General features: G+C 61.1%; 100 protein-coding genes, 1 tRNA gene and 1 pseudogene (2 of these 102 only partly in view). 49 read left to right on the forward strand and 53 right to left on the reverse strand.

Annotated features, from left to right (window positions below; translation table 11 throughout):
- The 5 genes from BLW69_RS02400 to BLW69_RS02420 form a co-directional block, all read left to right on the forward strand.
- Positions 1 to 313, forward strand: partial view of a GH1 family beta-glucosidase gene (locus tag BLW69_RS02400; RefSeq protein ID WP_062583082.1) — the 3' end only. Its footprint begins 1,064 nt before the window's first position; only the last 313 of its 1,377 coding nucleotides appear in the window; its start codon lies off the left edge, out of view; it ends in the stop codon at positions 311 to 313.
- A gap of 295 nt (positions 314 to 608) precedes the next feature.
- Positions 609 to 1,643, forward strand: coding sequence for a methionine ABC transporter ATP-binding protein (locus BLW69_RS02405; protein WP_092660984.1), 1,035 nt, complete (start codon positions 609 to 611; stop codon positions 1,641 to 1,643).
- On the forward strand, positions 1,633 to 2,301 hold the full coding sequence (locus tag BLW69_RS02410) for a methionine ABC transporter permease (protein ID WP_062461169.1): 669 nt from the start codon (positions 1,633 to 1,635) through the stop codon (positions 2,299 to 2,301). The genes BLW69_RS02405 and BLW69_RS02410 overlap by 11 nt, the downstream gene beginning before the upstream one ends.
- Positions 2,302 to 2,344: 43 nt before the next feature.
- Positions 2,345 to 3,121, forward strand: a complete 777-nt coding sequence (locus BLW69_RS02415) for a MetQ/NlpA family ABC transporter substrate-binding protein (RefSeq protein ID WP_092659711.1) — start codon at positions 2,345 to 2,347, stop codon at positions 3,119 to 3,121.
- A gap of 150 nt (positions 3,122 to 3,271) precedes the next feature.
- Complete coding sequence (locus BLW69_RS02420; RefSeq protein WP_244508729.1) at positions 3,272 to 5,461, forward strand: bifunctional diguanylate cyclase/phosphodiesterase; 2,190 nt, start codon at positions 3,272 to 3,274, stop codon at positions 5,459 to 5,461.
- 12 nt (positions 5,462 to 5,473) lie between these two features.
- Here BLW69_RS02420 and BLW69_RS02425 read toward each other — a convergent pair whose 3' ends face one another.
- Genes BLW69_RS02425 through BLW69_RS02440 form a run of 4 tightly spaced genes read right to left on the reverse strand, consistent with a single transcriptional unit; the run spans position 5,474 to position 8,201 of the window.
- Positions 5,474 to 5,794, reverse strand: coding sequence for a low molecular weight protein tyrosine phosphatase family protein (locus BLW69_RS02425; protein ID WP_092660986.1), 321 nt, complete (start codon positions 5,792 to 5,794; stop codon positions 5,474 to 5,476).
- A gap of 26 nt (positions 5,795 to 5,820) precedes the next feature.
- The gene (locus BLW69_RS02430; RefSeq protein WP_092659715.1) at positions 5,821 to 6,765 is read right to left on the reverse strand and encodes an oxygen-dependent tRNA uridine(34) hydroxylase TrhO; all 945 of its coding nucleotides are present in this window, start codon (positions 6,763 to 6,765) and stop codon (positions 5,821 to 5,823) included.
- A gap of 55 nt (positions 6,766 to 6,820) precedes the next feature.
- Positions 6,821 to 7,729, reverse strand: coding sequence for a CHAD domain-containing protein (locus BLW69_RS02435; protein WP_092659716.1), 909 nt, complete (start codon positions 7,727 to 7,729; stop codon positions 6,821 to 6,823).
- Entirely contained in the window at positions 7,704 to 8,201 is a 498-nt protein-coding gene (locus tag BLW69_RS02440; protein WP_092659718.1) for a CYTH domain-containing protein, read from the reverse strand. The genes BLW69_RS02435 and BLW69_RS02440 overlap by 26 nt, the downstream gene beginning before the upstream one ends.
- 217 nt (positions 8,202 to 8,418) lie before the next feature.
- On the opposite strand from BLW69_RS02440, the gene BLW69_RS02445 reads away from it, so the two are divergent.
- The 6 genes from BLW69_RS02445 to BLW69_RS02470 all read left to right on the forward strand — a co-directional run bounded on the left by BLW69_RS02445 (position 8,419) and on the right by BLW69_RS02470 (position 11,763).
- On the forward strand, positions 8,419 to 9,081 hold the full coding sequence (locus BLW69_RS02445) for a 2-dehydro-3-deoxy-phosphogluconate aldolase (protein ID WP_092659720.1): 663 nt from the start codon (positions 8,419 to 8,421) through the stop codon (positions 9,079 to 9,081).
- A gap of 43 nt (positions 9,082 to 9,124) precedes the next feature.
- Entirely contained in the window at positions 9,125 to 9,535 is a 411-nt protein-coding gene (locus tag BLW69_RS02450; RefSeq protein ID WP_092659722.1) for a GFA family protein, read from the forward strand.
- Between the two features lie 113 nt (positions 9,536 to 9,648).
- Entirely contained in the window at positions 9,649 to 10,362 is a 714-nt protein-coding gene (locus BLW69_RS02455) for a tellurite resistance TerB family protein (RefSeq protein ID WP_062461148.1), read from the forward strand.
- An 11-nt stretch (positions 10,363 to 10,373) separates the two neighbouring features.
- Positions 10,374 to 10,757 carry an ester cyclase gene (locus BLW69_RS02460; protein WP_092659724.1) on the forward strand — a complete coding sequence of 128 codons (384 nt, stop codon included), beginning with the start codon at positions 10,374 to 10,376 and terminating at the stop codon, positions 10,755 to 10,757.
- Between the two features lie 113 nt (positions 10,758 to 10,870).
- Positions 10,871 to 11,566, forward strand: a complete 696-nt coding sequence (locus tag BLW69_RS02465) for a GNAT family N-acetyltransferase (protein WP_092659726.1) — start codon at positions 10,871 to 10,873, stop codon at positions 11,564 to 11,566.
- The gene (locus tag BLW69_RS02470; RefSeq protein ID WP_062582124.1) at positions 11,563 to 11,763 is read left to right on the forward strand and encodes a hypothetical protein; all 201 of its coding nucleotides are present in this window, start codon (positions 11,563 to 11,565) and stop codon (positions 11,761 to 11,763) included. The genes BLW69_RS02465 and BLW69_RS02470 overlap by 4 nt, the downstream gene beginning before the upstream one ends.
- Positions 11,764 to 11,859: 96 nt before the next feature.
- Here the strand turns inward: BLW69_RS02470 and BLW69_RS02475 are convergent, their stop codons facing one another.
- Positions 11,860 to 12,735: an aldo/keto reductase family oxidoreductase gene (locus BLW69_RS02475; protein WP_092659727.1), complete on the reverse strand. Its 876-nt coding sequence runs from the start codon at positions 12,733 to 12,735 to the stop codon at positions 11,860 to 11,862.
- 94 nt (positions 12,736 to 12,829) lie between these two features.
- Here BLW69_RS02475 and BLW69_RS02480 point away from each other — a divergent pair, with 94 nt between their 5' ends.
- Complete coding sequence (locus BLW69_RS02480; RefSeq protein ID WP_092659729.1) at positions 12,830 to 13,738, forward strand: LysR family transcriptional regulator; 909 nt, start codon at positions 12,830 to 12,832, stop codon at positions 13,736 to 13,738.
- A gap of 4 nt (positions 13,739 to 13,742) precedes the next feature.
- Here the strand turns inward: BLW69_RS02480 and BLW69_RS02485 are convergent, their stop codons facing one another.
- From BLW69_RS02485 to BLW69_RS02505, 5 genes and pseudogenes are all read right to left on the reverse strand, one after another.
- On the reverse strand, positions 13,743 to 14,828 hold the full coding sequence (locus BLW69_RS02485) for a nickel/cobalt transporter (protein WP_092659731.1): 1,086 nt from the start codon (positions 14,826 to 14,828) through the stop codon (positions 13,743 to 13,745).
- The gene (locus tag BLW69_RS02490) at positions 14,822 to 15,478 is read right to left on the reverse strand and encodes a DUF1007 family protein (protein WP_092659733.1); all 657 of its coding nucleotides are present in this window, start codon (positions 15,476 to 15,478) and stop codon (positions 14,822 to 14,824) included. Before BLW69_RS02490 ends, BLW69_RS02485 begins: the two co-directional genes overlap by 7 nt.
- Before the next feature lie 140 nt (positions 15,479 to 15,618).
- A complete protein-coding gene (locus BLW69_RS02495) occupies positions 15,619 to 16,512 on the reverse strand; it encodes a LysR family transcriptional regulator (protein WP_062461123.1) in 894 nt (297 codons plus the stop codon).
- Between the two features lie 191 nt (positions 16,513 to 16,703).
- Positions 16,704 to 16,871 (reverse strand): annotated as a pseudogene (locus tag BLW69_RS22945) (type II toxin-antitoxin system PemK/MazF family toxin); the annotation flags it as partial.
- The gene (locus BLW69_RS02505; protein WP_092659737.1) at positions 16,868 to 17,092 is read right to left on the reverse strand and encodes a hypothetical protein; all 225 of its coding nucleotides are present in this window, start codon (positions 17,090 to 17,092) and stop codon (positions 16,868 to 16,870) included. The pseudogene BLW69_RS22945 and the gene BLW69_RS02505, both read right to left, overlap by 4 nt.
- A gap of 553 nt (positions 17,093 to 17,645) precedes the next feature.
- Between BLW69_RS02505 and odc2 the strand changes: the two genes are divergently transcribed.
- The 3 genes from odc2 (at position 17,646) to BLW69_RS02520 (ending at position 20,662) form a co-directional block, all read left to right on the forward strand.
- Positions 17,646 to 18,779 carry an ornithine/lysine decarboxylase gene (odc2, locus tag BLW69_RS02510; protein ID WP_062461910.1) on the forward strand — a complete coding sequence of 378 codons (1,134 nt, stop codon included), beginning with the start codon at positions 17,646 to 17,648 and terminating at the stop codon, positions 18,777 to 18,779.
- Positions 18,780 to 18,889: 110 nt separating this feature from the next.
- Positions 18,890 to 19,459, forward strand: coding sequence for a GNAT family N-acetyltransferase (locus BLW69_RS02515; RefSeq protein ID WP_092659739.1), 570 nt, complete (start codon positions 18,890 to 18,892; stop codon positions 19,457 to 19,459).
- 171 nt (positions 19,460 to 19,630) lie between these two features.
- Positions 19,631 to 20,662, forward strand: coding sequence for a serine hydrolase domain-containing protein (locus BLW69_RS02520; RefSeq protein WP_092659741.1), 1,032 nt, complete (start codon positions 19,631 to 19,633; stop codon positions 20,660 to 20,662).
- 70 nt (positions 20,663 to 20,732) lie between these two features.
- Here the strand turns inward: BLW69_RS02520 and BLW69_RS02525 are convergent, their stop codons facing one another.
- The 5 genes from BLW69_RS02525 to BLW69_RS02545 form a co-directional block, all read right to left on the reverse strand.
- Positions 20,733 to 21,719 carry a WD40 repeat domain-containing protein gene (locus tag BLW69_RS02525; protein ID WP_092659743.1) on the reverse strand — a complete coding sequence of 329 codons (987 nt, stop codon included), beginning with the start codon at positions 21,717 to 21,719 and terminating at the stop codon, positions 20,733 to 20,735.
- Entirely contained in the window at positions 21,719 to 22,870 is a 1,152-nt protein-coding gene (locus tag BLW69_RS02530) for a CobW family GTP-binding protein (protein ID WP_092659745.1), read from the reverse strand. The genes BLW69_RS02525 and BLW69_RS02530 overlap by 1 nt, the downstream gene beginning before the upstream one ends.
- Before the next feature lie 111 nt (positions 22,871 to 22,981).
- The gene (locus BLW69_RS02535) at positions 22,982 to 23,386 is read right to left on the reverse strand and encodes a type II toxin-antitoxin system VapC family toxin (RefSeq protein WP_092659747.1); all 405 of its coding nucleotides are present in this window, start codon (positions 23,384 to 23,386) and stop codon (positions 22,982 to 22,984) included.
- A 6-nt stretch (positions 23,387 to 23,392) separates the two neighbouring features.
- Entirely contained in the window at positions 23,393 to 23,638 is a 246-nt protein-coding gene (locus BLW69_RS02540; protein ID WP_062461108.1) for a type II toxin-antitoxin system VapB family antitoxin, read from the reverse strand.
- Between the two features lie 49 nt (positions 23,639 to 23,687).
- On the reverse strand, positions 23,688 to 24,488 hold the full coding sequence (locus BLW69_RS02545; protein WP_092659749.1) for a creatininase family protein: 801 nt from the start codon (positions 24,486 to 24,488) through the stop codon (positions 23,688 to 23,690).
- A gap of 83 nt (positions 24,489 to 24,571) precedes the next feature.
- On the opposite strand from BLW69_RS02545, the gene BLW69_RS02550 reads away from it, so the two are divergent.
- The 3 genes from BLW69_RS02550 to BLW69_RS02560 all read left to right on the forward strand — a co-directional run bounded on the left by BLW69_RS02550 (position 24,572) and on the right by BLW69_RS02560 (position 27,209).
- On the forward strand, positions 24,572 to 25,069 hold the full coding sequence (locus BLW69_RS02550; protein ID WP_062461102.1) for a MarR family winged helix-turn-helix transcriptional regulator: 498 nt from the start codon (positions 24,572 to 24,574) through the stop codon (positions 25,067 to 25,069).
- Between the two features lie 132 nt (positions 25,070 to 25,201).
- Positions 25,202 to 26,221 carry a LacI family DNA-binding transcriptional regulator gene (locus tag BLW69_RS02555; protein WP_062582147.1) on the forward strand — a complete coding sequence of 340 codons (1,020 nt, stop codon included), beginning with the start codon at positions 25,202 to 25,204 and terminating at the stop codon, positions 26,219 to 26,221.
- A 25-nt stretch (positions 26,222 to 26,246) separates the two neighbouring features.
- Positions 26,247 to 27,209, forward strand: coding sequence for a 2-hydroxyacid dehydrogenase (locus tag BLW69_RS02560; protein ID WP_092659751.1), 963 nt, complete (start codon positions 26,247 to 26,249; stop codon positions 27,207 to 27,209).
- A 27-nt stretch (positions 27,210 to 27,236) separates the two neighbouring features.
- On the opposite strand, the gene BLW69_RS02565 is transcribed toward BLW69_RS02560, so the two are convergent.
- Positions 27,237 to 28,037, reverse strand: a complete 801-nt coding sequence (locus BLW69_RS02565) for a gamma-glutamyl-gamma-aminobutyrate hydrolase family protein (protein WP_092659753.1) — start codon at positions 28,035 to 28,037, stop codon at positions 27,237 to 27,239.
- A gap of 258 nt (positions 28,038 to 28,295) precedes the next feature.
- Here BLW69_RS02565 and BLW69_RS02570 point away from each other — a divergent pair, with 258 nt between their 5' ends.
- Positions 28,296 to 29,414 (forward strand): TRAP transporter substrate-binding protein, encoded by a 1,119-nt coding sequence (locus BLW69_RS02570; protein ID WP_062461086.1) that lies wholly within the window; start codon positions 28,296 to 28,298, stop codon positions 29,412 to 29,414.
- A gap of 434 nt (positions 29,415 to 29,848) precedes the next feature.
- On the opposite strand, the gene BLW69_RS02575 is transcribed toward BLW69_RS02570, so the two are convergent.
- Positions 29,849 to 31,366 (reverse strand): TRAP transporter large permease, encoded by a 1,518-nt coding sequence (locus BLW69_RS02575; protein WP_062461083.1) that lies wholly within the window; start codon positions 31,364 to 31,366, stop codon positions 29,849 to 29,851.
- 31 nt (positions 31,367 to 31,397) lie between these two features.
- Positions 31,398 to 31,937, reverse strand: coding sequence for a TRAP transporter small permease subunit (locus BLW69_RS02580; protein ID WP_062461080.1), 540 nt, complete (start codon positions 31,935 to 31,937; stop codon positions 31,398 to 31,400).
- A 302-nt stretch (positions 31,938 to 32,239) separates the two neighbouring features.
- Between BLW69_RS02580 and BLW69_RS02585 the strand changes: the two genes are divergently transcribed.
- The 4 genes from BLW69_RS02585 to BLW69_RS02600 all read left to right on the forward strand — a co-directional run bounded on the left by BLW69_RS02585 (position 32,240) and on the right by BLW69_RS02600 (position 37,129).
- Entirely contained in the window at positions 32,240 to 34,564 is a 2,325-nt protein-coding gene (locus BLW69_RS02585; protein WP_062461077.1) for a putative bifunctional diguanylate cyclase/phosphodiesterase, read from the forward strand.
- A 171-nt stretch (positions 34,565 to 34,735) separates the two neighbouring features.
- Positions 34,736 to 35,488 carry an N-acyl amino acid synthase FeeM domain-containing protein gene (locus BLW69_RS02590; protein ID WP_062461904.1) on the forward strand — a complete coding sequence of 251 codons (753 nt, stop codon included), beginning with the start codon at positions 34,736 to 34,738 and terminating at the stop codon, positions 35,486 to 35,488.
- 171 nt (positions 35,489 to 35,659) lie between these two features.
- On the forward strand, positions 35,660 to 35,884 hold the full coding sequence (locus BLW69_RS02595) for an aa3-type cytochrome c oxidase subunit IV (protein WP_062582159.1): 225 nt from the start codon (positions 35,660 to 35,662) through the stop codon (positions 35,882 to 35,884).
- Positions 35,885 to 36,106: 222 nt separating this feature from the next.
- Positions 36,107 to 37,129, forward strand: a complete 1,023-nt coding sequence (locus tag BLW69_RS02600; RefSeq protein WP_092659757.1) for an LLM class flavin-dependent oxidoreductase — start codon at positions 36,107 to 36,109, stop codon at positions 37,127 to 37,129.
- A gap of 6 nt (positions 37,130 to 37,135) precedes the next feature.
- Here BLW69_RS02600 and BLW69_RS02605 read toward each other — a convergent pair whose 3' ends face one another.
- The 3 genes from BLW69_RS02605 to rpsU all read right to left on the reverse strand — a co-directional run bounded on the left by BLW69_RS02605 (position 37,136) and on the right by rpsU (position 39,516).
- Positions 37,136 to 38,230, reverse strand: coding sequence for an NAD(P)/FAD-dependent oxidoreductase (locus BLW69_RS02605; protein ID WP_092659759.1), 1,095 nt, complete (start codon positions 38,228 to 38,230; stop codon positions 37,136 to 37,138).
- Positions 38,231 to 38,244: 14 nt separating this feature from the next.
- The gene (locus BLW69_RS02610; protein WP_082476443.1) at positions 38,245 to 39,132 is read right to left on the reverse strand and encodes a tetratricopeptide repeat protein; all 888 of its coding nucleotides are present in this window, start codon (positions 39,130 to 39,132) and stop codon (positions 38,245 to 38,247) included.
- A 135-nt stretch (positions 39,133 to 39,267) separates the two neighbouring features.
- Positions 39,268 to 39,516 (reverse strand): 30S ribosomal protein S21, encoded by a 249-nt coding sequence (gene rpsU / locus BLW69_RS02615; protein ID WP_062461068.1) that lies wholly within the window; start codon positions 39,514 to 39,516, stop codon positions 39,268 to 39,270.
- A 310-nt stretch (positions 39,517 to 39,826) separates the two neighbouring features.
- On the opposite strand from rpsU, the gene BLW69_RS02620 reads away from it, so the two are divergent.
- The 6 genes from BLW69_RS02620 to BLW69_RS02645 all read left to right on the forward strand — a co-directional run bounded on the left by BLW69_RS02620 (position 39,827) and on the right by BLW69_RS02645 (position 46,646).
- Entirely contained in the window at positions 39,827 to 40,801 is a 975-nt protein-coding gene (locus BLW69_RS02620; protein WP_092659762.1) for a zinc-binding dehydrogenase, read from the forward strand.
- 300 nt (positions 40,802 to 41,101) lie between these two features.
- Positions 41,102 to 42,355 (forward strand): sarcosine oxidase subunit beta family protein, encoded by a 1,254-nt coding sequence (locus BLW69_RS02625; protein ID WP_092659764.1) that lies wholly within the window; start codon positions 41,102 to 41,104, stop codon positions 42,353 to 42,355.
- 19 nt (positions 42,356 to 42,374) lie between these two features.
- A complete protein-coding gene (locus BLW69_RS02630) occupies positions 42,375 to 42,731 on the forward strand; it encodes a sarcosine oxidase subunit delta (RefSeq protein WP_062461058.1) in 357 nt (118 codons plus the stop codon).
- Entirely contained in the window at positions 42,728 to 45,703 is a 2,976-nt protein-coding gene (locus BLW69_RS02635) for a sarcosine oxidase subunit alpha (protein ID WP_092659766.1), read from the forward strand. The genes BLW69_RS02630 and BLW69_RS02635 overlap by 4 nt, the downstream gene beginning before the upstream one ends.
- Positions 45,696 to 46,250 (forward strand): sarcosine oxidase subunit gamma, encoded by a 555-nt coding sequence (locus BLW69_RS02640; RefSeq protein WP_092659768.1) that lies wholly within the window; start codon positions 45,696 to 45,698, stop codon positions 46,248 to 46,250. Before BLW69_RS02635 ends, BLW69_RS02640 begins: the two co-directional genes overlap by 8 nt.
- Before the next feature lie 75 nt (positions 46,251 to 46,325).
- Positions 46,326 to 46,646, forward strand: coding sequence for a hypothetical protein (locus BLW69_RS02645; protein WP_062461049.1), 321 nt, complete (start codon positions 46,326 to 46,328; stop codon positions 46,644 to 46,646).
- Positions 46,647 to 46,673: 27 nt separating this feature from the next.
- Here BLW69_RS02645 and BLW69_RS02650 read toward each other — a convergent pair whose 3' ends face one another.
- The 14 genes from BLW69_RS02650 to BLW69_RS02715 all read right to left on the reverse strand — a co-directional run bounded on the left by BLW69_RS02650 (position 46,674) and on the right by BLW69_RS02715 (position 70,129).
- Entirely contained in the window at positions 46,674 to 47,159 is a 486-nt protein-coding gene (locus BLW69_RS02650) for a MaoC family dehydratase (protein ID WP_092659770.1), read from the reverse strand.
- A gap of 76 nt (positions 47,160 to 47,235) precedes the next feature.
- Entirely contained in the window at positions 47,236 to 49,179 is a 1,944-nt protein-coding gene (gene glgX / locus BLW69_RS02655; protein ID WP_092660988.1) for a glycogen debranching protein GlgX, read from the reverse strand.
- Positions 49,180 to 49,383: 204 nt separating this feature from the next.
- Positions 49,384 to 51,012, reverse strand: coding sequence for an alpha-D-glucose phosphate-specific phosphoglucomutase (locus tag BLW69_RS02660; RefSeq protein ID WP_092659772.1), 1,629 nt, complete (start codon positions 51,010 to 51,012; stop codon positions 49,384 to 49,386).
- A gap of 1 nt (position 51,013) precedes the next feature.
- A complete protein-coding gene (gene glgA, locus BLW69_RS02665; RefSeq protein WP_092659774.1) occupies positions 51,014 to 52,459 on the reverse strand; it encodes a glycogen synthase GlgA in 1,446 nt (481 codons plus the stop codon).
- A 13-nt stretch (positions 52,460 to 52,472) separates the two neighbouring features.
- Positions 52,473 to 53,735 (reverse strand): glucose-1-phosphate adenylyltransferase, encoded by a 1,263-nt coding sequence (gene glgC / locus BLW69_RS02670; protein ID WP_062461037.1) that lies wholly within the window; start codon positions 53,733 to 53,735, stop codon positions 52,473 to 52,475.
- An 18-nt stretch (positions 53,736 to 53,753) separates the two neighbouring features.
- Positions 53,754 to 55,961 carry a 1,4-alpha-glucan branching protein GlgB gene (glgB, locus tag BLW69_RS02675; protein ID WP_092659776.1) on the reverse strand — a complete coding sequence of 736 codons (2,208 nt, stop codon included), beginning with the start codon at positions 55,959 to 55,961 and terminating at the stop codon, positions 53,754 to 53,756.
- Entirely contained in the window at positions 55,961 to 58,423 is a 2,463-nt protein-coding gene (locus tag BLW69_RS02680) for a glycogen/starch/alpha-glucan phosphorylase (protein WP_062461031.1), read from the reverse strand. The genes glgB and BLW69_RS02680 overlap by 1 nt, the downstream gene beginning before the upstream one ends.
- 221 nt (positions 58,424 to 58,644) lie before the next feature.
- A complete protein-coding gene (locus BLW69_RS02685) occupies positions 58,645 to 59,865 on the reverse strand; it encodes a vWA domain-containing protein (RefSeq protein ID WP_062461028.1) in 1,221 nt (406 codons plus the stop codon).
- Between the two features lie 136 nt (positions 59,866 to 60,001).
- Complete coding sequence (locus BLW69_RS02690) at positions 60,002 to 60,880, reverse strand: transglutaminase family protein (protein ID WP_092659778.1); 879 nt, start codon at positions 60,878 to 60,880, stop codon at positions 60,002 to 60,004.
- A gap of 19 nt (positions 60,881 to 60,899) precedes the next feature.
- Positions 60,900 to 63,287 (reverse strand): circularly permuted type 2 ATP-grasp protein, encoded by a 2,388-nt coding sequence (locus BLW69_RS02695; RefSeq protein WP_348271839.1) that lies wholly within the window; start codon positions 63,285 to 63,287, stop codon positions 60,900 to 60,902.
- 93 nt (positions 63,288 to 63,380) lie between these two features.
- Positions 63,381 to 66,740, reverse strand: a complete 3,360-nt coding sequence (locus BLW69_RS02700; protein WP_092659782.1) for a transglutaminase family protein — start codon at positions 66,738 to 66,740, stop codon at positions 63,381 to 63,383.
- Between the two features lie 302 nt (positions 66,741 to 67,042).
- Positions 67,043 to 67,834 carry an ATP-binding cassette domain-containing protein gene (locus BLW69_RS02705; protein ID WP_062461891.1) on the reverse strand — a complete coding sequence of 264 codons (792 nt, stop codon included), beginning with the start codon at positions 67,832 to 67,834 and terminating at the stop codon, positions 67,043 to 67,045.
- On the reverse strand, positions 67,834 to 68,913 hold the full coding sequence (locus tag BLW69_RS02710) for an ABC transporter permease (protein ID WP_092659784.1): 1,080 nt from the start codon (positions 68,911 to 68,913) through the stop codon (positions 67,834 to 67,836). The genes BLW69_RS02705 and BLW69_RS02710 overlap by 1 nt, the downstream gene beginning before the upstream one ends.
- 190 nt (positions 68,914 to 69,103) lie before the next feature.
- The gene (locus BLW69_RS02715) at positions 69,104 to 70,129 is read right to left on the reverse strand and encodes a sugar ABC transporter substrate-binding protein (RefSeq protein ID WP_062461015.1); all 1,026 of its coding nucleotides are present in this window, start codon (positions 70,127 to 70,129) and stop codon (positions 69,104 to 69,106) included.
- Positions 70,130 to 70,372: 243 nt separating this feature from the next.
- Between BLW69_RS02715 and BLW69_RS02720 the strand changes: the two genes are divergently transcribed.
- The 4 genes from BLW69_RS02720 (at position 70,373) to BLW69_RS02735 (ending at position 74,577) form a co-directional block, all read left to right on the forward strand.
- A complete protein-coding gene (locus BLW69_RS02720; RefSeq protein WP_062461012.1) occupies positions 70,373 to 71,596 on the forward strand; it encodes an ROK family transcriptional regulator in 1,224 nt (407 codons plus the stop codon).
- Between the two features lie 137 nt (positions 71,597 to 71,733).
- Complete coding sequence (locus BLW69_RS02725) at positions 71,734 to 73,539, forward strand: ABC transporter ATP-binding protein/permease (protein ID WP_092659786.1); 1,806 nt, start codon at positions 71,734 to 71,736, stop codon at positions 73,537 to 73,539.
- The gene (locus BLW69_RS02730) at positions 73,532 to 74,239 is read left to right on the forward strand and encodes a DUF1003 domain-containing protein (protein ID WP_092659788.1); all 708 of its coding nucleotides are present in this window, start codon (positions 73,532 to 73,534) and stop codon (positions 74,237 to 74,239) included. The genes BLW69_RS02725 and BLW69_RS02730 overlap by 8 nt, the downstream gene beginning before the upstream one ends.
- An 83-nt stretch (positions 74,240 to 74,322) precedes the next feature.
- Complete coding sequence (locus BLW69_RS02735) at positions 74,323 to 74,577, forward strand: type II toxin-antitoxin system ParD family antitoxin (protein ID WP_092659790.1); 255 nt, start codon at positions 74,323 to 74,325, stop codon at positions 74,575 to 74,577.
- Between the two features lie 140 nt (positions 74,578 to 74,717).
- On the opposite strand, the gene BLW69_RS02740 is transcribed toward BLW69_RS02735, so the two are convergent.
- The 3 genes from BLW69_RS02740 to BLW69_RS02750 form a co-directional block, all read right to left on the reverse strand.
- Positions 74,718 to 75,560 (reverse strand): DMT family transporter, encoded by an 843-nt coding sequence (locus BLW69_RS02740; RefSeq protein ID WP_062461885.1) that lies wholly within the window; start codon positions 75,558 to 75,560, stop codon positions 74,718 to 74,720.
- A gap of 171 nt (positions 75,561 to 75,731) precedes the next feature.
- On the reverse strand, positions 75,732 to 76,472 hold the full coding sequence (locus BLW69_RS02745; RefSeq protein WP_139283772.1) for a pentapeptide repeat-containing protein: 741 nt from the start codon (positions 76,470 to 76,472) through the stop codon (positions 75,732 to 75,734).
- A 51-nt stretch (positions 76,473 to 76,523) separates the two neighbouring features.
- Positions 76,524 to 78,593, reverse strand: a complete 2,070-nt coding sequence (locus BLW69_RS02750; protein ID WP_092659794.1) for an ATP-dependent helicase — start codon at positions 78,591 to 78,593, stop codon at positions 76,524 to 76,526.
- Between the two features lie 156 nt (positions 78,594 to 78,749).
- Between BLW69_RS02750 and BLW69_RS02755 the strand changes: the two genes are divergently transcribed.
- From BLW69_RS02755 to BLW69_RS02770, 4 genes are all read left to right on the forward strand, one after another.
- Positions 78,750 to 79,763 carry an iron ABC transporter substrate-binding protein gene (locus BLW69_RS02755; RefSeq protein ID WP_092659796.1) on the forward strand — a complete coding sequence of 338 codons (1,014 nt, stop codon included), beginning with the start codon at positions 78,750 to 78,752 and terminating at the stop codon, positions 79,761 to 79,763.
- A gap of 72 nt (positions 79,764 to 79,835) precedes the next feature.
- Complete coding sequence (locus BLW69_RS02760; protein ID WP_092659798.1) at positions 79,836 to 81,416, forward strand: ABC transporter permease; 1,581 nt, start codon at positions 79,836 to 79,838, stop codon at positions 81,414 to 81,416.
- On the forward strand, positions 81,413 to 82,474 hold the full coding sequence (locus BLW69_RS02765) for an ABC transporter ATP-binding protein (protein WP_092659800.1): 1,062 nt from the start codon (positions 81,413 to 81,415) through the stop codon (positions 82,472 to 82,474). Before BLW69_RS02760 ends, BLW69_RS02765 begins: the two co-directional genes overlap by 4 nt.
- A gap of 100 nt (positions 82,475 to 82,574) precedes the next feature.
- Complete coding sequence (locus tag BLW69_RS02770; protein WP_082471987.1) at positions 82,575 to 82,748, forward strand: DUF1328 domain-containing protein; 174 nt, start codon at positions 82,575 to 82,577, stop codon at positions 82,746 to 82,748.
- A 314-nt stretch (positions 82,749 to 83,062) separates the two neighbouring features.
- Here BLW69_RS02770 and BLW69_RS02775 read toward each other — a convergent pair.
- Together BLW69_RS02775 and cpdR1 are read right to left on the reverse strand one after the other, a co-directional pair.
- Positions 83,063 to 83,137 (reverse strand) — tRNA-Val (locus BLW69_RS02775).
- Between the two features lie 97 nt (positions 83,138 to 83,234).
- On the reverse strand, positions 83,235 to 83,597 hold the full coding sequence (gene cpdR1, locus BLW69_RS02780; protein ID WP_062460988.1) for a response regulator CpdR1: 363 nt from the start codon (positions 83,595 to 83,597) through the stop codon (positions 83,235 to 83,237).
- 180 nt (positions 83,598 to 83,777) lie between these two features.
- Between cpdR1 and BLW69_RS02785 the strand changes: the two genes are divergently transcribed.
- Together BLW69_RS02785 and hisN are read left to right on the forward strand one after the other, a co-directional pair.
- On the forward strand, positions 83,778 to 84,665 hold the full coding sequence (locus tag BLW69_RS02785) for an N-formylglutamate amidohydrolase (RefSeq protein WP_092659802.1): 888 nt from the start codon (positions 83,778 to 83,780) through the stop codon (positions 84,663 to 84,665).
- 377 nt (positions 84,666 to 85,042) lie between these two features.
- Entirely contained in the window at positions 85,043 to 85,819 is a 777-nt protein-coding gene (gene hisN / locus BLW69_RS02790) for a histidinol-phosphatase (protein ID WP_092659804.1), read from the forward strand.
- Between the two features lie 6 nt (positions 85,820 to 85,825).
- On the opposite strand, the gene BLW69_RS02795 is transcribed toward hisN, so the two are convergent.
- On the reverse strand, positions 85,826 to 86,815 hold the full coding sequence (locus BLW69_RS02795) for an alpha/beta fold hydrolase (protein WP_062582322.1): 990 nt from the start codon (positions 86,813 to 86,815) through the stop codon (positions 85,826 to 85,828).
- A 291-nt stretch (positions 86,816 to 87,106) separates the two neighbouring features.
- Between BLW69_RS02795 and BLW69_RS02800 the strand changes: the two genes are divergently transcribed.
- The 3 genes from BLW69_RS02800 to mazF all read left to right on the forward strand — a co-directional run bounded on the left by BLW69_RS02800 (position 87,107) and on the right by mazF (position 88,333).
- A complete protein-coding gene (locus BLW69_RS02800; RefSeq protein WP_062460976.1) occupies positions 87,107 to 87,589 on the forward strand; it encodes an Hsp20 family protein in 483 nt (160 codons plus the stop codon).
- Positions 87,590 to 87,758: 169 nt separating this feature from the next.
- Positions 87,759 to 88,001 (forward strand): AbrB/MazE/SpoVT family DNA-binding domain-containing protein, encoded by a 243-nt coding sequence (locus BLW69_RS02805; RefSeq protein WP_092659806.1) that lies wholly within the window; start codon positions 87,759 to 87,761, stop codon positions 87,999 to 88,001.
- Positions 87,998 to 88,333, forward strand: coding sequence for an endoribonuclease MazF (gene mazF / locus BLW69_RS02810; protein WP_092659808.1), 336 nt, complete (start codon positions 87,998 to 88,000; stop codon positions 88,331 to 88,333). Before BLW69_RS02805 ends, mazF begins: the two co-directional genes overlap by 4 nt.
- A 16-nt stretch (positions 88,334 to 88,349) precedes the next feature.
- Here the strand turns inward: mazF and BLW69_RS02815 are convergent, their stop codons facing one another.
- Complete coding sequence (locus BLW69_RS02815) at positions 88,350 to 89,351, reverse strand: bile acid:sodium symporter family protein (protein ID WP_062582327.1); 1,002 nt, start codon at positions 89,349 to 89,351, stop codon at positions 88,350 to 88,352.
- A 97-nt stretch (positions 89,352 to 89,448) separates the two neighbouring features.
- Between BLW69_RS02815 and BLW69_RS02820 the strand changes: the two genes are divergently transcribed.
- Entirely contained in the window at positions 89,449 to 90,306 is an 858-nt protein-coding gene (locus BLW69_RS02820; RefSeq protein ID WP_062460971.1) for a LysR family transcriptional regulator, read from the forward strand.
- 3 nt (positions 90,307 to 90,309) lie between these two features.
- Here BLW69_RS02820 and BLW69_RS02825 read toward each other — a convergent pair whose 3' ends face one another.
- The gene (locus BLW69_RS02825) at positions 90,310 to 91,362 is read right to left on the reverse strand and encodes a threonine aldolase family protein (RefSeq protein WP_092659810.1); all 1,053 of its coding nucleotides are present in this window, start codon (positions 91,360 to 91,362) and stop codon (positions 90,310 to 90,312) included.
- A gap of 477 nt (positions 91,363 to 91,839) precedes the next feature.
- Here BLW69_RS02825 and gltB point away from each other — a divergent pair, with 477 nt between their 5' ends.
- Positions 91,840 to 96,576 (forward strand): glutamate synthase large subunit, encoded by a 4,737-nt coding sequence (gltB, locus tag BLW69_RS02830; protein WP_092659811.1) that lies wholly within the window; start codon positions 91,840 to 91,842, stop codon positions 96,574 to 96,576.
- Positions 96,577 to 96,756: 180 nt separating this feature from the next.
- Complete coding sequence (locus BLW69_RS02835; protein ID WP_092659813.1) at positions 96,757 to 98,211, forward strand: glutamate synthase subunit beta; 1,455 nt, start codon at positions 96,757 to 96,759, stop codon at positions 98,209 to 98,211.
- Between the two features lie 251 nt (positions 98,212 to 98,462).
- Here the strand turns inward: BLW69_RS02835 and BLW69_RS02840 are convergent, their stop codons facing one another.
- The 3 genes from BLW69_RS02840 to BLW69_RS02850 form a co-directional block, all read right to left on the reverse strand.
- Entirely contained in the window at positions 98,463 to 99,383 is a 921-nt protein-coding gene (locus BLW69_RS02840) for an alpha/beta fold hydrolase (RefSeq protein WP_092659815.1), read from the reverse strand.
- 118 nt (positions 99,384 to 99,501) lie between these two features.
- Positions 99,502 to 100,668: an SGNH/GDSL hydrolase family protein gene (locus BLW69_RS02845; protein ID WP_092659817.1), complete on the reverse strand. Its 1,167-nt coding sequence runs from the start codon at positions 100,666 to 100,668 to the stop codon at positions 99,502 to 99,504.
- 109 nt (positions 100,669 to 100,777) lie between these two features.
- Entirely contained in the window at positions 100,778 to 101,998 is a 1,221-nt protein-coding gene (locus BLW69_RS02850; protein WP_092660990.1) for a lytic murein transglycosylase, read from the reverse strand.
- Positions 101,999 to 102,196: 198 nt separating this feature from the next.
- On the opposite strand from BLW69_RS02850, the gene galU reads away from it, so the two are divergent.
- Entirely contained in the window at positions 102,197 to 103,084 is an 888-nt protein-coding gene (gene galU, locus BLW69_RS02855) for a UTP--glucose-1-phosphate uridylyltransferase GalU (protein WP_062460958.1), read from the forward strand.
- Between the two features lie 81 nt (positions 103,085 to 103,165).
- Here galU and fucP read toward each other — a convergent pair whose 3' ends face one another.
- Both fucP and BLW69_RS02865 read right to left on the reverse strand, forming a co-directional pair.
- Positions 103,166 to 104,443: an L-fucose:H+ symporter permease gene (fucP, locus tag BLW69_RS02860; RefSeq protein WP_244476245.1), complete on the reverse strand. Its 1,278-nt coding sequence runs from the start codon at positions 104,441 to 104,443 to the stop codon at positions 103,166 to 103,168.
- Positions 104,444 to 104,836: 393 nt separating this feature from the next.
- Entirely contained in the window at positions 104,837 to 106,360 is a 1,524-nt protein-coding gene (locus BLW69_RS02865; protein WP_139283774.1) for an outer membrane beta-barrel protein, read from the reverse strand.
- 459 nt (positions 106,361 to 106,819) lie between these two features.
- Between BLW69_RS02865 and BLW69_RS02870 the strand changes: the two genes are divergently transcribed.
- Both BLW69_RS02870 and BLW69_RS02875 read left to right on the forward strand, forming a co-directional pair.
- Positions 106,820 to 107,005 (forward strand): Flp family type IVb pilin, encoded by a 186-nt coding sequence (locus BLW69_RS02870; protein ID WP_062460949.1) that lies wholly within the window; start codon positions 106,820 to 106,822, stop codon positions 107,003 to 107,005.
- A 307-nt stretch (positions 107,006 to 107,312) separates the two neighbouring features.
- Entirely contained in the window at positions 107,313 to 108,308 is a 996-nt protein-coding gene (locus BLW69_RS02875; protein WP_062582344.1) for a KpsF/GutQ family sugar-phosphate isomerase, read from the forward strand.
- A gap of 14 nt (positions 108,309 to 108,322) precedes the next feature.
- On the opposite strand, the gene BLW69_RS02880 is transcribed toward BLW69_RS02875, so the two are convergent.
- A complete protein-coding gene (locus BLW69_RS02880; protein ID WP_092659821.1) occupies positions 108,323 to 108,802 on the reverse strand; it encodes an NfeD family protein in 480 nt (159 codons plus the stop codon).
- A gap of 7 nt (positions 108,803 to 108,809) precedes the next feature.
- Positions 108,810 to 109,847 carry an SPFH domain-containing protein gene (locus BLW69_RS02885; RefSeq protein ID WP_092659823.1) on the reverse strand — a complete coding sequence of 346 codons (1,038 nt, stop codon included), beginning with the start codon at positions 109,845 to 109,847 and terminating at the stop codon, positions 108,810 to 108,812.
- Between the two features lie 148 nt (positions 109,848 to 109,995).
- On the opposite strand from BLW69_RS02885, the gene queC reads away from it, so the two are divergent.
- Positions 109,996 to 110,706, forward strand: coding sequence for a 7-cyano-7-deazaguanine synthase QueC (queC, locus tag BLW69_RS02890; protein ID WP_092659825.1), 711 nt, complete (start codon positions 109,996 to 109,998; stop codon positions 110,704 to 110,706).
- A gap of 3 nt (positions 110,707 to 110,709) precedes the next feature.
- On the opposite strand, the gene BLW69_RS02895 is transcribed toward queC, so the two are convergent.
- From BLW69_RS02895 to BLW69_RS02905, 3 genes are all read right to left on the reverse strand, one after another.
- Positions 110,710 to 111,396 carry an SDR family oxidoreductase gene (locus BLW69_RS02895; RefSeq protein ID WP_092659827.1) on the reverse strand — a complete coding sequence of 229 codons (687 nt, stop codon included), beginning with the start codon at positions 111,394 to 111,396 and terminating at the stop codon, positions 110,710 to 110,712.
- A 17-nt stretch (positions 111,397 to 111,413) separates the two neighbouring features.
- Positions 111,414 to 112,448 (reverse strand): ferrochelatase, encoded by a 1,035-nt coding sequence (hemH, locus tag BLW69_RS02900; RefSeq protein ID WP_092659829.1) that lies wholly within the window; start codon positions 112,446 to 112,448, stop codon positions 111,414 to 111,416.
- 132 nt (positions 112,449 to 112,580) lie between these two features.
- On the reverse strand, positions 112,581 to 113,935 hold the 3' portion of the coding sequence (locus tag BLW69_RS02905; RefSeq protein WP_092659831.1) for a 5'-nucleotidase C-terminal domain-containing protein. The gene runs 826 nt beyond the window's last position; 1,355 of the gene's 2,181 nt are visible here — the last part of the coding sequence; its start codon lies beyond the right edge, outside the window; its stop codon occupies positions 112,581 to 112,583.

Below are 113,935 nucleotides of genomic sequence, written 5' to 3' on the forward strand. Positions count from 1 at the left end.
CTACGTCACGGAAAACGGTGCCTGCGACAATACCGATCTTGGCGCCGACGGCACAATCGATGACACGATGCGGCTTGACTACTATGTCGAACATCTCGGCGTCGTCGCGGATCTCGCCCGCGACGGTTATCCGATGAAGGGCTATTTCGCGTGGAGCCTGATGGACAATTTCGAGTGGGCCAAGGGCTATCAGATGCGGTTCGGCCTCGTCCATGTCGACTATCAGACGCAGGTTCGCACGATCAAGCAGAGCGGCAAATGGTATCGGGATCTGGCTGCAGAGTTCCCCAAGGGTAACCACGCACCGGCTTAATTTTGCGCTGCGTAGAAGATTTTTTCTCGTGTTCGCCGAATTTGAAATCTCATCCCTGTAAAATGTGGCGCAGGCGGGGCATTGATGCGCCATCAATAACGAGGCCTCCCGGCTTCATTGAAAGCCGATCGAATGCTCCGCAAAGTCACCTGTCATCGAATGTGCCGCTTGGCTGCATGAATTGAGACGGCGACCCTTGTCGCCGGGATGACCTGACTGAACGTGTGAGCTTATCATGACACTTGTTACTGCCGTGGCCGATGCCGCTTCGCCTGACGTGGCGAATGCTGCGCCCATGGTGTCGTTCGAAAAGGTGGTGAAGCGGTTCGGCGGTGCGTCCGGGCAGCCCGAATTCACCGCGCTCGACGGTATCGATTTTTCGGTCGCCCGCGGCTCCATCGCCGGTATCATCGGCCGATCCGGGGCCGGAAAGTCGACTCTGATCCGGCTGGTCAACGGGCTTGAAAAGGCGACGTCCGGCACGGTCGTGGTCGATGGCGTCGAAGTGGGCGGGCTCAGCGAAGACGGTTTGCGTTCGCTGCGCCGCCAGGTCGGCATGATCTTCCAGCATTTCAATCTGCTGTCCTCGCGAACGGCCTTCGACAACGTGGCGCTGCCGCTCGAGATTGCCGGTGTGGACAAGGCGGCGATCAAGGCCAAGGTTGGCCCGCTGCTCGATCTCGTCGGTCTCGGCGACAAGGCCGGGCGCTACCCGTCCGAACTCTCCGGTGGGCAAAAGCAGCGCGTCGGCATTGCCCGCGCGCTGGCAACCGATCCGAAACTGCTGCTGTCCGACGAAGCCACCTCGGCGCTCGATCCGGAGACCACGCATTCGATCCTTGATCTTCTGAAGCGCATCAATGCCGAACTCGGGCTGACCGTGCTCTTGATCACCCACGAAATGGAAGTGGTCAAGACGGTTGCCAGCCATGTAGCGGTGATCGATGCCGGGCGCATCGTGGAGGCCGGGCGGACGTTCGAAGTCTATGCCGATCCCAGGCACGAGACGACGCGCACGTTGCTCGCCTCTTCGCTCAACCTGCCGGAATGGCTTCGCAACGGCATCAAACGGCAACCATCGGCGGGAGACAGGGCGCTGGTGCGGCTGGTGTTTTTCGGCGACACGGCCTTCAAGCCGCTGACGGGGCGTCTGGTTGTCGAACTCGGCGCCGACGTCAACATTCTGGCGGGCGCGATCGAGGAGATCGCGGGCGAGCCGTTCGGATCGCTGGTCGTCTCCTATTCCGCGGACCCGGCCGTGATGGCGCGGGCGCAACAATTCTATGCCGAGACCGGCCTGAAGACGGAGGTGCTCGGCTATGTCGCTTGAGATGCTCATCAACCTTCTCACCAAGGCGCTGACCCAGACGCTGCAGATGGTGGCGATCGCCGGCTTGATCGGCTCGGCCATCGGGCTGCCGATCGGCATTTTTCTTGCCACCAGCGGCCGTGGCGAGCTGTTTCCGGCACCGGCGGCCAACCGCGTCATCGGCCTCATCGTCAATGCCGCGCGCTCGACGCCGTTCATTATTCTGGTCGTTGCGATCATACCGTTTACCCGGTTGATCACGGGAACCTCGATCGGCACCAATGCGGCGATCGTGCCTTTGACGATCGCCACCATTCCGTTCTTTGCGCGGCTCGTGGAGGCGGCGATCCGCGAGATCGACAGCGGTCTCATCGAGGCGGCCCGCGCCATGGGGGCTTCGCCGATGCAGATCGTCTTCAAGGTGCTGCTCGCGGAAGCCCGGCCCGGCCTGATCCTCGCGCTCACCATGACCATGGTCAGCCTGATCGGCTATTCGGCGATGGTCGGTGCGGTCGGCGGCGGTGGTCTCGGCGATCTCGGGATCCGCTACGGTTACCAGCGCTTCATGCCGGAAGTCATGCTTGCCGTCGTCGTGGTGCTGATCGTTCTGGTTCAGCTGGTCCAGAGCGCCGGCGACAGTCTGGCCCGACGGTTCGACAGGCGCAACCGCAAGACCTGATCAACAACAAGCCATTCATTCTTTCAAATCCAAGGAGACAGACATGAAGAACATCATTCTCGCGGCCGCCTTCAGTGCGCTCACTGCCGCATCGGCCTTTGCCGAAGACATCAAGATCGGCGTGACGCCCGGTCCGCACGCGCAGATCATGGAAAAGGTCAAGGAAATCGCAGCCCCCAAGGGCCTCAACATCGATATCCTCGAATTCTCCGACTATGTCGTCCCGAACCAGGCGCTGGCTGATGGCGAGCTTCAGGCCAATTCCTTCCAGCACAAGCCGTATCTCGACAATCAGGTAACCGACCGCAAGTTCGACCTGATCGCCGTCGGCACAACCGTCAACTTCCCGATGGGTGTCTATTCCAAGAAGGTGAAGAGCCTCGACGAACTGAAGGAAGGTGCTACGGTTTCGATCCCCAACGACCCGACCAATGGCGGCCGCGCGCTGCTGATCCTGGCCGACAAGGGTCTCATCAAGCTCAATGCCGAAAAGGGCCTCAAGGTAACGCCGGCCGACGTCACCGAAAACCCGAAGAAGATCGAATTTGCCGAGCTCGACGCAGCTCAGCTTCCGCGTTCGCTCGATGACGTCGATGCGGCAGTGATCAACACCAACTTCGCGGTCGAGGGTGGTCTCAACCCGGCCAAGGACACGATCGCCAAGGAAGGCGAAAAGGCACCTTACATCAACATCATCGCGATCAACGCGAAGGACAAGGATGCAGCCTGGGTCAAGACGCTGGTCGACAGCTATCACAGCCCTGAGGTGAAGCAGTTCGTGCTCGACACGTTCAAGGGCGTCGTCATTCCGTCCTGGTAACACGTCGAAAGACGGTAGGATCTCAGAGTGAAGTGATCTAATCGAGGCCGGTCTCCGCGGAGACCGGCTTTTCTTATTGAAGTTAACGATATCTGAAGAGATCGCCGTCCAATGTGGCCCCCTTAATGAAGGGGCGGGCTATTGTTGTTCATGCCGTCACATTTCCGGCGTTCCGTTCCGGCCGGCCGTCGGTCTGTCGTGGCGATGCAACTTGTCCTGTTCGCAGTCGTCGTCACGCTCGTGACCGTCTTCATTCTGACGGCCGTCGGCCGCATTGCAGATTATGCCAACCGGTATGACGACAGCCGCTCGATGCAGACCACCGAAGGCGCGCTGCAGACCTTCCGAACCCAGCTTCAGGCCACCCTCAACGATTATTCGGCATGGGATGATGCTGCCCAGTTCGTCTATGCCCAGGACGGCCAGGATTGGGTTGTCAGCAATTACGGCGATATGACGTCCAACAGCGGCCTGTTCGATATCGCGATCGTGATGGACACCGAGCGCAACGTGCTGATGTCCTATCAGGAGGGACGTCCGGCAGAATGGAACCCGCGCGAGTATTTCGATACGTCGCTCTGGACCTTGTTCGATCGGGTCCTGTCCACGGGTCGCGACGGTCTGCCGGAAGCCACGGGCTTTGTTCAGACACGCGACGGCGTTGCGGCTGTCGGCGTCGCCCTGGTGCGCGAAAAATCCGGCGCGCTCGACAAGCCGCTCTCGGAGAGACGGTTTCTCGTCTTTGCCCGCCAGCTGGACGAAAAGAAGGTGGCGGAACTTGCAAGGACCTATGTTGTCGAGGGTTTGCGGTTCATCGACAAGACCGATCAGACCAGCAACAGTGTCGAACTTCGCAACCTGCACGGCAAGCTTTTGGTCAAGCTTTCGTGGCAGCCGCGGCGTCCGGGCGACCTCGGCTTCTCCCAGGTGCAGCCTCTGGTCTATGGCGCGCTTGCCATGGTCGGGCTGTTTTTCCTGCTGCTCGTGGTCAGTGGCAGCATCACCCTAAATCAGCTCAAGCGCGACGAAGCTGATGCGAGACGGCTCGCGATGTGCGACCGGTTGAGCGGGCTTTTGAACCGTTCAGGTTTCTTTACCGCTCTCGACGCCCTTGTTCTCGAAAGCCGGGCGCAGGGCGCGCATGTTTTGCTTCTCTATCTGGATCTCGATGGCTTCAAGGAAGTCAACGATGCCTATGGTCACGGGACCGGCGACAAGCTGATCCGCGGCGTGGCGGCCGGGTTGAAGACGCTTGTTGGCAGCGAGGCGATCCTGGCGCGCGTCGGCGGCGACGAATTCGCCATCGCTCTGCCGGTGATGGGGGCATCTCCGGTGGCACCTATTCTCTGCGACCGCATTCTCGGCTTCTTCGGCGAGCCCTTCGTCATCGGCGAACGGGTGGCTGTGATCGGAACCAGTATCGGTGTCGCCATCTCGCCGCGCGGCAACGTGCCGGGAGAAGAGCTTGTCCGTCGGGCCGACATGGCGATGTACCGTGCCAAGGAAACCGGCCGCGGCCGCTATGAGAATTACCGGCCGGAAATGGATGCCGAGCGCGAGGAGCGCAACCGGCTGGAAGTGGACCTGCGGATCGCCATCGAGCGGCGCGAAATCAACATCGTCTACCAGCCCGTGGTGGATGCAACGAACTGGCGGCTGATCGGCGTCGAAGCGTTGGCCCGCTGGACCCGCAAGGGTTACGGACCGGTGCCGCCGGACGTTTTCATTCCGATTGCGGAGTCAAGCGGACTGATCGACCAACTGGGTCTGTTCGTCATGCACCGGGCCTGCGAGCGCATCGCCGACTGGCCCGGCATCAAGCTTGCCGTCAATATCTCGCCCGGCCAGTTCCGTGATCCCGAATTTTCGCAGCATGTGGCCTCGATGTTCCGCAAGACCGGAACCGATCCGTCGCGCATCACGCTGGAAATGACCGAGGGGTATTTTATTCAGAACCCAGACCGCGCTCGCGCAGCGATTGCCAGGCTGAAAAAGCTCGGTGTCGAGATCGCTCTCGACGATTTCGGCGCTGGTTTTTCAAGCGTCGGATATCTGCGGCAGTTCGGTTTCGACCGGATGAAGATCGATCGCTCGCTGGTGCATGCAATGTCCGAGGGTGACCACGCGGTTCAGACGTTGCAGGCGACCGTGGCGCTTGCCCGTTCGCTCGGCATGCCGGTGACGGCGGAAGGCGTCGAGAGCGAGGACCAGGCGTTGAAGTTGCGGATGACGGGCTGTGATGAATTGCAGGGCTATTTCTTCGGTCGGCCGATGGAAGCCCATGAGATCGACGTCATCTACCGCACCGACCGGGGACGGGACGGAAAGCGGATTGCATGAAAACGTCTCAGGCTAGAGATGCCGCGGCACCTTTGTCTTCAGGATTGCAATCAGGCCCGCATCCATGAACCCGTAATCGTCAGGTATATCGAGACAGATCAGCCGCTTGCCCTTGAGCTTCGATCGGTATCTCTGCTGGATCTTTGCCCGGTGGGTCCGTTCCATGACGAAGAGGATGTCGGCCCATTCGATCAATTCGGCTGAGAGAGGGTTTTCGGCATCATTGTTGGTGCCGGCGGACGACACCTCGATGCCGGGCCATTCTGCAAAAACCTGCTCGGCCGTCGGGCTGCGCAGCTTGTTCTGGCTGCAGACGAAAAGGATGTTTTTCAGGTTACTCCATCCTTCTCGTGGACGCTTTAGCTGCCGATATGCTTGACGCCGCGCTGTTTGGCGAGGGCGATCTGGAGCTGCCGCTGACGGTAGCGCAACCGGTCTTCCTCGGTGCGGCTGTCGTAGCAATGGGAACAGGAGACGCCTTCCTCATACTTGGGCGAGGTGATCTCTTCGGCGGTGATCGGGTTGCGGCAGGCGTGGCAGAGCTTGTGGTTGCCTTCCTTCAGGCCGTGCTCGACGGAGACGCGCTCGTCGAACACGAAACAGGCGCCTTCCCAGAGGCTTTCTTCTTCCGGCACCTGTTCCAGATATTTCAGAATGCCGCCCTTCAGGTGGTAGACGTCCTCGAAACCCTGCTGCTTCATGAAGGCTGTCGCCTTTTCGCAGCGGATGCCGCCAGTGCAGTACATGGCGATCTTTGGCTTGTTGTGCAGGCCGGTATTGTTCTTCACCCAGTCCGGGAATTCGCGAAACGTCTTGGTGTTGGGGTCGACTGCGCCCTTGAAAATCCCGATCGCGGTCTCGTAATCGTTGCGGGTATCGATGACGATGGTCTCGGGATCCGAGATCAGCGCGTTCCAGTCCTTGGCCTCGACATAGGTGCCGACGATTCTGTTGGGATCGATATCCTCGACCCCCATCGTGACGATTTCCTTCTTGAGCTTTACCTTCATGCGCACGAAGGGCATTTTCGATGCGCGGCTTTCCTTGTGCTCCAGACTGGTGAATTCGGGCTGGGCGCGCAGGAATGTCAGAAGCTCGGCGATATCAGTATCGGAACCCGCCACCGTACCGTTGATGCCTTCGCGGGCGATCAGCAGCGTGCCCTTGATGCCGCGCGCGTCGCAAAAGGCCTGCAGCGGCGTCTGGAACTCACCAAATCGTTCGAACCGCGCAAAGTGATAGAGCGCGGCAACGAGAAATGCGCCCGTGGCTTCGGGGCGGGGGAGAAGGTGGCTTTCGGTCATGCCGGTCCCATACAACCAGATGCGCTGTTGCGCAATGGATCGGGCGTCGTCGTCGTCACGACGCCGCGTGTTTCCAGAGGAGTGCGACAAGCTTGCTTTCGGCGGCGGCGCTATCGGAAAACACCGACTGGGCAATCGGCAGTGCTTCCTTGCGGAGCGCCTGCTGGCGGGCGATGATGGCGGCGAGAAGCCGCGCCAGCGTGTCGCTGTCGCCGAAAAGGTCGGGGCTTTCGTTGACGAGGCCCGAGAGAACGGAAAGATCGTGCTCGTGACCTAAAAGATCGACCAGTGATTTCGCCTCGGCCTGTTTGGCGCGCATCGCCGACGGCCAGATGTCGCGCAAAAGGGCAAGATGCATCCAGTAGGTCTGGCCGCTCTTACGCAGTTCGTGGAATGCCTCGGCATGGGCATTGCCCTCGCATTCCTTGATCGCGGCAAGCGCCTGCAGGCGTTGTTTCTTCCAGACCTTGGCAAGCCGGTTAGCGGTCTTTTCCGGCCGGTCGTCGAGGGAGAGGCCGTGCAACGCGTCGATGGCTTCGTGGCAGATGATCACCGCCGTCGCCATGCGGGCGGGCAAGTCTTCCTGGTGCTTGGCAATCTCGTCGCGGCGTTTGGAAAGAGCATCGCGGGCGAAGGCAAGTGCCGCCTGTTCTTCCGGCAGCGTGGACTGGCCGGCAAGATAATCGACCGTTTCGACAAGCGCCGTTGCATCGCGCACGGCAGAGAGGCTGCGGGCCATGTCGCCGACCCGGGTGTTTTCCCGGCTTCTGAAATCCTTGGCGTCCGGCTGGATCAGGCGGTACAGCGCCCGCACGCGCTTGAAACGCTTGCGCGCATCGTGGATCGCCGTGTGAGCACCATCGGGCTTGTCGGCGAGATAGCGGACCGCCTTCGACAGCTGCTGCTCCGCAACCGCGACAAACTCGGCGGTAAACGGCTTATCGGGTCGCAGGTGGTAGGCCATCGAGAAGCTCCCGGCTCAGATCCTGGTTGGCCATCACGGCATTGGAATAGCGACGATCGCCGGTGACGTCGTCGCCGATCCAGTCCGGTATCGGCGGACGTTCGGTTTCGCTTTGAAGTTCGACCTCGGCGACAACCAGGCCGTTATAGACGCCCTCATAGACATCCACTTCCCAGGTATAGCCCTGATGCTCGACATTGAAGCGGGTCTTGTCGAGGACGATGCCGGTGGCACCTGCTGCCATGTCCTTGGCATCGGCGAGCGGGATCTCGTATTCGAACTCCGAGCGAGAGAGCAATTCCGAGCCGATCTTGATCGTCAGCTTGGCCTTCTCGTCATCCATGATGCGAACACGAACCGAGCGATCAGCGGCAACGGCGATATATGCCTGCAGGAAGCGCGAGGAGGATGCGACCTCGTTCCGCCAGGCATCGTTCTTGACCAGATACTTGCGCTCGATTTCCTGTCCCATGGGCCTCGTCTTGGTTGTGGAGATGTACCGTAGCGCAAAGATGCACAAGGGCAAGAGTATCGGCAAGAGCATGGTAAAGCGGTGCTTCGGCCGGGTGCTTAAGAGAAGTCGGCAAGGGGCCCGAGGTTGCGTCGATCGGGGGATTTGTTCTCGACAATGACGTGATCGACCGTTATTTCCGGGCAAGGGATTTCAATCGTTTTAGGGAGTGTTCTTCATGGCTGACCAGAATCCGGGCCAGAACCCAAGCAAGACTGAAAAGCTGCTGACCATCCTGAAATTGCAGCCCGTCGTTCCGGTGCTGATCGTTGACGATGCGAAGTCGGCTGTCTTGCTCGCCCGGGCGCTGGTCGCCGGCGGGCTCCGGGCGATCGAGATCACCATGCGCACGCCGGCAGCGCTCGACGCCGTGAAGGCTGTTGCAGCCGAAGTCGAAGGCGCCAATGTCGGAGCCGGCACGATCCTCAACGCGAAAGACTGGGAAGCCGCCGTCAAGGCCGGTTCGACCTTTATCGTGTCTCCGGGCGTTTCTCCGGGTGTTCTCGCGGCCGCCAAGGATTCGCCGGTTCCGCTTTTGCCGGGTGCAGCGACTGCCAGCGAAGTGATGACGCTCCGGGAAGCCGGTTACAACGTGATGAAGTTCTTTCCTGCCGAACAGGCCGGTGGCGCCGCCTATCTGAAGGCCCTGTCGTCGCCACTCGCAGGCACGCTGTTTTGCCCGACCGGCGGCATTTCGCTGAAGAATGCCAACGATTACCTGTCGCTCCCCAACGTCATCTGCGTCGGCGGTTCCTGGGTAGCCCCGAAGGAACTCGTCGCAGCCGGCGACTGGGCCGCCATCACCAAGCTCGCCTCCGAGGCATTCGCCCTCAGGGCTTGACGCTGAAAGCCGGAATGACCAGCATGGGACCATGGAGGTCCCTATGCAGAATGGCTCTTACGAACATGAACTGCGCCATAGGGGATCATGCCTCTGCGGCGCAGTGACGTTCACCATCGAAGGTGACATTGCCGCGCCCGACGCGTGCCACTGCTCGGCCTGTCGAAAGCAATCCGGCCACTATTTCGCATCCGTCGATGTCGCCCGGGACAAGCTGGCCGTCGAGGGTGGCGAGAATGTTTGCTGGTATCAATCCTCCGAAAAGGTGCGGCGCGGGTTCTGCGGGACCTGTGGGTCCTCGCTGTTCTGGGATCCGACGCAGCGCGACTGGATCGCGGTCGCGATGGGTGCGTTCGATGCATCGACCGGTGCACGGTTGAAGAAGCACATCTTCGTGGCCGATAAGGGCGACTATTACGACATCGCCGACGGACTGCAGCAGAACCTGCGATAGGGCGTGGGGCCAGACGCCGTTTCTGACATTTTCGTTATCGGCAGCGCGGGAAAATTGTTTTCCTGTGTTGCCGTTCCTATCTCCGTGTTCGAATTCAACAGTAGGAGATACGGATGTTCGACGCAAAAAAGCTTCTTGACCAGTTCCTGGGTTCGCAGGTTCCCGGTCTTTCGGGAAGCGTGAAGGGCCGGGCTGGGCAGTTCGGCGATATGGCGAAGAACAATCCGTTGAAGTCTGCAGGCATTGCCGCCGCACTTCTCGGCACCAAGACCGGCCGCAAGATTGCCGGCAATGTGGTGACGGTGGGCGGCATCGCAGCTGTCGCGGGTCTCGGGTATCTCGCCTACAAGAACTACAAATCCGGCCAGTCGCCGCAGGCAGCGATTCAGCCGACGCCGTCTGCTGCAGAGCCTATCGCGCTGCCGCCGCCGGACAGCCCGTTTTCGCTGCAGTCGCCTGAGCTTACCAACGATTTCGCCCTGACCCTGGTGCGCGCCATGATCGCCGCCGCCAAGGCGGACGGCCATATCGATGCGGCCGAGCGGGCCAACATCATGAACAAGGTGCATGAGGTCGATCTCGGCGACGAGGCGGAAGCGTTTATCCGTGACGAGCTTGCGAACCCTGTCGATATCGACGATCTGGTCGCCGCTGCCCGCACCGAGGAGCAGAAGGTGGAGCTTTACACCGCGACCCGCATGACGATCGATCCCGATACACGGGCCGAGCGCGGTTACCTCGATCTTCTCGCGGGACGCCTCGGCCTGCCCGATGCCTTGCTTGAGCATATCGATGCGACGGTCACCGCGGCAAAAGTGCCCGCTTAAAGGGCGGGAACATGGGTAACGATCTCGGTGACATCTACCGCGATTACATCCATTGCCTGAACCGGCAGGACTGGGGGCGGCTCGGGGACTTTGTGGATGACGATGTCATCCATAATGACCGGCCGCTCCGGCTGTCCGGCTACCGCGACATGCTTGTCGGGAATTTCAGCGATATTCCCGACCTTCGCTTCAGCATTGATCTGCTGGTCGTCGATCAGCCGCATGTGGTCAGCCGGTTGCTGTTCGAGTGTTCGCCTCGGGCCGAGTTTCTGGGGCTTCCGGTCAATGGGCGCCGGGTGTCGTTTAGTGAAAACGTCTTTTATCGGTTCCGCGACGGCAAGATCGTGCAGGTCTGGTCGATTGTCGACAAGGCCGCCATCGAAGCGCAGCTGTGAGCTCCATCGATCGTCTCCGCCGGTTGCCTTTCGACAGGTGCTGGCCTAAGCCTTGATGCCTCATCTGCAGCGGTTGCGACGCAGCCGCTGCGCATCTTGCTGGACCTGCCCGAATGCGCGATCTTTCCAATTACAAAGTTGCCGCCCCCAGCCCCGTCACCCTGACCGGACGGTTCGTGACGCTCGAGCCCTATGACCGTGAAAAGCATCTGGCTGATCTCTGGGAGGCGCTGGGCGGTGCCGAGGGGATCAACGAGCTGATCCGCTATTTTCCGAACGATCAATATTCGACTGCCGAAGAGTTCGGCGCGTGGCTGGACAATGTGAATGCGAACCTCGGCTTCGTAACGCTGGTTGCGCGTGAAAACGCCTCTGGCGCGGTTGTCGGCATGGCGAGCTATATGCGGCCGGACCCGAAGAATGGTGTGATCGAGGTGGGGTCCGTCGCGCACGGCGTTGCGATGAAGCGGTCGCCGATGTCGACGGAGCTGCATTACCTGATGGCTCGCCACGTGTTCGAGACGCTTGATTATCGTCGCTACGAATGGAAATGCCACAACGAGAACGAGCCTTCCAAGGTGACCGCGCTGCGTTACGGCTTTACCTTCGAAGGCGTGTTCCGGCAGCACATCATCTCGCGCGGTGCCAACCGCGATACGGCCTGGTTCTCGATGATTGACAGTGAGTGGCCGGGGATCAAGGCAGGGTTCGAGGCCTGGCTCTCGCCCGACAATTTCGATGAAGACGGCCGGCAGAAAAAGCGGCTGGAAGATCTGAGGGCCGAATTTGCCGGCGGGAAAACCACATGACGCCAGAAGCGAAATCACAGGCAATCGCTGCTGCCGCCATTCTCTTCGGCGCGGCGGTGGTCATCTATCTCATGCCGACCATCGTGTTGTGGATCGGCAATTACTCGCCGCTGCTGGCGTTTTTCGTCGGCGCGCTGCTGGTTCTCGGCTTCTTCCTGATCTTCTGGCTGCGGGCGCGGTACCAGCGGCGGAAGTAAGTGCGAGATTTAGTCGGGTCGGGCGAAAGCCTGAAACGTCCTCATCCCTGTGTCTGCCACAGGGATGAGATATCCGTGGTGAGCTAGCAGCTCACCTCAGGCCGGCTTGGCGCCGATCGCTTCCAGCTCCGCCATCACATCCGCCGACAGTTCGATATCGGCGACGGCGAGGTTTTCGCGCAGGTGTCCGCGCGACGACGTGCCCGGGATCAGCAGGATGTTGGGCGAGCGCTTCAGCAGCCAGGCCAGTGCCACCTGCATCGGCGTTGCGTCGAGCCTTGCTGCTACATCCGACAGCGTCGAGGATTGCAGGGGCGAGAAGCCGCCGAGCGGGAAGAAGGGGACGTAGGCCGTGCCTTCTGCCGCCAGATGATCGATGAGGTCATCGTCGTCGCGGTGCGCGAGATTGTACTGGTTCTGGACGCAGACGATCTCGGTGATCTTGCGGCCATCCTCAACCTGCTTTCGCGTCACGTTCGACAGGCCGATATGCTTGATGAGGCCCTCGCGCTGGAGTTCGGCAAGGATCGTCAGCGGTTCTTCGAGCGAGCCTTCGGCCGGGCCATGGACATCCAGCATGGAGCGTAGGTTGACCACCTCCATCGCATCGAGACCGAGGTTCCTGAGGTTATCGTGGACGGCCTTCGTGAGTGCTTTTTTCGAAAAGGCCGGGTTCCACGATGCGTCGTCGCCCCTGATGGCGCCGACCTTGGTGACGATGACGAGATCGTCGCTATAGGGATGCAGCGCTTCGCGGATGATCTCGTTCGTAATATGCGGACCGTAGAAGTCGCTGGTGTCGATATGGTCGACGCCGGCTTCGATCGCTTCGCGCAGCACCGCAACGGCTTCCGCGCGGTCTTTCGGCGGGCCGAACACGCCCTTGCCGGCAAGCTGCATGGCGCCGTAGCCGAGACGTTTTACGTGTCGGTCGCCGAGTTTATAGGTGCCGGCTTTTTCGAGATTGGTCATGGTTTTACTCCCTGTAGGATGAGGCAGAGATAGGGCTATCCAGGCCGCGCGATAATCGGTTACAATTCGGACGGGCTGTACGACAGGGCGGACAATGAAATACGACGCTGGTGATCTCGGGGCATTCGTCGCGGTAGCGAGGACCAGAGGGTTTCGCGATGCGGCCCGGCTGACCGGTGGCAGCGCTTCGGGATTGAGCGACGCCGTCCGGCGTCTGGAAGAGAAGATCGGCGTCCGGCTTCTCAACCGCACGACCCGCAGCGTCACCCCGACGGAAGCGGGCAGGGCACTGCTCGACCGGCTGGGACCGGCGCTATCGGAAATGGAAGCGGCGCTCGACATGGCTGCCGGGTTTCGGGGGCGGCCGGCGGGACTGTTGACGCTGAATGTGCCGGCCAGTGCGGCGCGGATCGTCCTGCCGCAGATCGTGCCGGCGTTTCTGGCTGCCTATCCGGACATCCGTCTCGACATCATGACCGACGAGAGCTTCGTCGATATCATCGCTGCCGGCTGCGATGCCGGCATTCGCTATGACGAACGGCTGGAGCAGGACATGATCGCCGTGCCGATCGGTCCGCGCGTACAGCGTTTCGCATTGGCGGCGTCTCCCGCCTATCTTGCCGCGCGGGGCCGACCGGGCCATCCGCGGGATCTTTTGGCGCATTCCTGCATCCGGAGCCGGTTCAGGGACCGTCCGGTCACGCCCTGGGAGTTCGAACGCGATGGCGAGGAGGTGGTGGTGGATCCACCGGCGCAGCTGATCGTGCAGGCGGGTGGCGGGTCCGATCTCGGTGTGGACGCGGCGATTGCCGGCACCGGTATCGTCGCGCTGTTCGAGGACTGGCTGAAGCCGCATTTTGACAGTGGTGCGCTGGAGCAGGTGCTCGAGCCGTGGTGGCCCTCATTCTCAGGGCCGTTTCTCTACTATCCAGGGCGACGGCTGGTGCCGGCTCCGCTGCGCACCTTCATCGATTTCATCAAGGCGATGCCGCAGCCGGGTTGAGCGTTCAGCCCTGCAGCGAGGCGCCGAGCAGGGAAAGGCCGATCAGCAAGATGAACAGGGCGCCGCCGATCTCGATCGCATGGCCGATGCGTCGTCCGCTGCGCGAGCCGGGGCCTGCGAACTTGAGCGCGATATCCTTGGCGCCGACGGCTAGCGTTGCGAGGATCGTCACCGTGATCGCCGTGCCGATCGACATGGCGAGGACAGACAGCACGCCGCCGAGATAGAGGCCATTCAGAAGCGAGAAGCTCATGACGAGGATGGCGCCGGAGCAGGGGCGAAGTCCGACAGCAATGATCGCCGACCAAGCTTCCTTGAGGTTGAAGTTGCGGGCGCCGAGCGTCGACGGGTCAGGCATGTGGCTGATGCCGCAGGCCTCGCAGGTGTCGCTGTCTCCCTGAAATGCGTGGTCGTCGATCTCGACCGCCTGGAAATTGAGACCGGTCGCGCGTCGTCCGTTGGAAGAGCCGTCGAACAGCATGGCGGTCGATCCGCCGGCTGAAGTCGCCGCTGCCGCCGTGCGGCCGCGGTCTGGAGCGCGCACGACCCGCATGCGGAGTGCCCGGATCTTCTTGACCAGCAGCCAGGCGCCAAACAGGGAGACCATGGCAAAGCTTGCAACCTCCATGGTCCAGGTGGCCTGGGTCATGGTGATGCCGGTGCCGCGGAGCAGGACGAAGGCAGCGCCGACCACGAGGATCGCGACCAGGCCCTGCAAAAGCGCGGAGATGAAGGAGATCGTGACGCCGCGGCGCAGTTCGACTTCGTTGGCGATCATGTAGGAGGAAATCACCGCCTTGCCGTGGCCGGGGCCGGCGGCGTGGAAGACGCCATAGGCAAAAGACAGGCCGATCAGGCCGACAAGTGCAGACGGATCCTCGCGCATCGCCCGCAGCGCGCCGGTCAGAGAGCGGTAGAAGCCCTGCTGGTAGGCGTTGATCCACTGGAAGAAGGGGGCAAGCGGCCCGCCCACCGAGAAAGAGGGTTCCGCTGCACCGACGCCGAGCGGCGACTGGGCGTGCGCGGCGGTGGCGACCAGCGCCGCCGCGAGAGCGGCAAACAGCAGGCTGGTCGACGCTTTCCTCAGCATGTCACTTCCATGCGGGTGGCAAAGAGCTTGGTCATGTCGGTCCCCGTCGGATCGTTGAAGAAGGCATCGGTGAGCGAAGCGCTGTTTTGCGAGATCACATCGTCTGGATCGGGCCGCACGACCTTGTGCTGGCACTTCTCGAAAGCGGCACCCTTCAGCACGAGATCCTTGTCGGTGGGGAAGTCGATCGCCGTGTACATGGTGGGATCGTAGATGCCGAAGGTGAGCTTGCCCTTGAGCGGGACCGGCTTTTCAGGCTTCACCGCAAAGATCAGCATCAGCTGCTTGTCCTGCATCGTGGTGTGAAAGACTTCCGGTTTCTGAATGCCGATCTGGGCGCCGTCCAGCGTCACGGTCGAGAAGTAATGGTAATCGGCAAGCGAGGTGCGGATGGTTTCGCCGAGTTCGGCCAGCTCATGCGGATCGAGCTTGAGATCGCCGTTCTTGTCGAAATCGAGGATGACGCTCGACGAGAACACCTCGTCGAAGCGCCAGACATTGCGCAGTTCCTGCACGGTGCCATCGGCGCCTGCGACAATCTCCAGCCGGGCCTCGGCAAAGATATGCGGATGCGCAAGTGCCGGCGCTGGAACGGCGAAGGGTGCAGCCATGGCCGCTGCCGTCAGAATTGTCGCAAGTCTGTTTCGCATATCCGAGCAGGTCCAGCATATTGCGCAGCGGCATTGCGTCCGGACCTGCGCCAAATCAAAAGGGGTGTCGTTCGTCCGCAAGCTGTGGTCTGGCCCCGAAATGGGACGGAATTTCGACTGCGGCGTTACAGCATTACAGGTCAGCGCGGCTGGCGGAACCAGTTGGCGAGGAAATCCACGAAGCTTCTCACCTTGGCCGGGAGGTAACGGCGATGCGGATAGACCGCATAGATGCCGCGTTCACGGGTGATGTATTCGTCGAACAGATTGACGAGTTCGCCCGACTGGATCGAGGCCATGGCGACGAAGTCGGGGATGATCGCGACGCCGAGACCGGCGCGGGCCGCGCGCAAGGTTGCCTGCGGACTGTTGACCTCGATCGGGCCCGAGACCGCGACTGAAATCATCGAGCCATCAGGATCGACGAAGCGGATATTGTTGTGCCAGCGCGAATTGGTGTCGATAATGAACGGTACCTTGTTCAGCTGCTGCGGATGCGTAAGGGGCCCGTATTGCGCCACGACATCGGGCGTTGCGACCGCATGGACCCGGAAATCGGCAAGCTTCTTGGCGATCAGGCCGGAATCCTCCAGGCGGGTGATTCGGATCGCCAGATCGAAATTTTCCTCGATCAGGTCGACAAACCGGTCATCGGCGACGATTTCCAACTGGACGTCCGGATGCGCCTTGGCGAAATCGATGAACGACTGGCCGACATCCGCATCGATGAAGGTGCGCGGCACGGAGATCCGCAGGCGGCCCTTGAGATCGGCATTGTTCTCGCGCACGAGGTCGGCAAGATTGTCGATCTCCTTCAGGATATCGGCAGCCGTGCGATAATAGGTATGGCCCGCCTCCGTCATCGAGAACTGGCGGGTGGTCCGGTTGAGAAGAAGCGCGCCGAGATCGTCTTCCAGTTCGCGGACATATTTCGACAGCAGCGCCTTGGAACGGCCGGTGCGGCGTGCGGCGGCCGAAAAGCCCTCGGCCTCGACCACGTCGATGAAGGCGCGCATGCGGGTGAGTGTGTCCATGGGCGAAGGGTGCTCCCGATCTCAGAAGTCTTCTGTCTCCGCCAGGGCAAGCAGAAACACAAGCGCTGTGCTGAGCCGACGCATGTCTTTCTGGCTGACGGCGCCAATCTGCTGCCAATTTTCAAGCAAGCGACGCCAATGAACTTGTCCGTCATGAGCTGTGACGGATGCCACAGGCCATTTTCCGGATCGGGTTCGACAAGGATGCCGAAGTCGAGATCAAGACGTGTCGATGTCATCGGGCAGACGACGACCGAAGGCCAGGTATCGGACAAATCGTTCGTCTGGATCACGATGGCCGGGCGCGGCATCCCGTAGTCGCCGGAGATGGAAACGGTGACGATGTCGCCTCGTTTCATTCCTGCCGCGTCCCGCCTGTCTCGTCCTCATTCCAATCCGCAACCCTCTCCATCCATTCGAGGATCTCACGTTCCTCTTCCGGACCAAGGCTTGCGATCGCGGCTGCCCGCCGAGCCTGGGCCTTGGGGCTTTTCAGCTCCAGAAGCTGCTCCCAAATTTCAGGCGAGATCACCGTTGAGGACGGTGATCCATGTGTGGTCTGCTTCCCAACCGTCGGCATCCAGTATCTCCAACGCTGGCCTGCTCCACCAGTGGAATCGTGCGCGTGCCCTCGCGGAAATTCTACCGGGGGCTGCCTTTTGATTATTTTCCCCCCGGCCCAAAATACCGCTTGATTATGACCGCGAATATTCTTATCTCCCGTGCAGCCCAAAGTCGCACGTGCCCGTGGGTGTCCGCCGACCCTCTATTTGGTGAGGTCATCGGTAAGGTACCTGGAACTAACCCCTCCAGTCGCTATTCCGGCCATCCGGGAAATGCGAGGACATCTAAAGCAACGACGGTGCGGGCCTTTTTGTTCTCTCCCGGCTTTCCAACAGCCGGGGTTACTGAAGAGGCACACCATCATTGCCGGAAGTGCGGTAGGGACCTCCCTCCAATCCATGGCAGACAAAGCCGGATTTTCGTTCTTGGCAGAACGTTGATCCACTTACCGCGCGTTTGAGCGTGTCAGGGAACCGGTGTCTCCACCGACTGGATCCTGGCGCATGTTCATCCGTCCTTTGTCCTCCGGTTCGCAAGCCGGAGCCTTTGAGATTTGGAAGGGATTGACCATGACCACTGCCCGCATCCTCGACTTCATCAAGACCCAGCGTCCCGATGGTCCCTACCTCGTGGTCGATCTCGATGTCGTGCGTGACAATTTCAACGCCTTCCGTCATGCCCTGCCGGACAGCGCGATCTACTACGCCGTGAAGGCCAATCCCGAGCCGGCAATCCTCAAGCTTCTTGCTTCGATGGGCTCCAACTTCGACTGCGCCTCCGTCGCCGAAATCCAGATGGCACTCGATGCCGGTGCAAACGCATCGCGCATCTCGTTCGGCAACACGATCAAGAAGGAACGCGACATTGCGCGTGCGTTCGCGCTCGGCGTTGGCCTCTATGCCGTCGACAGCCATGAGGAAGTCGAAAAGATTTCCCGTGCAGCTCCCGGTGCAAAGGTGTTCTGCCGCGTGCTGACCGATGGCGAAGGCGCCGAATGGCCGCTGTCGCGCAAGTTCGGCTGCGTGCCGCAGATGGCCGTCGACGTTCTCGTCTACGCACACCAGCTTGGTCTCGAAAGCTACGGCGTCTCGTTCCATGTCGGTTCACAGATGACGAAGGTCGATGCCTGGGATGCGGCTCTGGCTGATGCCAAGCGCGTTTTCAGCCAGCTGGCAAAGCAGGGCATCGTTCTGCAGATGGTCAACATGGGCGGCGGTTTCCCGACCAAGTATCTGCGCGACGTGCCGAAGGCAGAAGAATACGGCCAGGCGATCTTTGCTTCGCTGCGCAAGCATTTCGGCAATAACCTGCCGAAGACGATCATCGAGCCGGGTCGCGGCATGGTCGGCAATGCAGGCGTCATCAAGGCTGAAGTCGTTCTCGTGTCGAAGAAGTCCGACAACGACAACCACCGTTGGGTCTTCCTCGACATCGGCAAGTTCGGTGGTCTCGCCGAAACCATGGACGAGGCTATCCGTTACCCGATCCGCACCGAGCGGGACGGCGACGCGATGGAGCCTTGCGTTCTGGCCGGCCCGACCTGCGATTCGGCCGACGTGATGTACGAGAAGAACATGTATCCGCTGCCGATCTCGCTTTCGATCGGCGACGAAGTTCTGATCGAGGGCACCGGCGCCTACACGACCACCTATTCGGCGGTTGCGTTCAACGGCTTCGACCCGCTCAAGGCCTACGTCATCTAAGGCGTTACAAGCCTTTCTACTTTCGCGGTTCCCGACCTCCAGACGGGAGCCGCAAATTCACAATGATCGTCCGATACCGTTTGAAACGGTTTTAAGTGCGGGAGGCCAAGATGGCCACTGTTCTTGATTCTGTCCGTGCGCTGTTTGCGCCCGCGTCCACATTCACCATCACTGCCGAAACTCCGGCCGACGTGGTGGCTCGTGAAACTCTGCTCGATCGCGCCATGGGCGCCGACCGACGCTTGAAGTCGTCCGAAAAGATCCGCCAGAACCGCGTGCCGGCCGAAGGCCTGGCGCTGGTTGCGCGCGACGAGGACGGTCATGTCATCGGCACCGTGCGTCTGTGGAACATCGAGGCCGGCATTTCGCCAGAAGGTAACGCCATCGACGCGCTTCTGCTTGGACCGCTTGCCGTCTGCTCGTCGCATGAGGGCAAGGGCATCGGTGCGGCTCTGATGCGTGCGGCGATCGGCCAGGCGCATGATCGTGGCCATGGCGCCGTGCTTCTGGTCGGTGACGCCGCCTATTACGAGCGCTTCGGCTTCTTCGGTGACAAGACCCAGCATCTGGTGATGCCCGGCCCCTGCGACCGTGCGCGCTTCCTGGCGCTGGAGCTGAAAGCCGGTTGGCTCGAAGGTGCAGCCGGCATGATCGTTGCGAGTGGGCGCAAGCTCGCCTGAACGGCTGCTGCAGTTGAGAGATTCATAGGACCCCGTCTTCCCATAGAGGAGGCGGGGTTTTTGGTTTTCGACGGGCGAGAGCTGACGCAATGGTCTTACGCTCCGTCACCTTCGCGTGAATCGTTGGGCTCGGCCATAGTCGCGTGCTGGTCTCGACCTAGATTGGCATCCATGATCACACGCCGCACAGCCCTTCTTGCCACTCCCTTCGTCCTCACATCCATGCGGGCCTTCGCGCAGCAAACCGGCGGGACTGGCGTGGCGCAGGCGCCGCAGACGCTGAAGGCCGTGCTCGGCCGGGCGGCTGACCTCGAGCCGTTGAAGGTCGTGATGGTGTCGCGCAAGGGCGAGACGATTGCCAGGGAAGCGTTCAACGGCAGCGGCCTCAACGCCTCGACCAACATCAAGTCGGCGTCGAAATCGATCATCTCCTGCCTTGTCGGGATTGCGATCGATCGCAAGCTGCTTGCGGGGCCGGACCAAAAGATTGCCTCGATCCTAACCGCCGATCTGCCTCGCGATGCGGATCCGCGGCTCTCCGAGGTCACCATCGGTAATCTTCTCTCCATGCAGGCGGGTCTGTCTCGCATGTCGGGGCCGAACTACGGGCGCTGGGTGGGCAGTTCCAACTGGGTGCGGTTCGCGCTGTCGGAACCGTTCGATGGCGAGCCGGGCGGTCAGATGCTCTATTCGACGGCGTCGACGCATCTTCTTTCCGCCATCCTCACCCGCGTCGGCAAACGGCCGACGCTTGCGCTGGCGCGCGACTGGCTGGAGCCCGTCGACGCGTTTCGCATCGGGGCCTGGGAGCGCGATCCGCAGGGCATCTATCTCGGCGGCAACCAGATGGCGATGACGGCCGCGTCCCTGCTGGCATTCGGGGAGCTCTATCGCAATGGCGGGAAAACCAAGAGCGGTCGTCAGGTGGTCTCTCAGAACTGGATTGACCAGTCCTGGACCCAGCGCACGAACTCGCGCTTTTCCGGCGACGGCTATGGCTACGGCTGGTTTCTGCGCGAGATGGGCGGGCAGGATGTGAAGTTCGGCTGGGGTTATGGAGGGCAGATGGTCTACGTGGTTCCGTCGCTCGACATGACCGTGGTGATGACGTCGAAGGAGAGCGGTCCGTCTGCCCGAAACGGCTATCGCGACCAGTTGCACGACCTTCTCGCCGAGATTATCGGCGCCGTCGCGTCAGCTTAAGCGCCGAGCGGTGAGGGACGAGCATGCGGGGCAGGCCCCGCATGTTTCATTGGGAATTCAGACTTTCAACTCAGCCGGAAATGTCGATCACGCCGCAGTCGCCGGCTTCCGAGGAGAATGCGAGCAGCTTACCGCTGGCACTCCAGCTCAAGCCCGTGATGCCGCCCTTTCCGGGCCGGCGCAGCAGTGCTTCCTTGCCGTCGGCGATACGCACGCCGAGGACCATGCCGTCGATAAAGCCTATGGCGAGCACTTCCTCGAGCGGATGAAACGCCACCTGCGTTACCATGATGTTGGCGCGCGTGCCGAGTTCCATCGGTGCCTTGCCCATCGGGCCGTCCTTGGCCGAAAACGGCCAGACGATCGCGGCGGGTGCGCCGGAGGAGGCGAGCCATTTGCCCTTGACCGACCAGGACAAAGATTTGACCTTTGCCGGATAGCCGGTCATGCGCATATGGCGGCTCTCGCCCGATTTGCTGTCGAGCTTCCAGCCATGCAGGGCATTCTCCTGCATCATGGTGACGAGGAAACGGCCGTCCGGAGAGAAGGTTACGCCGGTATGGGCGCCCTTCCAATCCAGATCCTGCATCGGACTGTTGGTGCCGACCCAATGCAGCGATACGCCGTTATAGCGCGCAGCGGCTATTCGCAGACCCTTCGGTGCGAAGGCGATCGCTTCGACGCTGCGCTCTTCCTTCACTTCCTTGACAGTGCCGTCGGAGAGCTTGACGAAACTGGACTTGCCTTGCGCCCAGGCGACCGCACCCTGAGGGCCACCGGCGACGACGGAGATCCACTTGCGCGGCGTTTCCGAAATCGTGCTGACGGTGCCATCATGGGAAATGCGCTGTACCCTGCCGTCTTCGCCGCCACTCAATAGCGTGGCGCTGAAGGGGTCGCGGATGCAGGTCAACAGGCCGTGATGCGCGTCCGTTACCTTCTCACCGCCGTCAAGGCGGTGAATGGTGCCGGCTGCGGTGGCAAAGATCGGGATGTCGCCGAGAAAGTGAGCCGCGACGACATGACCGTCGATATCAAGAGGTGCAACGGTTGGCATCAGGCGACAGCAACCTCAGCCTGGCAAGCCATGAAGCTCTTCTGGATCTTGTCGAAATCGAGCTCGCGGCCGATGAAGACGAGACGGCTTTCACGCTTTTCGCCATCCTTCCACGGACGCTGGTGATCGCCTTCGACGATCATGTGGACGCCTTGGATGACATAGCGTTCCTCGTCGCCCTTGAAGGCGATGATTCCCTTGAGGCGCAGGATGTTTGGGCCTTCCGCCTGGGTAATCTTCTGGATCCACGGGAAGAAGCGATCCGGGTTCATCTCGCCGCCGCGCAGAGAGACAGACTTCACCGTGATATCATGGATCGGCGACATCGCATCGTGATGCGCATGATGGCCGTGGTCATGATGCTTGTGATCATGATGCCCGTGATCATGATGATCGTGGTCGTGCGCGTGATGGTCATGCCCGTGATGGTCGTGGCTGTGGTCGTGAGCGCAATCGGGGCCGCAGACATGGTCTTCGTGGTCGTGGTCGAGGAAATGCGGATCGTTTTCCAGCGCCCGTTCCAGATTGAAGGCGCCCTGATCCAGCACGCGGGCGAGATCGATGCCCGAGCGGCTGGTGTTGTAGATGCGGGCAGTCGGGTTGATGGCGCGCACGACGTCTTCGACGATGGCGAGCTCTTCCGGGGTCACAAGATCGGTCTTGTTGATCAGTACGACGTCGGCAAACGCGATCTGGTCTTCGGCCTCGCGGGAATCCTTGAGGCGCAGCGGCAGATGCTTGGCGTCGACCAGAGCGATGACGGCGTCGAGTTCGGTCTTTGCGCGAACATCGTCGTCCATGAAGAAGGTCTGGGCAACAGGAACCGGATCAGCCAGACCCGTCGTCTCGACGATAATGCCGTCAAAGCGGCCCGGGCGGCGCATGAGGCCCTCAACGACACGGATCAGGTCGCCACGAACCGTGCAGCAGACGCAGCCGTTGTTCATCTCGTAGATCTCTTCGTCGGACTCGACGATCAGATCGTTGTCGATGCCGATTTCGCCGAATTCGTTGACGATCACGGCGTATTTCTTGCCGTGGCTCTCCGACAGGATGCGGTTGAGCAAGGTCGTCTTGCCGGCGCCGAGATAGCCGGTCAGCACGGTCACAGGAATTGGCTTTGCAGCGACGGGAGCGGTGTTTTCAGTCATGGGAAACCTCTAAGGGTTCTGGAGCGCTCGGGGGAGCGCGGAAGCGTGTTGGCCTCATATAAGGGCAAGGCCGCGCGAGTTCAAAGGGGTTTTGAATGTTATATGATCACATCAAGGCAATGTCGACGCGTCGGTTTGCCGAAGAAGCTGGTCGAGCGTGAGAAGCGGCTCGCCGGCCACTTTCGCATGCGCGGAATGGAAACAGTCGAAGTTGCTCAAGTGCCGCTTACCGATGCCATGTTTCTGAGCCACCGCGACAGCAAAGCTTAAGAGCGCACGGGGCGAGCCCGCTTCACGGATGTCAATGCCGCGCGCGTCGAGCCATTCCACGACAGCGCTTTCTGCCTGGCCGTAGGCGCAGTCTAGCTGGTCGGGCCGAGAAAGGACGATAATTGCTTCCCAGGCAGCGAGAGGAGACGTGAATGGCAGTGTCGATTTTGCCAACGCCCTTTCATAGGCTTCCGCGGTATCTTCGCCAGCCATCAACGATACGATCGCACAAGCATCGACAAACATGTGCGATCAATCCAGGTCGTGGTCGAGATCGTGATAGGCGGAAGCTGGGGGCACGGGTCGAGTCTGTTTGAAGGAAAGCCCGTGCTTTGCAAGGATGCGGCTGGCTGTCTCGCCTGGCGTCTCCTGCTGCGCGCGCTTGTCGATGGTTTCCCGCAGTGCGGTGACCACCGCTTGCGTGATTGTCGTTCCATCTATCTGCGCGAGCTCTTTCGCAAGTGCCTGAGCTTCTTCACTGCTAATGTTGAGGGTCATGAGACACCACCTTCGTGTGCGCAAGTCTCGCACATTATGCGGCTCAGCGCTACTTCAACGCGTCAACATCGAACCGTGCCACATCCCGTAGCAACTCGATGATGCCGTTCACCGCGTGCTTCACCAGCTGCTCGCCCCGCTCTGCGGTGGCGGCGGTGGCATTTCCGGCGGCGCCCCTGGCGTTGAGGTCGGACATTTTCCACCCGAACGCGTGCGGGCCGTAGGCGCGCAGGTGGCGAAAGTCTTTCGCGAAATCTGTCTGGCGCGATGGGAAGTTTTCGGCCCTCTCCATGTTCACCCGGTCCGGCCACAGCGCCAGCATGACGGAGGTCTCGATATCGCCGCCGTGGATATCGATCGCCTTGTCCTCCGGAGCAATCCAGCCTTCTGGTTGGCCGAAGCGGGTCCAGCTCGTCGCGACCGCCAGCATGCCGAAACGGACGCGGGCCTCGGTCGTGACGATCGTCAGCAGCGGCGCGTTGCCGCCATGGGCGTTGAGCATCACAAGTTTGCGGATGCCACGTTTTTGGAGATCCTCGGCGATCCCGAGCCAGCGGTCGATCGCCTCGGCGGCGGCCAGCGTCTTCGTTCCTTTCACATCCATGTGCTCGATCGAGTAGCCGACCGGCTCCACCGGCAGGAAGGTGACCGGAAGATCAGCCGGAAGGGCAGGGATGATGCGGTCGACAAGGCCTTGTGCGATCAGCGTATCGGTCTCGAAAGGCAGATGCGGACCGTGCTGTTCGTGCGCGCCGAGCGGCAAAACGGCAATCCAGTCGGCTCTTTTAGCGCTTTCTGTGGACGGGGGTGTAACATCGTTGTCATGATAGCGCGGCAAGGGATGCGGCATCTGGCGGTCAATTCCGGGTTTCGATAAGGGTGGCGTGGTATAGTTATAGCGCCGACTTCCATGACGCAAAACGAGCGGAGCCTATGAGCAAGAAAAAAGGCGACAAGAAATCCAAGTCGGGCAAGAAGAAGGACGGCGCTGGTCTTTCCGCAACCGACCTTGCGCCTGTCATTACACAGACCGCCCGGTCGATGCGCACCGCGTTGTCCCGCAGTCTGGTCGAAAGCGGCCTTTATGCCGGGCAGGACGGGGTGATCCTGGCGCTTTCCGAGGAAGACGGCATGACGCCGGGTCATCTTGCCAACCGCATGGGCGTCAAGGCTCCCACCATGACCCGCACGATCGGACGCATGGAAGCGCAGGGTTTTCTGGAGCGCCGGTCGGATGGAACGGATGGTCGCCTGACCAAGGTGCATCTGACGGAGACTGGTCTGAAGAGCGTCGAGCAGATCGGCCGCGCGGTGGCCGAGTGCGGCGAACTGGCCGTCAAAGGTCTTTCGGACAAGGAGGTTCGTACCCTTCTCAAACTTCTCAAAGCCGTCGAGCACAATCTTCAGTCGGATGAGGGCGATCGCGACTGAGGGTTGCGTTTGCCAACCTGCTCGTCCGAAAAATCCCGTCACAGGATTGTCGCATGGAATTAAATTGTTTATTTAAACTTTAATTCGGGTGCTCTGCGTAAGAATGCAGGCTGCATGAGAACGCGGGGCTAGATGGCGCAGAAAATCAAACTGTCGACGATTGCCGAAAGTCTCGGTCTTTCTACAGCTACGATTTCGCTTGCTCTCCGGGACAGTCCGCTTGTCGCCGCTGATACCCGCGAGAAGATCAAGGAACAAGCGCGGGCGCTTGGCTATATCTACAATCGCCGTGCCGCCAGCCTTCGCACCTCGCGGTCCGGCATTATCGGTGTCGTCGTGCATGACGTGATGAACCCGTTTTACGGTGAAATCCTGAAAGCCATCGAGAGCGAGCTCGACCGCAGCCGGCATACGTTCATTCTCTCCAACCATTACGATTCGGTCGAAAAGCAGCGCACGTTCATCGAGACGCTGCTGCAGCTGGGTGGCGACGGCGTGATCATGTCGCCGGCGATCGGGACGCCGATCGAGGACATGAAGCTTGCCGAAGAAAACGGGATGCCGGCCATTCTTGTTGCCCGCTCGATGGAAGGCCTCGACCTGCCGACCTATCGCGGCGACGATGCTTATGGCATTTCGCTGGCCACCAACCATCTGATCGGACTGGGCCACCGGGCGATCGCCATGATCGGCGGCACCGACCAGACATCGACCGGTCGCGACCGTTACCAGGGCTACGTCAACGCGCTGCTGAAAGCCAATATCGAGGTCGATCCGAACCTGCGCATTCCGGGACCCCGTTCGATGCAGGGCGGGTTCGAGGCGGCGGTGCATTTCCTGTCCCTGCCGCAAAAGCCGACGGCTGCGGTCTGCTGGAACGATCTGGTGGCGATCGGCCTGATGAACGGCATCGCGCGGGCCGGGTTGACACCGGGCGTCGATATTTCCGTCACCGGCTATGACGATCTGGAACAAGCTTCGATCTCGACGCCGTCTCTGACCACCGTTTCCAACGGACAGGCCGATGTCGGGCGCTTAGCGGCGCGGGCACTGCTCGATCGTCTTGCCGGGAGCCATGAGCCTGACGGTCTCCATCTGATCAAGCCGGAAATGCGTCTGCGCCAGTCGACCGGCGTCTTTCGTCCACGCTGATTATTCTTCATAAAGAGGTTGCTGCATGTCTGAGAATCCTGCCACCATCTTCGTGCCGGGCCGTATTCATCCGCGCGTTCTGGAGCGTCTGAACGACAGTTTCGAGGTCATCTCGGCTCCGCATGCCGAACTGGCATCCGTCGACGCCGAGACGAGGGCGCGCGTGCGTGGCATCGCGGTTTCCGGCAAATGCGATGCTGCCATCATCGATGCGTTTCCCAATCTCGAAGTCATCTCCAGCTTCGGTGTCGGTTACGACGGCACCGATACGAAGACGGCGGCCGAACGGGGCATCATCGTCACCAACACGCCTGACGTCCTGAACGATGAAGTGGCCGATACAGCGATCGCGCTGCTTCTCAATACGCTGCGGCAGTTTCCGAAGGCGGAGACCTATCTGCGCGAAGGCCGGTGGGCGAGCGAAGGGCCGTTTCCGCTGTCGCCGTTTTCACTGAAGGGCCGCAGCATCGGCATTCTCGGCCTCGGCCGCATCGGTCTCGAGATCGCAAAGCGGCTTGAACCGTTCAAGGTGACGATCGGATATTACAGCCGCAGCCAACGCTCGGATGTCGGCTATATCTATTATCCGTCGCTGAAGGAGATGGCTGAGGCCGTCGATACGCTCATCTGCATCGCGCCCGGGACGCCGGATACGTTCAAGATCATCAATGCGGAGATCTTCGAAGCGCTTGGACCGGATGGCGTGTTCATCAATGTCGGTCGTGGATCGAGCGTTGACGAGGAAGCAATGATTGCCGCCCTCAGCGACAAGACGATTGCCGCAGCGGGCCTCGACGTCTTCTTCGACGAGCCGAACGTGCCGGCGGAGCTGATCGCTCTCGACAATACCTGCCTTCTGCCGCATGTCGCCTCCGCATCTGTTCAGACCCGCAATGCGATGGCCGATCTCGTCGTCGACAACCTGATCGGCTGGTTCAAGGACGGCCGCGTGCTGACGCCGGTTCCGGAAACCCCCGTCAAGGGATAACCGGCAAACACGGCGAGGGCGTTTGATTCACGCGGTGCGGGCAACCGGTGGGCTGGTCGCACCGCTTGTCGATGCCGCATAGGCGCGGGCCGCATCGCCGAACGCCCGGAACAGGGCGCCCGACGGTGCGTCGGTTTCGGCCCAGTATTCCGGATGCCACTGGACGCCAACGGCGAAATTCTTCGCGTCGATCACCGACACCGCCTCGATCGTGCCGTCTGCAGCCGTCGCCTCCACCTTCAGGCGGGGAGCGGTCTTTGCAATCGCCTGGCGGTGGAGCGAATTCACCTGGACTTCGCCGGCAAATCCGAGGAAATCCGCGATGCAGGAGCCTTCCTTGACGAAGACCGGCTGGCGGATCGCGTACATCGCGTCGCGGTCTGGCACGTCGGGCTTGCGGTGGTCCCAGTTGCCCGGCTGATCCTGGATCTCGCTTGCCAGCGTGCCGCCCAGCGCAACGTTCAGTTCCTGGATGCCGCGGCAGATGGCGAGAAGCGGAATGCCGCGCTCGATCGCGCGGCGGATCATCGGCAGCGAGGTGGCGTCGCGGCCGTGATCGAAGGGGCCGTCTGCCTCGGTCGCTTCGCGGCCGTAGAGCGACGGGTGGACGTTGCTGACGGCGCCGGAAACCAGCACGCCGTCGACCCGGTCGAGTATCGTGTCGACATCGTTGCCCTCTTCGAAGGCGGGAACGATGAAGCTCATGACGTCCGCCACTTTCAGCGCCGCATTGACATACTGGTTGGGTGTGGCGTGCCAGAGGGCGCCTTCGAATTGCCTGAGATCGGCGGGAACGGCGACGATGGGCTTGCGGCACGAGACGGGCATGAACAATCTCCAGGCGGGGCAGTGGTTCTCATCCCGTATTGCTGCCGGAGGCGGGGTGAAGTCAAGCCGTGGCGACGCCGTGCAGCGTGAACCACGACGATCGCGGAAGACGAAAGTATAATGCGGTTTAACCTTGGCCCGCCGTCATTGTTACATGGTATGCTTGCAAGCTTTCAAGCAACATGATTACCTCATCTAGGACTGGCGAGGTATGGGAGGAGACATCTTCGCGGTCTGTTCAACCCGGGAGGATTTTTGATGGATCGTCGTTCATTCCTGAAAAAGACGGCAGTCGGCGGCGCGGGAGCCGCTGCAGCCACAGTGCTTGCTGTTCCGCTTTCGACACCTGCCATTGCCCAGCAGAACCCGAAGATCAACTGGCGCCTGACATCGTCATTTCCGAAATCGCTGGACACGATTTATGGCGGCGCCGACGATATCGCGAAGCATGTTGCAGCCGCCACCGACGGCAATTTCACGATCCAGCCGTTTGCAGGTGGTGAGATCGTCCCGGGTCTGCAGGCGGCCGATGCGGTCTCCGCTGGCACGGTCGAGATGTGCCATACCTGCTCCTACTATTTTGTCGGCAAGGACCCGACCTTTGCGATCGGCACGGCGATCCCCTTCGGCATGAATGCGCGCCTGACGAACTCGTGGTTCTACCAGGGCAACGGCAATACGCTGATGAACGAGTTCTATGCCAAGCATCAGATCTACGGCATGCCCGCCGGCAATACCGGGGCCCAGATGGGCGGCTGGTTCCGCAAGGAAATCAACACCGTCGACGACTTCAAGGGCGTGAAGATGCGCATTGCCGGCATTGCCGGGAAGGTGCTCGAAAAGCTCGGCGCCGTACCGCAGCAGATCGCCGGAGGCGATATCTATCCGGCGCTGGAAAAGGGCACGATCGATGCGGCGGAGTGGGTCGGTCCCTATGACGACCACAAGCTCGGCTTCTACAAGGTGGCCAAGTATTACTACTATCCGGCTTTCTGGGAAGGCGGCCCGACAATCCATGCCTTCATCAACCTCGACAAGTGGAACAGCCTGCCAAAGCATTATCAGTCGGCGCTGACCGATGCCTGCGCTTTCGCCAATACCAACATGATGGCGAAATACGATCTGAAGAACCCGATGGCGATCAAGCAGATCGTATCGCAGGGGACGACGTTGCGGCCGTTCAGCCAGGATATCCTCGAGGCCTGCTACACGGCGGCAATGGACGTCTACAAGGGTATTTCCGCAACCAACGCGGATTTCAAGAAGGTCTACGACGACCAGGTCGCATTCAAGAAGGAAGGTTACCTCTGGATGCAGCTTTCGGAGTACACGTTCGACACGTTCATGATGATCCAGCAGCGCAACGGCAAGATCTGAACGTCTACAGCGTTGCTTAGACACGTACCCCGGATCGCAAGGTCCGGGGTTTTCTTTTGCAGCTGAGGGATGGCGCCGGACTGGATTCACGCAATAGACGCGCTGCACGTATGCCCGGTTGTGTCGGCTGGACAATCACACGCTGGTATCTATGATGGTGGCGTTCGAAGGCAAAAGCAGAGCACTCCGTGGCCAGCCGGAGTATCGGTGAAGACGGGCTTCACCGACTTAAGGCAAAAGCCTTGCCGTCGAACAGGAGGTGATGCGATATGGTTTCCACTGAGCATTACGTTGCTGGTTAGGAAATACCGGACGGGCTGGTCAGTGTCCGTCCGGTTCATTTTCTACATCAGATAACAAACGGAGAGCAGAGTTCGCGCTTTGCTCTCCACTCCAATGTACTACTGCACCGGTTTTCTGGCAAGACGAAGCCGTTACGGGTTGATCTTGGGTGGCTCGCCGAAGTTGGGCATGCCGGGTAGTCCGGGGGCAGGTTGCGCGCCGCCGCCCTGGCCGGGCGCACCATCCATCGGCGGCAGGCCAAAATTGGGCATCTGGTTGTTGCCGCTATCATTGCCGAAGCCGGGGATTTCGATCTTGATCGTATTGAGATCGACGTCTGGAGCCTTGTCCAGCCAGTAGGTGACGGATTCCGGCCAGAAGATGATGATGGCGACGAGGATCAGCTGCATCCCGAGCCACGGAATGGCGCCGAGATAGATGTCCTTCGTCTTCACAGTCTTCGGCGCGATCGAGCGCAGGTAGAAGAGTGCGAAGCCGAATGGCGGGTGCATGAACGAGGTCTGCATGTTGACGCAGAGCAGCACGCCGAACCAGATCAGGTCGATGCCAAGCGCCGTTGCGACCGGTGCCAGCATCGGCAGGACGATAAAGGCGATCTCGAAGAAATCCAGGAAGAACGCCAGGAAGAAAATGAAGATGTTGACGAAGATCAGGAAGCCGAGGGCGCCGCCCGGAATATGAGACAGCAGGAATTCGATCCAAAGCCCGCCGTTCATGCCCTGGAAGACCAGGCTGAAGCAGGTGGCGCCGACCAGGATGAAGACGACCATCGAGGTGATCGTCATTGTCGAATGCATGGCCTGCTTGACGAGGTCCCAGGTCAGGCGGCGGTGCATGGCAGCAAGCGCCATGGCGCCGACGACGCCGAGCGCGCCGGCTTCCGTCGGTGTGGCAAGTCCCATGAACAGGGTGCCGAGGACAAGGAAGATCAGCACGACCGAAGGGACCATGCCCCACAGCACTCTCAACACCAGCGCGGCATTGAGCTCGCCGCGGGCCTCCGGCGGCAGCGCCGGAACATCCTGGGGGCGGACGATCGAGGTGAAGAGAATGAACAGCAGGAAGATCACGACTTGCAGGATCGAAGGACCGATGGCGCCGAGATACATGTCGCCGACCGAACGGCCGAGCTGATCGGCCAGAACGATGAGGACGAGCGACGGCGGAATGACTTGGGTGATCGTGCCGGAGGCTGCGATTACGCCGGTCGCGAGACGCGGATTGTAGCCGTATTTCAGCATGATCGGCAGGGAAATCACACCCATCGTGATGACGGATGCGGCAACCGTGCCGGTGATGGCGCCGAGAATCGCGCCGACGATGATCACCGCATAGGCAAGGCCGCCGGGAATGGCGCCGAACAGTTTTCCGGTGCCTTCGAGCAGGTCCTCGGCAAGCCCGCAGCGTTCAAGAATGGCACCCATGAAGGTGAAGAAGGGAATGGCGAGAAGCAGGTCGTTGGAGACGATGCCGAAAATGCGCAGTGGCAGGGCCTGCATGAACGCATATTCGAAATGACCGGTGTAGATACCGAGGAAGCCGAAAAACAGCCCGACCGCCGAAAGGGAAAAGGCGACCGGAAAGCCGTAGAGCATGAAAATGATCATGCCCAGAAACATGGCCGGTGGCATTACGCCGTATTCAAACATGAGCTTGGTTTCCCCCCGGAATGGCGCGGTCTTATTGCAGTGGCTTTTCGTAGGTCGTGTCGACCTGGAGGGTGCCTGTGAGGCCGGCGATGCGCTTGATCAGCTCGGACAGGCCCTGAAAGGCAAGGAGCACGAACCCCGAGACGATGATGAATTTGACGGGCCAGCGGATCAGGCCGCCGGCATTCGAAGACACTTCGCCTTGCATGAAAGACAGGGAGAAGAACGGCCAGGACAGCCATGCCAGAAAGAGGCATGCCGGGATCAGAAAGATCACCAGGCCGATCGCATCGATCCACAACCGCTTGCGATCCGAGACGGCGCCGTAGATCAGATCGACGCGGACGTGTTCGTTGAGACGAAGCGTATGGGATGCGCCCAAGAGAACGATAAACGCGAACAGATACCACTGGATTTCCAGCCAGCCATTCGAGCTGTAGTTGAACGCATAGCGGATGCAGGCATTACCGGCACTGATCAGGCAGCAGGCCAGAACGAGATAACCCGCAAATTTTCCGACGATTTCGCTGACACGGTCAATTAACGCGCTGAATTTCAACAGGCCCGCCATACTCACTCGCTCCCCAGCAGGTCTTTACCTCTGCCCGAATGAGGCGATGTAAACGAACGCTTATTAAAAGAAAAGACCCCCATAGGTCGCATAAATGCCGTTTCCAGGCATTGCGCGAAATATTATTGCGAAGGTGGTCGCGAGAGCGCATAATTGAGTTTGGAGAGTTTTAGCAATCCCTGTTACCGTTCATTGATCGCTTTTCGACGAACCCCCACAATCCAAGGGGTCGCACTCCGACAACAATCAATTTTTAAAACGTTTTCTCCATTGTCGGTCTGATGGCAAGGGAATGTGCCCCTATGAAGAATGCGGAAGCGCAAACGCTGCCGACAGAAGTGTATCTGTCGTTCGTCGAATCGCTGTTTAGAAATCGTGGAACGCTGTGGACTGGAATGGTGGTCCATATCCTGTCGTGCGCAGTGATTTTTGCGACGACGGGCTCTACCTTCTATATCATGCTGATTGCGGTGTTCTTGGCCGTCTTCACGTTCCGGGTCATCTCGTTCCGCCGCTTCGACAGTCTCGACCGTGCGGTTCTTTCCCGCGACGAGATCGAAAGCTGGGAAACACGCTACGTCTACGGCGCCGCGGCGACTGCTTTCCTTCTTGGTATCAGCAGCGCCTATGCGGTTCTTGTCCTGCGGGACATGATGGCCGCCTTCATGTGCATCGCGGTCACCATGGCGTCGATGGTGTCGATCGTCGGCCGCAACTACGGGTCTGCTCGCGCGGTTGCGCTGCAGACGACCGGCTGCTGCTTGCCGCTGATCATTGCCTGCGTGCTGACCGGCGAAATCAATCTTGCGCTGATGGCGCTCTTTCTCGTGCCGTTCGGGTTGACCACCCAGTCGATGGCGACGGGGGTGCGGGAATTTCTTTACAAGAACGTCATCGTTTCGCGCGAGATGAAGACGGTTGCCGACCAGCTCGACAGTGCGCTCAGCACCATGACGCATGCGCTGATCATGCTGGACGCCGATGGCCGGGTGCAGGTCGTCAACCGGCGCGCGCACGAATTGCTGGGACTGGGCGATGCCGAAGACCTGATGGGCGCGAGTTTCATTGCCGCCCTGCGCGACCGCGAAAACGCGTTTCCGGACGAGATCCTGACGCAGATCGGCGGCCTACTGGAAGGGCAGGCGGGCAAGACGCTGCTGCGTCTCAATGACGACACCTATCTGGAATTCTCGCTCAGCCGCCGTTCCGAGGGCGGTCTCGTGATGATCTTCGAGGATGTCAGCGCAAGGGTCGCTGCCGAAGAGAAAATCCTTCACCTTGTTCGTTTCGACACGCTGACCGGCCTGCCGACACGGGGACATTTCACCGAACAGGTCAAACGTCGGCTGGCAAATGCAGGTCCGGAGATGTGGGCCGGGCTTGCTATTCTTGATGTCGACGGGTTCAAGCATGTCAACGACATGCGCGGCCACGTGGTGGGCGACAAGCTCCTTGCAGCAATTGCCGAACGGGCAGCGGCGTTTGCGAGCGACGAGGTTCTGATCGGCCGGCTGGTCGGTGACGAGTTCGTTCTGCTGGTGACCGGCAAAGACGGTTCTTGCGCGATCGAGGCGCGTATCCGCGAGATTCATCGGACATTCGAGGGGGATTACCGGGTCGACGGGCTTAGTCTTTCGGTATCGCTCAACAGCGGTTGCGTCATTCTGCCCGCTGAAGATTTCGACATGGAATCCTGGCAGATCAAGGCGGACCTTGCCCTCAACGAGGCAAAGTCGACCGGCAACGGCACGGTTAGAACCTTCAGGCCGGAAATGGATGGTCGGTATGTGGCCGAGCAGCGTCTGCGGACCGATCTGCGCCATGCCATCGAAAACGGCCATCTGTCCGTCGTCTACCAGCCGATGTACCGGCCGGACGGGTCCGAGATGGAATGCTGCGAGGCACTGGTGAGATGGTCGCATCCCGAGCGCGGCTGGATCGGCCCCAACATCTTCATCCCGCTTGCCGAAAGCATGGGCCTGATTTCGGACGTCACCCGGTTCGTGCTGGACAAGGCATGCGCCGACTGCGCCGAATGGTCGGGCGGCATGGCGGTCTCCGTCAATCTCTCGGTCAAGGATCTTCGTGGCGGTGCGATCACGGCAATGGTGGCCGAGACTTTGGCGCGCTACAGTCTGCCTGCCGCACGGCTGCATCTGGAAGTAACCGAAAGCTGCTTCATGGAGGAGCCTGTCGCCGTGAGTGCGACGCTCAGCCGGTTGCGCGCCAACGGCGTGACGATCGCAATCGACGATTTCGGCACCGGGTTCTCGAGCCTCAGCTATCTGGATTCCCTGCCGATCGATATCGTCAAGATCGACCGCGCCTTCGTGCGCGACATCGGTACCGATCCGCGCCGCATGAAGCTTTTGAGCGGCATCGTGCATCTTTCACGCGAGCTCGATCTCCGCATCGTTCTCGAAGGCGTCGAAACCCAGGAACAGCTGGATCTCGTGCGCAAGCACAATTTTGCGGACCTGGTTCAGGGCTACATCTTCTCGCCGCCGGTGCCGGTCGATGCGCTGGAGAGTCTGCGCGTCAACGGCGTTGCTCTCAGCAAGGCAGGTAGTCGTGCCGTATCGGGCCGCAAGAACGACGCGCCGCGGTCACTGAGCGCGGCTGGGTAAGAGCGCTTCCCCATATCTTCACGGGCTATTTTTTGCACCCGCGGCATAAGGTTACCGCTGGCGGTTAACTATTTCTGTTTAAAATTTGTTAAACATAATTTCGGCGATTGCGATCAAGGCTCAGTTCACGGTTAATCCTGGGTTAACGTCCCATGGATAATTCACATGCCGATAAAGCAATCTGTTCCTGAAGCACCCTTTTCCGAAAAGCTCCTCGCATCCCTCGACCACATCGAATACCGCCGCATTCAGAGCGCCGAAGATTTCGAAGATATCGCCAGATTAAGATACAAAGCCTACAAGGCGCAGGATGTTCTCCCCGTTGGTGCGGTGGACATGCTCGATGAGATCGATTTCGACCGCAACGCCTATGTCTTCGGCATTCATCATTACGAAGAACTGATCGCGACGATCCGCGTCCATTACGTGACGCCTGACCATCGTGTGTGCCAGTCGACAGGCGTGTTTCCCGATGCGGTCCACGCTTTCCTCGATGCCGGGATGACGCTGATCGACCCGGCCCGGTTTGCGGTCGATCCGGCTGTCGTCGCCGAATTGCCGACGATCCCTTATATCACGCTGCGGCCCAGCATCATGGCTGCGATCCATTTCGATGCCGACCGGGTGTTGCAGCATATCCGCCCGCCGCATGCCTCGTTCTACAAGCGCATCTTCCTGGCGGATATCGTCGTGCCGCCAACGATGGCCGGCATCTACGGCTTCGAGCTCACGCTTCTTGCGTCACGCGTCAAGGAGGTAAGGCCGCAGTTGATGCGGCGGTTCCCGTTGTTCCGGTCGGAGGCCTATGAACGGCGGATGATGTTCGGCAACGAAGCGCAGTTCGACAGTCCGCCACTCACCGTTCTGCCGACCGCGAGGATCGCGGGAAGGCCGACCTCTCAGGAAATGGCGTTCGCCGAGTAGGTGTTAAAGCACCAGCCGCGGCGTGGCGCGATTGCGCTTTGAAGCGGTGTGTGTAATCTGGATCGAGAGGCGCTTTTCGGTGATCTGCCAAGGATTCGAAGAGCGAGGAGGAGGCTACCGCGCCACCCCGCCGTGATCGGCTCGTGGGCGCGGCGTTGAAGGAGATCGATGATGGACAATCACCAGAGCGGACCTATGGAGACCGGTGCTCCCATGGATTATCGCGAGCACGAGAAAACCTACGAGGGTTTTCTGGCCGCTGCAAAATGGGGCACGATGTCTACCGTCGTTCTGATGATCGCCATGGCGGCCGGCTTCTTCGGCGGCGCCGGACTTCTCGGCGGCCTCATCGTTTTCATCATCCTGAATATCGCTGGCGTCTTCCTGCTGCGCTAAGCCGGATCTGTTTCTGTCGGAGCGCGGGTGTGACGTTGCACCCGCGCGACCCTGCCGACAGGTACTCCAGACGCTATTTCATTCCATCTTCACAACACTCGTTCGCAATCTGCGAACAATCCGTCTGCGCCCAATTCGCGGCAGGGCCCTAACGGATGCTGCTCCGGCATGCCATGTAGGGGGCAACACCTCTTCTCATGCGCATATTGCCGGAGCCCTATTATGAAGAAAATCGGTTTCCTATCATTCGGCCACTGGACGCCGTCGCCACAATCGCAGACGCGCTCTGCGGGCGACGTGCTGTTGCAGTCGATCGATCTTGCCGTCGCTGCCGAAGAACTCGGTGCCGACGGCGCCTATTTCCGCGTTCACCATTTCGCCCGCCAGCTGGCTTCGCCGTTTCCGCTTCTGGCCGCCGTCGGTGCGCGCACGTCGAAGATCGAGATCGGCACCGGCGTCATCGATATGCGCTATGAAAACCCCCTCTACATGGCGGAGGACGCGGGATCCGCGGATCTGATTTCGAAAGGACGCCTGCAGCTCGGCATCAGCCGCGGTTCGCCGGAACAGGTGATCGAAGGCTGGCGCTATTTTGGCTACGAGCCGGGCGAGGGGATGACGGATGCCGATATGGGCCGCCGCCACGCCGAAGTCTTTCTCGACGTGCTGAAGGGCGAGGGTTTTGCCAAACCCAACCCGCGCCCGATGTTTCCGAACCCGCCGGGCATGCTGCGTCTGGAGCCGCATTCGGAAGGGCTGCGAGACCGCATCTGGTGGGGCGCAAGCTCCGATGCAACGGCAGTCTGGGCGGCCGGGAAGGGCATGCATCTGCAGAGCTCGACCCTGAAGAACGACGAGACGGGCGAGCCTTTCCACATCCAGCAGGCAAAGCAGATCCGCGCCTATCGCGACGCCTGGAAAGCGGCCGGCCATCAGCGCGAACCGCGGGTATCGGTCAGCCGCTCAATCTTCGCGCTGACGGACGATCGCGACCGGGCCTATTTCGGCCGCGGCGGCAAGGAGCAGGACTCGGTCGGATATATCGACGACAGCACGCGGGCGATCTTTGGTCGTTCCTATGCGGCAGAACCGGAAGCCCTGATCGAGGAGCTGCGCAAGGATGAGGGCATTGCCGAGGCCGATACGCTGCTTCTGACCGTGCCGAACCAGCTCGGCGTCGACTATAATGCCCATGTCATCGAGTCGATCCTGAAGCATGTGGCGCCAGCGCTCGGCTGGCGCTGAGGGCTGTCAGCTAAAGCGCGACAGACGGTAGGGGGCGAGAAGCGGTTCTTGCGCCCCTTCCAGAATTTCGGTGGCGGCGAACAGGCCGATCGCCGGAGCGAGCGTGATGCCCGAATGGGTGACGGCAATGTAGAGGCCGGTGAGGGTTTGACCGGTCTGATCTTCGGCACGTCCGATGATGGGAAAGCCGTCCTTTGGCGTGGGGCGATAACCGACGGTGTAGAAGTCCATAACCAAGCTGTCGCCGCCTTTGACGAACCGCTTCAGTTTGCCGAACAGCTCTTCCGCCGCGCCATCCGGATCGGTACCCGGATCCATGCCGCCGAAATCGGTCCCGGCGACGAGCCGACCCTCGGCGGTTTGCCGGACATGCAGTTCCGGCGCAATGACAAGGCCGTTGAGGATCGGTGCGACCGGCGTCGAGTGGACGAGGAGACCCGGTGGTGTTTCGACCGGAACGTCTATTCCGACAGAAGCGGCAAGGGTCGTGGTGCTGGCGCCGGCGGCGAGTACTATCTCACCGGCTGCGAATTCGCCACTATCGGTGACCACAGTTGCGACACGGCCTTCGCCATCGCGCCTGAGCGCAGTGACCCGGATGCCTTCGGTGAGGAGCATGCCGCGTCTTTGGGCGTCGGCAATCAGAATTTTGGCGCTCGCCTGCGGTTCGGCTACACCTTCCATCGCAGCGTAAAGCGCGGTGTTAGGCACGTCGTTCAAGGCCGGTTCTATGGCGGCACTCCTGACGGCATCGACCTCAGCGATATCGTAGCCCCAGCCGGAATGCTGGCTGGCGTAGGTCGTCAGGTCAGCCTGCGACATGTCCCAGCATAGGCCGCCCGCGAAAGATAGGGGTAGGGTGGGGACGTCCTTCGCAAGGCGTTTCCATTCAGCGATGGCGCGCATGCGCAGGTCGAAATAGGCGCGCGGATTGCCCCAGCTGGCGTTGATCCAGGCGAAGGAATTCGGCGTGGCTATGCCGCCCGGTTTCTCAGAGAGAAGATGAACTTTGGCGCTTGACACCGTGAGGTGCCACGCAATCGAGGCGCCGACAATCCCGCCGCCGATGACGATGATATCATGGCGACCGGACTGCTGCATCGTCATGGCTCCGCTTAGCTATTGCCGCCGCGCGTACGTGCCGCGCCGTCTTGGGCCGGCTTGTAGTTCGGGTCCAGACGGACGGCATGCGAGAACGAACGGTTGGCGCGGGCACGGTCGCCGCGATGCTCATACACCAGCGCCTGGTTGGCCCAGGATTCGGCAAGCTTGTCGTTCAACTCGATGGCGCGGTTGAAGTCGGCAAACGCATTCTCGTCGTCGTTCATGGCGAGATAGGAAATGCCGCGGCCGTTATAGGGCTCGGCCGAGCTGGAGGAGAGCGAGATCGCCTTGGAGAAGTCGTCGATCGCCTGCGCGTGCTGATTGCGGGCCTGATAGATCAGGCCGCGGTTGTGATAAGCGCGACCGTCGGTCGTATCGAGATCGATTGCCTTGTTGAAGTCACTGAAGGCTTCGTTGAGGCGGCCGGCCTGGCGATAGATATTGCCGCGGCCGATCAGGGCTACGTCGTAATTGGCATTGATCTGGAGCGCGCGGTTGTAATCGTTCGCGGCTTCGACAGGCTTGCCCATGTTGCGATAGACGAGCGCCCGGTTCGCATAGGCCTGGTAGAACTGCGGATTGATCTGGAGCGCGCGATTGAAATCGTCCAGCGCCCGCTTGAATTCGCCAGCGCGGCCGTAGGCCGACCCGCGAATGTTGTAGCCTTCCGGATCAGACGGGTTGGAGCTGATGACGGAGGACAGGGACGAGATGTTCTGTTCCGACCCCTGGGCGCGATCGACGCTGATCATGTCCGTCGACGTGGTCGTCGAGCAGCCGGCCAGCGCGAGCACTGCCACGATACCGATCGGAGCGAGGGCCTTGCGAATTGGGGCGACGGTCAAGGAATGGCCGGAGTTTCGGGTTCCATCGGAAAAAACGGCAGTCTTGGCGGCCATCAGGCGCATGTCCTCGTATCGGGCTGTCAGGATCGGCAGAACGTGTCGGAATGTCGACTGTTCCGAATCAAAAAAGCGGCGGCGCCCATGTCGCCACCGCTCATAATCACATGAAAACGTCGAAAAAACGACCGATCAACGAGCAGCCGGACGGGCGGTTGCCGGGCGCGGCGTTGCCGGAAGAAGACCTTCGCGCTGCATGCGCTTGCGGGCCAGCTTGCGGACGCGGCGAACGGCTTCAGCCTTTTCGCGGGCGCGCTTTTCCGAAGGCTTTTCGTAGTAATCACGCATCTTCATTTCACGGAAAATGCCTTCGCGCTGCATCTTCTTCTTGAGAGCGCGGAGAGCCTGATCAACGTTGTTGTCGCGGACAAGTACCTGCACGTGAAATCCCGTTCCTTTGGTTTGTTATCGCCAGGGAATCTGCAGGATTCGAGGCGAGAGAATGTCGGAGCCCGGCGGATAGCCGAAGCGATTGGTGAAGGCACTTAACAGAGGAGATGTCAAAAGTCTACCCGCGGCTGCGGGCTTCTCAAGAATTTTACAGCCGCTGCTCCGCGCGGGGTTATATCCGCCCAGCGATGTCCTATATCCGCCACCAAGCCATAGTCGATTTGCGCCCATGCGGGAACCTGTTCCCAACCGGCCCAAGCCTTGTCCTGCCGAGCCACGCGGGACCGAACGGAGAAATCTCATGCGTAGTGCCATTCATTCCAGTTTCGGCGATCCGTCTTCCGTCCTGTCGACCGAGGATCGCCCAATTCCGCAGCCCGGCCCCGGCCAGATCCGGATCCGCATGTCGATGGCGGCGATCCACAATCACGATCTTCTGACGGTTTCCGGCGATTACGGCTACAAGCCCGACCTGCCCGCCGTCGCCGGCACCGAAGGAACCGGTATCGTTGATGCGCTGGGCGAGGGTGTCTCGCACCTGAAGGTCGGGCAGCGTGTGGCGGCCTCAGGGCAGGGCACCTGGGCGGAGTATTATATCGCGTCGGCCATGGCGGCCGTGCCGCTTCCCGATTCGATTTCCGATGAGGCCGGCGCGCAGCTGATCTCGATGCCGCTCAGCGCCCTGACACTGCTCGATTTTGCGGGTGTCGAAAAAGGTGACTGGATCATCCAGAACGCGGCCAATGGTGCGGTCGGCAAGACGCTCGCGATGTTTGCCAAGCCGCGTCAGATCAATGTCATCAACCTCGTCCGACGTGACGAGGCGGTGCGCGAACTGGCGGATCTCGGCATCCAGAATGTCCTCTCGACGTCGCAGACCGGATGGCGCGAGACGGTCAATGCGCTCTCGGGCGGAGCCGCGATCAAGGCGGGGGTCGATGGCGTCGGCGGCCCAGCCTCCGGAGACCTGCTGTCGGTGCTTGGCGAAAACGGACTGCTGATCTCGTTCGGACTCATGTCGGGAACGCCGATGCAGCTTTCAGCCAGCGACATGATTTTCAAGCAGGCTGTGGTCAAGGGTTTCTGGCTCGCCAAGATCGCGCCCAAGCTTCCTGCGGAAAAGATGAAGAGCCATATCAGCGAGATTGTCGAGGCCGTCGCCAACGGCACCGTGACCCTCACCGTCTCCGAGGTCTTTGGTCTCGATGACATCGCCAAGGCGGCAAAGGCAGCCGGCGAGCACGGCCGCACCGGCAAGGTGTTGCTCCGGGCCTGATTTCGCCTCTCCATGACAAGCCGGGGGAAACTTTCCCCGGTTTCTGTCTGTCCAAATTTCAAAGGAGGCCTGCGGCCGCGTCAACGGCCGGTCGCTCTAAAGTCACGACCCCATCTTCCCTCCGCCGTCGTCACATGAACGTCGGCCGGGCCTTTCGTCCGAGGTTCCCGGGCCTGTTTTCCGCGTGTGTCGAAACAATCCTCTGAGGCGTCGCAAAACGGCCATTGCGGCGCATATTGATTTGCGATGGGTATGGTTCTACCCAAGAGCCTTACCGGCGGATCAAGGAGAAGCGGCCTCATGCGCAAATATTCGGTTTTCGCCATAGCCCGCGAGGCACTGCGCGCCCACAAGGGATGGGAGGCGCAGTGGACCTCTCCCGAGCCGCGCAGCTCTTACGACGTCATCATCGTCGGTGCCGGCGGTCATGGTCTGGGTGCCGCCTATTATCTCGCCAAGGAACACGGCATCACCAATATCGCGGTGATCGAGAAGGGCTGGCTCGGCGGCGGCAATACCGGCCGCAACACGACCATCATCCGCTCCAACTATCTCTACGAAGAGAGCATGGACATCTACGAGCATTCCCTCAAGCTGTGGGAAGGCCTGAGCCAGGAGCTCAACTACAACGTCATGTATTCGCCGCGCGGCGTGATGATGCTGTCGCACAACATTCATGACCAGCAGTCGTTCAAGCGCCATATCAATGCCAACAGGCTCTACGGCATCGACAACGAATGGCTGACGCCGGAACAGGCCAAGGCCTTCGTTCCGGTTCTCGATATTTCGAAGACGGCACGCTACGCCATCAATGGTGCTGCCCTGCAGCGCCGCGGCGGCACAGCCCGCCACGATGCCGTTGCCTGGGGCTACGCGCGCGCCGCGGCCGATCGCGGCGTCCATATCATTCAGAACTGCGAAGTCACCGGCATCCGCCGCGGACCGGGTGGCGAAGTTCAGGGCGTCGAGACTTCCAAAGGCTTTATCGGTGCCAACAAGGTCGGCGTATCCGCGGCCGGCCATTCGTCTGTCGTGATGGAAATGGCGGGCGTTCGCGTGCCGCTGCATTCCAACCCGCTGCAGGCGCTGGTGTCGGAACCGCTGAAACCCATCTTCCCCTGCGTCGTCATGTCGAACACGGTTCATGCCTATATCTCGCAGTCCGACAAGGGCGAGCTGGTGATCGGGGCCGGCACCGACCAGTATAATTCATACTCCCAGACCGGCGGCCTGCAGATCATCACCCATACGCTTGATGCGATCTGCGAACTGTTTCCGATCTTCCGCCGCGTCAAGATGATGCGGCAGTGGGGAGGGATCACCGACAACACGCCTGACAGGTCGCCGATCCAGGGTGTCACCCCGGTTCCGGGACTGTTCGTCAACTGCGGCTGGGGAACCGGCGGGTTCAAGGCGACGCCCGGCTCGGCCAACCTGTTTGCGCATCTGATCGCCAAGGGCGAACCGCATAAACTGGCGTCGGGTCTCAATCTCGACCGGTTCCGCACGGGCCGCCTGATCGACGAGGCGGCAGCCGCTGCCGTCGCGCACTGATAGTGAGGGGATAGACCAGATGCTTTTGATCCACTGCCCCTATTGCGAAGAAGATCGCTCGGAACTGGAATTTCGCTGGGCCGGCGAGGCGCATATTGCCCGGCCGGAGAATATCGCGGCAATTTCCGACGAGGAGTTCGCGGAGTTCTTCTTTCTGCGCAACAACGAGAAGGGTCTCACCTATGAACGGTGGCGGCATATTCACGGCTGCGGCCGCTTCTTCAACGCGGCCCGCGATACGGTGAGCGACAGGTTCCTGATGACCTACAAGGCAGGCTTGCCGAAACAGCCGATCCCGGTCGCGAGCAAGGCTGCGGCGATCGCCGAAGAAAAGACCGTCGAAACCTGGGAAGCTACGGAAGGAGACGCGAGATGAGTTCTTCCTCCAACTCGGGCGAATTCCGCATCAAGGGCGCCGGCCGCCATACGCCCGCCCGCACCGCGCGCTTCACATTCGACGGCAAAGACTACACGGCGCTGGAGGGCGATACGGTCGCGTCAGCCCTTCTGGCGCACGGCGTGCATCTGCTCGGCCGCTCGTTCAAATACCACCGTCCCCGCGGCATCCTGACCTCTGGTCCGGAAGAGCCGAACGCGCTGCTCGACGTTTCGCGCGATGCCGCCCGGCGTCAGCCGAACGTGCGCGCCACGGTGCAGGAAGTGTTCGATGGCGCAAAGATCGCCTCGCAGAACCGCTGGCCGTCGCTGAAATACGATATCGGCGCGTTCAACGACATGCTGTCGCCGTTCTTCGCCGCCGGTTTCTACTACAAGACCTTCATGTGGCCGCGGGAAGCCTGGCACAAACTCTATGAGCCGATCATCCGTCGCGCTGCGGGTCTGGGCGAAGCGCCGCAGGAAGCGGATCCCGACAATTACGCCAGCCGCTACGTGCATTGCGACATACTGATCGCTGGCGCCGGTGTTGCCGGCCTGACGGCGGCACTTTCGGCGGCGGCGACGGGCAAAAAGGTCATTCTCGTCGACGAACAGCCGGAAGTCGGCGGTGCGCTGCATTTCGACAGTTCCACGGTGATCGACGGCCAGAACGGTTTCGACTGGGCACAGGCCATGGCTGCAAAGCTGAAGGCGATGCCCAACGTCACCGTGCTCACCCGCACCACTGTGTTTGGCTATTACAATCACGGTTTCCTAGGCCTTGTGGAACGGGTGACCGACCATGTCGCGCTTCCGGGCAGGGACCTGCCGCGTGAGCGTCTCTGGCAGGTGCGTGCGAAAAAGGTCGTGCTGGCGACCGGCTCGATCGAACGGCATATGGTGTTTGCCAACAATGACCGGCCGGGCATCATGCTGGCGTCTGCCGCGCGCAGTTTCCTCAACCATCACGGCGTTGCCGTCGGCCGCAATGTCGGCGTCTATACCGCCCATGACAGCGCCTATGAGGCGGCGTTCGACCTGAAGCGGGCGGGTGTCTCGATCGCTGCGATCGTCGACAGCCGCAGCCATCCGGGTGATGGTGTGCTTGCCGAGGCCCGTGCGCTCGGGATCGACGTGCTGACAGGCCATGCCGTGACCGACACGTCCGGCCGGCTGCGGATCAACTCCATCACCGTCACCCGCAATGGCGGCGCCAATGCGCGCAAGATCAAGGTTGACGCGCTGCTCATCTCGGCAGGCTGGACTCCGTCAGTGCATCTGTTCTCGCAGTCTCGCGGAAAACTGCGCTTCGACGAGGCAAACCAGCGGTTCCTGCCGGATATCTACGCCCAGAACTGCATCTCGGTCGGGGCCTGCAACGGAACCGACGATCTGGCCGATCTGATCGACGAGGCGATTGCCGCAGGCGGCGGTGCAGCTGTTGTCTCGGGCGAAAACCGGTTCGAATGGACCGGCGGCATGATCGGTGCGGCCGAAGGCGCGGGACCTGATGATGCGGTCAAGGCCTTCGTCGATTTCCAGCATGACGTGACCGCCAAGGACATCCGTCTTGCGGTGCGCGAGGGCATGCATTCGATCGAGCATATCAAGCGCTTCACCACCAATGGCATGGCGTCCGATCAGGGCAAGCTTTCCAACATGCATGGCCTCGCCATCGCGTCGGAAATGCTCGACCGGCCGATCCCGCAAGTGGGTCTCACCACGTTCCGCGCGCCCTATACGCCTGTCACCTACGGCACGCTGATCGCCCATTCGCGCGGCGACCTGTTCGATCCCGCCCGCAAGACGCCGATGCATGCGCTGGAAGCGGCAGAAGGCGCCGAGTTCGAGGATGTTGGCAACTGGAAGCGCGCCTGGTATTTCCCAAAGCGCGGCGAAGACATGCACGCGGCCGTCAACCGCGAGTGCAGAACCGTGCGTGAGGTCGGCGGCGTGTTCGATGCCTCGACGCTCGGCAAGATCGAAGTGGTCGGTCCGGATGCCGCGAAATTCCTCAACCTGCTCTACACCAATGCCTGGGATACGCTGAAACCCGGCAAGAGCCGTTATGGGATCATGACGCGGGAAGACGGGTTCATCTATGACGACGGTGTCGTCGGGCGCCTGGCAGAAGACCGTTTCCATGTGACGACCACGACCGGCGGTGCGCCGCGGGTGCTGCAGCATATGGAAGACTATCTGCAGACGGAATTCCCGCATCTCAACGTATGGCTGACATCGACCACCGAACAATGGGCTGTCATCGCAGTTCAGGGTCCGAAGGCGCGCGAGATCATTGCGCCCTTCATCGACGGGCTCGACATTTCCAACGAAGCCTTCCCGCATATGAGCGTTGCCGAGTGCACGATCATGGGCGTTCCGGGGCGGTTGTTCCGCATGTCGTTTACCGGCGAGCTCGGGTTCGAAGTCAATGTGCCCGCCGATTTCGGGGCGGCGGTTTGGAAGGCGATCTGGGAACGCGCGCAATCGATGGGGGCCTGCCTCTACGGCACGGAAACCATGCACGTTCTCCGCGCCGAAAAGGGCTATATCATCGTCGGCCAGGATACGGACGGCACGGTCACCCCTGACGATTCCGGTTATGGCTGGGCTGTCTCGAAGAAGAAGACCGATTTCGTCGGCATCAGAGGGCTGAAGCGTCCGGACCTTGTGCGCGAGGGACGCAAGCAGCTGGTCGGCCTGTTCACCAAGGATCCGAAGGATGTGCTGGAAGAGGGCGCGCAGATCGTTGCCGATCCGAACCAGCCGAAGCCGATGACCATGCTCGGCCATGTGACCTCGTCCTACTGGTCGGAAACTCTCGGCCGATCGATCGCGATCGCGCTGGTTGCCGGCGGACGCGCAAAGATGGGCAGCACGCTCTACGTGCCGATGGCCGACAGGACGATTTCGGTGGAAGTGACCGACATGGTGTTCTTCGACAAGGAAGGAGGCCGCATCAATGGCTGATTTTGCAATGGCTCAGCGCGTAGTCCCGATGACCGGTTTTCACGGCGGATCTTCCGTCGTCCGGCTCGAACCGGCAGCTCCGGCCGGCCGCATTTCGCTGCGGGCGAAGGCGGAGGATGTATCCGCACTTTCAGGCTCGCTCGGCGTCGATCTGCCGGTCAGGCCGAAGACGTCCGCATCCGCCAATGGCCGCACCGCGCTATGGCTCGGACCGGACGAGTGGCTGGTGATCGACGAAAGCGAAAGCGGCCTGATGACCGCTGCCGCCAATTCCGGTGTGCTGCATTCCGCGACCGACGTGTCTCACCGCAACACCGCGATCCTGATTTCGGGTCCGGGTGCGGAGGCCGCGATCAACACGGGTTGCCCGCAGGATCTGTCGCTTTCAGTCTTTCCGGTCGGTGCCTGCTCGCGCACGCTGTTTGGCAAGGTGGAAGTGGTGCTTCTGCGCACGGGCGAGGAGGCGTTCCGAATGGAAGTCTGGCGGTCGTTTTCCGACTACGCCTTCGGCCTTCTCTCGGAGGGCGCGAGAGACGCTGCGCTCTAGCTCTTCGACCATCGCCTGACTTGAATTGGGTTCGACAATACCGCACCCTCCCATTGCAGAATGGGAGGGTTTTTTATGGTGGACGCTGGTTGGCCGGATATTCAGTGGGTCTTGCTCGGGATCGCTGCCGCCATCGCCGGGGGCGCGGTAGCGGCGAAGTTGTCCGGTGTCGAACTGTGGAAGGGCATTCTGGTCGGCGGAGTAGCGGTCATTGCGGCGCTACTGGCTTCGCTCGTGCCGGGGATCGACCGCAGTCTGTCGATGCCGATCGCCGGGTTGATCGCGGCCGGGGTTTCCGGTTCTGCGCTGGGGCTGACGGCATCCCGGACGGCGCCCCTTCTCATCGGTGCCGCCTTGCCGCCGCTCATCGGGTTGCTGATGCTGGAATTGGGATGACGCGAGAGGAGATGAACGGGAGGTAACTCAGGCGTCTTCCGGCCGATCCTTCGGGTCGAACTGGACGATGGTGATCCATGTGGCGGTCAGTGCTGGCTTTTTCTCGTTCTCGATCTCGATCGAAACCTCGTATGTGGTCATCAGCATGCCGGCGCCGCGGAAGCGGTTGTCGGCCAGCGTGAAGTGGCCGCGGACCCGCGCGCCACTCTTGACGGGCGACATGAAGCGGACCTTGTCGAACCCGTAGTTGATCCCCATCGTCTGTTCGCGGATTTTCGGCATGGTCTCGTAGTTCATGGCCGACAGCAGCGACAGCGACAGAAAGCCGTGGGCGATGGTGCCGCCGAATGGGCTTTCGGCCTTGGCGCGCTCTGGATCCACGTGGATAAACTGATGATCGAGCGTCGCATCGGCGAACTGGTCGATCATTGTCTGGTTGACGGTAATCCAGTCGGAAACACCCAGTTCCTGACCGACCAGTCCTGCAACATCGGCGAGGGAAATTTCACGCATGCGCTGCTCTTTCCGTTGGTTGTGATGCGGACTCTTACAGGCTTTGAAGGACTTGGCGACAGGTTTTTGCAGTGCATCAATTTTCGATGCAAAAGCTGACCGACCGGGGGGCAAGTGCCGTATCCCACGGCTGGTTATCAGGATAACAACGCCAGTTCGGGCCGGGAAGGGCGAAGGTTTGCGGGGTGTGGCCGCGGTTGACGATGATGGCGAGCCGCGTGGCTTTTCCGGTCGTTGCATCGTCGGTTTTCAGCATGAAACCGAGGACCGGATTGGCGGGGTTTTCCCAGTCGGACACCTGCATCGGCTGGCCGCTTGGCGAGATCCATTCGATATCGCCATCGCCCGTGAGCAGGCTGGTTTCGGAGAATACGGAGAACCGCTTGCGGAGGGCTGAAAGCATTGCCGTGTGCTCGACCAGCGCCTCGTCGAGCGTGGTCCAGTCCATCCAGGTGATCTCGTTATCCTGCGCATAGGCGTTGTTGTTGCCGCGCTGGGAGCGGCCGGCCTCGTCGCCCATCGTCAGCATGATCGTGCCTCGGCTGGCAAACAGCGTCGAGAGCAGGGCTTCGGCGTCCCTTCGACGGTCGGCGAGGATATCGCGGTCGCGGGTCACGCCTTCGGTGCCGTTGTTCCAGGACATGTTGTCGCCGTGACCGTCGCGGTTGTCTTCGCCGTTCGCCTCATTGTGTTTGTCCTCGTTGGACACGAGATCCATCAGCGTGAAGCCGTCATGGGCGGCGAGGAAATTGACCGTGCGCGTGTGTCCGGAGAAAAGGTCAGACGAGCCTGCAAGCCGGGTGGCGAGCGCGCCTGTCGTCCACACGTCGCCGCGCCAGTAACGGCGGATGTCGTCGCGGGCGCGGTCGTTCCACTCGAGGAATTTTTCCGGGAAATTGCCGAGCTGATAGCCGCCGGGGCCGATATCCCAGGGTTCGGCGATCATGACGCGGTCTTTCAGGACCTCGTCTTCGAGCATCGCGGTCAGCGTTTCGCTATCGGCGTCGAAACCGTTCGAGGTGCGACCGAGGATCGGCGCCAGATCGAAGCGGAAGCCGTCGACGCCTGCATGAATGACGAAATGGCGCAGCGTATCGACGATCAGGCGCCGGACTTCGGGATGGTCGCAGGCGAGCGTGTTGCCGGTGCCGGTGTCGTTGATGAGAAGGCCAGGCTCGTCCTGCGCATGACGATAATAGGAGAGGTTGTCGATCCCGCGCATCGACAGGGTTGCGCCGTAGCGATCGCTTTCGCCCGAATGGTTGAACACGAGATCGAGGATGACGCCGATGCCGGCCTCGTGCAGGGCGGTGACGGTGTCGCGCAGTTCCTCAACCCCGCCCGGGCAAAGGCGCGGGTCGAGCGCCATGAAGGCGATGGGATTGTAGCCCCAGCCGTTGGTAAGGCCGAGCGGCGGCAGGTGCCGTTCGTCGATCCAGGCGGTGATCGGCATGAGCTCGATCGCGTCGACGCCGATCTTCTTGAGGTGAGCAATGATCGAGGGATGCGCGAGCGCCGCAACCGTGCCTCTGAGTTCTTCCGGCACGTCGGGATGGAGAATGGTGAAGGGTCGGACGGCGACTTCGTAGATCAGGCCGCCGGGAGCAAACCTCGGTGCCTCGATCTTGGCTGCGACGTGTTCCGTGACGATCGCCTTCGGCACGAGGTCGGCCGTGTCGAAGTTGAACTCGGAGAGTTTCGGATCGTAGACGAATGGGCGGTCGAGTTCTTTTGCATAGGGATCGACCAGCAGTTTCCATGGGTCGAACCAGAGGCCTTTATCCGGATCGTAGATGCCATGGGCACGAAAACCGTAGCGCTGGCCGGGCCTGATCGACGGAAGGTCGATGCGGTGGAGATTGTCGTCGCCGCGCGTCATCGGGTGGCGGGCGGTTTCCGTCTGGCCGTCGGCATCGAACAGGCAGAGTTCTATCTTTTCCGCATGCTGCGACCAGACCGAGAATTCGGCCATCTTATCCAAGAGAACAGCGCCGCGTCTTTGAGCGTGTGCGTGAGACATATCGGGTTCCTTATCGCTCATCCATTTCGCCAGCGACCGTGCGTTCGCGGCTGACAATCAGCCTGCCTTCTCTCCGCTTGGTGGGAAGAAGAGACGTGTCCTATGGAAGTAGGGTCCCGTGTCGCTGCGGCAAATCCTTCTCCCCGATTGCGGGGAGAAGGTTGCTGTCGCCGGATGAGGGGCAATGTCACCCGGCAGCCTCGATCAGGTGATCACCGTCGGGGCATCCCGGCCGGAGCGCTTCTTGAGATCCGAAATCTCGTCTGCCACCGCGATCAGGTCGGCAAGCGCCGTCTGGGTCTCGATGTCGTGGCGGCTGGCATCGGGTTCGTAGCGCTCGACATAGACGCGGATCGTCGCACCCGACGTGCCGGTGCCCGACAGGCGGAACACGACGCGTGAGCCACCTTCGAACAGGATGCGGATGCCCTGGTTCTTCGAGACGGAGCCGTCGATCGGGTCGAGATAGGCGAAATCGTCAGCAAATTCGACCTTGAGTGCGCCGAAGGTCTGGCCGGGGAGCGTCGGGAGCTTTTCGCGCAGGGCCGCCACGAGAGCGTTCGCTGCATCCGAATCCACTTCCTCGTAGTCGTGGCGGGAATAGTAGTTGCGGCCGTATTCGGCCCAATGCGACTTGACGATTTCAGCGACGCTCTCGTTTCTGGCTGCCATGATATTCAGCCAGAACAGAACCGCCCAGAGGCCGTCCTTTTCTCTCACGTGGTCGGAACCGGTGCCGAAGCTTTCCTCGCCGCAGACGGTGGCCTTGCCGGCATCGAGCAGATTGCCGAAGAACTTCCAGCCGGTCGGCGTTTCGTACATGCCGATCTTCAGCTTTTCGGCCACGCGGTCGGCTGCCGCACTTGTCGGCATCGAACGGGCAATGCCTGCAATACCCTTGGCGTAGCCCGGTGCGAGCGTCGCGTTTGCTGCGATGATCGCCAGGCTGTCCGACGGTGTCACGAACATGCCCTTGCCGACGACCATGTTGCGGTCGCCGTCGCCATCGGAGGCGGCACCGAAATGCGGGCCGCTCTTACTCATCACGTCGTCATAGAGTTCCTTGGCATGGACAAGGTTCGGGTCCGGATGATGACCGCCGAAGTCGGGAAGCGGGATCGCGTTGCGTACCGAGCCCTCGGGCGCGCCAAGCCGGTTCTCGAAGATTTCCACGGCATAGGGGCCTGTGACGGCGCCCATCGAATCGATAGCAATGCGGACGCCGCTCGCAAGCAGGGCGCGGATTGCCACGAAATCGAACAGCTGCTCCATCAGTTCGGCATAGTCAGCGACCGGATCGATGACCTGGACTTCCATTCCGGAGATCTTGAACGTTCCGACTTCGTCGAGGTCGATATCGGCGGAGTCGACGATCTTGTAGGTGTCGATCACCTTGGTGCGGGCATAGATCGCGTCGGTGATCTTTTCAGGCGCCGGGCCGCCATTGCCGGTGTTGTACTTGATGCCGAAATCTTCGTTCGGGCCGCCGGGATTGTGGCTGGCCGACAGGATCAGGCCGCCGAAGGCGTGGTATTTGCGAATGATGTTGGAAGCGGCCGGCGTCGACAGGATACCGCCCTGGCCGACCATGACCTTGCCGAAGCCGGAAGCCGCGGCCATCTTGATCGCCCTCTGGATGACTTCGCGGTTGTAATAGCGGCCGTCGCCGCCGATCACCAGCGTCTTGCCTTCAAACCCCTCGAGGCTGTCGAAGATCGCCTGGATGAAGTTTTCGGCGTAGTTTTCCTGGGCGAAGACGGGCACCTTCTTGCGCAGGCCGGAGGTTCCAGGCTTCTGATCCTGATAGGGCGTGGTCGATACGGTTTTGATCATCTCAAATGCCTTTTCTTGCAAGTAGATCGGAATAGAGCGCGGCATAGAGGCCAGCACTCCTGTCCCAGGAAACGTCGGATTTCATGCCCTGCTTCTGCATTTCCGTCCAGACATCAGGGTCCTTGTAGAGACGGATGGCGCGGCGCAGGGCGCGGCCAAGATTGTCGGCTGTTGCCGGGCCGAAGGAGACACCGGTTGCGGCCTTCGCAGCGAGTGCGGCGGGGCTGGCGTCGATGACCGTGTCGTTGAGGCCACCGGTGCGGGCAACGACCGGGATGCAGCCGTAACGCAGACCGTAGAGCTGGGTAAGGCCACACGGCTCGAACCGGGAGGGGATGATGATGGCATCGGAGCCGCCCTGAAGCAGGTGCGACAGCGGCTCGTCATAGGTGGTCAGAACCGAAACGCTGCCCGGATGGCGGCCTGCAGCGGCGTGAAATGCGGTTTCGAGCGCCTGATCGCCGGAGCCGAGCACCGCCAGCCTGCCGCCGGCTTCGACAAGGTTGTCGATCTCCTGCGCCAGCAGATCCATGCCCTTCTGCGAGGTGAGGCGGGAGATGACGCAAAACAGCGGACCGTCGCTTTCAACGAGGCCGAACCGTTCCTCGATCGCCCGCTTGTTGGCGGCGCGGCTCTTGAGGCTGCCGGCACCGTAGCGGGTGTGCAGGTTGATGTCGGTTTCCGGGTCCCAGATTTCAGCGTCGATGCCGTTGACGATACCCGTCAGATCCACGGAGCGGCGGGAGAGCAGACCCTCGAGCCCCATGCCGTATTCGCCGCTCAGAATTTCCTCGGCATAGGAGGGAGAAACGGTAGAGATTGCCCAGCTCGTCTCCAGCCCGGCTTTCAAATAGCTGATGCCGCCGAAATATTCGATCCCGTCCATCGCAAAGGCATGGTCCGGCAGACCGAGAAAGGGGAAGATATCGGCGCCGAACATGCCCTGGAACGCGATGTTGTGAATGGTGATCAGCGTCGGGATTTCGGGCGTTTCCGAGTAGCGCATAAAGGCCGGAAGCATGGCCGCCTGCCAGTCATGGACATGTGCGATGTCGGGCCGCCAGCCCGCGATACCGTCCTGCGCGATGATCGCACCCGCCTTGGACAGTGCCGCGAAGCGTCTCCAGTTGTCGGGATGGTCCTTGCCCGTCTGATCGAGATAGGGGCCGCCCGGCCTGTCGAAGAACAAGGGGCAGTCGAGCACCAGGAGATCTAGCCCCTGGTGCGTGACTTCGAGGATATCGGCACTGGCACCGAGAAGGTCGTCGAAACTCATGACGAGTTTTGCATCCTTCAGCACCCGCATGACAGCCGGATAGCCCGGCATCAGGGTCTTCACCGAGATGCCCTGGCTCTTGAGTGCCAGCGGCAGTGCGCCGGCCACATCGGCAAGGCCGCCGGTTTTCACCAGCGGAAAGACTTCGGACGCGACCGACAGAACATTCATCGGAGGATCCCGTTCACAGCTCGAGCTTGTCGATCATCGCCTGGGTGATCAGGCAGATACCGCTCTCGGTGCGGCGGAAGCGCTTGGCATCGAGTTCCGGATCCTCCCCGACGATCAGGCCTTCCGGAATGGTCACGCCGTGGTCGATGATGACGTCGCGAAGCTGGGCGCGCCGTCCGATCCGCACGTTCGGCAGCACAACCGCGCCTTCGAGCTTGGAATAGGAATTGGCACGCACGCCGGTAAACAGCAGGCTTCGGTTGAGCGACGAACCGGAAATGATGCAGTCGCCGGAAATGACCGAGGATGTTGCCGAACCGCGGCGGTTTTCGTCGTCATGCACAAACTTTGCCGGTGGGGTAATTTCACCGAAGGTCCAGATCGGCCAGGACTTGTCGTATAGATCAAGGCCGGGCACGATTTCTGTCAGGTCGATATTGGCCTGCCAGTATGCGTCCACCGTCCCTGCATCGCGCCAGTAGGGCTCGCGCTCGAAATCGGACCGGACGCAGCTATCGGCAAAGCGGTGCGCGACGGCCTTACCGTGCTCGACGATATAGGGAATGATATCCTTGCCGAAGTCCCGGCTGGAGCCTTCGGCTTCCGCGTCGCGTTTCAGCGCCTCGATCAGGAATTTGGTGTGGAAGACGTAGATGCCCATCGAGGCCAGCGCGAAATCCGGATTGCCGGGAATTCCCGGTGGGTCGGCCGGCTTTTCGACGAAATCGATGATCTCGTCCTTCTCGTTGACATGCATGACGCCGAAGCCCGTGGCTTCCATGCGCGGAACCTCGAGGCAACCGACGGTGACGTCGGCGCCGGAGTTCACGTGCTGCTGCAGCATGTACTCGTAGTCCATCTTGTAGACGTGGTCGCCGGCAAGGATTACCATGTATTCCGGCGCGTAGCCTTCGATGATGTCGATGTTCTGGAACACTGCGTCGGCCGTGCCTTCATACCATTGCGTTTCCGAAACGCGCTGGGAGGCGGGCAGGATGTCGAAGCTTTCATTGCGCTCTGAACGCAGGAAGTTCCAGCCGCGCTGCATGTGGCGGATCAGCGAATGCGCCTTGTACTGGGTCGCAACGCCGATGCGGCGGATGCCGGAATTCAGCGCGTTCGACAGCGCGAAATCGATGATGCGCGCCTTGCCGCCGAAGTAGACCGCGGGCTTGGCGCGGCGATCCGTCAGTTCTTTCAGGCGACTGCCGCGGCCGCCGGCCAGGACATAGGCCATCGCGTCGCGTGAGAGTGGCTGTATGCGTTTGTCGTTCATGGTTCTCCCTCCCGGTCGTTATTGCAATTCCAGCATGATCGTCGCCAGAGGCGGCAACGTGATGTCGGCGGTGATCGTTCCTCCCGCATTCACCGCCTGCACGCGTCCGCCATTCCCCTTGCCGGTGCCGCCATAGATCTCGGCATCGGTGTTGAGGATTTCCCGCCATCTGCCCTCGCTTGGCAAGGGAATACGGTAATTTTCCCGGTAGACCGGGGTAAAATTCGTGATCACCGCCACCGGCTTTTCCCCCGGCGCCATACGCAGCCAGGCAAACACGGAGTTTTCGGCATCATCGGCAATCAGCCAGCGGAACCCATCGCTCTCGCAATCGCGGGCATGCAGGGCGGGCTTGGAGCGGTAGCAGAAGTTCAGATCGCGGACGAGACGGCGCATGCCTTCGTGCGGGCTGTATTGCAGCAGGTTCCAGTCCAGCGACCGCTCCTCGCTCCATTCGCTCCACTGGGCAAATTCCTGGCCCATGAACAGCAGCTTCTTGCCCGGATAACCCCACATGAACCCAAAATAGGCGCGCAGATTGGCGAATTTCTGCCAGTCGTCGCCGGCCATCTTGGCGATCAGCGACCCCTTGCCGTGCACGACTTCATCATGGCTGAGCGGCAGGACGAAATTTTCGGAATAGGCGTAGACCATGCCGAAGGTGATGGCGCTGTGGTGATGCTTGCGGTGAACAGGCTCGCGCGCGAGATAGCTCAGCGTGTCATGCATGAAACCCATGTTCCACTTGAACCCGAAGCCGAGACCGCCTTCGTGGACCGGCGCCGAGACCTTCGGCCAGGATGTGGATTCCTCGGCAATGGTCATCACACCGGGATGATTGCCGTAGGAAAGCGAGTTCATCTTCTGCAGGAAGCGGACAGATTCCAGGTTCTCGCGGCCGCCATATTCGTTCGGCACCCATTCGCCCTCGCGGCGGGAATAGTCGAGATAGAGCATCGAGGCAACCGCATCGACACGCAGGCCATCGAGGTGGAATTTCTCCGACCAGTAGAGCGCGTTGTTGACGAGGTAGGACAGGACTTCCAGTCGGCCGAAATTGTAGATCGCCGTGTTCCAGTCGGGGTGGAAACCCTGGCGCGGATCTTCATGCTCGTAGAGTGCGGTACCGTCGAAATGGCGAAGCCCGTGCGCATCGACCGGAAAGTGGGCGGGCACCCAGTCGAGGATGACGCCGATGCCGACCTTGTGGCAGCCGTTGACGAAGCGGGCAAAGCCTTCCGGCTCGCCGAAACGGGCCGACGGAGCATAGAGACCGGTGGTCTGGTAGCCCCAGGACGGATCATAGGGATGTTCGGTGATCGGAAGGAATTCGATATGGGTAAAACCCATGTCGGTGCAGTAGGGAATGAGTTCGGCGGCAAGTTCGTCCCAGGAGAGGAACGAACCATCCTGCTTGCGGCGCCATGAACCGGCGTGCACTTCGTAGATCGAGATCGCCTGACGGCGATGATCGGCCTTTTCCCAGAATTCCCGATGGGCTTCGTCATCCCATTTCTGCACCAGTTCCGGCGTGGTGACGGACGCCGTCTTAGGGCGCATTTCGGCGCGCCGGGCGTAAGGGTCGGCCTTGAGGGGCAGAACTTCGCCGTCGCTGCCGACGATCTCGAACTTGTAGGGGGTGCCAGCCAGGATATCGGGCGCAAAGATTTCCCAGATGCCGGTGTCTTGACGCAGCCGCATGATGTGGCGGCGGCCATCCCAGGTGTTGAAATCACCGACGACGGAAACGCGCTTGGCATTCGGTGCCCAGACGGCGAAATGATATCCCTCGACGCCCTCGTGCTTGAGGGGATGGGCGCCCATCTTGTCGAACAGGCGCAGATGCGATCCCTCGCGGACGAAATAATCGTCCATCGGTCCCAGAACCGGGCCGAACGAGTAGGGGTCCGTCACCGCCCACTCGTCATCAACGCGGCGGGCGCGGTAACGGACGGGCTGGCGTTGCGAGGCGGAGACGATGCCTTCGAAATAACCGGCTTCGTGGCGGCAGGTGAGTTCGCCCAGTTCCGTGCCGTTCAGCGCCGTGGCCGTGACGGCCTCGGCGCCGGGGATGAAACAGCGGACCCTGTAGACGTCCCCGACCTTGTGCAGGCCGAGAACGGCAAAGAGGTTTGTATGCCTGCCTTCCAAAATCGCCTCGATCTCGGATAACGGGATTTCTCCAGGAGCTCTCCCGTCATCGAGCGTACGCGGCGCTTTTGTCATCAGGCTCTCCAGATTTCCGACGCGTATTGGCGAATGGTTCTATCGGAGGAGAACCAACCCATGCGGGCGGTGTTGAGAATAGTCTTCGAATACCATGATTTAGGGTCCGACCAGATTTGGTCAACGCTGCGCTGCGCTGCTGCGTAAGCATCGAAGTCGGCGGCAACCATGAACCAGTCGTGATTGTAGATCCCGTCCATCAGGACCGTGAAACGCGACCGGTCATCCGGCGAGAACACGCCGGTCGCGATGGCATTCAGGGCCTGTGCAAGTTCCGGAGACTGGTCGATAACGGCGCGGGGATCGTGGCCCTCGTCGCGGACCTTCTGCACCTCGTCGGCTTTCAGGCCGAAGATGACGATGTTGTCTTCCCCGACATGGTCGCGCATTTCGACATTGGCGCCGTCGAGCGTGCCGATCGTCAGTGCCCCGTTCAGGGCAAACTTCATGTTGCCGGTTCCCGACGCTTCCATACCGGCCGTCGAGATCTGCTCGGAAAGATCGGCCGCGGGGACCATGATCTCGGCGAGAGACACGTTGTAGTTCGGTATGAAGACGATCTTCAGGAGACCGCGCACCGACGGGTCGTTGTTGATGACGCGGGCCACATCGTTGGCGAGCTTGATGATCAGCTTGGCGTTGTGGTAGCTCGGCGCCGCCTTGCCGGCGAACAGTTTGACACGCGGCACCCAATCGAGTTCCGGATGCGAGCGGATCTGGTCGTAGAGCGCTACCGCCTCGATGATGTTGAGGAGCTGGCGCTTGTATTCGTGGATGCGCTTGATCTGGATGTCGAACATGGCCGACGGATCGAGCCTGATGCCCATGCGGCTGCCGACCAGATTGGCGAGTGCGATCTTGTTGGTGCGCTTGATCGCTGCAAACTTGTCCTGGAACGAGCTGTCGCTTGAGAATTTCTCAAGGTCTGTCAGCGCCTCGGTGTCATCAAGGAATTTGTCGCCGATGGCGTCCTGGATCAACGATGTGAGGCCCGGATTGCACTGCATCAGCCAGCGGCGAGGGGTGATGCCGTTGGTCTTGTTGTTGATGCGGGTCGGATAGAGCGTGTGCAGGTCCTGAAACACAGTGACCTTCATCAGGTCCGTATGCAGGGCCGAGACGCCGTTGATCGAATGCGAGCCGACGAAGGCAAGGTTGCCCATGCGCACGCGGCGCTCGCCGCCCTCGTCGATCAGCGAGATCGAACGGATCTGGGTTTCGGAGAAATTCTTCAGCTTGCGCGCTTCGAGCAAGATCTTGGTGTTGATCGCATAGACGAGCTGCATGTGGCGCGGCAGCAGGCGCTCGAACAACGGGACCGGCCAGCTTTCCAGCGCCTCGGGCAGAAGCGTGTGATTGGTGTAGGAGAAGGTCTTGCGGACGATCTCCCAGCTCTCGTCGAAATCCACGCCGTGGATGTCGACCAGAAGGCGCATCAGTTCTCCGATCGAGATCGCCGGGTGGGTGTCGTTGAGCTGAATCGCGACCTTGTCGGGAAGATTGGTGAAATCCGGATACTGCTGCAGGTGGCGGCGCAGGATGTCCTGGAGCGAGGCCGAGGAGAAGAAGAATTCCTGGCGCAGGCGCAGTTCCTGGCCGGCCGGATTGGCATCGGCCGGGTAGAGGACGCGGGTGAGGCTTTCGGCCTTGTTGCTTTCGCGCAGCGCACCGATGTGGTCGCCGGCGTTGAAGGCATCGAGCAAGATCGGATCGATCGGCTGGGCCGACCAGAGGCGCAGCGTGTTGACGCGCTTGCCACGCCAGCCAACGATCGGCGTGTCGTAGGCCATGGCGATGACGCGTTCGGCCGGCTTCCAGACATAGCGCGGCGCATCGTCGTAACCGCCGACCGTGTCCACCGTGCCGCCGAAGCCGATTTCGTAGGAGCTTTCGCGGCGCTCGAATTCCCAGGGGTTGCCGTGGGCGAGCCAGGTTTCCGGCAGTTCCACCTGCCAGCCATCGGCCATCTGCTGACGGAACAGGCCGTGGACGTAGCGGATGCCGTAGCCATAGGCCGGGATCTCGACGGTTGCCATGCTCTCCATGAAACAGGCGGCGAGACGGCCGAGGCCGCCGTTGCCGAGGGCTGCATCGGGTTCGAGGCCGGCAATGACAGCCACATCGACGCCGAGCGATGTCAGCGCATCGCGAATTTCCGACATCAGGCCGAGATTGCTGACGGCATCGCGCATCAGGCGGCCGATCAGGAATTCCAGCGATAGATAGTAAACGCGCTTCTCGCCTGTCTTGTAGACCTTGCGGGTCGAATCCATCCACCGGTCGATAATGCGGTCGCGCACCACCAGGATCGTTGCTGTCAGCCAGTCATGCGGCTTGGCGACCTGCGCATCCTTGCCGATCCGATAGGTCAGGCGCTCGATGATCTCCTCCGCCATGATTTCAGGCCGGGAGCTGCGTGGTGCCGGAAAGGGGAGTTCGACGTTAGAAGAGGTCTTGTCCATGTCGCGCTAACTTTCTGGTTAAGCGTGAGAATTGCGTCCGATTCGGACCCTCGTTGAAGATCTGGGAAACCAGTTATGCACCGTTACGAAACGCTTGCAACGGGCAATGATATTGGTCTTGAAATATGTCATGGGCATGTAAAATCGCAAAAAAGCAAAACCCCGCCGGTTGGACGGGGTTCTGCAAATAATCAAACGTTCCGAGAGACTTAGACTGCCGCCTAGTTGGTGAGGCGAACCGCAGATTTTGCCGCCTTGTTGGCGATATCGCCGAACGCGTTGACGAGATCGGTCATGTCTTCAGGCTCGTAATAGTAGTCGCTGGCGCTTGCGCAGGTGCTCAGCAGCGACTTGCCCTTGTCCGGCGCCATGAAGGCAACGGTGAAGATCTTGATGCCATCGGCCTTGGCGGTTTCGCACTGGCTGCGCACTGTTCTGTCCAGCGCCGGATTCCAGTTGGCACTTTTGCCGGTCATCTCGCCATCCGTCATCAGCACGATGTAGCGGTTGAAGGTGGCATTGCCCTTGGCCGTATGCGCCGTTGCCTCGGTCGTGTTGCTCGATTTCAGTGCATTCAGTGCGAGGGTCATCGCGCCGCTGGCATCGGTGCCGCCGGTCGGAACGCTTGGAAGCGCCGCCACGTACTTGGCAGCCTCGGTCGTACCCCATGTCATCGGTGTCGGAGACTGCGTCTCATCGGTGTAGGAAACCGCACCGACACGGATCAGCGTATTTTTCGGGTCGGACGTCTTCAGCGACGTGAACAGCCCCGTCGCCGCCGTCTGCAGGGCCTCGATCTTGCGGATGTAGCAGGGCCAGTAGAAGGCGACCGACGGCCAGTCAGCGTTGGTGTAGTTGTCACAGTAGGACCGCAGTGTATTCCTGTCGCTGGTGACAAAGGACATCGAGCCGGACCGGTCAAGCGCCAGGTACATCGAGATGCCGTTGGTCGTTTCCGAACTGCTGGATGCCGTGGCCGCGATATTCAGCGTGATGGACTGGCCGCCGATCATGCTGGTGATCGGGTTCAGCTTCATCGTGTACTTGGTGTTGAGCGCCACCGTATAGCCCTTGCTGGAAGCGCTGTTGTTGGTGGTTTTGGCGCTGACGGCGGTGGCCTTGCGGATCGCCTCCTGCTGCGCTGCCTTTTCTTCAGGTGTGGCGTTCGCGTCTATGCCATTGGCAAGGATCTGGCCGGCAAGGTAGTCGGTCGCCAGTTCCTGGGCGTCCTTCTCGTTCATGCCTTTCTGGGCCATCGATGAGGCAGCTGCCAGTGCCGCGGAATCCGCCAGACCCTGCATCTTGCTCTTGATCTGCATGGCATTGGTGAAATCAAGCGCGACGCCCGCCGAACCCAGGAGGATGGGCAGGAGCACCGCTGTCATAAGGCCGAAATTTCCGTCGCGGTTCTTGGCAAACCGCGTCCAAATTGATGCTGTCATCGCACTTACCCCCGTGCCGAAACCGCGCAACTCATTTGCACTAACACGTGGTCTTGATAGCGCGGAGCGGGTGGAGGAACCGCTAAATCAACCCTTAAAAATTGAACCAACACGACGATTCAGCGCCAAAACGGGTCTATCTGACCGGTATCACATCAACCCCCTGGATGATCTTTCGATTTCCGTAACCTTTGAGCACGCCGATGACAGGTGCGATATCGGAATAGTCACGGCCGTAGGCGACAACGATATGGTCGGTGCCGGCCATGATGTCGTTGGTGGGGTCCAGTTCGACATAGCCGACCGCCTCGCCGCACCAGACCTTGACCCAGGCATGCATCGCGTCGGCGCCTTCCAAACGCTCCTTGCCCGGGGGCGGGAGCGTGCGCAGGAAGCCCGAAACATAGCCTGCGGGGATGCCGAGGCTGCGCAGCGCCGTGATCATGATATGGGCGAAGTCCTGGCAGACGCCGCGCTTCAGCTTGAAGGCCTCGCGCGGGGTTGTGTCGACCTTGGTCGCCTTGGAGTCATACTTGAAGTCGTCGTAGATGCGGGTGCAGAGCTCCTTTGCGATCTCCAGCACCGTCTGGCCCGGCTTGACGACGTCGCGGGCATAGGCGGCAATCTGCGGATCTTCGGGCAGGCGAGGGCTTGCGCCCGTCAGGTTGTGCGGCGAGCTGCCGTCGACGCTAAGATACGCTGCAAGCTCCCGCCTCAAGCCATCGAGCCGTGGCGACAGATCCGCGGAGATTGTCGGGGTCTCGACCATGACGCGCGCCTGCATACGGATGTCGAACCGTTCATGCGGCGCGCGCAGCAGGATTGAGGTCGCCTGCTGGCCGAAGAAATCGATGAAGGTGGCTTTCTCCTCTGCGTTCGGCGTGACGGTGATCGTGCCTGCAATCAGCCGTTGGCGGCCGGGCAGCGACAGGGGCAGGACCCGGATCACATGCCGTGCGACCGAGGCCGGCTGGTCATAGACATAGCCCATGTGCATGGAGAGGTCGTAAAGCATGGCGTGTCCTCTCTCCCGCTCAGTTGAAATAGGTTCGGGCGAGAATATCGGAAAGCCGTTCAAGCTCTTGCTCGAGCTTGCGATAAACCTCCACATCCATGCCCTCGGGGGTCATGACCGCAAGGCCCGAATGCAGCCGCATCGCTTCCCGGTAGAAGGGCGACATCTGGCCGTTGAGAACGGCATTCGGCAGTTGCTCGACTTCGGTGCGGATCTCGGCCAGCTGGAACAGGATGGAGCGCGGGTTGAGCGGATCGAGCGCCAGGAGGTCGGCGACCGTCAGCCGCGCGGTGTTGACGTTGTAGCGGCGCCGGTGGGTCATGACGCTGTCGCCGATTTCAAGCAGCATGTCGAGCGAACCATCCGGTGCGTCCGGGCCGGACATATGGGCGAGCAGCCGCGTCATATGCAGGCCGCGTTCAAGGTAGCGGCCGATGGAAAGAAAACGCCAGCCGGTGAAACGATACATGTTCTCGTGCACGAGACCGGCAAAACCCGCCAGCTTGCGCAGAAGGATGGTGCTGGCATGGGCGGCATCGTCGCCCGGTTGTGCGGTTTCATGAAAGCGCTTGGTGGTCTTGGCAAGATCCGTGAGGGCCAGCCAGCCATCCGGCGAAAAGCGGTCGCGGATGTTGCTAGCCGAATAGATGGCGCTGTTGAGGTGGGACAGAAGCGGCGCCGGCACGGCCTTCGCCATGTCCATATCGATCGATTTCAGATAACCGGCGACGTCGACCAGAAGCGGCGCGTCCGGATCTGCGGATTCCGCATATCGCAGGTGCCAGGAGCGCAGGATGCGCAACGCACCTTCGGAGCGCTCGATATAGCGGCCAAGCCAGAACAGATTGTCGGCGGCGCGCGAGGGCAGCGACCCCGGCATGTTGCGGGTAAAGCTCTCTTCCGGCGGCAGCAGCGTCGGCTTGTCGACCGGCTTGTCGGAGACGATCCAGACATCGGCAGCGGTGCCGCCGGCCTGCATGGCGATCGCGGCGACGTCGTCGCCGGAGCCGATGCGGGCAAAACCGCCGGGCATGATCTGCCAGCCATCCGCGGTGCGGGCGGCAAAAACACGCAGTGACATCGGACGCGGCACCAGCTTGCCGTCGACATAGGCAGGTGTTGTCGACAGCGTCACGACTTCCTGGCCGACGAGCTTGGCGCCTTCGCTCGACAGCCACTCGCCGATCGATTCTTTTGCAGTCTCTCTCAGAGCAGAGCCGAGAACCGACTGGCCGTTGTCGTCGAAGAAGGGCAGGCCGGAATAGGCCGGACCGATCACCATCCGACCGATATTCTTGGCCACATGGTCCCGCTCGGCCTTCTGGCCGCACCACCAGGTCGCGATCGACGGCATGATCGGTTCTTCTCCGAGCAGGCGGTGGCAGATGGCGGGCATGAAGGCGAGCAGCGCCCGGGTTTCGAGGATACCGGAGCCGAGCGCATTGACGAGTGTCAGCGACCCGGACCGCAGGGCCTGCACCATGCCGGGCGTGCCGATATGGGAGCTCTGGTTCAATTCCATCGGATCGGCGTAGGAGGCGTCGAGGCGGCGCCAGAGAACGCCGATGGGTTTCAGACCCGCCGCGGTGCGGACCATGACGCGGTTGTTGAGAACGGTCAGGTCCTCGCCTTCCAGAAGCATGAAGCCGAGATAGCGGGCGATATAGGCGTGTTCAAAATAGGTTTCGTTGGCGGGGCCGGGGGAAAGAACCGCAATCCGGTCGTCAGGATATTGCTTGTGGCTCTGCAGCGCATCGCGGAAGGCGCCGAAGAAGGAGGCGAGGCGGTGGACATGGCTTTCGGCATAGATATCCGACAGCGCGCGTGTGGTGGCGACGCGGTTTTCCAGCGCAAAGCCTGCGCCGGATGGGGCCTGCGTGCGGTCAGCCAGAACCCACCAGTCGCCATCCGGACCGCGGCCGATTTCGAACGAACAGAAATGAAGGTAATGGCCGCTGACCGGCTTTATGCCCACCAGCGGGCGCAGGAATTCCGGATTGCCGGCAACAAGCTGCGGCGGCAGAAAGCCTTCCTCGACCAGCTTGTTGTCGCCGTAGATATCGGCAAGCATCGCTTCCAGAAGGTCGGCGCGCTGCTTGAGGCCGCGTGAGATCTCTTCCCACTCCTTTTCTGCGATCAGAACCGGAATATGGCTGATCGGCCAGGCCCGTTCGCCGCTGCCGCTTCCGGCCGTGGTGCCGGGTGCCGCATAGGTTCGGTAGAACACGCCGGCATCGCGCAGGTAGCGGTCGGCGCGGGCAAACCGTTCGTGCAGCTCGGCTTCCGAGAGACGGCTCAGATGCGCGATCAGGTTCTCCCAGACCGGCTTGATACGACCTTCGGCGTCCAGCATCTCGTCGGTGACGCCGGCCAAGGCCGCGTAGCCGAGGATCGGGTCAATGCCGATCTCGCCAACGCCCGCTTCCGCCTTGGCGCCCTCTGTTGCCGGTCCGTTGGACATGGCTTGCTGTCAACTCCAGTTAAAACCCAGGTGGTTCAGTTAAATCCCGGGTGGCCGGCGCAGATCGAGTGTCAGCGGAAATTCGGGCGATGGCATTTCCTGCATCAAAGCATAACTGCCCGCCGTGTGTCCCCACGGTTCGAACCGTGCGAGCCTTCGCGCTTCCGCTTCGTTGCCATTGACCGGAAAGGTCTCATAGTTGCGACCACCCGGATGGGCAACATGATAGATGCAGCCACCGATCGAGCGGCTGGACCATGTGTCATAGATATCGAATGTCAGCGGCGTATTGACCGGCAATACCGGATGCAGGCCAGACGACGGCTGCCATGCCTTGAAGCGCACGCCGGCGACCGAAACGCCGGATACGCCCGTCGGCGTCAACGGCACGGCGCGGCCGTTGCAGGCGACCGTATAGCGCTGCGGGTTGCTGGTCTCGAGCCGCACCTGCAGGCGCTCCACGGAACTGTCGACATAGCGCACCGTGCCGCCGATCGCGCCCTGTTCGCCCATCACATGCCAGGGTTCCAGCGCCTGGCGCAGTTCGAGCTTTGCGCCCTCGTACTCGACCTCACCGAAGAACGGGAAGCGGAACTCGAGCTGTGCCTCGAACCATTCGGGCCTAAGGTCGAAGCCGTTTTCGCGAAGGTCCGCCAGCACGTCCATGAAATCGGCCCAGATGTAATGGGACAGCATGAACCGGTCCGCCAGCGCCGTGCCCCAGCGGGTAAACCGGCCCTGAACCGGGTTTTTCCAGAAGCGGGCGATCAGTGCCCGCACAAGAAGCTGCTGAGCGAGCGACATGCGCGCATTCGGCGGCATTTCGAAACCGCGGAATTCCACGAGGCCGAGGCGACCGGTGGGTCCATCGGGGGAAAACAGCTTGTCGATGCAGATTTCCGAACGGTGCGTATTGCCGGTGACGTCGGTCAAGAGGTTGCGGAACAGCCGGTCGACGAGCCATGGCAGCGGGGCTGCACCCTGGCCCGGCATCGGCACCTGCGCCATCGCGATTTCGAGCTCGTACATCGAATCGTGACGCGCCTCGTCAAGACGCGGTGCTTGGCTAGTCGGTCCGATGAACAGGCCGGAGAACAGGTAGGACAGCGCCGGATGGCGCTGCCAGTGCAGCACGAGGCTTTTGAGCAGGTCCGGGCGACGCAGGAACGGGCTGTCGTTCGGGTTGGCGCCGCCGACCACGACGTGGTTGCCGCCGCCGGTGCCGGTGTGGCGGCCGTCGATCATGAACTTGTCGGCGCCGAGACGGCTCTGGCGAGCCTCTTCATAGATCGCCGTCGTCGTCTCGACCGTCTCTTTCCAGCTTGCGGCCGGATGGATGTTGACCTCGATGACGCCAGGATCAGGCGCGACGCGGATGACCTTGATGCGCTCGTCATGCGGTGGCGCGTAGCCTTCGATATGGACGGCGAGACCGAGCTTCGTCGCGGCATTTTCGGCGGCCGCGATCAGTTCGAGATAGTCCTCGATCTTTTCGACCGGCGGCATGAAGACGCAGAGACGGCCATCGCGCGGCTCGACGGAAATTGCGGTGCGCACCGCGCCGCCAATTTCACCGAGCGTTTGTTCGACGCGGCCGGGATTGACCGGGTCGCCTGCCGTGAACGACTGCTCCGGCATCGCGCGGCCTTCGGTCGCCTCGTGACCGGGCGGGACGATCACGTCGGGCAGGGCAGTGCGGGGGATCGAGGGATCGGCTTCGTGGATATACGGGAATTGCGATGGCGGGATATAGGGAAGCGTTCCGAGCGGCAGGCGGTAGCCGACCGGGCTGTCGCCGGGCACAAGGAAGATCTTGCCGCGACGGGTGCTCCATTTTTCGCTGATCCAGCGCTTTGCGCCCATGCTGCCGCCTCTCGCGTGCGACTGCCAGGCCTGAACAGGCAGGATATAGCCCGACGGGTTGGTCAGGCCGCGCTCGAAGACGCGGGCGATGCGGTTGCGCTCTTCCGGATCCTTGAGTTTCGAATTGGACGGATCGACATTATCAGGCAGCGAGCCTTCCTTGATGATCCACTCGGCCGGATCCTCATAGGCTGGCATGACCATCTCTGCGCCGATATCCAGTTCCGCTGCGAGTGCGGTCAGGAACTCATGCGAGTCCTGTTCGCCGCTGCCATAGTCGCGGCCCTCTTCGGCGACGAGATCCGGGTTGCTCCAGATCGGCTTGCCGTCCTTGCGCCAGTAGAGCGAGAAGGTCCAGCGCGGCAGGCTTTCGCCCGGATACCATTTACCCTGGCCGTAATGCAGGAAGCCGCCAGGCGCGAATTTTTCGCGCAGCTTGCGGATGAGGACGTCGGCCTTTTCGCGCTTGGTAGGGCCGACGGCGCCGGTGTTCCATTCGTCGGATTCGAAGTCGTCGATCGACACGAAGGTCGGTTCGCCGCCCATGGTGAGGCGCACGTCCTGGGCTTCCAGCACGCGGTCCACCTGTTCACCGAGATCGTTCAGCGCGTCCCAGCTGTCATCCGAGAAGGGCTTGGTGATGCGCGGATGTTCGGCAACGCGCGTGACGTTCATGGCGAAGTCGAACGACGTGTTCGCCTCGCCGAAGTAACCGCCTGAAATCGGCGCGGCGTTGCGGTAATGGGGCGTGGCGGCCAGCGGAATGTGGCTTTCGCCGGTCAGCAGGCCCGATGTCGGATCAAGGCCGATCCAGCCGGCGCCTGGCAGATAGACTTCGCACCAGGCATGCAGATCGGTGAAATCGACTTCGGTACCGGAGGGGCCGTCGAGCGCCTTCAGGTCCGGCGTCAGCTGGATCAGGTAGCCGGAGACGAAACGGGCGGCGAAGCCCAGATGGCGCAGGATCTGCACCAGCAGCCAGCTCGAATCGCGGCAGGAGCCCATTGCCGAGGTCAGCGTCTGCTCCGGCGTCTGGACGCCGGGTTCCATGCGGATGACATAGCCGATCGCCTGCTGCAGGCGGGCATTGATGCCGACGACCATGTCCACGGTCGGCTGGCCGGGCGACATGTCCAGCGTCTTCAGGTATTCAATGAGCGCCGGTTCCGGCGACTCGGGCGTGCGGTAGATCGACAGGTCTTCGATGAGGTCGGCCGGATAGGTGAACGGCCAGGCCTGCGCTTCTTCCTCGACGAAGAAGTCGAAGGGATTGTAGACCGTCATGTCGGCGACGAGGTCGACCTCGATCTTGAATTCGGTCACCGGTTCGGGAAAAACGAAGCGGGCGAGGTAGTTGCCGTAGGGGTCCTGCTGCAGGTTGACGAAGTGATTCTCCGGCGTGACCTTCAGCGAATGCGACAGCACTTTTGTGCGGGAATGGGCGGCGGGCTTAAGCCGGATGATCTGCGGCCCCATCCGGACTGGCCTGTCATAGCTGTAATGGGTGAGATGGTAGATGCTCGCCTTGATCGACATTATGCCCCTTGCCGGCCTTGTTGTACGGGCCGTTACGTCATCGTTGCCGCGAGTTTGTGCAATGCATGAAAAGAATGCAAGGCGGGGCAGGCTGTTTTCCCGCTCACGTCGAAAGGTGAGCTTCGTTCGGTTTTCGATCGTTGTGCCGGGTAAGGGTCATCCGGCTGAGATTGCCCCTTATCCGCCTACCGGCACCTTCTCCCCGCGGGCGGGGAGAAGGACGCAGGCTGCGCGCTCAGAGTCAGATCAGGGTACGTGCCCACTCCCCGCGAGCGGGGAGTGGGCATTCCCAGGTATTTCCGTTAGGCCGCGACGGCTTCCGTCGGGACCTTGGCGCCGGTCATGAAAGCCACCGCGTCCGACATCGTGTAGTCCTTCGGGTTGATGACGGTCAGGCGTTTTCCGAGCCGGTGGATGTGGATACGGTCGGCCACTTCGAAGACATGCGGCATGTTGTGGCTGATCAGCACAATCGGAATGCCGCGCGAGCGCACGTCGAGGATCAGTTCCAGAACCTTGCGGCTCTCCTTGACGCCGAGCGCCGCCGTCGGTTCGTCGAGGATGATCACCTTGGAACCGAAGGCCGCAGCGCGCGCCACAGCCACACCCTGGCGCTGACCGCCCGAGAGTGTCTCGACCGCCTGGTTGATGTTCTGGATGGTCATCAGGCCGAGTTCGGAGAGCTTGCCGCGGGCAAACTTTTCCATGGCGCCATGATCAAGCTTGCGCAGGTATTTGCCCATGAAACCCTTGCTGCGGATCTCGCGGCCGAGGAACATGTTGTCTGCGATCGACAATGCCGGCGAGAGCGCGAGGTTCTGGTAGACGGTCTCGATGCCCGCATCGCGGGCCTCGATCGGCGAACGGAACTGCACCGGCTTGCCTTCCAGCGTGATCTCGCCCTCGTCTGGACGGATCGCGCCTGAGATCGCCTTGATCAGCGAAGACTTGCCGGCGCCGTTGTCGCCGATGACGGCGAGGATTTCACCCGGATAGAGGTCGAAATCGGCGTTGTCGAGGGCGGTCACGCGGCCGTAGCGCTTGACCAGGCCGCGGGCGGCCAGGATGGGTTGAGTGTTCGGATCGCGTGCCATCAGCCGGCTGCCTTTCTGATCCATTGATCGATTGCGACGGCGGCGATGATCAGCACGCCGATCAGGAGGTACGTCCACTGGACGTCGGTGCCGAGCATTCGAAGGCCGAACGAGAACACGCCGACGATGAGGGCGCCGAACACCATGCCGAGGATCGAGCCGCGGCCGCCGAACAGCGATATGCCGCCGATCACCACGGCGGTGATCGATTCGATGTTGGCGAACTGGCCGACCGTCGGGGAAACCGAGCCGTTGCGGCCGATCGAGACCCAGCCTGCAAGCGCGCAGATGGTGCCGGCCAGAACGTAGACCGAAATCAGCATGCGCTTGACGTTGACGCCGGAAAGCTCTGCCGCTTCGGGATCGTCACCGACTGCGTAAAGATGTCTGCCCCAGGCGGTCTGGTTGAGGACGTACCAGAGTGCCGCGACAAGAAGCACCATCGCGACGACGCCAAAGGTGAAGACGGCGCCGCCGACCTTGAACGTCGTGCCGAGGAACTGCAGAAGCGGAGCCGTCGCCTCGATTTCCTGCGAGCGGATCGTCTCGTTGGAGGAATAGAGGAAGTTGGTGGCAAGCACGATCTGCCACATGCCGAGCGTGACGATGAAGGGCGGCAGTTTCACGCGGGCGATCAGGAAGCCGTTGATGAAGCCGCAAATCGCGCCGACCGCGAAGCCGCAGGGAATGGCGATTTCAACAGGAACCCCGTAGCGGAAGACCATCTGGCCCATGACGACAGAGGAAAGGACCATGATGGCGCCGACCGAAAGATCGATGCCGGCGGTCATGATGACAAGCGTCTGTGCCGCGCCGATAATGCCGGTGATTGCCACCTGCTGCAGGATCAGCGTCAGGGAGAAGGCGTTGAAGAATTTTCCGCCGAGAAGGATGCCGAACACCAGCAGGGCTGCGACGAGGACGATCAGCGAAACCGCCGACGGACTGGTGTGCAGGAAGTGCTGGAATTTCTGGCCTGGCGTTTTCTTGTCGCCGTCGAAGGATGCGACGTCGGTCGAACTGTCCTTCAGAACCTTTTCGTAGTCATGATGCGGCGATGCCGCCGTTGGCTCGGTCATGGATGTTCCTCCGAGAAATTCCGTTGTCGCTCGACAGTGAGAGACCCTCTCCGGCCTGCCGGCCATCTCTCCCACCCCGGTGGGAGAAGACTTGCGGCGGACGCAGGGATTGTCTGAGCGGTTGCCGCCGGATCAAGCCCTCCCCGTTGCGGGGAGGGTAGTGGTTTGATCTTTCAAATGCAGGTGGGGATCAGCCCCAGCACTTGTTCAGACCTTCCTTGGTGTCGATCGACTTGATCGCGGGAACCGGCTTGTCGGTCACGAGCGTCACGCCTGTGTCGAAGAAATCCTTGCCGGCAGTCGGCTTCGGCTTTTCACCGGTATCGGCGAACTTCTTGATCGCCTCGATGCCGAGCGACGCCATCTGCAGCGGATACTGCTGCGAGGTTGCACCGATGACACCGCCGGCAACGTTCTTGACGCCTGGGCAGCCGCCGTCGACGGAGACCAGAAGCACGTCCTTCTCGCGACCGACGGCCTTCAGCGCTTCATAGGCGCCGGCTGCTGCCGGTTCGTTGATCGTGTGAACGACGTTGATGGTCGGATCCTTCTGGAGAAGGTTTTCCATCGCGGTGCGACCGCCTTCTTCATTGCCGTTGGTCACGTCATGGCCGACGATGCGCGGATCGTCTTCGTCGCCGATCTTGTTCGGATCCTTCGGATCGATGCCGAAACCGATCATGAAGCCCTGGTCGCGCAGGATGTCGACGGAAGGCTGCGACGGGGTAAGGTCGAGGAAGGCCACCTTGGCTTCCTTGGCCTTGTCGCCGAGCGTTTCCTTGGCCCACTGGCCAATCAGCTTGCCGGCCAGAAGGTTGTCGGTCGCAAACGTCATGTCGGCCGCATTGATCGGCTCCAGCGGCGTGTCGAGCGCGATGATCAGCATGCCGGCGTCGCGGGCCTTCTTGAGGTTCGGCACGATGCCCTTGGTGTCGGACGCGGTGATCAGAATACCTTTGGCGCCATCGGCGATGCAGGTTTCGATCGCGGCAACCTGGCTTTCGGAATCGCCATCGATCTTGCCGGCATAGGATTTCAGCGTGACGCCGAGTTCCTTGGCTTTCGCAGTCGCACCGTCCTTCATCTTCACGAAGAACGGATTGGTATCTGTCTTGGTGATGAGGCAGGCGGAGACGCCGGCTGCGTGCGCCGGAGCGGAAAACGCAACGCCGAGGACAAGCGCCGCAAAGGCGCCAGAAAGCACAGTCTTTTTCATGATATCTCCTCCCGAGAGATCTTTTCCCCAAGCCTGGGGCGATTGATGCAAATGTTCAGAAACACCGGGTGCCATCGAATTCGACGAGCGCCGTCTCCAAGCCTCCCATGTCCTCTGCAGCCCGGATTAAGACCAGTTTTCCATGAGCTGTCAATAATTAATTCCGATTGAATTATTTATCCACGGTGGCATATTCGGCGTGCGTGGAGCGACGATCCACGGCGAGTTTCGGGAGGAGTTCCAATGTCGATCGCGGGAAGTACCGCGACAGGGTCGATGCCGCTCGGCAGTTTTTCGGGCGGATCGAACCAGGTTCGCGTGCGTGCCTATAACGAGAGGCTGGTCCTTTCGCTTGTTCGCATGCACGGCGAAATGTCGAAGGCGGACATTACCCGCGCCAGCGGACTGTCGGCGCAGACTGTGTCGGTGATCATGCGATCGCTCGAAAAGGACGGGCTTCTGCTGCGCGGCGAACCGATCCGCGGCCGGGTGGGGCAGCCGTCGGTCCCGATGCGGCTCAATCCCGATGCCGTGTTTTCCTTCGGGGTGAAAATCGGCCGGCGCAGCGCCGATCTGGTGCTGATGGATTTCGTCGGGCAGATCCGGATGCATCATCACGAAACCTACGCCTACCCAGTGCCGCAGAAGATCATCGAGATCATCGGCAAGGGGATCGGCAGGCTCGAGGGCCAGCTCAGCATGGTCGAGCGTGAGCGGATCGCCGGCATCGGGATCTCGGCGCCGTTCGAACTGTGGAACTGGGCAGACGAGGTCGGCGCGCCTGCGGGCGCGATGGACCTCTGGCGCGATTTCGACCTGCAGCAGGAGGTCTCCGCCTCGACCAAGCATGCCGTCTACCTGCAGAACGACGCGACCAGCGCCTGCGGTGCGGAGCTGGTGTTCGGGATCGGTCCGTCCTATCCGGACTTCGTCTATTTCTTCATCGGGTCATTTATCGGCGGCGGCATCGTTCTGAACTCCGCGGTGTTTTCCGGCCGTACCGGGACGGCAGGCGCCGTCGCGCCACTTCCGGTGCGCGGCAGGGACGGTTCAACCCGGCAGTTGCTCGACGTCGCTTCAATTTTCGTTCTCGAGAACATGCTGAAGGAAAAGGGGATCGATCCGGAGCCGCTCTGGTATTCGGCCGACGAATGGATCGATTTCGGCGCGCCGCTCGATCTGTGGATCGGCGAGACGGCGGCAGCGCTTGCCCAGGCCATCATTGCCAGCGCCTCGATCATCGATTTCGGGGCTGCCGTGATCGATGGCGGCTTTCCGTCATGGGTGCGCAAGCGGATCGTCACCGAGACGATCGAGGCCGTCAAGCGGCTGGACCTGCAAGGTGTCATCATCCCCGATATCATCGAGGGCAAGGTCGGCAGCCACGCCCGCGCCATCGGCGGCGCCAGCCTGCCGATCTTTGCGAAATACCTCACCGATCCGAGTGTGCTGTTCAAGGCGATGTGACGAGCGGACGTCCGCATTCGATCGTGCGACGCTCGACGCTGTTTCCGGTCAGCCGTGAACGGCACGCCTTTCTCGCACCTTCGCAATTCCCTTGTGGTAGTTAGGACTCGACACAGACAGGCAGGAGCCGGCGGCAGATGGTGAATTCGCAAGATAAGGCGGAGCCCTATGAACTTCCTCTGTCTGGCCAGCTCAAAATGATGACAGGGGCGTTCTGGGCGTCCCCGGTGCGCAATCCCGTTCTCGCGCTCACGGCCGCGCTGCTCTGCGTCATCTTTGCGACCACCTACGCCACCTATCGGCTGAACGAGTGGAACGGACCGTTCTACGATGCCTTGGCGCGGCGCGACATGCCCGAATTCCTCCACCAGCTTGTGGTGTTCGGAGTCCTCGCCTCGCTCCTGACACTGCTCAACGTCATCCAGCAATGGCTGAACCAGATCGCTGCGATGCGGATGCGAGAAGGGCTGGCCCGCGATCTCGCCGATGTCTGGCTGACGCCGGGGCGGGCCCTGAAGCTTGCCGGTGCCGGCGCGATCGCCGACAATCCGGACCAGAGACTGCATGAGGACACCCGCATCCTGGCCGAAAACACGACGTCACTGTCGATCGGTCTCGTCAATTCGACCATTCTTCTTGCAAGTTTCATCGGCGTGCTATGGGCGATCTCGACCGATTTCGGCCTGCAGATCGGCGGTCGCACCATCGTCATTCCCGGCTATATGCTGTGGGCGACGATTCTCTACGCCCTTTTCGGATCCGTCATGAGCAACGTTGTCGGCAGCCGGCTGGCGCGGCTGAATGCGCAGCGCTATGCCCGCGAGGCTGATCTGCGCGCGACCCTTGTCCGGGCGAACGAGAACATGAAGCCGATCACGCTTGCGCGTGGCGAGGAAAGCGAGCTTTTCCGCGTTCACGCCGCAATCGATGGCGTGCTCGGCATGCTGCGCAAGCTTGCCTGGGCGCTCACCAACCTCACCTGGGTGTCGGCCGGTTTCGGTTGGCTGGCGTTGGTGGCGCCGATCATCATTGCCTCGCCGATGTATTTTTCCGGCAATCTTTCGTTCGGCGGTCTGATGATGGCGGTCGGCGCCTTCAACCAGGTCAACCAGGCGCTGCGCTGGTATGTGGCGAATTTCAGCGTCATCGCCGACTGGCGGGCGACGCTCGGCCGTGTCTCCTCGTTCCGCAATGCCCTGGTTTCGATGGATACGCCGGCGATGGAAGGCTCCGTCCTCACCTACCGGAAAAGCGATGGGGAGGACGTGCTGTCCGTCACCGACCTTGCGGTCTTCGGCGAACCCGACAAGGGTGGGGACGGCCATGGCATCAGGGTCGCGGAAGGCGCCTTCACCATCCGACCCGGCGAGCGCGTGCTGATCAACGGCAATCCGGGGACAGACCGGCATCTTCTGTTCCAGGCACTGTCCGGTATCTGGCCCTGGGGCAAGGGCGAGATCCGACTGCCGGCCGCAGATCGGATGATCATGATGCCGCAGGAAGGTTATCTGCCGACCGCATCACTGCGCGAGGTCATGACCTATCCGGCGACTGGGCCTGCTGGCATGCGCGATGGCATTCCCGACATGACCGACGCGGCGCTGGCGCAAGCGTTGGAGAAAGTCGGTCTGCATCGGCTCGTCGATAAACTCGACGAGGTGGAGCGATGGGACCGGCTGCTTGACAAGGACGAGGAAGTGGCGCTGCAGATCGCCAATGCCGTGCTTCGAAAGCCGGACTGGCTGATCATGGACGACGTTCTGGAGGGTCTCGAACCGGAGACGCAGGCGCTGTTGCTCGACGTGCTGGCCGGGCTTACCGGCTCGACACTCCTCTATATCGGCCGCTCCGACGTGTTTTCGGACAGATTTTCACCAAAGGTATTTCATCTGGCGCCGCTCCTGGCTGTCGATACGAAGAACGAGGCTTCAGACAATGGGTAAGCATGCTTCTCAAACGACCGGGAGAACCGGGCAATGCCTGATCTGCGGTCGCACGTTTGCGGTATCGAAGCTTCACAAGGCGGGCACTCTCAGGCCGCATCTCTTCGAGATGATCGCGGAGGAGGTAAAGACCTGTAGCGCCGACAGTCTGATCTGCGACGAGGATCTGGCGCGCTTCAGGCGGCGCTACGTGGAGGCACTGCTGGAAGAGGAGCGGGGCGAGATCACCGAGCTCGACGCCCGCGTGCTCGACAGTTTCGAAAAGGGAACGCTCACGGTTCAGGCGGGCGCGCCCGCCGCAATCGACCAGGCGGAAACGTTCGGGGAAAGGGTCGCCGACAGGGTCGCCGCCTTCGGAGGCTCCTGGACCTTCATCCTGTCCTTTTTAGCCGTGCTGGTTTTGTGGATGGCGCTCAACGTGGTTGGTTTGTCCGCCGATCCGTTCGACCCCTATCCGTTCATCCTGCTCAATCTCGTCCTGTCCTCGCTTGCCGCCCTGCAGGCACCCGTCATCATGATGAGCCAGAGGCGGCAGGAGGACAAGGACCGGCTGCGCAGCGAAAACGACTACATGGTCAACCTTCGAGCCGAACTCGAAATCCGCCAGCTGCATGAAAAGATCGATCACCAGATGGCCAAGCAGTGGGAACGGCTCGCGGAACTGCAGCAGATCCAGATCGAGTTGCTGGAGAAACGATGATCAGTCGGCGTGAGGGATGAGAGGGGACACGCTTTACGTGGATCTCGGAGATTGATAATTTCGAGGAAACAAGCGTGGATCTTATGCCTTCCAGTTATGAACTCGGCCCCCATTACGAAAGCTTCGTGCGCAGGCTGGTGGAAAGCGGACGCTATGCAAGCGAAAGCGAAGTCATGCGCGATAGCCTTCGCCTGCTCGAAGAGATGGAGGAGTATGGCAAGGCCGGCTTCGACGCACTGAAGGCGGATATACGCACCGGGATCGAGAGTGGGCCGGGCATTCCGGCGGATGACGTCTTCGATCGGCTTGAAGCCAGATATGGCGGACGCCGCTCCTGATGCGCGACCGGGCTTCGTTGCATCCACTTCAAACGGTACGTGATGTTCTACACCGTGTCCCAGGATGGTGTGAGAATTGAGCGCATCCTGCACGGCGCGCGATATCCCCGCAGCATTCAAGGAACAAGACTAAACCGATCTCACGGCGGCGTCTGTTGGATTCTTCCGGCGTTCGGGCGTCGCAGGTTGAAGAGGTTGCCGGCGAGGATGAGGATTGCGCCGGCGGCGGTCAGGCCGTCGATGGCTTCGGCGTAGAGAAGGTAGCCGATGAGGGCCGAGGCCGGCACGCGGAGATAATCCATCGGCATCGCCACCGTCGCATCGGCATAAGACAGCGCCTTTGCCATGCAGTAATGCGCGAATGTCCCGGTGAACGCGATCAGGAAGATCCACGGCCAGATCCCCGCGGACGGCCAGGTCCATACCCGGAGCGCCGGGATCAGCCCGATGATCGACTGGATGATCAGCATCCAGAAGATGATCTTGGTGGCGCTGTCGGTGCGCGTCAGGAGCTTGGTGGTGATGAAGGAGATGGCGAAGAAGAAGGCAGCGCCCAGCACGATCAGGTGGCCGGGGTTGAGCGGGGCGGCGCCTGGCCGCAGGATCAGAAGCACGCCGGCGAGCCCGAAGCCGATCGCCGCACCCTTGCGCCATGTCAGCTTCTCCCCGAGGAAAGCCGCTGCCATCAGCGCCGCCCAGATCGGGGCGGTGAATTCGATGGCGATGACCTGCGCGAGCGGGATCAGCGTCAGGCCCATCAGCCAGGCGAACTGGCCGATATAGTGGGCGACGTTGCGGCCGATATGGGCCGGCAGGATGGTGGTCCGCATGGCTTTGAAGCCGCCCTCGCGAAACACCAGCGGCAAAAGCATGAAGAAGGCGATGATCGAGCGCATTTCCATCACCTGGAAGACGTCGATCTCGCGGGTGATGATCCGGCCGGAAATCGCCATCAGCAGCAGCAGGCTGATCGACGTCAGCATCCACGCTGCAGCCTTCTTCGTCGACGGGGCCGGCTGGGCTGACGACGTCGCCCGCGAGGCCCTTGCCGATTGATTGCTGTCCACTTCAGTCTCCTTCGACGCAGAACGGTCGCTCTAATGCTTTTTCGGTTTGAAAGGAAAGCCTTTCCGCCCACCGGTTGTGTCTGCTGCTTATCCCGACGTCAGAATTCCCATCGAGCGGAGCAGGTTTTCGTGCTGGTCGCGGCTGACAGTCATGCCCTTGAACGACGCCATGGCTGCAAGATCCATCTCGTCGAAGGTCGCCTGCGAGAGGTTGGCGAAATCAAGCGTCGCGCCGGTGAAATCGATATTGTTGAGGCTCGATCCCATCAGGCTGACGCGGCTGAGATTGCTGTCGACAAACGAGCAGTCTCTGAGATCGCAGCTCTCGAACCGGCTCTCTTCGTAGCTTGAGGCCGCAAACACCGCGTATTGCAGCTTGCAACGCTGTAAGACGACGCCGCCAAACATCATGCGCTTGCTGATCTTGCGATGAACCTCGGCGTCGAACTGCAGACCGACGGCCGACGAATCGGTGATCTCGAGCAGGAAGGCCCCGCATTTGATCATGCGGTTGTTGGAAAGGTTGCATCCCTTAAACTTCGCTTCGTTGAGGTCGCAGTAATTCCACGCAGATCCTGCCTGCGTTTCGCGATCGACGAAGATGCAGTTGAAAAACTCGGCCTCCTTGAAGGAGCAGTTGGAAAAGCTGCAGCCGATGAATTCACATTCTCTGATCTTCGCGCCATCGAAGACGCAATCGTTGAACCGGCAATCTGCGAATCTCGATTCGGCCGTGATGAAATCGGTCAGGTCTTCGGATGCAAATCGGAGGCCGATGACGGGTACCTTCATCGAGAATGCGGCTTCCAGCGACGATTTCTCCACCACGCAATCTCCAATGTCAGGCAGCGGCCTATACGTTCGCGCAACTTGTGGCGGTCAGCGCCACATGCCGCGCATTCTTGCGGTTACGTCGATGCGGATCTGGTGGCGGGCCTGGCGTTCGGCTTCGGTCATCTGCGCCACCACTGGCCAGGCGGTGCTTTCGAAGAACTGCAGGAGCGTCGCCGGGATGAAGCGGGAGCGTGAGGCGTAGACGTGCCTGTCGCCTTGGGAATGCTGGCCGTGGGTAAAGAAACGCTGCGGCGTGATCAGGTGAAGGTGATCCTTCGCGCGCGTCATCGCCACGTAGAGCAGCCGCCGTTCCTCCTCGATTTCGGCTGTCGTGCCGGTGCCGAGATCGGAGGGAATGCAGCCGTCGACACAGTTAAGCAGGAAAACCGAGCGCCATTCCTGGCCCTTGGCGGAATGGATGGTCGAAAGGATCAGGTAATCCTCGTCCAGCAGCGGAACGCCGGCCTGATCGCTCGTCGCATCCGGCGGATCGAGCGTCAGTTCGGTGAGGAAGCGTTCGCGCGACGCGTAGCCCGAGGCGATCTGCTCCAGTTGCAGAAGGTCGGCCTTGCGGGTGTCGGCATCTTCGTGGATGCGGCTAAGATGCGGCTCGTACCATTGGCGGGCGAGACCGATTTCGGAAGGCCAGCCTTCGCTTTTCCTGACGGCGCCAAGCATCTCGACAAAGGCCGGCCAGTCTTCGCCGGACCTTGGAGGCGAGGGGATTTCCTGGAGTGCTGCCAGCGGTTCCGGATCGGCTGCGATCGCATCGAGGATCTTTGCCGCCGTTTGCGGGCCGATACCCGGAATGAGCTGCAGAAGCCTGAACCCCGCAACCCGGTCACGCGGGTTCTGGGCAAAGCGCAGAGCCGCCAGCATGTCCTTCACATGGGCGCTATCGAGGAATTTCAGGCCGCCGAACTTGACGAAGGGAATGTTGCGGCGCGTGAGTTCCACTTCCAGCGGACCGGAATGGTGCGAGGCGCGAAACAGCACGGCCTGCTGCTTCAGCAACATGCCGGTTTCGCGGTTCTCGAGGATTTTTTCCACGATATAGCTCGCCTGTTCAGTCTCGTCCTTGACGGTGACCAGACGCGGTCTCTCCTCCGACTGCCGGTCGGTCCACAGGTTTTTCGTGAACCGCTCGCGGGCAAGTTCGATGACGCCATTGGCGGCTGCCAGAATGGTGGTGGTCGAGCGGTAGTTGCGGTCGAGCGTGACGATGTTGGCCGGCGGGTCGAAGGTCGCGGGAAAATCGAGGATGTTGCGGATCGTGGCGGCGCGGAACGAATAGATCGACTGGGCGTCGTCGCCCACCACTGTCAGCCCGCGGCCGCCGGGCTTCATCGCCATCAGGATCGAGGCTTGCAGCCGGTTCGTGTCCTGGTATTCGTCGACCATGACGTGATCGAACCGTTCGCCGACATCCTGCGCAATCAGCGGCTCGCTCATCATCTGCGCCCAGTAGAGCAGAAGATCGTCGTAATCGAGAACGTTCTGCGCCTGCTTGGCGTCCACATAGGAGGCGAACAGGTCGCGCAGCTGCGGTTCCCAGGCAAGGCACCATGGGAAGGAGGTCTTCAGCACCTCGTCCAGCGGCGTCTCGGAATTGACGGCGCGCGAATAGATCGCAAGGCAGGTGCCCTTGGTCGGAAACCGGCTCTCCGTCTTGGAGAAGCCGAGCTCGTGGCGAACGAGGTTCATCAGGTCGGCGGAATCCTCACGGTCGTGGATGGTGAATTCCTGGTCGAGGCCGATCTGTTCGGCATAGATCCGCAACAGCCTTGCGCCGATGCCGTGAAACGTGCCGGCCCAGGCGAGCGCATCGGTCATGACGCCGGACTTCGCCCCCATCACTTCGCGGCAGATGCGCTGGACGCGGCGGCCCATTTCGGAGGCCGCACGGCGGGAAAACGTCATTAGCAGCAGGCGGCGAGGATCGGCGCCCGACACAATCAGGTGGGCGACGCGATGGGCAAGCGTGTTGGTCTTGCCGGAGCCTGCGCCTGCAATGACCAGAAGCGGTCCGGCAGCGCCGCCATCCGGCACGTCCGAACCATGCTCGACCGCGCGGCGCTGGGCCTCGTTCAATTTTTCCAGATAAGCAACCGACATTCAGTTTCCGCGGCTTGTTCTTGATGTGTTCGTTTCAGCTCTACCTGATTCGCCGGCATTTGCCGCAATCGGTCTCCATCCCCGTTCGATTCTTAAACTTGACTACAGGTCGGCTTTGGCTATCGATGCGATGACGCTTATAAATTGGAGGCAAACTTGAAAATTCTGTCTGCTCTTTCGGCCGGAGCTTCGCTCGCCGTTTCGCTACTCGCTCTGTCCATGCCGGCCAACGCGCAGGTCGCCGACAGCCTGACGATCTACAATGCCCAGCACGAGGGCCTGACCAAGGAATGGGTCGAGGCCTTCAAGGAAGAGACCGGCATCGTCATTACGGTGCGCAACGGATCCGACCTCGAAATGGCAAACCAGATTGTGCAGGAAGGCGCCAACTCGCCGGCCGACCTGTTTCTGACGGAAAATTCGCCGGCCATGGCGCTTGTCGATGGCAAGGGGCTGTTTGAGCCTGTCGACAAGGCAACGCTCGATCTCGTTCCCGAGCAGTTCCGCCCGGCCAACGGTCACTGGACCGGAATTGCCGCGCGCTCCACCGTGTTTGCCTATGACAAGACCAAGCTCACCGAGGACAAGCTGCCGAAATCGATGCTCGATCTCGCCAAGCCCGAATGGAAGGGCCGTTGGGCCGCATCTCCGTCGGGTGCCGATTTCCAGGCGATCGTCGGCGCGTTTCTGCAGCTGAAGGGTGAGCCGGAAACCGCTGCCTGGCTGAAGGGCATGAAAGAGAACTTCACTGCCGTGCGTGGCAATTCCACCGCCATGAAGGCCGTCAATGCGGGCCAGTTCGAAGGCGCGCTGATCTATCACTACTACTATTTCGGCGATCAGGCGAAGACCGGCGAAAACAGCAAGAACGTTGCGCTGCATTACTTCAAGAACCAGGATCCGGGCGCCTTCGTGTCGATCTCCGGCGGCGGCATTCTGGCCTCTTCCAAGCACAAGGAGCAGGCGCAGGCATTTCTGAAATGGCTTGCCGGCAAGGGCGGCCAGAAGATTCTGCGTGACGGCACCTCGTTCGAATACGCCGTCGGCAAGGACGAGGCTTCCAACAAGGCGCTCGTTCCGATTGCCGACCTTCAGGCGCCGAAGGTCGAGCCCTCGAGCCTCAACAATGCCAAGGTCACCGACATGATGACAGCCGCCGGCATTCTCTAAACACCATCGAATCCTGTTGCGCACGGACATCGCAGGGCGTACCTGCGATGTCTCTTCTTTCTTGAGCACGCGATGACGTTTACCACCGAGAGCATGGTTGCCAGCCGGCCGCGCCGGAAGCCTGCGGGGAAACCCCTTGCCGGATCGTCTTGGACGCTGGCAATCGCCGTTGCGATTGCCGCCCTGACGCTGACGCCGCTCGGGTTCGTGTTCTGGGCAACGGTTGCGACCGGCTGGGAAACGGCATCGCAGCTGATCTTCCGTTCCCGTGTCGGCGACCTCCTGTTCAATACCGTTGCGCTGATCGTCTTCACGGTGCCGGTCGCGACGGTTCTTGCAACAGCGCTTGCATGGCTGACGGAGCGCACCGACCTGCCGGGTGCAAAGCTATGGGCCTGGCTTGCCATCGTGCCGCTCGCCATTCCCGCTTTCGTGCAGTCCTATGCCTGGATCGGTATGTGGCCGCGGCTGAACGGGCTTGGAGCGGGCGTCGCGATCTCGGTCGTGACCTACTTTCCCTTCGTCTACCTTCCCGTGTCGGCGGCCCTTCGGCTGATCGATCCGGCACTGGAGGATCAGGCGGCCTCTCTCGGTCTTTCGCCCGCTGCTGTCATGCGGCGTGTTGTGTTGCCGCAACTCAGACTGTCACTGTGTGGCGGGGCGCTGCTGATCAGCCTGCATCTCCTGTCGGAATACGGGCTCTATGCGATGATCCGGTTCGACACATTCACGACGGCAATTCTTGACCAGTTCCAGTCCACCTACAACGGCGTTGCAGCGCATATGCTGGCGCTGGTGCTGGTGGCCTGCTGCTTCGTGCTGATCGGCGTCGATGCCGCTGTGCGGGGCCGCCGTCGCTATGCCCGGCTGGGCTCGGGCGTTGCCCGCCATCCGGTGCGCGCCTCGCTTGGCGTCTGGCGATATCCCTGCCTGCTGCTGCCGGTCGTGACTACTGCGGTTTCGCTTGGCGTGCCGGTGCTGACGCTCGGGCGCTGGCTGATCGCCGGTGGTGCTGATATCTGGCAACTCAGCGAGATCGGGTTGGCGCTTTCCCAGACGCTGACGATCTGCGTGATCGGCGGCGTTGCGACAGCTGCTGCCGCGGTGCCGATCGCCTGGCTTTCGGTGCGCCGCCCGACGCGTTCCAGTCGGTTTCTCGAAGGCTGCTATTATCTCGCAAGCTCGATGCCGGGCGTGGTTGTCGCGCTCGCTCTGGTGACGATCTCGATCCGGGTTATGCTGCCGCTTTACCAGACGGTGGCGACGATCGTCATCGCTTACGTCATCATGTTTCTGCCGCGGGCGCTGGTCAGCCTGCGCGCCAGCATCGCGCAGGTGCCGGCAGAGCTGGAACAGGCGGCCGAAAGTCTCGGACGTTCACCCGCGCGGGCGCTCTGGTCCACCACAGTGCGGCTGGCAGCGCCGGGCGCTGCATCTGCCATGGCGCTTTCCTCGCTCGGCATCATGAACGAGCTGACCGCGACCCAGATGCTGGCGCCCAACGGCACGCGCACGCTTGCCATGGCATTCTGGGCGCTGACCAGCGAGATCGACTATGCGGGAGCCGCACCGTATGCGCTGCTGATGATCCTGTTTTCGCTTCCGCTCACCCTTCTCCTTCACCACCAGTCAAAAAAGATCGCCGGGCGATGACGCTGCTTACCCTTTCCTCCGTTGCCAAGAGCTACGGTTCCGTCGCAGCCGTTGCCGGTGTCGACCTTGCAGCCCAAAGCGGAAGCCGCACGGCCATCGTCGGCCCTTCCGGCTGCGGCAAGACCACGCTTTTGCGGCTGATTGCCGGGTTCGAGGTTCCTGACGCCGGCTCGATCACGCTTGGCGGCGAGATCATGTCCAATGCGGACGCGCATGTTGCTGCCTACCGACGTAATATCGGCATCGTGGCGCAGGACGGCTGCCTGTTTCCGCATCTTTCGGTGCTCGACAATATCGGTTTCGGCATGGACGCGGATCGCGACGCCAAACAGGCAAGGGCTGCGGAACTGATGGAGATGGTCGGGCTTGACGGGGCGATGCTTGCCCGCAAGCCGGATCAGCTTTCCGGCGGCCAGCAGCAGCGCGTGGCGCTGGCAAGGGCGCTTGCCCGCAGGCCGCGGCTGATGCTGCTGGACGAACCCTTCTCGGCGCTCGACATGGGCCTGAGGACCGCCACCCGAAAGGCTGTGGCCGACGTGCTGTCGGCTGCCGGCGTCACCACCATTCTCGTGACCCATGACCAGGCGGAAGCGCTTGCCTTCGCCGATGAGCTGGTCGTGATGCGGGCGGGAAAATTCGCCCAGGTCGGCACGCCGCGCGAGGTCTATCTGAAACCCGTCGACCGGGCGACGGCCATCTTCCTCGGAGAAGCGGTCGTGCTGCCGGCCATGGTGAGCGACGGGATAGCCGACAGTCCGATCGGCCGGCTAGAGGTTGCGGACGTCACCTATCGCGGCCGGGCGCAGATCATGATCCGGCCTGAGCAGTTTACCGTCAGCCGGATCGAATACGCGCCGGACAACGGGGTCTCGGCTGTGGTCAGCGACGTGGTTTTCTGCGGGCCGTCGCTTGATGCGAGGATAACACTCGCCGGAGAAGGTATCGCCGAGGGCGAGATTTCCTTCCGTCTGGATATCCCCGGCCGCGAGCTGCTTGCGTCAGGCGACCGGGTGTCGATCGGCATCTCGGGACGAGTGCATCTGCTTGCCGACGGGTAGTTCACATTTTTGCCGGAATATTTCTTCGCGGCCATCACGGCGCTGGAACCTGGAACCTTTTCTCACGTTGTTCCCGCATCAAATATGAAGGAATAATACCATGCTGAAATGGGCTCTCATCTTTCTCGTCATCTCCGTGATTTCAGGCTTCCTCGGCTTCTCCGGCGTCTCCTCTGCCACCGCGGGCATCGCGAAAATCCTGTTCTTTATCGCTATCGTGATCTTCCTTATCTTCCTGGTTCTGGCACTGACGGCAGGCGCCGTGGTCTTCTAAGAAAGACCCCAAGGATCACAACAGCAAAGCCGCCCTGGAGCTTCCACGGGCGGCTTTTGTTTGCGGTAAATTCGGGAAGTGAAGCGCTATTGAAGCGGCCGGAGCCCCACACGACCCCGGCCGCCTGAGTGCCACTGGCCGAGAGGCCAGCCACAAACTCAGACCCACAAGCTCCCGCATCCGCAAGCCTCGCGCTATTGGTATTGTTACGGATGGAAGAATGGTGGCGGGACGTTATGCGGTCGGTTAACGGCTTGAAACGAAAAAGGCTTCCGGTTTCCCGGAAGCCTTTCGTGCCTTGCGGCTATTCAGGATGGTGGGCGTAACAGGGATTGAACCTGTGACCCCTACGATGTCAACGTAGTGCTCTCCCGCTGAGCTATACGCCCATCCGATGGGCGGCTTAAGACCACAGAAACCGATGTGCCGTCAATAGGCTTTTTCCGGTTTTGTGAAGTCTTTTTGACAGCCGCCGGAAAACCGGGCTTACGCGGCCAGAAGCTTGTTCACTTCGTCCACAAGATCGCGCAGGTGGAAGGGCTTGGAGAGAACCTTTGCATCCTTCGGGGCCTTCGAATCAGAATTCAGAGCGACGGCGGCAAACCCTGTGATGAACATGACCTTGAGATCGGGGTCGAGTTCGGTCGCGCGGCGGGCGAGCTCGATGCCGTCCATCTCGGGCATGACGATGTCGGTCAGGAGCAGCGAGAAAGGCTCTTCGCGGAGCCGGTCGTAGGCGCTGGCGCCGTTGTCGAAGGAAATGACCTTGTAGCCCGCCTTTTCCAACGCTTTCACCAGGAACCGGCGCATGTCGTTGTCATCTTCGGCGAGAAGGATTTTTGGAAGCATCTCGGGGACCGCTATCTGTCTATGAGTCGTGGCTGTATGGCCGTCTACACTCTCAATTGACGGTAAACATCCGTTTAATAAGAGCCGAAGCAGCCTTGGTGGGATTACATAGTATGGACTTCCCGCCGGGCAACTGGCAACATACCTCATCCGACTTGTTCATGACATGGTAAAAACGGAATGGATTTCAACGCCGGCGATCCTGAGCATTTCGAGGTAAGGGAACCCGCCAGGCAAACCATTCCCTTCGTGTACAACTCTCCCCATAGCGGCCGGTGCTACCCGGAAAGCTTTCTTGCCGACAGCAATCTCGACTCGATGTCGATTCGCCGTTCGGCAGATCATTATGTCGACGATCTCTTCGCCGATGCGCCGGAACTTGGCGCGCCCTTGCTGGCCGCCCATTTCCCCAGGGCCTATCTCGACGTCAATCGCGAGCCGTTCGAACTCGATCCGCGTATGTTCGATGGTCCGTTGCCGCCTTACGCCAATATCGGATCGATGCGCGTTGCCGGTGGCCTCGGCACCATTCCGCGCATCGTCGCCGAGAACATGGATATCTACCGGCGCAAGCTTTCGGTGGCGGAGGGCCTGTCCCGGATCGAGGCAATCTACAAGCCATACCATGCCTGCCTGCGCCGGCTGATCGCGGCCACGCATGCCCGGTTCGGCATCTGCGTGCTGATTGATTGTCACTCGATGCCTGGCAATATCCGGCTTTCGGGTTCGAACGTGAAGCCCGACTTCATCATCGGCGATCGCTACGGCACAAGCGCGTCTGCCGAGCTTTCGCGCGCAGCGCTCAGCTTCCTGAGCGAGATGGGTTTTGCCGCCGTGCGCAACAAGCCCTATGCTGGCGGCTTCATCACCGAACACTACGGCCGGCCCGTGCGCGGCCTGCACGCGCTGCAGATCGAGATCAACCGCGGGCTTTACGTGGATGAGGGGACGCTTTCGAAGCGGCCGGAATTCGATGCGATCGCCGCCGCACTCTCGCTCTTCATGCGCCAGATGGCCGACTTCGTCGCTGATTTCTCGGCCGGCGATACCGCGCTCGCCGCGGAATAGTATCCCCGCATCAGGCTGACTTCGATCGCCGAGGTAGCCGACTCCCTGACAGAACGCATTCGATGCCGCAACATGCAGACATCTGCGTGCTCATCGAGCGATATCCTTCCATCCCTGTATTTGGACAAAAAAAACCGCGCTTACAGCGCGGCTAAGTCTAGGGAGGAAACACCCAAGGAGGGTATTTACAGTCAAAGACTGTATGAAGACGCTACGTCCGTTATGCACATTTGTCAATCAATTATTTTGTGTGATGAAAATTGCATCATTATTCGGCGATGTGACCGCGTTTTGGTCACTCGAAGAACGGTTCAGGCCTTTCTAAGCGTCAAGACCTGCTTTAGAACGGGGGCAGCTTTTCTGGGACGGAGTTGTTGATGCTGCCTGATCGCGCCTTTTTCGATACGCTCGCCGATGCCGCCCGCGAGCAGACGCTGCCGCGCTTCCGCACCGGTGTCTCCGTCGTCAACAAGCTGGCCGGCGGGTTCGATCCGGTGACCGAGGGCGACAGGGCGGCGGAAACCGCCATCCGGGCCCTGATCGAGGCGCGGTTTCCCGAACACGGCATCTTGGGCGAAGAGCATGGCAATGTCGGGCTCGACCGCGAGCATGTCTGGGTCATCGATCCGATCGACGGGACGCGGGCCTTTATCTCAGGCGTGCCGCTGTGGGGCACGCTGATCGGCTTGCAGTCGAATGGTCGGGCCACGATGGGCATGATGGACCAGCCGTTTACCGGCGAACGCTATTTTGCCGATGGCAAGGTCGCAACCTATCGCGGCCCGGGTGGTGAGGCCGTGCTTTCGGTGCGTGACTGCGGACAGCTGTCCGACGCCGTTCTCTTCACCACGTCACCGCATATTTTCGAGGGCGAGGATCTGGCCCTTTACCGGTCGATCGAAGAAAAGGTGCGGCTGTTCCGCTATGGCTGCGATTGCTACGCCTATTGCCTTCTGGCGGGCGGGCATATCGATCTCGTGGTCGAGAACAATCTTCAGCCCTATGATGTCGGTGCGCTGATCCCGATCATCGAGCAGGCGGGCGGCATCATCACCGACTGGGATGGTGGCCGGCCGGAGAACGGCGGCAATATCATCGCCGCCGGTTCGCGTAGCGTGCACGCCGAAGCGCTTGCGCTGCTGGCGCGCCGATAAGACGGGTCAGGCCGCGGTTTCGCTGAGGTCTATGCCGCCATCGAGCCCAGGCATGAAGGCCTCGAGCGCCGCCATCACCTGGGCGCGGTAGATATTCTTTTCCTGCAGCAGCTCATGGCGGCCGCCGGTGATGGTGATGAGCTGTGCCGCGCGGAAATTTCGCGATAGTTCCTCCTGGGCCGAATAGGGCACGACGCCATCGAGGACAGGCGCGATGATCAGCGTCGGAATGGTGATCCGTGTCAGATGCGCCTGCGACGAGACGCGCCGGCCTGCGCGAAGGGTCTCGTGAACCCAGCCGGCCGTCGGTGCGCCGACCGTCAGTTCCGGATAGGCGGCGTAGAGGCCGAGATTTCGCTCGAAGCGGGTGCGATCGCCGGTCAGGCCGTTTCGTTCGAAGGGTATGAAGCGCTTGTCTCCGCCAAGCTGGATCTTGCCGAACCCGGTCCAGCGCATGACCGTCGAAAGCGGCCAGACGATGCGTTCCGGCAGGGCCTGGCCCTGAAAGCCGATATAGGGCGACAGCAGCGCCATGCGGCTGATCCGGTTGGCGAGTTTCGGCGCCGACGACAGGGCGATCAGCGCGCCGGTGGAATGGGCGATCAGAAAAAACGGCAGGCGTGCATCCGGAAGCACGATCTGCTCGAGAAAGATGTCGAGGTCTTTCTGGTAGTCGGAGAAATGTCTGACATGGCCTTTTTTCGGATGCCGTGTCTCGCGGTCGGAACCGCCCTGGCCGCGCAGATCGTAGGTCGCGACCCACAGGCCCATCGCGTTGAGCTCGCGGATAGTCTCGAAATATTTCTCGATGAACTCATTGCGCCCTTGCAGCAGCACGATCGTGCCGCGGGCTGGTGAGACCGGTGAGCGGAAAAGCGCGTAACGCAGCTTCGTGCCGCGGTGACCGGTGAAATGGCCAGCGGTGTAATCGGCCGGCGCCGGGTTTTCCGGCGTCGATCGCAACAGGGTCTGTGAGGCGTGGGGCGTGTCAGTCATGCCGACAGGCTCAAGCGATCCGGGCCGCCACGTCAAGTGAAATCATCTGAAATGGTGGATGCGGATAGAGGCGAGGCCGGAGCGGAGAACTCTGACCTGTCGGCCTATAACCAGGAAGCCGAGCCCGTCACGGGATGAATTTCCCCAATGAAAAAACCTCTTGAATGACGGAAAATCAATTCCCATCTTTCCTCTGCAGGCGCCGAAAGGGCCTGCAGAACGGGGTCTTCATCGCCAGAACGGGGTGAGACGCCAAACCTAAACCGCAACGTCGCTTCAATGGAGGACTTTATGCGTCACGTCGATTTTTCCCCCCTGTACCGCTCCACCGTCGGTTTCGACCGTCTCTTCAATCTGCTTGACAATCGCAACCTTGGCGATCAGGCGCAGAGCTATCCGCCGTATAATATCGAGCGGACTGGCGACAACACCTATCGCATCACGATGGCTGTCGCAGGATTTGATGAGAAGGAACTCTCGATCGAATTCCAGGCCCATTCGCTGACCGTGAAGGGCGAGAAGAGCGATGACGAAGCCGGTGCCGAGACCGAATATCTCTACCGCGGCATCGCCAAGCGCGCCTTCGAGCGCCGCTTCCAGCTCGCCGATCACGTGGAAGTCGAAACCGCTTCGCTGAAGAACGGTCTCTTGCACATCGATCTGGTGCGCAACATTCCGGAAGCGCTGAAGCCACGCCGTATCTCGATTGCGGCCGATGCGTCCGACAGCGTCAAGACGATCGAAGCACAGATCGCTCCGCAGCAGGTCAACTGACCCGCCATAGAGAGTAACGACAGCCCAATGACCTACAGTCACGGGTAGCATACAGACGCCTCTTCCCTTGCCGGGGAAGGGGCGTTTTTGCGTGGGATTGACCGGTTTTGCCGAGCGGCCTACCGTATCGACATTATCTCAGCTTGTTGTTCAACGGGACGGAGTGCCGATGCGTGTCACTGTCAAGAAATCAGGCGACAGCGCCTCTGTACGCATCCCAGCACAGGTGATGGAGGCGGCGAACCTAAAGCCGGATTCGGTCGTAGACGTGTCGGAAGAAAACGGCCGCGTTATCATCCAGCCCGTTGCCGAACTGGACGCAACGCTAGACCAGCTTGTTGCCGGTATGAACGCCGACAATCTGCATGACGAGGCCGACTTTGGTGCGCCGGTCGGCAGAGAAGCGTTGTGAACGCTCAGTCCAACGTTCCCGATACCGGCGACATCCTCTGGCTTGATTTCTCGCCTCAGTCCGGACACGAGCGAGCGGGGCGGCGGCCTGCAGTCGTCCTTAGTCCCGCAAGCTACAATCGTTTCGGACTGATGCTCTGCTGCCCCATGACGACGAAGGTGAAAGGGTATCCATTTGAGGTCGTCCTGAAGGACGACAAAGGATGCGTCCTTGCAGATCAGGTAAAAAGCCTCGACTGGCGCTCACGCCGCGCCGAACGCAAGAGCCGTGTTTCAGCCTCTGAGCTTCAGGAAATCAGGGCCAAAGCTTCGGCGCTGATTGGCACACCTTAAGGTCTGCACGCCGGTTTCAGGCTGCGGCGACCTTGGCGAGGGCTTCTTCCTTGGCCCTGGCGCGATCGGCGTATTTCTGGGCGATCGCGGCGCAGGCCATCAGCTGGATCTGATGGAACAGCATGATCGGCAGGACGATGGCGCCGATCGAGGCCGACTGGCCGGAGAAGATGGCGTTGGCCATCGGTACGCCGCTTGCCAGCGATTTTTTCGAGCCGCAGAAGGTGATGGTGATCTCGTCTTCCTTCTTGAAGCCGAGCAGTCTGCTGCCGAACATGGTGATGCAGATGACGACGGTCAGAAGCAGCATGTCGATGACGACGACTGCGGCGATGTCGCTCACCGAAAATCGGCTCCAGATCCCTTCGATGACCGCTTCCGAGAAGGCGAGGTAGACGACCATCAGGATCGAGCCGCGGTCGACGGGCGAGAGGATCTTCTTCTTGGAGCGGATCCAGTTGCCGATCCACGGCTGCAGGATCTGGCCGGCGATGAACGGTGCCAGAAGCTGAAGACCGATCTTCTGGATGGCATCGGTCGAAACGCCGGCGTCGCCGGTCGTCGACAGAAGCAGGCCGACCAGAAGCGGGGTCAGGAACATGCCGAGAATGTTGGAACCGGATGCCGCAACGATTGCCGCCGGCACGTTGCCGCCCGCCATCGAGGTAAAGGCGATCGACGACTGCACGGTGGACGGCAGCACGCAGAGGAAGAGGATGCCCATGTAAAGCGGTGCCGGCAGGATGTCTTCCGGAACGAAACCGATCATGAGCCCAAGGATCGGGAAGATCGCAAACGTCGTCAGAAGGATCGTCAGATGCAGGCGCCAGTGCAGGACGCCTGCGACCACCACATCCCGCGACAGGCGAGCGCCATGCAGAAAGAAGAGGAGGCCGATGGCGATGTCTGTCGCCACCCCGAACCATTCCGCCCATACGCCCTGGATCGGCAGGAAGGAGGCGAGGATGACGGTGCAGACGAGCATGACGGTGAAGCGATCCGGCAGGTAGCGGCGCATGGAAAATCCTTCGACGATTTCATTGTTTGTCGAGGCTGTCTTCGCTTATCATGAATTTGAATGCAAACACTAACAGCTATCGTGAAGTCGGATAACCATGCTCAACCTGCATCACCTGAACAGTTTTCTCGTGCTGGAGCAGACGGGAAGTTTTACCGATACGGCGGCACGGCTGGGGCTCGGGCAGTCGACCGTTACCCAGCATATCCAGCGGTTGGAAAAGTCGCTCGGGCGTCAGCTCGTTTCGCGGGATACGCACCACGTGCGGCTGACGACGGAAGGGGAGGCGCTGCTGGGCTATGCGCGCGGAATGCTGGATCTCAACAGCAAGGTGTCCTCGTTGTTCGGCGAAAGCCGGCTGCGTGGCAGGTTGCGGCTCGGCGTTTCCGAGGATGTGGTTGCGAGCCGGCTGACCGGCATTCTCGAAGATTTTATTCGTCTGCATCCACTGGTCGATCTGGAGCTGACCGTGGCGCTGTCGGCCGTGCTCAACCAGATGCAGGACGCTGGCGATCTCGATCTGGTTCTCGCCAAACGGCATGTGGGGGAAACCCATGGGCGTCTGCTCTACCGCGAGCCGCTTGTGTGGCTGGCGCGGGATCCGGAGCGCATGATCGACCGGACCGATGCTCTGCCGCTGATCGCCTTCCCGTCGCCCTCGATCACGCGGCGGGTGGCGCAGGAGGCGCTGGATGGAGCCGGTATGTCCTGGCGGATCGTCTGCACCTGCGGCAGTCTCAGCGGTCTGACGGCTGCGGCGCGGGCGGGAATGGGCGTGCTCGTGCAGCCGCGCAGCATGGCGCCCGAAGGCCTCAAGGAGATCACCGGGGACCGTTTGCCAACGCTGCAGGATGTCGAGTTCGTGCTGATTTCCAGGCGCGGCGCAGATGCCGCGCTGGTCGAGGCCCTGTCCAGCCTGATTACGGCGCAGATTGCGCCGCAAAAGCAGGGCTGACGATCAGGCGGAAGCGCAGATCGACAGGAACTGGTCGACGTCCTCTTCAGTGGTCGCAAACGATGTGACCATGCGGATGAGCACTTCGTCTGCCTTGACCTTTTCCGGAATGTCGCGGGGTGCCGGCCAGTTGTAGAAGCGTGCGCCCTGTTCTTCGGCGGCCTTGGCTGAGGCTTTCGGCAGGACCGCGAACACTTCGTTCGATGCCGTCGGCCAGGCAAGCCGGGCGCTGTTGAGCGCGCCGAAGCCAGTGCGCAGGCGATCGGCCATGGTGTTGGCATGGCCGGCGAGACCCATCCACAGGTCGTCCTTCAGATAGGCGTCGAACTGGGCTGCGATAAAGCGCGATTTCGAAAACAGCTGTGCGCTGCGCTTGCGCAGGAATGCGAAATCCTTGGCGAGATCAGGATTGAAGAACACGATCGCCTCGGCGCACCAGCAGCCGTTCTTGGTGCCGCCGAAGGACAGCACGTCGACGCCGCGCTTCCAGGTCATCTCGGCGGGCGAGCAATCAAGCGCGACCAGAGCATTGGCGAAGCGGGCCCCGTCCATGTGCAGCGGCAGACCGTTGTCCTTGGCGATCTTTGCGATCGCGTCGATTTCATCGAGCGTATAGATCGTGCCGACTTCTGTTGCCTGCGTCATGGTGATGGCGGCGGCGCGGCCGTGGTGAATGGCGTCCTGCGGGTAGCGTGAGATGCGCTCCACAAGGTTTTCCGGCAGCATTTTGCCGGCCGGACCCTCGACCGCGACCATGCGCATGCCCGAGAAGAAGTCGGGTGCTCCGCATTCGTCCTCGATCACATGCGCTTCGGAATGACAAAAGGTGAGGCCGCCGGGGCGGGCGACGCTGGCAAGCGCTAGCGAATTGGCTGCCGTGCCGGTCGCGACAAAGAAGACGGCGACGTCGCGTTCAAACATCTCGTTGAAGCGAGCCTCGATCGAGCGGTCGAGCTCGCTGTTGCCGTAGGCCGCGGCAAAGCGGGTGGATTCCTTCGACAAGCGTTCATTGATTGCGGGATGGGCGCCAGCCCAGTTGTCCGAGGCGAAGAACATGACGTTACCTTGCAAGCGATGTGGGATAAGATGCGGGGCTTTGAGCGAGGCGGACCATAAGCCTTTTGGACCGTTGATCAATCGGGAAACGTGCCGAATGAGCGGTGTCTGCTCGTGCCGCGTAATCAAAGCCGAGTTTTGTCATTCGCGGCGCAAGATTATTTCAAGCTGGCATCGCAACCAGTAATCAAGTGTCGTTTAGCTTTAACTTTTTCGTGGGCCGGGGATTGAAGACAGGCGGCACATATGTCATAAAATTCGAGAATTAGGACAGAAATGTTGTCCTAATTTTTGAACTGAAGGTGGTTTTTCGCTTCCGAGCGGTGACCGTCGACGTGTTCAAGGGTATGCTTCGCACTCTCAAGGGCTTCCTGCTTCAGCAGTCTGCCACCTGAAAGGACGAGGCATTTCTTCGGGTGAAATGAAGAATACGCCGTTTGCAAGCTCGATCGTGAGTGGCCAACAGGAGGAATAGCAATGACGAAGAATGTTCCTGAAGTGCACTGTCTGCCCGCCACCGCGACCGCGGCGGAAGCTGGCTCGGGCGTCGAACAGCGTCTGCCATTCATTGCCTCCGGCATTCCGGCCGCGCAGGGGCTTTACAACCCGCGCAACGAGCACGATGCCTGCGGCGTCGGCTTCATCGCCCATATGAAGGGCCAGAAGTCGCACCAGATCATCAAGGATGGCCTGTTCATTCTGGAAAACCTCACTCATCGCGGCGCCGTCGGCGCTGATCCGCTGATGGGCGATGGTGCCGGCATTCTGCTGCAGATCCCCGACAAGTTCTTCCGCGAGGAAATGGCAAAGCAGGGCATCACCCTGCCCAAGGCTGGCGAGTATGCCGTCGGTCACTTCTTCCTGCCGCGTGACCCGGATCAGATCGAGCACTTCAAGAAGGTCATCGTCGATGTGACGGCCGAAGAGGGCCAGCAGTTCATCGGCTTCCGCGAAGTGCCCGTCGACAACTCCTCGCTGTCCAAGGCGCCGGATATTGCCGGTACCGAGCCCTATCACCTCCAGGTGTTCATTGGCGCCGGCCGCGATGCTGCGACCAATCAGGATTTCGAGCGCAAGCTCTTCCTCATTCGCAAGGTCATCTCCAACCGAATCTACGATCAGTTCGGCGGTCAGGAAACCGGCTTCTATCCGGTATCGCTGTCATCGACGACGATCGTCTACAAGGGCATGTTCCTCGCCTATCAGGTCGGCGCCTATTACAAGGATCTGGCCGACCCGCGGTTTGAAAGTGCTGTCGCCCTCGTGCACCAGCGGTTCTCCACCAACACGTTCCCGTCCTGGAAGCTCGCGCATCCATACCGCATGGTTGCCCATAACGGCGAAATCAACACGCTGCGTTCCAACGTCAACTGGATGGCGGCGCGTCAGGCGTCGGTGTCCTCGCCACTGTTCGGCGACGACATTTCCAAGCTCTGGCCGATCTCCTACGAGGGCCAGTCGGATACGGCCTGCTTCGACAACGCGCTCGAATTCCTGCTGCGCGGCGGCTATTCGCTGGCGCATGCGATGATGATGCTGATCCCCGAAGCCTGGGCCGGCAACCAGTCGATGTCGAAGGAGCGCAAGGCTTTCTACGAATACCATGCGGCTCTGATGGAGCCATGGGATGGTCCGGCTGCCGTGTGCTTTACCGATGGCCGCCAGATCGGCGCGACGCTCGACCGCAACGGTCTGCGCCCGGCCCGTTATCTCGTCACCGACGACGACCGCATCATTCTGGCATCCGAAGCCGGCACGCTGCCGGTGCCGGAAGAAAGCATCATCAAGAAGTGGCGTCTGCAGCCTGGCAAGATGCTGCTGATCGACATGGAAAAGGGTCAGGTCATCTCCGACGAGGAGCTGAAGACCACGCTTGCAACCCGCCATCCATACGAAAAGTGGCTGGATCGCACGCAGCTGATCCTTGAGGACCTGAAGCCGGTTGAACCGCGCGCGCTGCGCCGCGACGTATCGCTGCTCGATCGCCAGCAGGCATTCGGCTACACATCCGAGGACACCAAGATCCTGATGTCGCCGATGGCGACGACCGGGCAGGAAGCCGTGGGTTCGATGGGCACGGACACGCCGATCTCGGCGATGTCGCAAAAGTCGAAGCTGCTCTACACCTATTTCAAGCAGAACTTTGCGCAGGTGACGAACCCGCCGATCGATCCGATCCGCGAAGAGCTTGTCATGAGCCTCGTCTCGTTTATCGGGCCGAGGCCGAACATTCTCGACCATGAAGGTGCGGCCAACGCCAAGCGCCTGGAAGTGCGCCAGCCGATCCTCACCAATGGCGATCTGGAAAAGATCCGCTCGATCGGTCACACGGAAGACCGCTTCGACACCAAGACGCTCGATTTCACCTACGATATCGAGCGCGGCGCCGAAGGCATGCCGGAAATGCTCGATCGCCTCTGCGAGCGTGCGGAAGCGGCGGTCAAGGGCGGCTACAACATCATCGTTCTCTCCGACCGCCAGATCGGACCGGACCGGATTGCCATTCCGGCGCTTCTCGCGACCGCTGCCGTGCATCACCACCTGATCCGCAAGGGGCTTCGCACCTCGGTCGGTCTCGTCGTCGAATCGGGCGAGCCGCGCGAGATCCACCATTTCTGCCTTCTCGCCGGTTACGGTGCCGAAGCGATCAACCCCTATCTCGCCTTCGACACGCTGACCGACATGCACATGCGCGGCGAGTTTCCGAAGGAAGTGGACAGTTCCGAGATCGTGTCCCGCTATATCAAGGCGGTTGGCAAGGGCATCCTCAAGGTCATGTCCAAGATGGGCATCTCGACATACCAGTCCTATTGCGGCGGCCAGATCTTCGATGCCGTCGGTCTGAACACCGAGCTGGTCAACCAGTATTTCTTCGGGACCGCGACGTCGATCGAAGGCATCGGTCTCGATCACATCGCCGAGGAAACCGTCACCCGCCACCGTGCAGCCTTCGGCAAGGATCCGGTTCTGGCCTCCTCGCTCGATATCGGCGGCGAATATGCCTACCGCATGCGTGGCGAAAGCCATGCCTGGACGCCGGATGTCGTTGCCACCCTGCAGCATGCCGTGCGCGGCAACAGTCAGGATCGCTACCGCGAGTTTGCCGAAATGGTGAACGAAAGCGCGGTGCGGATGAATACCATTCGCGGCCTGTTCAAGATCAAGTCGGCGGAAAGGTCCGGCCGCAAGCCTGTGTCGCTCGACGAAGTCGAACCGGCAGTCGATATCGTCAAGCGGTTCTCGACCGGCGCCATGTCGTTCGGCTCGATTTCCCGTGAGGCGCATACGACGCTGGCAATCGCCATGAACCGCATCGGCGGCAAGTCGAACACCGGTGAAGGCGGCGAGGAAAGCGATCGCTATCTGCCGCTGGCCGACGGTTCGATGAACCCGGAACGCTCGGCGATCAAGCAGATCGCATCCGGACGTTTCGGCGTGACGACCGAGTATCTGGTCAATGCCGATATGCTGCAGATCAAGGTGGCGCAGGGCGCAAAGCCCGGCGAGGGCGGTCAGTTGCCCGGCCACAAGGTGGATGCGACCGTGGCCAAGACCCGTCACTCGACGCCGGGTGTCGGCCTCATCTCGCCGCCGCCGCATCACGACATCTATTCGATCGAAGATCTGGCTCAGCTGATCTACGATTTGAAGAACGTCAACCCGACCTCCGACATCTCCGTCAAGCTGGTCTCGGAAGTGGGCGTCGGCACGGTTGCGGCAGGCGTTGCCAAGGCCCGCGCCGACCATATCACGGTTGCAGGCTTCGACGGTGGCACGGGCGCTTCGCCGCTGACATCGCTGAAGCATGCAGGTTCGCCTTGGGAAATCGGCCTTGCCGAGACCCAGCAGACGCTGGTGCTGAACGGTCTGCGGTCGCGGATCGCGCTGCAGGTCGATGGTGGCCTGAAGACCGGCCGCGACGTCATCATCGGTGCCCTTCTCGGAGCAGACGAGTTCGGCTTTGCGACGGCGCCTGTCATTGCCGCCGGCTGCATCATGATGCGCAAGTGCCATCTCAACACCTGCCCCGTTGGTGTCGCGACGCAGGATCCGGTCCTGCGCAAGCGCTTCAAGGGCACGCCGGAACACGTCATCAACTACTTCTTCTTCGTGGCTGAGGAAGTGCGCGAGATCCTCGCATCGCTTGGCTTTACCAAGTTCGACGAGATCATCGGCCTTTCCGAGCTGCTCGAGAAGGACGACATGCTGGCGCATTGGAAGTCGCAGGGCCTCGACTTCACCAAGCTGTTCCACAAGGTTGAGGCTCCGAAGTCTGCTACCTACTGGACCGAGCGGCAGAAGCATCCGATCGACGACATTCTCGATCGCAAGCTGATCGAGAAGTCGCAGGCGGCCCTTGATAGCAAGGAGCCTGTTGTCTTCGAAGTGCCGATCAAGAACGTCGACCGGTCCGTTGGTGCCATGCTCTCCGGTGCGCTCGTCAAGCGCTGGGGCCAGAAGGGCCTGAAGGACGACACGATCCATGTGACGCTGCGCGGCACGGCCGGACAGTCGTTCGCGGCGTTCCTCGCGCGCGGTATCACGTTCGACCTGATCGGTGACGGCAACGACTATGTCGGCAAGGGTCTGTCGGGTGGACGCATCATCGTGCGGCCGCCGGAAAACTCCAACATCGTCGCCGAGAACTCGATCATCGTCGGAAACACCGTGCTTTACGGCGCAACGACCGGCGAGTGCTACTTCCGCGGCGTTGCCGGCGAGCGTTTCTCGGTGCGCAACTCGGGCGCCATCGCGGTGGTCGAGGGCGTGGGCGACCATGGCTGCGAATACATGACCGGCGGCATCGTCGTCGTGCTCGGCGAAACCGGCCGCAACTTCGCAGCCGGCATGTCGGGCGGCGTGGCTTACGTTCTCGACGAGACGGGCGATTTCGCCAAGCGCTGCAACATGGCGATGGTGGAACTGGAGCCGGTTCCGGAAGAAGACGACATGCTGGAAAAGCTGCACCACCACGGCGGCGACATCATGCACAAGGGACGCGTGGACGTTTCCGAAGACATGACGCGTCACGACGAGGAGCGGCTCTACCAGCTGATCTCCAACCACATGCACTATACCGGCTCGACCCGCGCCAAGGACATTCTCGACCGCTGGAGCGAGTTCCGTCCGAAATTCCGCAAGGTCATGCCGGTCGAATATCGCCGTGCACTGGTGGAGATGGAACGGATGCGGATGGGCGTGGCTGCGGAGTGAACCGCATTGGACGCATCGTTCATGCCGGAACGGCCGTGGCAATCGCCGCGGCCGTTCCAACGGTCGCCGCACTGGTCAACGGTGCGCTAGTTGGAATTTGTGGTGCTGGGGGCGGTGATCGGTTTCGCCTACTGGTACTGGGGGCCGCAATGGCCGCCTCTGTGAACTGAGGGAAAGACTATGGGCAAAGTTACGGGATTCATGGAAATCGACCGGCAGGTTGGCAAGTACCAGCCGGCGTCCGATCGTATCCGCCATTTCCGCGAATTCACCATTCCGATGTCGGATGCGGAAGTGACGAAACAGGCGGCCCGCTGCATGGACTGTGGCATCCCCTATTGCCATGGCCCGACCGGTTGCCCTGTTCATAACCAGATCCCTGACTGGAACGACCTCGTCTACAACAACAAGTGGGAGGAGGCGATCCGCAACCTTCATTCCACCAACAACTTCCCGGAATTCACCGGTCGCGTTTGTCCCGCACCGTGCGAGGAAGCTTGCACGCTCAACCTCGAAGATGCGCCGGTCGCGATCAAGACCGTCGAGCAGGCGATTGCCGACAAGGCCTATGAGCTTGGCTATATCGTGCCGCAGCCGGCGACTGTGAAGACTGGCCGCAAGGTTGCCGTGATCGGTTCGGGTCCGGCGGGCATGGCGGCGGCTCAGCAGCTTTCGCGCGCCGGTCACGACGTGCATCTGTTCGAGCGGGAATCGAAGGCCGGCGGCCTGCTGCGCTACGGCATTCCTGATTTCAAGATGGAGAAGAACTTCATCGACCGTCGCGTCGAGCAGATGACCGGCGAAGGCGTGACCTTCCACTACGGCGTCAATATCGGCGTGGACAAGAAGGTGGAAGAACTGACCGCGGAATTCGATGCCGTGCTTTATTGCGGCGGTTCGGAAACCCCGCGTCCCGCCGGCATTCCCGGCACGGAACTGCACGGCGTCTATGATGCGATGCCGTATCTCGTGCAGCAGAACCGCCGCATCGGTCGCGAGAATATCGATAGCGTCGCCTGGGCGGCCGAGCCGATCCTTGCCGGTGGCAAGCATATCGTCGTCGTCGGTGGTGGCGATACTGCGTCCGACTGCGTCGGTACCGCGTTCCGTCAGGGTGCTGTCAAGGTGACCCAGCTCGACATCCGCCCGCAGCCGCCGGAAAAGGAAGACAAGCTTGCGGTGTGGCCATTCTGGGCCACCAAGATGCGCACCTCGTCCAGCCAGGCCGAAGGCGCGATCCGCGAGTTCCAGGTGGCAACGCTTGAATTCGTCGGTGAAGACGGCCAGCTGACCGGCGTTCGCTGCTGCGAGGTAGACGATCGCCGCCAGCCGATCGCCGGCACCGACTTCATCATCAAGGCCGATCTCGCCTTTATCGCCATCGGCTTCTCCGGTCCGGCAACGGATAGCGTGCTGTCCGAACTCGACGGCAAGCTGGCGCTGAATGTCGACCGCCGCGGCTCCACCAACGTCATCGCCAACGAACGCGACTACAAGACCTCGGTCGACAAGCTGTGGACCGCCGGCGACGTGCGTCGCGGCCAGTCGCTGGTCGTGTGGGCGATCCGCGAAGGCCGTCAGGCAGCACGAGCCATCGACGAAGCGCTGATGGGATCGAGCGTTCTGCCGCGCTAACCGGTTTGTTAAAATGAACGGCCTCTCTCCGTTTTGCGGGGAGGGACCGTTTTCGTTTCGGCAGAATCAGGTCATGCTTGCCCATGACCATCCCGCAATCGATCTTGGCCTCCTCGATACGCTGTGCATCGCTCGGATCATTACTTTCACGATCGGATTCCTGCGCTCAGACGGTCATCACAAGGATCGACCCGAATTGCTGCTTAGGCGACGCTTGCGTTCCACGATAAGCGCCTGGTTTTGTGATCGCATCACTCGCTGCTGGAGAGAAACGCGTCGATCATCTTGATGGTGGCATCCGGCTGTTCTTCCATCAGCCAGTGGCCGGCATCGGCGATTACGCCTTCGCTGACCTGCGTGGCTGCGGTGCGCATGACCGCCGCCATGCCCGGCCCGAAGGACTTTTCACCGCCAACGGCCAGAATGGGCATTTCCAGTTTTGCGCCTGTGGCTGCCCAGGCGCGGTTGTCGATCGCATCCTGGTCGAAGGCCGCGAACTGGGCGAAGCCGGAATGCATGGCGCCTGGCAAGGCATAGAGGGCGGCATAGTGTTTGCGTGATGCTTCGTCGAACCGCTTTGGGTCGGCGGAAAATTCGTTCCAGAACCGGTCCAGATAGATCCGCTCGCGCCCGGCGACGAGACGCTCCATGTCCGGCCCCCCGAAGCGGAAATGCCAGAGAAGCGGGTTTTTCAGGATCTCGTCCCATGGGCCGATGCCGGGAACGGGCGCATCGAGCAGCGCGAAGCGGGTCACGCGGGCGGGTTGCTGCGTCGCGAGGGCGAAGCCCACCATGTTGCCGATATCGTGCGTGACCAGCGCGAAACGATCAATGTTCAGTCCGTTCAGAATGGTGGCCAGGTCCCGGGCCTGGCTCGCCTTGTCGAAGCCGCCTTCGGGGTGTGATGACAGACCCATGCCCCGAAGATCGGGAACGATGACCAGATGATCCATCTCGAGCTTTGCAGCCAGCGGCGCCCACATGTCGCCGGTTTCGCCGTAGCCATGTAGCAGAACGACGGCAGGTCCCTTGCCGCCAATCCGGAGATGGATGTCTACGTTGCCGACATGGACAGTTTGGGTCCTGAAGGTGGATGGAAACGGCGGAACCTCTGCAAGGACCGGCGTCGCAAGCAGAATCGTTGATACGATAACGCGAAAAAGCAGGTTCATGCGGGCACTCCGATAAAAGAGATCAGCTAGGCCATGCACGTCTGAACTGGGAATTTATGACTATGTAGCACGTTTTTTCACGAAGCTACAGGCGAGAGCTCGCGCTCGTGTCAAAGACCTACTGGGTCGTGAGCCGGTAGTCGTCGATCCGACCGGCCGGGGCGGGCTCGAGTTCGCCGCGTTTGACCAGTTTGTCGCGCGGCGTTTCCGTCAGACGGGCCGGTGGCGCATTGCCGCCCAGAAGCTCCTGGCCGCCGTCCAGCTCCGGGTCAACCAGGCTGATCGGCCGTACGGGCACTTCGGGGTTGGCAGGAGATTCGAGCGTCTGGAGCGGCGGGAGGGTGCTGCTGTCGAATTTGGCGAGATCGGGACTTGCCATGTCGCCCAGATGCCGGCGCAGGACCTTGTCGACATAGAAGGCGAGCTTTTCCTTGCCGGGCTTGGTGAGCGTGATGCCGTCGGAATTGCGCAGGCGTACCTGCTGTCCGTTGACGTCCGAGCCAGTCAGGACGAACCTGCCGTCCTCGTCGACGAAGCCGTCCCAGATGTCGACGAATTCGCCGCCGACCTTCTCCACCTGTCCCCGATAAAGCGTGTTGAGCGTGACCGCGTCCGCCATCATCGATGGCGACTGGAACGCCGGCAGGCCGACCCAAAGCAGCGTCAGCTTGCGCTGCGCGATCATGCCGGCAAGCTCCGCGACACGGGTTTCATATTGTTTGAACCAGGCATCCGTGCGGAATTTCTCGCGGCCGCTGGCGGTGTCCATTTGCTGGCGGTCGTTGGCACCCAGCATGACGACCACGATCGCGGGTTTGGCCTCGTCGAGAATAGCCGGCAGTTGGCCAAGCCAGTCGTAATGGTCGTCGCGCACCAGGCCGGAGGATCCGTCGCTGCGGCTGATGATCGAAACCCCCGGGGAGGTCGCAAACGTCGTTTCCAGCTCACCCCCGATATTGCCGGCGAGAAAATCGCCGATAACGAGTATTTTCTTGGCGGTTTCCAGTTTGGCGACGGGTTCGGCCTGGGGCTGAGAGGGTTTCGGCGCCGTCCTCGTGCGGGGAGCCGCAGCCTGCGGAGTGGCACGGCTTCTCTGCCGGCGTGGCGCCATCTCGATGATCGATCCATCCTGCCGGTCATATCGCCGGGTCGGACGTTCGTAGCGTTCATATCGCTCTGTGCGCGGCGCACCGAACAGCATGTTGAACAGGTTGCGCCGATCGCCGCCGTCCTGGGCAAACGAAACGGTTGATGGCAGCGACAGCACGAGGCTGGTCGCTACCATGAATACCGTCCGGACTAGGCGTCGGTTTGGCCTGTTGTGGCGCAAGAGCTTCATCGTTTTCATGCCTTTTGGCCGCACCGTTCACGATGCGGCGCATCGCATGCTAGCCTCAACGGATCGCCTTGAGAAGAGAATGCGACGGCTCGCCATCCGGCTGCATGCCAAGGCGCTTCTGAATGGCGGAGATCGCGGCCTTCGAGCCGGAGCCGAAATTGCCGTCCACTTCGCCTTCGTAATAGCCGAGTTCCTTCATGCGGCTCTGCAGCTCGAACTTCTCCTTGATGTCGAGCGTGCCGTTGGGGCGCGGCCACGACTGCTGTACACCGCCGAAACCTGCGATCTCGTCGGCGAGAAGACCGACCGCGAGCGCGTAGCTGTCGGCTGCGTTGTAGCGCTTGATGGTGAAGAAGTTGGAGAGCATCAGGTAGGCTGGACCGTTCGCGCCGGCCATCAGCTTCAATGTCGCGCGGTCTGCTCCGCGCGGAAAACCCTTGCCGTTCGGACGCTGGAAGCCAAGTGCTGCCCACTGCGCCAAGGTCTTGCTCTGGCCTTCGTATTTTGCGGCGCCGGCGGGAAGCACGGATTCGTAGCCCCAGGTCTTGCCGGCAGTCCAGCCGTTCTTGGCCAGGAGGTTGGCGGAGGTCGCTAGCGCATCGGGAACCGAATGCCAGATGTCGCGCTTGCCGTTGCCATCAGCGTCGACCGCATAGAGCAGGTAGCTCGTCGGGATGAACTGGGTATGGCCCATCGCGCCTGCCCAGGAACCGGTCAGCTGCTTGGGGGATACGTCGCCTGCCTGAAGAATCTTCAAGGCGGCGATCAGCTGGTTGCGCGCGAACTTGCCGCGCTTCGGATCGCCCCACCCGAGCGTCGCCAGTGCCTGCGGCACGTGGTGCAGACGTTCGGGATTTTCCAGAGCTGCGCCATAGTTGGATTCCATCGACCAGATGGCGAGGAGAATGTTTCTGTCGACACCGAAATGCCGCTCCACGGCGTTCAGCGTCGCGCCATGGCGGGCAGCCATTTCGCGGCCGATCTTGACCGTGTAGGGATTGACGCGGCTGTCGAGATAATCCCAGATTTTCGACTTGAATTCCGGCTGGTACTCGGCCTTGCGCAGGACTTCCTGATCGGGACCGCTGATGCCTGCAAAGGCGCGATCATAGGTCGAGCGAGTGATGCCGCTTTTGGCAGCAGTCGAATAGAAATTTGCAACCCACGTCTTGAAACCGGCATCGGCGCGGGCATCTATCGCGCAGGTCGATATGGCAAGGCCGGCGACAAGCGAGAAGATCGTTGCGCGGAAGCGATTGGGGCTGATTTTTTTCATCGGCAGTCGGTCCATTTTTATTCTGGCCATCATGGCGAGATCGGGATGCGGCTCAACGATGTGATAACAGGATAGGGTCAACAAATTCTTTACCATGAAACGCGCGGCCGGGGCAGATCTTTGCTAAAAGGTAGCAAATGTTTATTACAGCCGACAAAAGACCCGAAACCGCACAGCGAAATGCATCAGGAGGCATGAGTGTCACAAGAACGGAAAATTCGTAAAGCAGTCTTCCCTGTTGCGGGCCTCGGCACCCGCTTCCTGCCGGCCACAAAGGCTGTGCCAAAAGAAATGCTGACGGTCGTCGACAAGCCGGTCATCCAGTATGTGGTCGATGAAGCGGCGGAAGCCGGCATCGAACATTTCGTATTCGTGACCGGCCGTGGCAAAGGTGTGATCGAAGACTATTTCGATATTCAGTTCGAGCTCGAGCAGATGCTGCGCGAGCGCAACAAGAATGCCGAACTGACGCTGCTCTCGCATATCCTGCCGAAGGCCGGTACGGCGAGCTTCACCCGCCAGCAGGTTCCGCTCGGTCTCGGTCACGCCGTATGGTGTGCGCGCGACATCGTCGGCAACGAACCCTTCGCGGTTCTGCTGCCGGATATGATCATGTCGTCGGAGAAGAGCTGCCTCAAGGGCATGGTCGAACTCTACGACCAGACCGGCGGCAACGTTCTCGCGGTCGAGGAATGCGATCCGGACCAGGCCCACAAATACGGTATCGTCGGCAAGGGTGAGACCGTCGGCGACGGTTTCAAGATCACCGAGATGGTCGAAAAGCCTGCCAAGGGCACGGCACCTTCGAACTTCTTCATCAACGGCCGCTACATCCTGCAGCCGGAGATCTTCAAGATCCTCGAAACCCAGGAACGTGGCGCCGGCAACGAGATCCAGCTGACCGACGGCATGCTGGCGCTGGCCAAGAGCCAGGAATTTGCCGGCTACCACTTCAAGGGCGAGACCTACGACTGCGGCGCCAAGGACGGCTTCATCATGGCCAATATCGCCTTTGCCCTGCAGCGCCCGGATATCCGCCCGGCGATCGAGGAGCCCCTGAAGGCGCTCGTCTCGAAGCTGATGTAAGCCTATCCTTTACTGCAAAAGTAAACGCCCCCGCGAGATGATCGCGGGGGCGTTTTTCGTTTCGGGGATCGATGCCTTCGATCAGGCCGCCCTGTGACCCTTGAGGCCGTAATAGGCGATGTAGAGGTAGCAGATCGCCGGCATCAGGAAGGCGAGGTGGATGCCGACCGTATCGGCCAGCATGCCCTGCACGACCGGCAGGATGGCACCGCCGACGATCGCCAGGCACAGGATTCCCGATCCCTGGCTGGTGTGGCGACCAAGACCCTTGAGTGCCAGGCTGAAGATGGTCGGGAACATGATCGAGTTGAACAGGCCGATGGCGAGAACCGACCACATCGCCAGCGAGCCGCCCGCAAACACCGTGAGCAGGATGAGCAGGATCGCAACACCGGCATTGAACGCCAGCGCCTTGCCGTCGTCGACGAACCGCATGACATAGGCGCCGACGAAACGACCGATCATGGCGCCGCCCCAGAAATAGGCGACGTAATGGGCGGCTTCCGATTCCGGCATGCCGGCGATGCTTGGTTCTGCCAGGTAATTAACCAGGAACGAGCCGATCGACACTTCGGCACCGACATAGACGAACAGGCCGATCGCGCCGAGAACGAGGTGACGGTAGGCCCACGCGGAGCTACGTTCGCCGCCTTCAGCGACCGTCGTGTCTTCCGTTTCGACATGCGGCAGCTTCAGGGCTGCAAAGACGGCGGCCAGCACGAGGAAGGCGATTGCCAGAAGCATGTAAGGGAAGCGGACGGCATCAGCCTCTGCAAGGCGCAAGGCTTCGAGTTGGTCGCCACTCGCGTTCTGAATGTCGCCGGTCGCGGCCGACAGGATAAGGAAGGCGCCGAAGAGCGGTGCGATCGTGGTTCCGAGCGAGTTAAAGGCCTGGGTCAGCGTCAGCCGGCTCGAGGCAGTTTCAGGGGCGCCCAGCTCCGTCACATAGGGATTGGCGGCAACCTGCAGAATGGTGACACCGCTTGCCAGCACGAACAGCGCACCGAGAAACAGCGCATAGACGCGGTAGCTGGCAGCCGGGATGAACAGCGCACAGCCGATCGCTGCAATCAGCAGGCCGACGACAATGCCCCATTTGTAGCTGATGCGCTTCACAAGCGCGCCGGCCGGCAGCGACACGATGAAATAGGCGCCGAAGAAGCACAGCTGGATCATCATCGACTGGGTGTAGTTGAGCTGGAAGACGTTCTTCAGGTGTGGGATCAGAATGTCGTTCAGGCAGGTGATAAAGCCCCACATGAAAAACAGGGAAGTCAGGGCAACGAGAGCGAAGCGGTAATTGTTACCTGCCGTCGAACTTGTTGCTGTGCGCGGTGTGGTCGCGCTGTCTGTTGGAATTCCAGCCACGTTGAGCCTCTAATCTATCAGGATGTATCGATGGAGTGCACTAATGCTGCACTGCGACAATTCGTCGTGAGCGCTTATATGTTGCGCACAGTCCTGAGGGGAAGTGGGCGGAAGCCCGGGCGCAAGCTTTGTACAACGTGCATGGACGGCGTGATCGGCTGGAGAAGCCATGCGCTGGAGGAGTAGCTGGAGCAACGATTGCTGCAGTGCGGAAATAATTGTTCGCGGGAAGGTATGTTGGAGACAGAACCCATTCCGATCCCGGGCCGTTTAGCGCGACTTCGTACTTTATGCCTATTGTGAAGGCACACATGTCGAAGCATTGGCGCCGAGTGGCGGCAGTACCGGGATAGATATCACGGAAACGTGATTGCCTGATGGACGCTATCGCTTCAGAGTCAGCCCCATGCCCGCGCGAACGATGTTCTGTTCGGTGCCGCCCGTGGTTTTCTCGTATTCAACGTCGCTCGTGAGATCGAGATAGCGGTTGATCGCCCATGTTATCCCCGCGCCGGCAAGCCAGGTGACCTCGTCTTCGCTGCCGGAATCAAAGTTGCGGAACACGGTGCTGCCGCTCAGGCGTGCGACGACGCTGTCGCGCATCTCGTGCGCAAGCGCTGCGGTGAGTTCATACTCCACCCATCCGCCTTCGCCGGGCGTTGTGGAATCCTGGACTGTCGTGCGCAGGCCGAGATTGACGTCGGTGCCGCGCTGTGGTGACCAGGTCGCATCGCCATCAAAGCTGATGCCACCGACATTCTTGAGGCGGTTATCCTCGTAGTCGACGACCTCATAGCCCGTTCCCAACTCGCCGCGCAGTTTCTCGCCGAAATCGAACTCGACGCCGGTGCGCGCGGCATAGGTCTGCGATGAGCGCTGATAGCCAGAAGCATCGCGCTTGCGATCGTAGAATGTGTGGCCCGATGCGATTTCCCCAAACGGGATGAGGGCAGGCGAAAGTTCATAGCCGAGGCGCAGTCGACCATCGATGCCGCTGCGATTGCGGTCTTTCATGTTGAGCGTGCCGCCGTCCGCAAGCTTTGCCTCGGTATAGACATATCGAGAGCCGTTGACGGCGGCGAGTGCTCTGATCTTGCCGATGTCGCGGCCGATCGAGGCCCCGGTCTGGAACAGGTGCACGCCGGACTGGACGTCGGCGCCACCGACGGCGTTCGGGTCGTCATTGTCCTCACGGGTAAAGCTGTAACCGCTGGTCAGATGCGCAACGGTATCGTCTGCAAGATCGAGACGCAGATCCGCGCTGATCTTGCCCTCCGGATCCTCGCCTTCCTTGCTCTTGGTGAAATTGTGCTCGATCGTGGTTTCGCCGGTAACTGTCAGCGCATGCCGTGACCAGTCGGAGGTCAGCGTTCCGCGAATCCCGGTTGCCGCGTAATTGCGCGTTTCCTTCGATCCGTTCTCGCGGGTGATTTCTGTGTTGATGCTCTGATTGATCGACGGGCGCAGCATGAACGTGCCGAGCCGGATGCCGGTCGGATCCACCTCTTGACGCGGAGCCTCCTGCGGATCGATTGCTTCGGGACCATCATCGAGCGGCTCGAGATCGGACGGACCGATCGGCTGGTTGAGATCGACTTCCGGCTCCTGAACACGCGCGGCCGCACTTTGTTGCGCCGTCGTATCGGCGGTCCGTTCGTCTCCGGCGACGGCGACTATGCCGGGAATCGTCCCGCCGACCGGTGCAGTCGGGGTGTTGCGGGTAATCGTCGATGTTCCGGCTGTTCCGACCTGGCTGCTGGGAATGGCGGGAAGCGCGCTGCCGCTGTCTGGAAAAAGGCTCTGCGAAACGGCAGCCGACGGGAGGATCAGCGCCGAGCCGGCCAGCAGCAGTCCATACGCACGGCCGCGCAACGAAAGCGTCGTGGCTTTTGTCCTGCTGATAATCATCGGACTGCCCGGAAATCGGAAAAGCTGATCCAAAGGCAAAGTACAGCGTCGCTCCGCATCCACAGGTCCGTCCTGGCTAAGTGTATGCTTTGAAACACGAATGTCACCTTGTCGGATTTATCGCGGAGTATGCCTCGAAAGGGTTAGTTTATGGTTAACAGTTGGTGAAACCGGCCGCGTGGGGCTGCGCGACTGCCCTTCACGCTATCCGTCCACTCGCCAGGAGATGCCACTACATTTGCATGAACATTCCCAGCGCGTATGGATGGTCGCAGGGCACAAACGCCGGTTGCCCAGGCAGGCGAATTCACGCGTTTACGGTGATTTAACCAAGTCAAACGTGACATTTACACACATTGGATTTGTTGAAGCGCATTAAGAAAATGTATCTACAGTTCAAGTATAGAAACTTGACATCGGAGCAATTCCGTTCCGAGGGGCGAGTCAGGGAAGAGTTATATGTCAATTCTTGCACGCATGATGAAGGATGAGTCGGGCGCGACTGCCATCGAATATGGCCTCATTGCCGCACTCATTTCCGTTGCTTTGATTGCCGGCGCAACAACGCTCGGCGGCGCTTTGAATAACCAGTTCAGCAACATAGCAGGAAAGCTCACCTGCGACGGAAGTGCCACCACTTGCTGATTGCAGTCTGCGAAATGCCATAGAAGGAGCCGTCTCGACATTCGAGGGGGCTCCGTTCGTCATCAGGCTGCAGTGTGCTGGGGGCCGTTGGACGTATTTATTCCGCGAATATCTTGGAACGCTGAGCGCGTCAGTGATGTACGCCAACAGCCGTGCGATTTCCCGTTGCCTGGTCCTTTCCTTGCTCAGCGACGCTCTAGCCAGCGACCGGTTTCGAAGATCGACGCATTGTTTTCTCGAAGTCCGCAATACTTGCTCAGCGGCTAATGCGATGGACTTGACCAGGAAAAAGCGCTAAGCCTGCGACATGATAAAGAGAGCGTTGCAGGCCGCAGAGGTCGATGTCATTGATTCCGCCCTGCGGACGATTGCCTTTGGAAAACAGGGCCTTGTAGCCCTTGATCATGCCCTTCAGAATGGCCTGGGCGGCCCGTTCCGCGCAGCGGCCGAGCTGATCGGCGGCATCAGCGGTCGTGTCATCGTGACCGGCATCGGCAAGAGCGGCCATATCGGCAAAAAGATTGCTGCAAGCTTTGCCTCGACAGGAACGCCAGCCTTTTTCGTGCATCCGGTCGAAGCAAACCACGGCGATCTCGGCATGATTGCGCCCGGCGATGTCGTGCTGGCGCTGTCCTGGAGCGGCGAGACCGCCGAGTTGCAGGGGATCGTATCGTTCACCCGTCGCTTTTCTATTCCTTTGATCGCACTCACGTCTGGTGAGGTCTCAGCGCTCGGCAGAGCGGCAGATGTCGTTCTGCTTCTGCCGAAGGAACAGGAAGCCTGTCCGCACGGGCTGGCTCCAACCACCTCCACGCTGATGCAGCTTGCGATGGGCGATGCACTTGCTGTTGCGCTGCTGGAAGCGCGCGGTTTTTCGGCAACCGATTTCCGCGTCTATCATCCTGGCGGCAAGCTCGGCGCCATGCTGTCGCATGTCAGCGACCTCATGCATGTCGGCGACAGCATTCCGTTGGTGCGCCAGGGCGTGCTGATGCCGGAAGCGGTGCAGGAATTGTCGCGCAAGCGGTTCGGTTGCGTCGGTGTTACCGATGACGAAGGCCGGCTCGTCGGCGTCGTCACCGATGGCGACATTGCGCGCCATCTCGACGTCGACCTGACGAAGATGCCCGTGGACGAGGTCATGACCGTGCGCCCGAAGACGGTGGGCAAGGATACGCTGGCGACGGCGGCTCTCGCGCTGCTCAACCAGTACAGTATCGGCGCGCTTCTCGTCGTCGGCGAAGATCAGCGCCCGATCGGCATCGTCCATTTCCACGATCTGCTCCGCGTCGGCGTCGCCTGAAACCCATCTGAGTTTCAGGTGGGACGCAAGACGGTCGCGGTTGCTTCGACGCGAAGATCGCGGCCATTTGATTCGATGATCACCACCTGAGTGCCGGCTGGCAGGTCCGGCCCGATGATCGACCACCACGTATCATCAAGCCTGATCCGTCCGCGACCTTCCGCGATCGGCTCGTGCAGCGTTGCGGTGCGCCCGACGAGGCTTTCGCCACGCCGGTTGAGGTTCGGCTGATCGCTCTCGCCGCCACGGCTCGAATAGAAGCGACGCCCGACCACCGCCAATCCGACCGCTAGCACGGCAAACAGCAGAAGCTGCACCTGCCAGGTCCAGATGCCGGTATCCCAGAGTGCCAGAGACAGCGCGCCGACGATGATGGCGGCAAGCCCGATCCAGATCAGGAAGGCACCGGGAACGGCCAGTTCTGCTGCGAGCAGGACGAGGCCGAGGAGCCACCAGCTCCACGAGCCGAGGCTGCGTACCAGATCGATGATCATTGCAGCCTCATTTGTCGGAGGAGGGCGTATAGGGCGGGATGACAGCGGTCACGCTGGGCGTGCTGCGGGTGGTGCGCGAAGGCTGGCCGGGTTGCGTGCGGGGCGCTGCCGGGGCAGGGCCGTCGCCATTTCCGAAGACTTCCTTGGCGATGGCGCCGATGCCGCCGAGCGAACCGATCAGCGACGATGCTTCAAGCGGCATCAGCACGATCTTGGAATTGTTCGCCTTGCCGATCTCGACCAGAGCTTCGGTATATTTCTGCGCCACGAAGTAGTTGATTGCCTGCACATTGCCGGAGGCGATTGCTTCGGAGACGACCTGCGTCGCGCGCGCTTCGGCTTCTGCCAGACGCTCGCGCGCCTCGGCATCGCGGAACGCTGCTTCGCGCTCGCCTTCGGCCTGCAGCACGGCTGCCTGTTTCGCGCCCTCGGCCCGCAGGATCTGCGCGTTGCGCGAGCCTTCGGCCTCGAGGATCTGGGCGCGCTTCTCGCGCTCCGCCTTCATCTGGCGGCCCATCGATTGCACGAGGTCTGCCGGCGGCTGGATGTCCTTGATCTCGACGCGGGTGACCTTGATGCCCCAGGGATGAACCGCCTGGTCGACGACGCGCAGCAGCCGTTCGTTGATGACTTCGCGGTTGGACAACAGCTCGTCGAGGTCCATCGAACCCATGACCGATCGAATATTGGTCATGGTGAGGTTCTGGATGGCGAGCTGCAGATTGGTGATCTGGTAGGCGGCCTGGGCGGCGTTGAGCACCTGATAGAAGGCGACGGCATCGGCCGAAACGCTGGCATTGTCCCTGGTGATGACTTCCTGGGTGGGGATATCAAGCACCTGTTCCATGACATTCATCCGCGCGCCGATGCGCTCGATGAAGGGCGTCAGGATATTGAGGCCCGGCTCCAGCGTGCGCGTGTAGCGGCCAAACCGCTCGACGGTGTAGTTATAGCCCTGCGGCACGGTCTTCACGAGGGCAAAGAGCAGGAGTATCGCGAGAATTACGATACCGATGACAAAATAGTCGAAACCGTCCAGGCTCATGAAGAGTCCTCCTGCCCAATAAATTGCGTTCGTTTCATACCCGACAACCCTAGAGATGTGCGGAGGTGTTCACAAGCGCATGTTCTTGCACTAGAAACCGCCGGACACACGGGTCGCAGCCTACCCCGACAAAACAAGGACCAAAACCATGAAGACCATCGTCGTCTGTTCCGGCGGACTGGATTCCGTTTCGCTTGCCCACAAGATTGATGCCGAGCAGGATTTGATCGGGCTCGTCTCGTTCGATTACGGCCAGCGACACAGGAAGGAACTCGACTATGCCGCGGCCTGTGCGCTGCGGCTGGGCGTACCCCACCAGATCATCGATATGCGCTCGATCGGTGCCCAGCTGACGGGATCGGCGCTGACGGACGATCTGGACGTGCCTGACGGTCATTACGCTGAGGAAACGATGCGCGTCACCGTCGTGCCGAACCGCAACGCGATCATGCTCGCGGTCGCGTTCGGGGTGGCGGCGGCCCAGAGCGCGGATGCGGTGGCGATTGCCGTCCATGGCGGCGACCATTTCATCTATCCCGATTGCCGGCCGGGCTTTATCGACGCGTTCCAGACGATGCAGGATCATGCGCTCGACGGATACGCCTCGGTGCGGCTGCTGGCGCCTTATGTGAATGGGTCGAAGGCCGATATCGTCACCGACGGCGCAAAACACGGTACACCGTTTGGCGACACCTGGTCCTGCTACAAGGGTGGCGAAAACCATTGCGGCCGGTGCGGCACCTGCGTCGAGCGTCGCGAGGCGTTTCATCTCGCTGGCGTCGCGGATCCGACCGAGTATGAGGATGCCGAATTCTGGAAGTCCGCAACGGACGGGTTTCGCGCCGACGAAGTGCGGTAAGCGCTATTCGGCGTAGATCATCTTCTTGGTCATGCCGCCGTCGAGCGTCAGGACCTGGCCGGTCATGAAACCGGCACCCGTCAGATAGAGGACGGCGTCGGCAATGTCCTTCGGGCGACCGACGCGGCCGACAGGGTGCTGTGCGTGGTCCTCGTCGCTCAGCTTCGTCTCATTGGTGATCCAGCCCGGCGCGATGGCATTGACCCTGATGTTCGGGCCAAGGCTGATCGCAAGTGCATGGGTGAAGGCGACCAGTGCGCCCTTGGAGGCGGCATAGGCTTCGGTATCCGGTTCCGACATGAACGCCCGCGTCGATACCATGTTGACGATGGACCCACCTGTTGACATCAGCGGCACCGCAGCGCGGGTCATCAGGAAGGCGCCGGTCAGGTGGCTGTCGGTCACGCGGCGCCAGTCGGCCAGCGACAGATGCGCAATCGGGCCATGGTTCGGGCTGGCGATGCCGGCATTGTTGACGAGCAGGTCGAGACTGTCCCAGCCGAGTAGCGCAAAGGCTTCCTCGACCGAGGTTTCGTCGGAGACATCGCAGAGAACGGGCTGAACGCCCTTCGGAACATCAGCCGTTTCGCTGAAGTCGAACGAGGCGACCTCGAAACCGTGGTCGGCCAGATCAGTGCAGATCCCGCTTCCGATCAGGCCGGCACCGCCGGTAACGATGGCTCGCTTCATCGCGATCTCCCTAAAGCTCAGACCCAGCCCTGCAACTCGCGACGAACCACCGTCTCAAGCACGTTGATGCCGTCGACGCTGTCGTTGAGGCAGGGAATATGGACGAAATTCTCGCCGCCATGGTGCATGAAGATCTCGCCAGCCTCGCCGGCAATTTCCTCAAGCGTTTCCAGGCAGTCGGAGACGAAGCCGGGGTTCATGATGGCGACGCGCTTGATGCCTTCGGCGGCAAGCGTTTCCATCGTCTTGTCGGTATAGGGCTGCAGCCATTCTTCGGGTCCGAAGCGCGACTGGAAGGTGAGGCGCAACTGCTTCTCGGTATAGCCGAGCTCTTCGCGCAGCAACCTTGCGGTCTTGTAGCAGAAACAGTGATAGGGGTCGCCGGCCTTGAAGTAGGACTGCGGAATGCCGTGGAAAGAGGTGATCAGCAGCTGCGGTTCCCACTCGAGCGTCGACAGCGTCTGGCGAACGGAATTGGCCAGCGCCATGATATAGGCGGGGTCATCGTGATAGGTCGGCACCGTGCGGAGGGCCGGCTGCCAGCGCTGCTTCATCAGGTATTCGAACGCCTTGTCGTTGACGGTCGCCGTCGTTGCGGCCGCGTATTGCGGGTAAAGCGGGAACAGCAGGATCCGGTCGCAGCCCTGCGCCTTCAGCGCATCCATGCGCTCGGCGATCGAGGGCTTGCCGTAGCGCATGCCCCAGTCGACCACGACGTTTGGCAGATCGGCCAGCCGTTCGGCCATTTTCTCGCCCTGGCTGCGGGTGTAGGTGCGCAGATAGCTCTCGTCGAGATCCTTGTTCCAGATCTCCTCATAGGCCTTGCCGACCTTCTGCGGGCGCTTGTTGAGGACGATGCCGTAGAGGATCGGATACCAGAACAGCCGCGACCATTCGATCACGCGCTTGTCGGACAGGAATTCGGCGAGATAACGCCGCATCGACCAGTAGTCCGTGCCGTCGGGCGTGCCGAGGTTGACGAGCAGGACGCCAACTTTGCCGAAGGTAACCTTCGGATGACCGGTGGGCAGTTTTGAGGGCACGATATTCATGCGGTCACTTCCGATCGGGTTCGACCGCAGGATGCGGCCGGAGGATTGTCTGGCTCTATTTAGAAACAATCAACGGCCCGGGGAAGCCCCGAGCCGTCGGTTGCATCAGGACAAATTGTCCCGCTTTCGTTTTTATCTGGCCGGCAGTTCCAGCTCCTTGCCGATCTGGATGACATCCGGGTTGCGAAGGCTATTGGCCTTGGAGATGTCCATCCACTTCTCGCCGTCGCCATAGGTGCTTTCGGCGATCTTCCACAGCGAGTCACCCTTGACCACAGTGTATTTGCTCGGGCCGGCGGGAGCCGGGGACGCCGTTGTGGCTGTCGGAGCCGGCGTGGCCGGTGCAGGGGTGGCTGGTGCAGGTGCGGCTGGTGCAGGTGCTGCCGGTTCCGTTGTCATGGGCACGGGGGCGGCTGGAGCCGCTGGTGCAGGAGCCGGTGCTGCTGGTGCCGGGGTCGCAGGTGCCGGGGTTGCCGGTGCCGCTGGCGCCGGAGCAGGAGTAGCCGGAGTGGCCGGTGCAGGGGTAGCCGGGGCAGAGGGGGCAGGAGTGGCAGGAGCCTGGGCCGTCGTTGCCGGTGCAGCCGGTGCGGGAGTTGTAGCAGGCGCCGGAGCAGGAGTTGCGGCAGGCGCCGGAGCAGGTGTTGCAGCCGGTGCCGGTGCCGGTGCCGGGGCGGCAGCTGCCTTCGGTAACGGCTTGTAGTCTGCCGGTGTCAGGTCGGTGATGCGGCCATCGGTATAGGGCTTGTAGGGGCTGTTGGCCGAGATGTAGTCGGCAACGGCGTTTTCGAGGTTGGGTCCGAAGTCGTAGGCGTTGACGGCTGCGGTGTTGAAGATCTTGTAGCCGTCGCCGCCGGTGCGGACGTAGTTGTTGGTAACGACGCCGTATGTCTTGTTCGGGTCGATCGGAACGAAGGCCTCGCCTTCCTTGACCTGAACGTCGCTGATGCGGCTGCCGCTCGACTTCGACCGGTCGAAGGAGAACTTCATGCCTGCCACCTGCGGGAAGCGACCGGCGCCGTCGTCGATCTGGCTGACGCCGTTTTCGAGGGCGGTGACGACATCCGAGCCTTTCAGCTGGAAGGTTGCGATCGTGTTCTGGAACGGCAGGACGGTCAGGATTTCGCCCATCGTCACTTCGCCGGAATCGATCGAGGCACGCAGGCCGCCGCCGTTCTGGATGGAGAGCGTGATGCCCTGATCCTTGACGCGGTCAAGCTGTGCATCGGCAAGCAGGTTGCCCATCGTGCATTCCTTGGCGCGGCAGTTGAGGCGATCGCCATCGATGACGCCTTCGGTCGAGCCGACGACCTTCTTCTTGATCTCTTCGAGCGGGCCGCCGAGTTCCTTGACCTTGGCGACAAACGCAGCGTCCTGCGGAACGCTGGAATCGAGCAACTTCGGTGCACCTGCGGACGACTTCACCACGCCGCTGTCATCGAAAACGACCGAGAGATCACCGAGATATTTGGAATAGGCGTAGGACGTCA

Origin of the sequence: Rhizobium sp. NFR12 (genome assembly GCF_900108545.1) — a bacterium.
In the GTDB taxonomy this organism is placed as follows: domain Bacteria; phylum Pseudomonadota; class Alphaproteobacteria; order Rhizobiales; family Rhizobiaceae; genus Neorhizobium; species Neorhizobium soli.

What these genes read in the sequence shown, in the direction of transcription:
- BLW69_RS02405 (WP_092660984.1), top strand. Translation starts at nt 609, where the DNA reads ATGGTGTCGTTCGAAAAGGTGGTGAAGCGGTTCGGCGGTGCGTCCGGG.
- BLW69_RS02410 (WP_062461169.1), top strand. Translation starts at nt 1,633, where the DNA reads ATGTCGCTTGAGATGCTCATCAACCTTCTCACCAAGGCGCTGACCCAG.
- BLW69_RS02415 (WP_092659711.1), top strand. Translation starts at nt 2,345, where the DNA reads ATGAAGAACATCATTCTCGCGGCCGCCTTCAGTGCGCTCACTGCCGCA.
- BLW69_RS02420 (WP_244508729.1), top strand. Translation starts at nt 3,272, where the DNA reads ATGCCGTCACATTTCCGGCGTTCCGTTCCGGCCGGCCGTCGGTCTGTC.
- BLW69_RS02430 (WP_092659715.1), bottom strand. Translation starts at nt 6,765, where the DNA reads ATGACCGAAAGCCACCTTCTCCCCCGCCCCGAAGCCACGGGCGCATTT.
- BLW69_RS02435 (WP_092659716.1), bottom strand. Translation starts at nt 7,729, where the DNA reads ATGGCCTACCACCTGCGACCCGATAAGCCGTTTACCGCCGAGTTTGTC.
- BLW69_RS02440 (WP_092659718.1), bottom strand. Translation starts at nt 8,201, where the DNA reads ATGGGACAGGAAATCGAGCGCAAGTATCTGGTCAAGAACGATGCCTGG.
- BLW69_RS02445 (WP_092659720.1), top strand. Translation starts at nt 8,419, where the DNA reads ATGGCTGACCAGAATCCGGGCCAGAACCCAAGCAAGACTGAAAAGCTG.
- BLW69_RS02450 (WP_092659722.1), top strand. Translation starts at nt 9,125, where the DNA reads ATGCAGAATGGCTCTTACGAACATGAACTGCGCCATAGGGGATCATGC.
- BLW69_RS02455 (WP_062461148.1), top strand. Translation starts at nt 9,649, where the DNA reads ATGTTCGACGCAAAAAAGCTTCTTGACCAGTTCCTGGGTTCGCAGGTT.
- BLW69_RS02460 (WP_092659724.1), top strand. Translation starts at nt 10,374, where the DNA reads ATGGGTAACGATCTCGGTGACATCTACCGCGATTACATCCATTGCCTG.
- BLW69_RS02465 (WP_092659726.1), top strand. Translation starts at nt 10,871, where the DNA reads ATGCGCGATCTTTCCAATTACAAAGTTGCCGCCCCCAGCCCCGTCACC.
- BLW69_RS02470 (WP_062582124.1), top strand. Translation starts at nt 11,563, where the DNA reads ATGACGCCAGAAGCGAAATCACAGGCAATCGCTGCTGCCGCCATTCTC.
- BLW69_RS02475 (WP_092659727.1), bottom strand. Translation starts at nt 12,735, where the DNA reads ATGACCAATCTCGAAAAAGCCGGCACCTATAAACTCGGCGACCGACAC.
- BLW69_RS02480 (WP_092659729.1), top strand. Translation starts at nt 12,830, where the DNA reads ATGAAATACGACGCTGGTGATCTCGGGGCATTCGTCGCGGTAGCGAGG.
- BLW69_RS02485 (WP_092659731.1), bottom strand. Translation starts at nt 14,828, where the DNA reads ATGCTGAGGAAAGCGTCGACCAGCCTGCTGTTTGCCGCTCTCGCGGCG.
- BLW69_RS02490 (WP_092659733.1), bottom strand. Translation starts at nt 15,478, where the DNA reads ATGCGAAACAGACTTGCGACAATTCTGACGGCAGCGGCCATGGCTGCA.
- BLW69_RS02495 (WP_062461123.1), bottom strand. Translation starts at nt 16,512, where the DNA reads ATGGACACACTCACCCGCATGCGCGCCTTCATCGACGTGGTCGAGGCC.
- BLW69_RS02505 (WP_092659737.1), bottom strand. Translation starts at nt 17,092, where the DNA reads ATGCCGACGGTTGGGAAGCAGACCACACATGGATCACCGTCCTCAACG.
- odc2 (WP_062461910.1), top strand. Translation starts at nt 17,646, where the DNA reads ATGACCACTGCCCGCATCCTCGACTTCATCAAGACCCAGCGTCCCGAT.
- BLW69_RS02515 (WP_092659739.1), top strand. Translation starts at nt 18,890, where the DNA reads ATGGCCACTGTTCTTGATTCTGTCCGTGCGCTGTTTGCGCCCGCGTCC.
- BLW69_RS02520 (WP_092659741.1), top strand. Translation starts at nt 19,631, where the DNA reads ATGATCACACGCCGCACAGCCCTTCTTGCCACTCCCTTCGTCCTCACA.
- BLW69_RS02525 (WP_092659743.1), bottom strand. Translation starts at nt 21,719, where the DNA reads ATGCCAACCGTTGCACCTCTTGATATCGACGGTCATGTCGTCGCGGCT.
- BLW69_RS02530 (WP_092659745.1), bottom strand. Translation starts at nt 22,870, where the DNA reads ATGACTGAAAACACCGCTCCCGTCGCTGCAAAGCCAATTCCTGTGACC.
- BLW69_RS02535 (WP_092659747.1), bottom strand. Translation starts at nt 23,386, where the DNA reads ATGTTTGTCGATGCTTGTGCGATCGTATCGTTGATGGCTGGCGAAGAT.
- BLW69_RS02540 (WP_062461108.1), bottom strand. Translation starts at nt 23,638, where the DNA reads ATGACCCTCAACATTAGCAGTGAAGAAGCTCAGGCACTTGCGAAAGAG.
- BLW69_RS02545 (WP_092659749.1), bottom strand. Translation starts at nt 24,488, where the DNA reads ATGCCGCATCCCTTGCCGCGCTATCATGACAACGATGTTACACCCCCG.
- BLW69_RS02550 (WP_062461102.1), top strand. Translation starts at nt 24,572, where the DNA reads ATGAGCAAGAAAAAAGGCGACAAGAAATCCAAGTCGGGCAAGAAGAAG.
- BLW69_RS02555 (WP_062582147.1), top strand. Translation starts at nt 25,202, where the DNA reads ATGGCGCAGAAAATCAAACTGTCGACGATTGCCGAAAGTCTCGGTCTT.
- BLW69_RS02560 (WP_092659751.1), top strand. Translation starts at nt 26,247, where the DNA reads ATGTCTGAGAATCCTGCCACCATCTTCGTGCCGGGCCGTATTCATCCG.
- BLW69_RS02565 (WP_092659753.1), bottom strand. Translation starts at nt 28,037, where the DNA reads ATGCCCGTCTCGTGCCGCAAGCCCATCGTCGCCGTTCCCGCCGATCTC.
- BLW69_RS02570 (WP_062461086.1), top strand. Translation starts at nt 28,296, where the DNA reads ATGGATCGTCGTTCATTCCTGAAAAAGACGGCAGTCGGCGGCGCGGGA.
- BLW69_RS02575 (WP_062461083.1), bottom strand. Translation starts at nt 31,366, where the DNA reads ATGTTTGAATACGGCGTAATGCCACCGGCCATGTTTCTGGGCATGATC.
- BLW69_RS02580 (WP_062461080.1), bottom strand. Translation starts at nt 31,937, where the DNA reads ATGGCGGGCCTGTTGAAATTCAGCGCGTTAATTGACCGTGTCAGCGAA.
- BLW69_RS02585 (WP_062461077.1), top strand. Translation starts at nt 32,240, where the DNA reads ATGAAGAATGCGGAAGCGCAAACGCTGCCGACAGAAGTGTATCTGTCG.
- BLW69_RS02595 (WP_062582159.1), top strand. Translation starts at nt 35,660, where the DNA reads ATGGACAATCACCAGAGCGGACCTATGGAGACCGGTGCTCCCATGGAT.
- BLW69_RS02600 (WP_092659757.1), top strand. Translation starts at nt 36,107, where the DNA reads ATGAAGAAAATCGGTTTCCTATCATTCGGCCACTGGACGCCGTCGCCA.
- BLW69_RS02605 (WP_092659759.1), bottom strand. Translation starts at nt 38,230, where the DNA reads ATGCAGCAGTCCGGTCGCCATGATATCATCGTCATCGGCGGCGGGATT.
- BLW69_RS02610 (WP_082476443.1), bottom strand. Translation starts at nt 39,132, where the DNA reads ATGGCCGCCAAGACTGCCGTTTTTTCCGATGGAACCCGAAACTCCGGC.
- BLW69_RS02620 (WP_092659762.1), top strand. Translation starts at nt 39,827, where the DNA reads ATGCGTAGTGCCATTCATTCCAGTTTCGGCGATCCGTCTTCCGTCCTG.
- BLW69_RS02625 (WP_092659764.1), top strand. Translation starts at nt 41,102, where the DNA reads ATGCGCAAATATTCGGTTTTCGCCATAGCCCGCGAGGCACTGCGCGCC.
- BLW69_RS02630 (WP_062461058.1), top strand. Translation starts at nt 42,375, where the DNA reads ATGCTTTTGATCCACTGCCCCTATTGCGAAGAAGATCGCTCGGAACTG.
- BLW69_RS02635 (WP_092659766.1), top strand. Translation starts at nt 42,728, where the DNA reads ATGAGTTCTTCCTCCAACTCGGGCGAATTCCGCATCAAGGGCGCCGGC.
- BLW69_RS02640 (WP_092659768.1), top strand. Translation starts at nt 45,696, where the DNA reads ATGGCTGATTTTGCAATGGCTCAGCGCGTAGTCCCGATGACCGGTTTT.
- BLW69_RS02645 (WP_062461049.1), top strand. Translation starts at nt 46,326, where the DNA reads ATGGTGGACGCTGGTTGGCCGGATATTCAGTGGGTCTTGCTCGGGATC.
- BLW69_RS02650 (WP_092659770.1), bottom strand. Translation starts at nt 47,159, where the DNA reads ATGCGTGAAATTTCCCTCGCCGATGTTGCAGGACTGGTCGGTCAGGAA.
- glgX (WP_092660988.1), bottom strand. Translation starts at nt 49,179, where the DNA reads ATGTCTCACGCACACGCTCAAAGACGCGGCGCTGTTCTCTTGGATAAG.
- BLW69_RS02660 (WP_092659772.1), bottom strand. Translation starts at nt 51,012, where the DNA reads ATGATCAAAACCGTATCGACCACGCCCTATCAGGATCAGAAGCCTGGA.
- glgA (WP_092659774.1), bottom strand. Translation starts at nt 52,459, where the DNA reads ATGAATGTTCTGTCGGTCGCGTCCGAAGTCTTTCCGCTGGTGAAAACC.
- glgC (WP_062461037.1), bottom strand. Translation starts at nt 53,735, where the DNA reads ATGAACGACAAACGCATACAGCCACTCTCACGCGACGCGATGGCCTAT.
- glgB (WP_092659776.1), bottom strand. Translation starts at nt 55,961, where the DNA reads ATGACAAAAGCGCCGCGTACGCTCGATGACGGGAGAGCTCCTGGAGAA.
- BLW69_RS02680 (WP_062461031.1), bottom strand. Translation starts at nt 58,423, where the DNA reads ATGGACAAGACCTCTTCTAACGTCGAACTCCCCTTTCCGGCACCACGC.
- BLW69_RS02685 (WP_062461028.1), bottom strand. Translation starts at nt 59,865, where the DNA reads ATGACAGCATCAATTTGGACGCGGTTTGCCAAGAACCGCGACGGAAAT.
- BLW69_RS02690 (WP_092659778.1), bottom strand. Translation starts at nt 60,880, where the DNA reads ATGCTTTACGACCTCTCCATGCACATGGGCTATGTCTATGACCAGCCG.
- BLW69_RS02700 (WP_092659782.1), bottom strand. Translation starts at nt 66,740, where the DNA reads ATGTCGATCAAGGCGAGCATCTACCATCTCACCCATTACAGCTATGAC.
- BLW69_RS02705 (WP_062461891.1), bottom strand. Translation starts at nt 67,834, where the DNA reads ATGGCACGCGATCCGAACACTCAACCCATCCTGGCCGCCCGCGGCCTG.
- BLW69_RS02710 (WP_092659784.1), bottom strand. Translation starts at nt 68,913, where the DNA reads ATGACCGAGCCAACGGCGGCATCGCCGCATCATGACTACGAAAAGGTT.
- BLW69_RS02715 (WP_062461015.1), bottom strand. Translation starts at nt 70,129, where the DNA reads ATGAAAAAGACTGTGCTTTCTGGCGCCTTTGCGGCGCTTGTCCTCGGC.
- BLW69_RS02720 (WP_062461012.1), top strand. Translation starts at nt 70,373, where the DNA reads ATGTCGATCGCGGGAAGTACCGCGACAGGGTCGATGCCGCTCGGCAGT.
- BLW69_RS02725 (WP_092659786.1), top strand. Translation starts at nt 71,734, where the DNA reads ATGGTGAATTCGCAAGATAAGGCGGAGCCCTATGAACTTCCTCTGTCT.
- BLW69_RS02730 (WP_092659788.1), top strand. Translation starts at nt 73,532, where the DNA reads ATGGGTAAGCATGCTTCTCAAACGACCGGGAGAACCGGGCAATGCCTG.
- BLW69_RS02735 (WP_092659790.1), top strand. Translation starts at nt 74,323, where the DNA reads ATGCCTTCCAGTTATGAACTCGGCCCCCATTACGAAAGCTTCGTGCGC.
- BLW69_RS02740 (WP_062461885.1), bottom strand. Translation starts at nt 75,560, where the DNA reads ATGCTGACGTCGATCAGCCTGCTGCTGCTGATGGCGATTTCCGGCCGG.
- BLW69_RS02750 (WP_092659794.1), bottom strand. Translation starts at nt 78,593, where the DNA reads ATGTCGGTTGCTTATCTGGAAAAATTGAACGAGGCCCAGCGCCGCGCG.
- BLW69_RS02760 (WP_092659798.1), top strand. Translation starts at nt 79,836, where the DNA reads ATGACGTTTACCACCGAGAGCATGGTTGCCAGCCGGCCGCGCCGGAAG.
- BLW69_RS02765 (WP_092659800.1), top strand. Translation starts at nt 81,413, where the DNA reads ATGACGCTGCTTACCCTTTCCTCCGTTGCCAAGAGCTACGGTTCCGTC.
- BLW69_RS02770 (WP_082471987.1), top strand. Translation starts at nt 82,575, where the DNA reads ATGCTGAAATGGGCTCTCATCTTTCTCGTCATCTCCGTGATTTCAGGC.
- cpdR1 (WP_062460988.1), bottom strand. Translation starts at nt 83,597, where the DNA reads ATGCTTCCAAAAATCCTTCTCGCCGAAGATGACAACGACATGCGCCGG.
- BLW69_RS02785 (WP_092659802.1), top strand. Translation starts at nt 83,778, where the DNA reads ATGGATTTCAACGCCGGCGATCCTGAGCATTTCGAGGTAAGGGAACCC.
- hisN (WP_092659804.1), top strand. Translation starts at nt 85,043, where the DNA reads ATGCTGCCTGATCGCGCCTTTTTCGATACGCTCGCCGATGCCGCCCGC.
- BLW69_RS02795 (WP_062582322.1), bottom strand. Translation starts at nt 86,815, where the DNA reads ATGACTGACACGCCCCACGCCTCACAGACCCTGTTGCGATCGACGCCG.
- BLW69_RS02800 (WP_062460976.1), top strand. Translation starts at nt 87,107, where the DNA reads ATGCGTCACGTCGATTTTTCCCCCCTGTACCGCTCCACCGTCGGTTTC.
- BLW69_RS02805 (WP_092659806.1), top strand. Translation starts at nt 87,759, where the DNA reads ATGCGTGTCACTGTCAAGAAATCAGGCGACAGCGCCTCTGTACGCATC.
- BLW69_RS02815 (WP_062582327.1), bottom strand. Translation starts at nt 89,351, where the DNA reads ATGCGCCGCTACCTGCCGGATCGCTTCACCGTCATGCTCGTCTGCACC.
- BLW69_RS02820 (WP_062460971.1), top strand. Translation starts at nt 89,449, where the DNA reads ATGCTCAACCTGCATCACCTGAACAGTTTTCTCGTGCTGGAGCAGACG.
- BLW69_RS02825 (WP_092659810.1), bottom strand. Translation starts at nt 91,362, where the DNA reads ATGTTCTTCGCCTCGGACAACTGGGCTGGCGCCCATCCCGCAATCAAT.
- gltB (WP_092659811.1), top strand. Translation starts at nt 91,840, where the DNA reads ATGACGAAGAATGTTCCTGAAGTGCACTGTCTGCCCGCCACCGCGACC.
- BLW69_RS02835 (WP_092659813.1), top strand. Translation starts at nt 96,757, where the DNA reads ATGGGCAAAGTTACGGGATTCATGGAAATCGACCGGCAGGTTGGCAAG.
- BLW69_RS02840 (WP_092659815.1), bottom strand. Translation starts at nt 99,383, where the DNA reads ATGAACCTGCTTTTTCGCGTTATCGTATCAACGATTCTGCTTGCGACG.
- BLW69_RS02845 (WP_092659817.1), bottom strand. Translation starts at nt 100,668, where the DNA reads ATGGTAGCGACCAGCCTCGTGCTGTCGCTGCCATCAACCGTTTCGTTT.
- BLW69_RS02850 (WP_092660990.1), bottom strand. Translation starts at nt 101,998, where the DNA reads ATGAAAAAAATCAGCCCCAATCGCTTCCGCGCAACGATCTTCTCGCTT.
- BLW69_RS02865 (WP_139283774.1), bottom strand. Translation starts at nt 106,360, where the DNA reads ATGATTATCAGCAGGACAAAAGCCACGACGCTTTCGTTGCGCGGCCGT.
- BLW69_RS02870 (WP_062460949.1), top strand. Translation starts at nt 106,820, where the DNA reads ATGTCAATTCTTGCACGCATGATGAAGGATGAGTCGGGCGCGACTGCC.
- BLW69_RS02875 (WP_062582344.1), top strand. Translation starts at nt 107,313, where the DNA reads ATGATAAAGAGAGCGTTGCAGGCCGCAGAGGTCGATGTCATTGATTCC.
- BLW69_RS02880 (WP_092659821.1), bottom strand. Translation starts at nt 108,802, where the DNA reads ATGATCATCGATCTGGTACGCAGCCTCGGCTCGTGGAGCTGGTGGCTC.
- BLW69_RS02885 (WP_092659823.1), bottom strand. Translation starts at nt 109,847, where the DNA reads ATGAGCCTGGACGGTTTCGACTATTTTGTCATCGGTATCGTAATTCTC.
- queC (WP_092659825.1), top strand. Translation starts at nt 109,996, where the DNA reads ATGAAGACCATCGTCGTCTGTTCCGGCGGACTGGATTCCGTTTCGCTT.
- BLW69_RS02895 (WP_092659827.1), bottom strand. Translation starts at nt 111,396, where the DNA reads ATGAAGCGAGCCATCGTTACCGGCGGTGCCGGCCTGATCGGAAGCGGG.
- hemH (WP_092659829.1), bottom strand. Translation starts at nt 112,448, where the DNA reads ATGAATATCGTGCCCTCAAAACTGCCCACCGGTCATCCGAAGGTTACC.